Raw genomic sequence first — 113817 nt, forward strand, 5'->3', positions numbered from 1 at the left:
GCGCCCGAATCTCGCATGGCATGGAACCTAGCGACTACCTCTGCTCGGTTCGGGATGACACGTCGAGACATCTGCTCCACATCTCCTCAGGTCAGGAGCTGTGTTGCAACCATCACTTGAAACTGCCGAGACGTGTGCAATGGTCCATTGACGCAGCAGGGGTCAGGAGGAAACAGCCGCACTCTCTCGGTCCGCGAACACCTTGGCGTATCGGGTACCCGCGATCAGGAGCAACAGGCCCACTGCGATGAAGGCGATGACGCGGAACAGTCCGTCCAGGGCCACGAGGTCGAACAGGAACAGTTTGGCGATGGCCGCGGCGGTCAAGGACAGGCCGGCCAGCAAGGCCAGATGCGCATGGGTGACGCTGCGCAGTCCGAAGGCCAGGAGCGCGAAGGCTGCGATCATCCACTCGATGGTCGCCGCGGTGTGACCCGCCGTGAATCCAGTTGTTTCGCCGCCGATTCCGGCGCCGAGGTTCACTGTTGCGGCCGTCAGGCCGTAGAGCGCGAGCACGCCGGAGACGATGGCGAGGGTCTGCAGTCCGTCGTCGACCAGTTTCAGTTCGGCCAGAACGTAGGCGAAGCCGAATGCCGTTGCTGCGAGCAGGATTCCACCGAGGGCAATGCCGACGCTGCCGACGGCGTAATCGGAGTCCAGCAGCGTCCTGGGCGGACTGACCGAGACGAACATCAGCGCGCCGATGACACCGAATCCGCTGCCGATCGCGTATGCAAGTGTCGAGCGAGTGCTGTGGGCGACCGCGATCAGAGCCAGGGCGACGGCGAACAACACGACCGGGCGAATCTCGAGAGTCGTCGACTCGACTGCGGCCTGCAGCGTCGCCAAGGCGCCGATCACCGCGACGGTGATGCGAGCGTGTCCCGGCAACCAGCTCACCAGGATCACGATCGCCAGGGCCGCGGCAGCAAGAACCAGCTGAACGGTGACGGTCGTCCAACGATCGAATACGTCTGCGGACACCAGGACCGGCAGCGACGCCAGGGCGAACATGACGGACGCAACCACGTCGGAGACGTTGCGGCGCAACAGTTCCAGCGACATACCGATACCGAGGGCGGCCACCAGAACTACGACGAGGAGCAGCCGGTAATCACCCGTTGTCCCGGACATATCCGCGCTCGCGATCGCGGCCAACACCGCACCGACGAGTGGAACGGTCCGAACGATCTGCAGCAGCTGCCAATTCCGACCGATCTGGGCCGGGAAGCTGGCTACATAGGTGGCGATGAAGAACGCGATCAACGACAGGTCGAGGCCGTCGGTCAGCACCGGGCCACACACGGCGACCCCGGCCAGAATCAACACGGCCATCGGCTGCGACTTCCATTGCACGGCGAGTGCCGTTCCCGCAGCGGCGATTCCGAATGCGGCGATCAGCCCGATCACGGGGTCGAGCCAGCCGTACAGAACGGACGTCGCGAGCACATCGAGGTACAGGCCTGCGATGCCGGTCGCGGCAAGTGCAATTCCGCCGACGCGTCCGCCGGAGCGACCGAACACGCGGACACCCGCACCGATCAGCGCGAGCGAGAACACCGCGCCCGCCGCGACGCGCAGCGGAGGACCGAACCACCCGGCCTGCGCGGCGAGCACCAGCAGCATCACGACGCCGACGAGGGTGACGCCCGCGCCGGCGACGGCCAGCAGGCGACTGATGACCCCGTCCCGCTGCCACCACGGCTCGCGCGGCGGAGCCGGAGGCCGAGGTGCGACGACCGGCCCCCTGGGTCGTGTGGGGTAGGGCTCGGCAGGCTGGGGCCGAACCGTCTGGTGACCCATCTGGTGGCCGAACGGCTGGCCGTAGGGCTGAGGTGGAAGCTGCGGCGCCGCGATGGGCGGGGCGGCAGGAGCCGTCACCTGCCGCGTCGGAGCCGGGGCAGCATTCGCGGCACCGAGTTGTGACTGCAGCGTCTGCAGATCGACGGCCACCTGACGCATGTGGTCGCCCAACGAATCGAAGCGGCTGGACAGTCGCGCAACGAGTTGCGGATCCAGCCCGGAGTTCTGGGAAGAAGTCATGGGTTAGATACTGCGAGCATCGCCGCCGAAATGCGTGAGTAGTGCTACTCGGATCTCTCGAGTAGAACAGCCGCCCTAACCGAACATTCGGCGGAACGAGCTACCGAACGGATGCTTGGCGGTCACCGAGCCCAGGCGGACCTTGCCCGAGACCACGAGATGCAGCGGGCCGTAGGGCGGACCGGTACGAACCTTGTTGGTGGCGCTGCCCGCCACCGTGTCGACGCCGTTGAGGTCGACGGTTGCTTCGGTGGGCACGATCAGAGTCACGGTGCTGCAGTAGTCGTCGACGTGTATTTCGACCACCTGGGTGGACATGACGGCCTGAGTGAAGTCGAGTGTCACCGTGGACATGCGGGTGGAGACGCGCAGGCTCGCGGGTACGTTCCACGGCCCCTTGCGGGTAATGGTGGACATGCTGCCGCGCAGTGTGTCCGACGAACCGCCGCCGTGCCCCCAATGTTCTTGCACCACGCGGCGCGGTACCGGGTGCGGAGTCGCTTTCGGTGACGGGCGATGCTCCTCGGCGATCTGCATCCCGGGCAGATCGGCGAGCACGGAGTTCAGCTCACCGCGGGTTTTCGACGCCAATGCGGTGTCCATGCGCTCGGTGAACTCGCCGAGCGACAGCATGCCCTGCCCTACTGCGCGTTGCAGCAGTTCTCCGACGTGTTCGCGCTCGGCATCGGACACTCGCAGATCCCTTGCCTCCATGGGTCCAGGGTAGCGAAGATCTCAGGCTGCGCGCCCGCCCAGAACGGAGAGCATTCCGGACACCGACGCGGGCCATCCGAATTCTTCGGCGCGCAACCTTGCGGCGATGCGGCGGCCGTCGACCGGAAGTTCGAGTACCCGCTGAATCTCCGCGGCGAATCCGTCGACGGTGTTCTTCGAGGATCCGCCACAGTGCGGGGTGACGATCTGCGCCAGTGCCGAGGTCTCGGAGACGACGACGGGGGTGCCTGCTGCGAGCGATTCCAGCGCGGCGAGCCCGAACGTTTCGTGTGGACCGGGTGCGAGGGCGATGTCTGCCGAGGCCAGTAGGGCGGCGACGGCCGCCCGCCCGTCGACGAAGCCGAGGAAATCGATGGGGAGGCCGCGGGCGCGTCGTTCGAGGCTGGCTCGGCGGGGGCCGTCGCCGGCGATGATCAGCCGCGCCTGCATACCCGAATCACACAGCGCAGCAAGCGAATCGATACTTCTCTCGACGTGTTTCTCCACCGAGAGCCGCCCGCAGTGCACGAGCAGGCGATCGGCACTGCCCATCCACGCGGATCGCTCGCCGACGATACGTCGACGCGGATGGAACAGGTCGAGATCCACACCGAGCGGCACTCGATGGACGTTGCGCACGCCGATCCTGTCGAATTCCTGTTGCGCGAACTCCGTGGTGCACACGACGGCGTCGTACGAATCGGCGGTGCGACGGTTGGCGAGGTCGGCCATCGCGCGGGCACACCGCATCGGCATCGTTTGAGCGAGCAGACGGTCCAGGCGTTCGTGGGAGATCATCACGCTGCGAACGTCCCGACGCGCGGCCCAGGTGCCCATCCCGCGCAGGGTGAGCCGATCCGACACTTCGATCACGTCCGGCCGTAGCCCGGCCGCAACCGAGGACACCCGACGCGGATCGGCCACCCGGTAACCGCCGGTGAACGGGATCTGTGGTGCAGGCACCTCGATGCGTACCACTCCCGACGGCAACATCGTCTCGCTCCATCGATCGCCCGGCACAATCAGAGTGACCTCGTGCCCGCCCGCCACGTACCCCGATCCGAGCTGGTCGACAGCCGTCCGCAAGCCGCCGGACCGCGGTCCGTAGAAGTTGGCGAGTTGGACGATGCGCACTCGATCAGTCTTCCCAGCCGAGAGTCCATCGGACGGCGTGGTGATGGATGGCGGCCGAACCTTCGCGGAATTCTGTGTGGAGATCGCTACCAGCGGGTAGACGGGGCAGATGCGAGTGACACTGCAATCCACCGGCAACGCCCCCGCTCCCGAGGTCTGGGAGCGTTACATGGAACCGACGGCCTGGCGAACCTGGGCACCGCAGATCATCGGCGTCGAGTATCGCGGCGAGCGCCTGGACGGCGACACCACCGGGCGAGTGCTGGGACCACTCGGCGTGCCGATCGACTTCCGGGTGCATTCGGTCGACGAGCGTTCGTGGACGTGGGCGTGGTCGGCGTGGTTCCAGAATCAGGCCATCGGCGTCGACTTGACGCACGGCGTCGTCTCACGGCCGAACGGTACGAGGGCGTGGTTGACGATCGACGGTCCGTTGCCGCTGGTGCTGCCTTACCTGCCGGTCGCCAAGTTCGCGCTCGGCAGGTTGTGCAGTCGGTAGCGCTACTCGGACCGGGTGACGGTCTTCTGCTCGGACTTGTCGGCGACGTCGGTCGGCTCGGGAGTCGTGAGCGAGGACTCCTCGCCCGATCCGTCGAGATGGCCGTCGAACTCGTCGATCGCCTCGGCGCGTTCGGCCCCGGTCTGGTCGAGGTCGGCGTCGACGCCCTTCGAGTGTTTCGCCGGGTCGACGGTGGTGTCCACTGCATTTTCGTTGTCGGTCATAGGATGCAGAGTGCCCCTCGGCACCCGACGCAAACCCTCACAGCCCCTTTTCGATGGCGTACCGGGTCAGTTCGACGCGGTTGGCCAGCTGCAATTTTCGCAGCGTTGCCTGCACGTGATTTTCGACGGTGCGGTGACTGAGCGTCAGTCGCGTCGCAATCTGCTTGGCGCTCAGGCCCTTTGCCACCAGTCGCAGCACTTCGGTTTCCCGGTCCGTCAGCGTGGGGCGCGCGTCGGATTCCGGTTCCGGTGAGGACGACATCCGCCGGAACTCGCCGAGCACCAGTCCTGCCAGGCCCGGAGTGAACACCGCCTGCCCGGCCGCCGTAGCGCGGACGGCGTCGAACAGTTCCTCGGCCGATGCACTCTTGACAAGGTAACCGGTCGCGCCCGCCTTGATGGCGTCGAGCACGTCACTGCGTTCGGCGGACGCCGAGAGCACCAGGATCTTGCTCTGCGGCGACGCCTCGAGGACGACGACGGTGGCGTCGGCTCCGTTCCCGTCGGGCAGGTGCATGTCCATCAGTACGACGTCGGGCGTGGTCGCACGGGCACGGCGGCCGGCAGCGGCGACGCCGTCTGCGGTGGCGACGACCTTGAAGCCTGCGGCGTCGAGATCCCGGGCCACGCCGTCTCGCCACATCGGATGATCGTCGACGACCATGACCGCGATCTCGGCATTCGAGTCTTCGATCATGCCGGTCCTTTCGTTCGCGGAATTCGAATCTCCCATTCGGTACCCTCCCCCTCGTCGGTGTCGAGTATCGCAGTACCACCGAGAGATTCGACGCGGCCGAGTATCGATTTCGAGACGCCCATCCGGCCTTCGGCTTCGGCGGCGGCAAGCCGTCCGGCCGGAATTCCCCGGCCGTCGTCGCGAATGCTGACGATCAATTCACCGTCGACGTCCTCGAGCAACACGTAGGCCTTCGCGCCGGCTCCCGCGTGGAGTTCGACATTGGACAGTGCGGTCGCCACGACAGCGGCGAGTTCCTCGGCCACATCGGATTCGACGAGTACCGGATCGGCGGGCGTCGAGACGGAGATCGCCGTGCCCGCCTGAGTGCGCAACAGTGCCCGGACGTCGACTATCGAGCCGGTGTGATCACCCCGCGGGGCTGCCTGTTCCGAGATCAGCACGCGCAGAGCTACTTCCTGTTCGCCGGCCAGTTCGGCGAGTTCTGCTGCCGGACCGCCTATTTCGAGACCACGCCGCCGAACCAGGGCCAGTACCTGCAGCACCCCGTCGTGTACCTGCCGCGCGAGGCGTTCGCGTTCTTCGGTGATCGCGGCCGATCGTGCTGCCCGACGCAACTCTTCGTGGGCCCGCCGGGCGGTGTTCGACGCCAATCCCAGTGCCAGCCCGGCCGAGAGCAGTACCGGGGCGGTGGCGTCGGACCACAGGTCGGTGTCGAAGCGGTCGCGGACGAGTGCGCTGACCACCGACATCGCCACTCCGGACGCGATTCCTCCCCTGGGGCCCAACAGGATTGCGGCGGAGATGACGGCATTGGTGGCCCACAGCGTGGTCGGTAGAGTTTGGCGGGTGCTGTACCAGTCGTAGTCGGCCACCAGTCGCGTCGACGCCATCAGCGCGATGACGATGATCTGATCGGCAAGGACAACCTGCCAGCGCGGAAGCGACGCGCGCGCGAGCATCAGCGCCGATGCCCCGGACCACACGGCCATCAGGGCGACGAGGAACCAACTCAGCCGCGGGTTGGTGTAATTGTCGACGGTCGCTGCCTGGTAGCTGATGGCGTAGACGAGCGTGACCAGGCGAAAGGCCTGCGAGGCTCGCCAGAGCGGGGTGTCGGGATCGGACGAGGAGAGGGTGGTCCGTACCCGGTCAGCCGTCGGCATCGGTCTTCGGACCTACCGTCTCGGGATCGGGAGTCTTCAGCTCTCCCTTGGCAAGTCGATCCGGCTCCTCGCTCCCGGGAGGAGTGTGTGGGTCGCTCGGTTCGGCGGAGTACAGAGGGTCGGCCACCTCGAGTTCCTCGTAGACCTCGTCCGGGTCGTCGGCCAGCAGCGATCGAACAGCGGTGTTGAGAACGGCGACGATCGGTACCGCGAGCAGGCCTCCGACGATGCCGGCCAGCAGGATGCCGACGGTGATGGACAGCACCACCGCCAACGGATGCAGGCGCACGGCGCGACCAAGCAGGAGTGGTTGCAGCACATGGCCTTCGAGTTGCATGACGGCCACCACGATGCCGAGGGTGATGAGCGCGGTGATGAGGCCCTTGGTGACCAGCGCGATGAACACTGCGACGAATCCGGTCAGCACCGCACCGATGATCGGGATGAACGCACCGATGAACACCAGCGAGGCCAGCGGGAGCGCAAGTGGTACACCGAGAATGGCGAGCCCGGCACCGATGCCGATGGCATCGGCGGCCGCGACGGCAACCGTCGCGCGGACGTATCCCACCAGAGACCCGAAACCCTGGATACCTGCGGTGCGAATCTTCTTGCGCGCTGCAGTCGGGGCCAGTCGGGTGACGAACTGCCAGATCTGATCGCCCCCGTAGAGGAAGAAGATCAGGGTGAACAGCGTCAGCAACGCGCCGGTCAGTATCTCGCCGATCACCGTCGCCGTGGTCAGCGCCCCACTGGTGACGGCTTCCTGGTTGTCCTGGATGACCTTGACCAGATTGTCGGTCGCCTGCCGAATCTGGTCCTCACTGATGTGTAGCGGCCCATCGCTGAGCCATTCCTCGATGCCGTTGATCGACTGGGTGAACTGATCGCCCACCTGGGGCAGGCCTTCGATGAACTGCTCGACGATGAACGTCATGATTCCGGCGACGACGCCGATGCTGGCGATGATCACGATGATCACCGCGGCGACGCGAGGCACTCCTCGGCGCTGCATCCAGTCGACGATCGGCACGAGCAGAGCCGACGCCAACAGCGCCAGACCCAGCGGAATGACGACGGTGCTGAGCTTGGCGACCACGTAGGCAAACGTGATGAATCCGGCGAACAGGACCAGTAGTCGCCACGTCCATTCCGCCCCGACCCGCACGAGCGGATGCACCGAATCCGCAGCCGAAGTGGGGCCCGGGGACGCCCCCGTACCTTGCGCCCGCAACTCGTCGGTGCTCACCCGCTAAATTTAACCTGTGCTGGCATCTTTCCGAGCGGTCTCGCTCACCCTGAAGAGTCGCTGGCCGCTGTACATGCTCTCGATGCTCATCGCCAATGTCTTCGGCGCAGTGCTCGTGTTCGCCTTCGTGCGCTACGGCCTGCCCATCCCCGAATCCGAATCGATCGTCGCCGACCGGGTCCGCAACGTCTACATCTTCGGGGCCTATCTGGGTGTGGCCCTCGTGGTCAGCCTGATCTACGCGTACATCCTCCTTCGCTCGGTGATCAGGTGGCAGCTCCGCGGTGGCCCACCCACCCGCAAGGAGCAGATGACGACGCTGCACGCACCGTTGCGTCAAGCGATCGTGCATCTGATCCTGTGGATCATCGGCGGCATCATCTTCGTGCTGCTGACCATCGCGGAGATGCCGTCGCTCTCGATTGCCGTCATCGTCACCGTGGGCATGGCAGCCACCGTCACGTTCGGATTCACCTACATGCTCGGCGAGCGCATTCTGCGACCGGTGGCGGCGTTGGCCCTGAGCGAGGGCCGATTCGACCGCACCATGACGCCAGGCGTCGGCACCCGCATGGCCATGACCTGGGGCCTGGGCACGTTGATGCCCGTCATCGGCATCATCCTGCTGTGCGCCACTCAGCTGACCACCGATCTGGTGTTCTCCCCCAACGCGCTCGCCGTGGCGATCATCCTGCTCAGCGTGCTGGCCATCGTTCAGGCATTCGTACTGTCGATGCTCACCGCGAGCCAGATCTCCGACCCCATCAGCCAGCTGCACAGCGCCATCGAACGCGTCCAGCGCGGCGAGACGGACGTCGAGGTGGATGTGTTCGACGGCTCCGAGATCGGTCGCCTCCAGGTGGGATTCAACCGAATGATGGAGGAATCGGCCGAACGACGCGTCCTGCGAGAGTTGTTCGGGCAGCACGTCGGTGAGGACGTGGCGCGTCGAGCATTGCAGTTCGGAACCGAACTCGGCGGGGAAACACGATTCGTCGCAGTGCTGTTCGTCGACATGGTCGGCTCCACCGCCACCGCCTCCGAGCGCCCGCCGAGCGAGGTCGTGGTGTTGCTCAACGAGTTCTTCCGGGTGGTCGTCGACGTCGTCGGGCGTCATCACGGGTTCGTCAACAAGTTCATGGGCGACGCGGCCCTCGCAATCTTCGGTGCCCCACTCGACCGTCCCGATGCACCGACCGCCGCGCTCGCTGCCGCGCGTGAGCTGCGGTTCGCCCTCGACGAGATCACCGGCCTCGACATCGGTATCGGCGTTTCTGCAGGCCTGGCCGTGGCCGGCAACATCGGCGCGTCGGAACGCTTCGAGTACACGGTCATCGGAGACCCGGTCAACGAGGCATCGCGACTGACCGAGCTGGCGAAACTGCGTCCCGGACGCGTCCTGGCGTCGACCTCCGCCCTGTACTTCGCCGAGGACGAGGAACAGGAACAGTGGGAGCTGGGGGATCAGGTTCAACTGCGTGGTCGACGACGGGCCACCCACCTGGCATGGCCAGTGGAGTATCCCGACTCCTCCTCGAGCGACGGTTAGTCTGACAGGGTGCCCGACCCCAGCTCCGCCAGCGGACCCGCGCTGCGGCGTCCGCGAAACCGGCTCCGCTGGGTCAAATGGATCGCCGGAATCGCTCTGGTCGCGCTGCTGGTGGGCGAGGCGATCTACCTGTGGCCGCGGTTGCACGAATCCTGGACCGCCGTCCGCGAAATCCACTGGGGTTGGCTGGCGGCGTGCGTGTTCGCGCAAGCGGTGTCGTTGAGCGCGTTCGGCAGAGTGCAGAAGCAACTGCTCGACGCAGGCGGAGTCAAGGTTCGCCAGCGCAAGTCCGTGGCCGTCATCTACGGCAGTACCGCTATGTCGCTCACCCTCCCCGCAGGCCAGGTGTTCTCGACGGCGTTCACGTACCGAGAGACGCGTCGCTGGGGAGCTAGCCCCGTCGTCGCCTCGTGGCAGCTGGCGATCTCCGGAGTGATCGCCGCGGCAGGACTCGCCGTCCTCGGGGTGGCAGGCGGACTGATCGTCGGTGGCTCGTTCAATACGTTCACCGTCTTACTGCCCATTGCCGGCGTCATCGCCATCGTGGTCGCCGTCCGCTACATCTCCGATCATCCCGAGTCGATCAAGAACATCGCGCGCTGGGGATTGCGGAAGTACAACTCGTTACGCAATCACGAGCTCGACGCCGGTGCCGAGGGCATCGACAAGATCATCGGCCAGATTCAATCCGTCCAGCTCGGCAAGCGTGACGGCGCGCTCACCCTGTCATGGTCCGCCGTGCACCGACTGGCGGATGTCGCCTGCCTGGCGTTCGCGTGCTTCGCCGTCGGCGCAGATCCACGACTGTCGGGGTTGCTGATCGCGTTCGCGGCAGGCAAAGCCGTCGGATCCGTTCCCCTCGCGCCCGGCGGATTGGTCGTCGTCGACGCCACCCTCATCGCCTTCCTCACCAGTGCGGCCTCGATCACCGCATCGCAGGCCGTCGCATCGGCGCTGGTGTACCGCGGCGTCAGCTTCATCCTCGTCGCCGTGGTCGGATGGATCGTGTTTCTCGTGCTGTTCCGCAAACATCAGCACGCCGATCTCGAATTCGATATTGCGTTGGAGCGGCAGGAGACCGCCGATGTGCAGCGCACCGAGGACATTCGCGACGCGAAGGGCGACCCGGAACCCGCGTAGCGACTGGCTGCGGGCTATGGCGTCCGTCACTTTCTGTTCATCCGGAATATATACGGACCCTGGTCCGCTTGTGTACGATGAGCATTGAAACTTCAAGCAACTAGGAGACACCATGACCACCGCCATCGCACTTCCCGAGCTCACCGCAGGCACCTGGGCCATCGACGCAGCCCACTCCACCGTCGGATTCACCGTCCGCCACCTGGTTGTCAGCAAGGTCCGCGGTCGTTTCCAGAACTTCAGCGGCTCCATCACCGTTGCAGCCGACGGCACCCCCGCCGTCGACGCCGAGATCGACGTCACCTCGATCACCACCGACAACGCGCAGCGCGACGGACACCTCAAGACCGCCGACTTCTTCGAGGTCGAGAAGTTCCCCACCGCAACGTTCAAGTCCACCTCGGTCAAGGCCGACGGCGGAGACTTCGTCGTCACCGGTGACTTCACCCTCCACGGCGTCACCAACTCCATCGATCTGAAGCTCGAGTTCAACGGCGTCAACGCCGGCATGGGCAACGGACCCGTCGCGGGCTTCGAGGCCAGCACCGTCATCAACCGCAAGGACTTCGGCATCAGCATCGACATGCCCCTCGAAGGCGGCGGCGCTGTCGTCGGCGACAAGATCACCCTGAACCTGGAAATCGAAGCAGGACTCCAGGCGTAAGCAGTCCGCAAGACTTGAAATCGGGTGCAATCGACCGCGCTATGCGCGGTTGGTTGCACCCGATTTTCGTCGCGATGTCTACAGTGGGGCGCGTGAAGTTTCGCTCTCCCGCAGTTGCTGCCGTCATCGACCTGATCATGGTCGTTCTGTTCGCCGCGATCGGTCGTCGCAGTCACGCCGAGGCCACCGCACTGTCGGGTCTGTTCCACACCGCCTGGCCGTTCGTCGTCGGCGGCGCCATCGGTTGGGTGGTTGCGTTCGCTTTGTACCGCAACAAATTCGACGCGTTCCTCATCGTCCCGACGGGCATGGTGGTGTGGGTGAGCACGGTTGCCGTCGGCATGGTGCTTCGTGCGCTGACGGGACAAGGAACTGCCGGGTCCTTCATCGTCGTCGCAACCGTGGCCACCGCAGTTCTACTGCTGGGTTGGCGCGCGCTCGCGAAATTCGTTCCCAGCGTTCGGTGACGGCGAGTTCGTCGAAAATAGCCTCGGCGCGATAGGCTGATCTGCGGTGCGCCGGGAAGTCTGGTCGGCAACAGTTCTGTGCTGCGCACTTGCCGGTCGATCGGGCCGGTTCGCGTAGCACTTACGAAGCTACCGAAAGGCGTTGCCCTGATGACGAATTCACCGACTCCCCCCACTCGGCTACCGCTGTTCTCCCGCGGATCGTGGTCCGAGGCAGACCGCGTCGCGCAGATCCTTCGGAAAGAAACTGTCGGTGGCGCACTGCTTCTCGTCGCTACCCTCGTTGCGTTGATCTGGGCCAACTCCCCATGGTCCGCTGCCTACGACTCGTTGATGAGCACCCGCGTCGGGCCATCTGCGTTGCACCTCGACCTGACGCTGTCGACATGGGCCGCCGACGGCTTGCTGGCCATCTTCTTCTTCGTCGTCGGACTCGAACTCAAACGAGAATTCGTCGCCGGAGACCTGCGCGAACCCGCTCGCGCGGCCTTACCCGTAGCCGCGGCAATCGGCGGAATGGCAGTTCCGGCAATCATTTTCGTGCTCATCAACCTCGGCACGGGTGACGGCGCACTGCTCGGCTGGGCAATCCCGACTGCCACCGATATCGCGTTCGCCGTCGCCGTTCTCGCCGTGATCAGCACTCACCTTCCCACTGCGCTGCGAACCTTCCTCCTTACATTGGCCGTGGTGGACGATCTCCTGGCCGTCACCGTCATCGCAATCTTCTACACCGACGACATCAACTTCCTCGCCCTCGGCCTGACGCTGATTCCGCTCGCGCTCTTCGCGGTCGCCGTCCAACTGCGCGTTCGGTTGTGGTGGATCCTCATCCCGCTGGCGGTGGTGACGTGGGTGCTGATGCACGAATCGGGCGTACACGCCACTGTCGCAGGCGTTCTGCTCGGCTTCGCCGTCCCGGTCCTGCGCAGCAAGGCAGCCGGCGGTCCGGACGCGGGCCCCGGTCTGGCCGAACACTTCGAGCACAAGATTCGGCCCATCTCCGCGGGTATTGCCGTGCCGCTGTTCGCCTTCTGCGCTGCCGGCGTGACCGTCGGGGGGTTTTCGGGTCTACGCAGCGCGTTGACCGACCCCATCGCACTCGGCATCATCGCCGGTCTGGTGTTCGGCAAGGCCATCGGCATCTTCGGCACCACCTACCTGGTCTCGCGCTTCACCCGAGCGACCCTCGACGCTGGACTGAAATGGCTCGACGTCTTCGGCGTGGCCATGCTCGCGGGTATCGGATTCACGGTGTCGCTGCTCATCGGCGATCTGGCCTTCGGTGCGGGAACCGAGCGCGACGACCACGTCAAGGTGGGCGTACTCGCCGGTTCGATCATCGCTGCCTCGTTGGCCGCCGTCATCCTGCGCAGCCGCAACAAGGCCTACCGGGACATCTACATCGAAGAAACCCGCGACGACGATCACGACGGAATCCCGGACGTGTATCAGAAGTAACAGGACCGAACGGGAACAGCTGTCGAGAACATGTCTCGGCTGGACGATGTACAGCACCGTCAGCAAGTCGAAGCTCATCACCTCCAGCGAACGCGACGTCATCCGCACCGTCAGCGAACACGCCATGCGCCGAGCACTGGCGCAGGACCCCGACGTTCTCTGACCGCCCCCCCCCCCCCCCACACACACACAGTTGCAGCAGCCGGCAGCGACCCCCAACCGACCTCCGCGCTGACTCGCATCCAGCGAGAGAGGGGCGGGGTCTTCTCTTCCCGCGCCCCGTCGTCAGAGCCGTAAAACCTTTACTGTTGTCGCCGTGATCGAGAACCGGTGTCGCGCATGACACAGCCGCTGGCCCGTCGACTCGGGCTGTTCGACGCCGTCGTCATCGGAGTCGGTTCGATGGTCGGGGCCGGGGTGTTCGCGTCGTTCGCTCCCGCGTCGGCGGTCGCAGGTACCGGCCTGCTCATCGGTCTGGCCGTCGCGGCAACGGTCGCGTTCTGCAACGCAACATCCTCGGCCCAGCTCGCCGCCCAGTATCCGACGTCGGGCGGCACTTACATCTACGGTCGCGAGCGGCTCGGCGCATGGCCCGGCTTTCTCGCGGGATGGACTTTCGTGATCGGCAAGACTGCCAGTTCGGCGGCCATGGCGCTGGTGTTCGCGGCCTACGTCGCACCTGCCCGATACACCGAACTCGTTGCCGTGCTTGCCATTGCGCTGCTGACCACGGTGAACTACTTCGGAATCACGCGCACTGCTTGGTTGACCAAAATCCTGGTCACCGCGGTTCTCGCCGTCCTCCTCGTCGGAGTGATCCTCGGCCTCACCGGCTCCACGGGTGCGGGCCTCGACAACCTCGCATCCGCCACCGATCACGGCTGGTACGGCATTCTGCAGTCAGCCGGTTTGTTGTTCTTCGCATTCGCGGGCTACGCACGCATCGCCACACTCGGCGAGGAGGTCATCCGGCCCGAGCGCACCATTCCGCGCGCCATCGTCTCCGCCCTCGGCATCGCGTTGCTGGTCTACGCGGTGGTTGCGTCGACCCTGCTGGCGGTCCTCGGTCCGGAACTGCTTGCGTCGTCGTCGGCCCCACTCGTCGATCTCGTACTGGCGTCGGGACATTCGTGGGCGTCGCCGATGATGCGCATCGGCGCGGGTCTGGCAGCGCTCGGGGCGTTGCTCGCGCTCATCGCCGGGATCGGACGCACCTCTCTGGCGATGGCCCGCCATCACGACCTGCCGTCGTACCTGACGGTGGTGCACCCGCGCTACTCGGTTCCGCACCGCGCCGAGATCACCCTGGCACTGGTCGTCTGCGTGCTGGTTCTGCTGGTCGATCTGCGTGATGCCATCGGGTTCTCCTCGTTCGGGGTATTGCTGTACTACCTGGTCGCCAACATCAGCGCGTACACCCAGGAGGCCGAGCATCGCCGCTACCCGCGGGCCCTGCAGATCGTCGGCGGCATCGGATGCGTGGTGCTGATCGCGACGTTGCCGGTGTCGTCCATCGCCGTCGGAACCGTCGTGGTCGTACTCGGTGTCGGCTACCGACTGATGCGCACCAACCGTTCACTTGACGCCTGATTCGGTAGACGTCAATATAGACGCATGTCGAATCAAACCCTCCCGCTCGTCGACGGCGAGTGCTGTTCGCCGCTGATCCGCGAACCCCTCACCGTGGACTGGGCCGGAGATCTCGCCCGCATGTTCAAAGCGCTGGGCGATCCCGTCCGATTGCGACTGCTCAGCCTCGTCGCCAGCCATGCCGGCGGCGAAGCGTGTGTCTGCGACATCTCCCCCGCATTCGACCTGTCGCAGCCGACCATCTCTCACCACCTCAAGGTGTTGCGCGAGGCGGGGCTGCTCGACTGCGAACGACGCGGCACCTGGGTCTACTACTCGGTGATTCCCGCTGCGCTGCAGCAACTGTCGGCAGTTCTGAATGCTGCAGAGTCCACGGAGGTCATGGCATGAGTACGACAACCGATACCGCCGTGGTCGGCAAGCTCTCCACCCTGGACAGGTTCCTGCCCGTGTGGATCGGTGTGGCCATGGTCGTGGGCCTGCTTCTGGGACGGATGATCCCGGGGCTGAACGACGCACTGTCGGCCATCTCGATCGATGGGGTGTCACTCCCGATCGCCATCGGGTTGCTGATCATGATGTATCCGGTGCTGGCCAAGGTCCGCTACGACCGCCTCGACACCGTCACTGGCGACAAGCGACTGCTGATCGGGTCGCTGCTTCTCAATTGGATCCTCGGCCCGGCCCTGATGTTCGCTCTCGCATGGCTTTTCCTTCCGGATCTTCCCGAGTATCGAACCGGTCTGATCATCGTCGGCCTGGCGCGATGCATCGCGATGGTCATCATCTGGAACGACCTCGCCTGCGGAGACCGAGAAGCCGCCGCGGTTCTCGTCGCGATCAACTCGGTGTTCCAGGTGTTCATGTTCGCGATCCTCGGATGGTTCTACCTCTCGGTTCTGCCCGGATGGTTGGGTCTCGAGCAGACCACCATCGAGGCGTCGCCATGGCAGATCGCCAAGTCGGTACTCATATTCCTCGGCATACCGCTGGTAGCGGGATTCGCGTCTCGCTTCTTCGGCGAACGCGCGAAGGGCCGCGAGTGGTACGAGGAGAAGTTCATCCCGACAATTGCCCCGTGGGCGCTCTACGGTCTGCTGTTCACCATCGTCATTCTCTTTGCGCTGCAGGGTGATCAGATCACCTCCCAGCCGTTCGACGTCGTACGGATCGCGTTGCCGCTGCTGGTGTACTTCGCGGTGATGTGGGGCGGCGGATACGCCCTCGGTGCTGCGATGGGTCTGGGCTACGAACGCACGACCACCCTTGCGTTCACCGCCGCAGGCAACAACTTCGAGTTGGCGATCGCCGTCGCCATCGCGACCTACGGTGCGACATCCGGGCAGGCACTCGCCGGAGTCGTCGGGCCGCTCATCGAGGTGCCGGTACTGGTCGGCCTCGTCTACGTCTCCCTCGCCCTGCGTAAGCGCTTCTCCCCCGTACCGTCCGTGACCACAGCGACAAAGGAGTCCTGATGTCCGACACACCCAGTGTTCTGTTCGTCTGTGTCCACAACGCCGGCCGATCTCAGATGGCCGCCGGATTTCTGACCCATCTCGCCGGCGATACCGTCGAAGTGCGTTCTGCCGGAAGCGCTCCCGCCGACTCCATCAATTCCTCAGCGGTCGAGGCCATGGCCGAGCTCGGCATCGATATCTCGTCGCAGTCGCCGAAGATCCTGACTCCCGAGGCCGTCGAGACCTCGGACGTCGTCATCACCATGGGCTGCGGTGACGCCTGCCCGGTGTTCCCGGGAGTGAGCTACCGCGATTGGGTACTGGCCGATCCCGCGGGCAAAGGCGTCGAGGCGGTCCGTCCGATTCGCGACGAGATCAGAACCCGCATCGAAGAATTGATCGCCGAACTGGTTCCGGCCGAGCAGGGTTCGGCATCATGACGACACCCAGCGTGCTGTTCGTCTGCGTCAAGAACGGCGGCAAATCTCAGATGGCCGCCGGTTTGATGCGCAAGGCTGCGGGCGATTGGGTGGAGGTGCACTCCGCCGGAACGAAACCCGGTGGCGCGGTCAACGCCCTCTCCGCCGAATCACTGCTCGAGGTCGGGGTCGACCTCTCCGGAGAGGAGCCGAAGCCGATCGACCCTGCTCTGCTGGCCCGCATGAACTACGTCGTCACCCTCGGCAGCGAGGCGCACGTGGATCCCGTCGACGGTCCGACCTTCGAGAACTGGAACACCGACGAGCCATCCGAACGCGGTATCGACGGAATCGAGCGGATGCGCCTGGTGCGCGACGACATTGCTGCTCGTGTCGAGGAGCTCACGTCCCGATTGCGCAGCGCGAAGCCCTGATTCACGTGAACGTCGAGGTGGTGGTGATCGGCGGCGGTCAGGCAGGACTGGCCGCCGGTTACTACCTGCGAAGAGCCGGGCTGGATTTCGTCGTCCTCGACAACCGGACGTATGCCGGAGGTTCCTGGCAGAACTACTGGCCGTCGCTGCATCTGTTCTCGCCCGCCGAGTACTCGCGACTGCCCGGATGGCCGATGCCGCAATGGCCGGACGGCTTTCCACCGGCATCGCACGTCGTGGACTACCTGCTGGCGTACGAGAAGAAGTACGAGCTGCCGGTGCGCAGGCCCGTCGATGTGACGTCGGTGCATCGCACGGCCGACGGCTATCGGGTCGATACCGACAGCGAATCGTACTGCGCTACAACGGTCATCAATGCGACGGGGACGTGGTCACGGCCGTTCTGGCCCAGCTATCCCGGTATCCGGGTGTTTACCGGCAGGCAACTGCATGCTGCCGACTACCGGGTGCCGGATTCGTTCGCCGGCCAGAGAGTAGGCATCGTCGGCGGCGGAAACTCGGCTGCGCAGATTCTGGCAGAGATCTCCACCGTCGCCGATACCGCGTGGTTCACCAACCGCGAACCTCGGTTCCTGCCCGACGATGTCGATGGTCGTGTGCTCTTCGATGTCGCCAGCGATCGGGCCCGCGCACTGGCAGCGGGTGACGCGGACTCCGGCGGGGTCGCAGGGTTGGGAGACATCGTGATGGTCCCACCCGTACGAGACGCCCGCGATCGCGGAGTCCTGCACGCTCGGCCCATGTTCACCGCACTCACATCGGACGGCGTCACCGACGGGCACACGACGGAGAAGTTGGATGCGATCGTGTGGTGCACCGGATTTCGCCCTGCTCTGCGTCACCTACGGCCGCTGCATCTGCAGGTGGATGGGTCGGGAATCGGACTGGACGGCAACCACGTTCGAGACGAGCCCAACCTGCTGTTTCTCGGCTACGGCGACTGGACCGGCCCCGCGTCGGCGACGCTCATCGGTGTCGGCCGCACAGCGCGTGCAGCCGTGGACACCGTCATTCGAAAGAGAAAGGTAGATCAGTCATGAACCCATACCCCGTAGTAGTGATAGGCGCAGGGCCCATCGGTCTCGCCGCCGCGGCACATCTGACCGAAACCGGTTCAGACGTGGTCGTTCTCGAGCGCGGGCCGTCGGTCGGCTCGGCGGTGTCCGAATGGAATCACGTTCGACTGTTCTCCCCGTGGTCCGAGGTGGTAGACCCCGCGGCCGCCCGGTTGCTCGAGCCCACCGGTTGGACCGCGCCGGACGGTGACACCTACGCCACCGGCCGTGAATGGGTGGAGCAGTATCTCGCGCCCCTGGCCGCCGTTCTCGGCGATGCCGTCCGAGTCGACTCCGAAGTCGTCGGCGTCGCCCGCCGCGGACGCGACCGAGTGGTCGACGCCGGCCGCGACACCGAACCCCTGTCCGTACACATCCGCCATTCCGACGGCAGCGAGGAACGCGTCCTCGCCCGCGCGGTCGTCGACGCGTCCGGCACCTGGGGATCACCGAATCCACTGGGGAGCGAGGGACTTCCGGCGATCGGCGAGAAGGCCGCCGCAGACCGAATCGACTACCGTGTTCCCGATCTGACCGACCCGGCTACTCGATCCGCATTCGCGGGCAAGCACATCGTCATCGCGGGCAGCGGCCACTCCGCTCTGACTGCGATCATTACCTTCGCCGAACTCGCCGCGCAAGAACCCGGTACGACGCTCACCTGGGCCGTGCGTCGAGGCGTCACCGCTGATGTCTTCGGCGGCGGCGAAGCCGACGAACTGGCCGCTCGGGGCGCACTCGGCCAACGTGCCAAGAAGGCAGTCGACGACGGCTTCGTCACCGTGGTCTCCGGCTTCCGCACCGAAACCGTTGCGGTGGAGGGTGATCGGCTCACGCTGATCGGAGACACCGGAGCTCGCATCGAGAGCGTCGACCGCGTTGTCGCGCTCACCGGGTTCCGCCCGGATCTGTCGTGGCTGTCCGAGGTGCGCCTCGACCTCGATCCCACCCTGCAGGCACCGAGGTTCGTCGCCGAATTGGTGGACCCCAACGTGCACTCGTGCGGATCGGTGTCCCCGCACGGCGTCGAGGAGCTCACCCAGCCCGAGCCGGGTCTGTACCTGGTGGGCATGAAGAGCTACGGCCGTGCGCCGACATTCTTGGCGATGACCGGATACGAGCAGGTTCGCAGCATCGCAGCCGAACTCGCGGGTGACCACGACGGCGCACGCCGAGTGGAGCTGACGCTTCCCGACACCGGCGTCTGCGGTGGCGCGGGCTTGTTCGACGAGCCCGATGCCCCGTCGACCGGCGGGTGTTGCGGCGTGCCCGCGGCACCGGAGCTGATCACCCTCGGCGCACCGCTCCGTGACTGATTCTGCGACAGTGCATTCGGCGGCGTCCCCGGACATGTCACACCCGGGGCGACGCCGAATTCTGTCGGTTCTGTGCGTTACCGAAATCACCAGCTGGGGAATTCTCTACTACGCCTTTCCCGTTCTGTCCCCTGCCATCACCGCCGACACCGGCTGGTCGACGACATCGATCGTGGCCGCGTTCTCGCTGAGCCAGTTCGTCGCAGCGATGATCGGCATTCCCGTCGGGCGGATCCTGGACCGTCACGGCCCACGGTGGGTGATGAGCGCCGGGTCTCTGGTGGCCGTACCGGCATTGGTTCTCGTCGCGACTTCCCGGACTCTGCCGGTGTTCTTTCTCGGTTGGTTCGTCGCCGGTATCGCCATGGGCGCGGTGCTCTACCCACCTGCGTTCGCAGCGCTCACCCGGTGGTGGGGCACCGACCGCGTCCGGGCCCTGATGATTCTCACCCTTGCTGCAGGTCTTGCCAGCACGGTGTTCGCCCCGCTGACCGCGGTCCTCTCGAGCCATACCGATTGGCGTCGAACATATCTGGTGCTCGCAGCGGTGCTGCTGGTGATCACGGTCCCCGGACACTCGATCGGGCTACGGGGTCGATGGCCGTCGATGGTGACACCGCATGCGCACCGAAAGCCCGTTGCCGCAGCCACCGTTCGTAGCTCCCCGTTCCTCATGCTCACCGCAGCGATGAGCGTGACAGGCTTCGTCGCCTTCGCCGGCATCTTCACTCTGGTACCGCTACTTCTCGAACACGGTGTCGACACTGCGCTTGCGGCAACAGCTCTCGGGCTCGGCGGAGCCGGTCAGGTTCTGGGCCGCATCGGCTATCTTCCGTTGCAGCGCTTCGCCGGTACCCGCGCCCGAACCGTAGGCATCATCGCGGCCACCGCCCTGACCACGGTGCTGCTCGGTGTCGCAACGTCGGTCACTGCGCTGATCGCACTCGCGATCGGTGCCGGACTCGCTCGCGGGTTGTTCACACTCGTCCAGGCCACCGCCATCACCGATCGCTGGGGTCCGAGCGAATACGGACGCCTGAGCGGCATCATGTCCGCGCCGATCGTGATCGCAATGGCATCGGCGCCCTGGGGCGGGACCGTGCTCGCCGAGTGGACCGGTAGCTATTCCGGGGCCTACGTGGCACTCGGTCTACTGGCACTCACCGCTGTAGGACTGGCAGCACTGAGCATGCCCGCCAACGCCGTGACAGGAGAGCACTGACAACGCCGATCAGCCGAAGGCCTGGTAACCCAGCCACCCGGCGAGACCGAGTCCCAGAATCCCGACGCCGATGCGCAATACGATCGGCGAGATCACCTTGACCGTCGGCGGCCCGCAGGCACCGCCGACGAAACAACCGATCGCGAGCGCGAGCGCAGCCAGCCAGTGCACGTGGCCGGAGAACGAAAAGATGATCGCCGCAATCAGGTTGGCGATTCCGAGGAAGAAGCTCTTCAGAACACTTGCGCGCCAGAACGTATCGGCCGTGCAGATCAGAGCCAGTGCGAGGAAGATGACACCGGCCCCGGCACCGAAGTACCCTCCGTAGATCGCGACGGCGAACAGACCCAGCGGATACAGCGTCGGAAACTGCTTGTCTCCGGACAGCTTTCGAATACTCGGCTGCAGCAGTAGCGCAATGGCCGCCATTGCCACCAAGAATGGCACGATCACCTCGAACGAGCCGTCCGGGGTGGTGAGCAACAGGATCGCGCCGGCGGTACCGCCGAGTGCAGAGTAGATCGCATAGCGAATCAGCTGCTTGCCGTCCTTGGCGAGCTCGGCCGACGAACTCGCGGTCGCTCCGACACCGGCTGCGACCAACGCCACCGTGTTCGTCACGTTCGCAGACACCGCAGGTAGACCCACGGCCAGCAGCGCAGGATAGGACACAAGCGAGGCGAGCCCGGTGACGAACCCGATGAGCCCGGCGAAGAACCCGGCCACCACCAGAAGTCCGAAATCGAGAAACGTCACCGAATAAAACTACCTCGCCTAACTATCTGGCCGAAATCACTCGACGGGGTTCGCCATTTCCTGCCGCAACCGGCTCGTCATGCGCACGGCCTGATCTCCGCCGTCGGCATCCTCGATGTACACCGCGAACGCGACGTCACCACTGGTGGCGAGCACGAAGCGATCGTCGCCACTTTCCCCGGCGAATCCCTGCACACCGTCGAAGGTATCGAGGCCGCTGCTGTTCGACGAGTCGGCCAGTATGGCGCGCAACCGGTTTGCCGCATCCGACCCGATCGGCTCGGACTCCCGATCGGCGACGGCGGTCTGACCGGCGACGATCGCCGGGGTCGGTGCACTGCCCCGAGAGATCGCGGCTGCCATCTGTGCGAGTCCGAACGGCGTCACTGTTGCCTCGTCGCCGGATGCCGTGGACACGGTCCGGATACCGTCGATTGCGCTGCGACTGTCGGCGGGGGTTCCGGTGTACGCATCGAGTCCGGGCATGGAGTAGTGGATTCCGAGACCCAGCCGAGCAGCTGCATCTTCGGCGCTGTCGTCGCCGCGATCGGCCTGCACGGCCTTGACCAACTCCGATGCGGTGCCGGCCGGGTAGGAGCCGCCGAACACGACGTCACCCTGCTCGTTCGCGTAACTGTTCTGTGCTGCACCGAGAATCGCACCGGTCGAGGTGGACAGCGCAACGATCGACGCCGAGGTGCCCGCCATGACCACTGCATTCTCGGCCGCGAGTTGGACGCGCGGATCGAGCGTCGCGTGCAGGTCCGGCCCGGCAGGACCCTGGAATCCGACGCGGCGTTCGCCGGCTCCGTCGACGGTGTAGGTGTCCACGGCCCACCCTGCGGTGGCGTCGCGGCCGGATTGCCATGCGGTGCGCAGTGATTCGAGTACCGGTGAGGTGATGCGACGGTCGTCGACGATGAGCTTCGGTTGCGGGGCGACCACCACGCCCGGTACGGCGCGGAGGTCGTCTTCCAGAACGGCGAAGTCGTCGTCGCGCAGAGTCACTGCGGTGATCGGAGCACCGTGGGCCGAATTCAGTTCTTCGAGCAGTGATTCGGAGGTGATGAGCGGTGCGACGACGTCGATGACGTCGGCGAGTTGCTGCGTGGACGCCGCCGGATCACTAATCTGCGCGGGGTCGAGAGAGATTGCGTTGATGGTTCGCTCGCTCATCAGCACGTTGTTCGCTCCGTCGAATACGAGCGGCGGCGCGGCATCGGTGCGGGTGAAGCGGACCGACCCGCCCGAGGCGAGATCGGGGACGAGGGTGGCCGGATCCCACGCGATGCGCCAGCCCACGCTGAGCTTCTTGGTCGAGCCCTGCGCGCTGTACTTCCAGTCCTTGCCCTCACCGAAGTTCCACGCGGACGCAAGGGTGAAGAAGCCACTCTCGTCGGAGAGGTCCATGTACTGCGTCAGGTCGAAGTCGCCGGTGGACGTGCCGTCCGCCGCCAAGCCGTCGAACATCTGATTCAGTGCCGCCGTTGCGGCATTCGGGTAGGTCGTCATCGCGGCTGCTGCGGCGACGTCGCGGTTGTCCAGGGCGTCGACGAACTTCGAGACCAGGACCTCGGCCTCACTCGGTGGGCGATCGACCATCCAGAACACAGCCGAGACCGACAGCGTCGCCGATGCTGCGACAGCGACGAGGTAGCGACCGCGGACCTTGCGCGGGCCACGACGGGCACGACTCATAGAACTCATGAGTCACAATATTCACTGTAGTCACACGAGTAACAAGCACGGGATTCATACGAGCCGGTCACGATTGAGACTCGGCCGGAGCCGAGTCACCGCAGAAAACGACCCGCAGCCTCGACCGCAGGAGTCGAACTGCCCGCGTTGTTCACGAACACGGCGAACGCGAGATCACCGGAAATGCCGACGAACCAACCGTGCGCTCCTTCGTTGTTCGGCCCGAATTCGGCGGTTCCGGTCTTGCCGAGCAACCCGGGAATATCGTTCAGCGACGTCGCTGTACCTCCGGTGATCGTCTCGCGCATCATGGTCTTGACCTGCTCCGTGACCTGCGGGTTCACCGCTGCCGGCTGCATGTTTCCCACGCCGGGCTTACCTGCGACGACCGTCGGTGGGACCAATCCGTTGTTCGCGATCGACGACGCGATCAGCGCCATCCCGAACGGCGACGCGGTCACCTGCCCCTGGCCGATGGCGGATTCGACGCGCTGGGCCGGGGTGTCGGCCGAGGGGACCGAACCGGTGACGGTCGTCAGGCCGGGGGTCACGTAGTCGACGCCGAGACCGTACTGCGCGGCCGCGTCGGTCAATCCGTTCGGCGGAAGTGCCACGCCGAGTCTGCCCATCGTGGTGTTGCACGATTTCGCGAAGGCAGTGTGCAGCGGAACGTCGCCCAGATCGAAGTTGTCGTCGTTCGGGATCTGCCTGCCCTCGATGTTCTCGGTCGCCGGGCACGGCAGCACGGTATCGGGGGTGACGGCACCGGATTGCAGGGCAGCCGAGGTGGTGACCGTCTTGAACGTCGACCCCGGCGGGTACAGACCGGTCAGGGCAATCGGGCCCTCGGCATCTGCGGCCGCGTTCTGAGCGACGGCGAGAACCGCTCCTGTCGACGGCCGAAGCGCCACGATAGCGGCCTGTTGAGGCAGTGACGCGAGGGCGTTCTCAGCTTTGAGCTGCAGTGCCGAGTCCACGGTGGTCGCAATGTCCTCGCCGGTGCCGGCGTCGCGTCCGGCGAGCGGGGTGACTGTGCCGTCGGCGGCGACGGCCTGCACCGCCCACCCACGATTGGCAGCCTGTTCCTGCTCCCACAACGTCGTCAGGTCGCTGAGCACCGGCGAGACGAGATTCCGATCGGTGGCGAGCAGCCGCGTCTGCGGGGAGAGAGTGACTCCGGGAAGGGTCGCCAGCTGAGCACCGATGGGATCGATGTCCGCCTGACGCAAAGTAACGATTGTCGCGGTATCACCCTGTGCGGCAGCGACAGTCGAGGTGATGGATTCGGCTGTGATACCCGGTACGACGGATCCGACGAGGTTCGCGACAGCCACCGGATCGGCCGTTGCGTCGACGTCGACGAGGGTGACCACCTGCTGAGACATCAGCTCGACGCCGTTGCCGTCGAAGATGCGCGGCGCGACGAGCGCATCGGTCGGAGTGAAACGCACAGAAGAGTCAGCCGTCAGCCCTGGCACCAGCACGGCCGGATCCCACGTGATCTTCCAACCCTGCTGGGTCTCCGCCGCCGTCGCCGAAGTGGTGTAGTTCCACTCCTTCGGCTCGCCGTCGGGTTCGGCGGTGCCGTCGGTGGTGGTCGAGAAGCGCCAGGCGGCATTCAGAGTGAACGTGCCCGCATCCTCGTTGGGGTCGACTGCCTCGAAATCCGGAGTGGCCGTGACCGTTCCGCCGCCGGACAAGCCGTCGTACAACGCGGTGAGGGCTGCCGTCGCGCCGGCCGGATCGGTCGTCAACGCGGCTGCCTGATCGATATTTGCGCTGTTGACCGCGGCCGCGAACTGCTCGGCGACCGTCTGCGGCTGATCGGGCCCACTCTGACCGCACGCGGCGAGCACCAACGCCAGTACGGACACGATCGCGGCCAGAGTCGTCGGTCTTCTCGAAGTACGCACGGAGTCGATCATGCCGCAGTGCATCTGCAAACCCATTGTGGCGCGATCTCCGATTCAGGTGTAATCATGTAATCAGTATTGCAACCCAAGGTCAGGAGACAGCATGAAACCCAATGGACGCTCGTTCGGTCGCCCCGGCGGCTGGCAGCACGCAGACATCCCCGACGCCACCGACGCAGCCGAGTGGTTCGGCGGCCGACTCCCCGACACCTGGTTCGACGGTGCCGCCTCGGTCGAGGTGGACCGCGAGGAAATAGTCGTCGTCGGTACATTGCCCACCGAGCAGGACAGTTCACCCGCCGCCATAGAGGGCCGGATCGCTCGCTTCCGGGAGACGACCCGAGGCGACCGCATGCGAATTGCCGACGAAGCCGAGAGCCGCTACGGCCGCAAGGTCGCCTGGGGAGTGCGCACCGGATCCGAGGTGGTCCTCTTCACTCACCTCGCCGTGCCGGTGATGACGCGCCTGCGCCAGCCCGAACGCCGCGTACTCGACACCCTCGTCGACGCCGGGGTTGCCCGGTCTCGCGCGGACGCTCTGTCCTGGGCCGTGAAGCTGGTCGGCGAGCACACTCAGGAATGGCTGGACGAACTGCGCGATGCGATGACGACGGTCGACGAGTTGCGCAAGAAGGGGCCGTCCGTCTAATTCGGTTGCGCGGTCGTCGGGTTCGGGTCTACGTTGGCAAGCGCCCTGTCGCCCACAGATTCGGAGAGGCCATTGCTCATCCAAAGGTTCTAGACGCCTGCAGATCTTCCGCACGCACACCTTTGGAGCATCCATGCCTCATTCATCATCCCTTTCTGTCTCGGGCCTGTCGTTCACCTGGCCTGACGGCGACCCCGTGTTCGACGCCCTGTCGGCCATATTTCCGAGTGGCACAACAGGTCTCATCGGTTCCAACGGTGCCGGGAAGTCGACCCTCCTGCGATTGCTCGCCGGTGAACTGACGCCGCAACGCGGTTCGATCTCGATACCGGGCGTTCTGGGGTATCTGCGCCAGGACGTCGCACTCGACCCCGACCTACCCGTGGATCGGGTGCTGGCAATCGACTCGGTTCGAAAAGCACTGCATCGCATCGAATCCGGATCGTCGACCGAGGACGACTTCACGATCGTCGGGTCGAGCTGGGACGTCGAGGAGCGCGCGCTCGCCCTGTTGGACAAGCTCGGCCTCGGTACCATCGTCGGCTCACTGGGCGACCTGGACCGACGCGTCGGCACCCTCTCGGGCGGCGAGGCGATGCTGCTCGCCCTCACCGCGCAGTTGCTCGCCCAACCCGACGTATTGCTGCTCGACGAGCCGACCAACAATCTCGATCACGTTGCGCGAGAGCGGTTGTACACGGCAATCGACTCCTACACGGGCGTGCTGATCGTGTGCAGCCATGACCTGGAACTGCTCGAGCGCGTCGACTGCATCGCCGAGGTGCGCGCCGAACGCAGCGGTATCTCGCGGCTGCGGATGTTCGGCGGCAACTACCAGAACTATCGCTTCATCGTCGACGCCGAACAGGACGCCGCTCGCGCAACGGTTCGAGACGCCAAGAACGACGTTCGCAAACAAGAACGCGAATTGATCGACACACGAACCAAACTCGAGCGACGCCTGCGCTACGGCAAGAAGATGGAGGAGCAGAGGCGCGTGCCCAAGATAGTGGCGGGCAACCTCAAACGAGCCGCCCAGGAATCAGCGGGGAAACTCCACGGAACCCACACCGACCGCGTCGACGATGCCCGGTCGTCATTGTCCGCCGCCGAAGACCTGCTTCGAGACGACCGCGAGATACGTGTCGAGCTGCCTGCGACGAAAGTCCATCCAGGACAGGTGGTTCTCTCGCATCCGGAGCTCAGCGTCGCCGGCCCGGAGCGCATCGCATTGATCGGACCGAACGGCAGCGGCAAGACCACCCTGCTGCGAGCTCTGGACGCCACCGGAGCCGACGTGCCGTGGAAGTATCTGCCGCAGCGACTCGACGTCTTCGACGAAACCCGCACCGTTGCCGAGAACGTCGCCGACGTAGCCCCACACGCCACCGCCGAACAGATCCGGGGACAGCTCGCCCGCTTCCTGTTCCGCGGATCCGATGCGGATGCCGTCGTCGCCACCCTCTCCGGTGGAGAAAGACTGCGCGCGGCACTGGCACGAATACTGCTCGCCGAGCCTGCACCGAAACTACTGATGCTCGACGAGCCGACCAACAACCTCGACATCACCAGCCGACAACACCTCATCGACGCGCTCGCAAAATTCGAGGGTGCGCTGATCGTCGCGAGCCATGATCGACCGTTCCTCGACGCAATCGCCCTCACCCGCACCATCGACCTCACCCCGACCGGCCGGGCTGCGTCCGCCGAAGTAGCGCCCGCCGGGGAGGAGTCAATGTGACATCTAGTGGCCTTTGTGGGGGTCGATGTCACGTTGAGTGGACTTCGGAAGGGAGGATTGGGGGGTGGAGTACGCCTCGAATGCACACGATGGAACGCAGATCGCGTACACGGTGGTGGGGTCCGGGCCGCCGTTGTTGATGGTGCACGGCAGTTTTCTGACGCACACGATCTGGCGGACGTTCGGGTACGTGAAGGCGCTGCGTGGCACTCGGCAGTTGATTCTGATCGACAGTCGGGGGCACGGCCGCAGCGAGAAGCCACATGTCCCCGACGCGTATGCGATGAACAACATCGTGGGCGATCTGACGGCGGTCCTCGATGCAGTGGGGGTCGAGACCGTCGACTATCTGGGGTACTCGTTCGGGGCCCGGGCCGGGTTGGCGTTGACAGCCGCGCGGCCGGAGCGCGTGCGATCACTGGCTGTCGGCGGCGGTAGTCACGGCGCACAGGCAGGCGCGTTCGACCGCCTGTTCTTTCCCGGGTGCGCGGATGTGTTGGAGCAGAGCGGCATGGATGGGTTTCTCGATGCGTGGAACAGCCATCGCATGTTTCCGGTGGACGCGGGGACGCGAGCGGTGTTCTTCGCCAACGACGCTCAAGCCATGGCCGCGTACATCCGCGCATCCGACGCCGATCCCGGCCTACCCGACGAGGCGCTGCTGAACTTCACCCAGCCGTCGCTCTTCTACGTCGGTAGTGAGGACGGCACTCGACTCGCGGACACCCGTGCCGCTTCCGCCCTGGTACCGAACTCCGAGCTGCATATCATCCGCGGATTCGACCATGCGACGACGATGGCAGCGTCCACCGAAGTGCTCGGAGTTCTGGAACGGTTCTGGAACAAGTGACCTGAGTGTCCACTATTTGCCTCGAAAATCGGGATCCCGCGTCCGGAGGCAAATAGTGGACGCTCACCGCACCTACGATTACCAACTCACCTCAGCGTCCACAATTCGCGTCGAGAATCGGGATCCCGCCTCGAGCAGCCAATAGTGGGCGCTCACGTCACCTCTTCAGTGCAGGGAACTGGTCGTCACGCCACTCGGTCTCCAGCGGACCCACAGCCGCGTCCTCCCGAGCACGCAACTCCACTCGACGGATCTTGCCCGAAATCGTTTTCGGTAGCTCGAAGAATTCGATGCGACGCACGCGTAGGAACGGAGCCAGGTGCTCGCGCGCGTACTTGAGTATCTCGAATGCCGTGTCCTCGTTCGGTTCCCAGCCCGCAGCCAGAGCAACGTACGCCTTGGGGACGGCCAGTCGCGTCTCGTCGGGGGCCGGCACCACAGCGGCTTCGGCGACGGCGGGGTGTTCGATCAGCACGCTTTCGAGCTCGAACGGGGAGATCTTGTAATCGGAGGCCTTGAACACGTCATCGGTACGGCCGACGTAGGTGATGTAGCCCTCGGGGTCCCGTGATGCGACGTCGCCGGTGTGGTAATAACCGTCGGCCATGACGGCGGCGTTGCGTTCGGGGTCGCCGAGGTAGCCGGTCATCAGGTTGAAAGGATTCTGGGCCAGATCGAGGCAGATCTCGCCCTCGTCGGCCAGTTCACCGGTGGTCGGGTCGACGATCACCACGGGTACACCGGGTAGCGGGCGGCCCATCGAACCGGACTTGAGTACCGCACCGGGCGTATTGGCCACCAGCGCAGTGGTTTCCGTCTGGCCGAATCCGTCGCGGATGCTCAGGCCCCACTCCTGCTGCACCCGCGAGATCACCTCGGGGTTGAGCGGCTCACCGGCACCGATGGCCTCGCGCAGCGATCCGCCGCCGCCGGCCAGGTCGGCCTGAATCAGCATGCGCCACACGGTCGGTGGCGCGCAGAACGTGGTCACCTCGGCGCGCCGGATCTGCGCGAGCAACGCTGTAGCATCGAATTTTCCGTAGTTGTAGATGAAGATGGTCGCCTCGGCGATCCACGGCGCGAAGAAGCAACTCCACGCGTGCTTGGCCCAGCCGGGCGAGCTGATGTTCAGGTGCACGTCGCCGGGGCGAAGTCCGAGGAAGTACATGGTGCTCAGATGCCCGACGGGATAGGAGATCTGGGTGTGCTCGACGAGCTTGGGCTTGCTGGTGGTTCCGGAGGTGAAGTACATCAACAGGCGGTCGGTGGGAGCCGTCACCGACTCGAACGGACGAGCTTCGACGCCGCGCGCCTCGGCATAGTCGACCCAGCCATCACGAGCGGAGGTGGCGATTCGCAGGTAGTCGCCGGGAACGTCGTCGAATTTGCCGGTGTCCGAGGGGTTCACGATCACCGCACGCGCATTGCCACGCACCACGCGGTCGGTCAGGTCAGCAGATCCGATGGCCGTGGTGGTCGGCATCAACACCGCGCCCAGCTTCATCACCGCGAGCATCGCTTCCCACAACTCCACCTGATTGCCGAGCATCAGGATCACCGAGTCGCCGCGGCCGATTCCTTGCTGCTCGAGCCACCTGGCAACCTGGTCGGAGCGACGAGCGATGTCGTCGAAGCTGTACTGCGCCTCGCTGCCGTCCTCCTCGACAATCCACAGCGCGGTGCCGTCGTTACCTCGGGCGATCGCGTCGAACCAGTCGATCGCCCAGTTGAAACTGCCATCGAACGACGGCCACTCGAAACTTGCTACTGCCCGGTCGTACTCGCCGTAGGCGTCGAGCAGTAGATCGCGAGCGTTCCTGAATGCCGTGTGTGCCGAATCGGCCATGATTCCTCCTACGCCTGTGATGCCCATCACCGCCACGCTAGGGGACGCAGAGAACCTCTCGCTACCCCTGAACGGGGGTGACACATCCGCTACCCTCGACCACCGTGACCAACAAGTACTTCGCAATCGCGTGTGCGCTGGGAACAATTCACGCAGCGTTCTCCGGATATTGGGCCGCGGGCGGACGGTGGATGCTCGACACCGTCGGCGCCTTCGCCACCGACTGGGTCGACACCGAACCGGCCACGGCGCGAACGGCGTTACTGGTCCTCACGCTCGTCAAACTGGCCGCAGCAATACTGCCGCTGCTCGCCGCGCGGGGAACCGTCCCGCTCCGCGCCCCGATCTTTGCGATCTCCTGGGCCGGCTCGGTGCTGCTGATCCTGTGGGGCGGACTGTCGTTCGGCGGCGCGGTCATCGGCCTGATCGCCTCGGACGAGAACCGGGACGTGAAGTACGGGCACCTGTTCTTCGACGGCATTTTCCTGCTGTGGGGTGCCGCACTGCTGACCGCCCTGATTCTCGCCCGACGCACCGGGAAGCAGCCGCGTTAGATCCGGTCCCCCGTTTCCGGGTGGAAGAGATGGATCGCGCCGTCGAGTCGCGTGAGTCCGATGCTCTCGCCGATTTTTGCCGGTGCACGGACTGCCGAGCGTGCCACCAGCGATACCGGCCCACCGTCGAGTCCCTTGACCTTCGGATCGTCGAGGTGCGCGTACACGTACGATTCGCTGCCGAGTTCCTCGATGAGATCGACCTTCCCGGCAAAACCATCCTCGAATCCCTCACCGCCGCCGCGGCTGATGCCCAGGTGCTCCGGCCGCAGTCCGATGGTGACCTCGTCGATACCCAGGCTCGCGAGCCTGGTCAGCTCGTCGCGCTCGAGCGGGAGCAGGAACTTCCCGATCTGCACTCCACCCGAGCCGATGGGGACCGTCATCAGGTTCATCGCAGGCGAGCCGATGAATCCCGCGACGAATGCGTTGACGGGATTGTCGTACAGGTCTGTGGGAGAGGCAAATTGCTGCAGCTTGCCGCCGCGCAGAACGGCGACGCGATCACCCATCGTCATGGCCTCGACCTGATCGTGGGTGACGTAGACCGTCGTGGTGCCGAGCCTGCGCTGCAACGCCGCGATCTGCGTGCGGGTCTGGACGCGAAGCTTGGCGTCGAGGTTGCTCAATGGCTCGTCCATGCAGAACACCTGGGGCTCACGAACGATGGCGCGGCCCATGGCAACTCGCTGCCGTTGCCCGCCCGAGAGCTTGCCGGGCTTGCGGTCGAGGTACTCGGTGAGGTCGAGAATCTTCGCGGCCTCGGCCACCTTCTTCGTCCGCTCCTCGAGGGAGACCCCACGCATCTTCAGCGCGAATCCCATGTTCTCCCCGACGGTCTTGTTGGGGTAGAGCGCATAGTTCTGGAACACCATCGCGATGTCGCGGTCCTTCGACGGAACGCCCACCATGTTCTTGCCACCGATCTCGATGGCACCGCCGTCGATGTCCTCGAGGCCGGCGAGCATCCGCAGCGCGGTGGACTTGCCCGAGCCGGAAGGTCCGACCAGAACGACGAATTCGCCGTCCTGGATATCGAGGTCGAGTGAATCGACGGCGAGCTTGTCAGCACCTTCGTAGACGCAGGATGCCTTCTTGTACGTGATTGCAGCCATGAGAGATGCTCCTATTTGATGGCGCCGAAGGACAGGCCGCGCACGAGCTTGTTCTGCGCGAACCATCCGGCAAGGACGACGGGGAGTGCTGCGAACGTCGCAGCGGCGGACAGCTGGGCCCAGTACAGACCCTGACCGGTGATGAATCCGACGAGGTACACCGGAATCGTCTGAGCCTGAACGGCGGTGAGGTTGACGGCGAAGAAGAACTCGTTCCAGGAGAAGATCACGCAGATCAACGACGTCGCCGCGATACCGGGCGAGACCAGCGGAAGGATCACCTCACGAACCGAGGTCCACAACGATGCGCCGTCCATACTCGCAGCTTCGAGCAGTTCGCTCGGGACCTCGAGGAAGAACGATCGCATCATCCACACTGCGATAGGAAGATTCATCGCGGTGTAGAGGATCACCAGGGCCCAGATGTTGTCCAGCAGGCCGATGTCGCCGACGATGACGTACAGCGGAACGATGGCCGCGACCACCGGCAGCATCTTGGTGGAGATGAAGAAGAACAGCACGTCCTTCGTCTTCTTCACCGGCCGCAGCGACAGTGCGAATGCGGCCGGAACACCCAGCAGCAGAACGAGAAGCGTCGAGACGATCGTCGCGAATGCCGAGTTCAGGAGGGTGGTGCCGATGCCGCTGTCGAGTACACCGCGATACTGATCGAGCGTCGGGGTGAAGAACAGCTTGGGGGTTGCGGTGTAGGCATCGGCTTCCTGTTTGAAGCCGGTGATCACCATCCACAGCACCGGGAAGAAGAATGCGATTCCTGCGACCCAGGCCACGAAAGACCAGATGGAACTGGGGCCCCACTTGCCTTTTCGCCTGAGCGGCTCGGTTGTTTCCTTCTCGTCGACAGCAGTACTCATCACGCAGCCTCCTCGTTGCCACTGAAGCTCTTGAAGATCAGTCTCAGCGCCAGGGTGCTGACGACGATGGTGGCCACGACGGTGACGACACCCATGGCCGCGGCTTGCCCGATGTCGAATCCGAGGAAGGCGCGCTGATAGATGTAGAACGGCAGGTTCGACGACGCGACGCCCGGGCCACCGGAGGTCATCATGTAGACGGCATCGAAGGTGTTGACGAGGTAGATCGCTCCGAGGACTGCTCCGAGTTCGATGAACCGCCGCAGATGCGGCAGCGTCAGTTCACGGAAGAGCTTGAACGGTCCGGCTCCGTCGACTCGGGCCGCCTCGGCGATGTCCTTGGGCATCGACTGCAGACCGGCGAGAATCAGCAACATCATGAACGGCGTCCACTGCCACACGAGGTTGGTCATGACCGCCGCGAGGGGATACCGCGAGACCCAGTCGATCTGGTCGACCCCGAACGGGCTCAGCGCGAAGTTGATCAGGCCGAAGACCGGATCGAACATGGTGGTCTTCCAGATCAACGCACCGGCGACCGGGGTGATCAGGAACGGGGTGATCAGCAGGGTGCGGATCAGGCTGCGGCCGATGAACTTTCGATCCAACAGGAGCGCCAGCAGCAGACCGAGGACCACCGAGATGATCACCGTGCCCACGATCATGATGACGGTGTTCAGAGCCACCTCGCGGAACTGGCTGTCCCGGAACACATCGACGTAGTTGTTGAGCCAGTTGAACTGGCGGGAGCCGGGCCGCACCAGGTTCCACGACTGCGTGGAGTAGTACAGGGTGAACAGGAACGGCACCTGGGTCACGATGATCGCGAACACCATCGCCGGCAGTAGCGGTCCGCGGCGACGCCACCCCTCTGCCTTGGAGATCGTCCGCGATCTCGGTACGAACTTGTCCGAATCGGCCTGCGCCGATCTCACTTCGGTCGTGGTCATCCCTGGCCCTCCTGGTACGTCTTGCCGACCACCTCGGCGTACTGCTGCGCTTGTTCGAGCGCGTCCTGGACGCTGATTCGTCCTGCCACTGCGGCACTGATCTGCTGACTGACGCGGGTGCCGAGGTCCTGGAACTCGGGAATCGTCAGGAACTGCACCCCGGTGTAGGGCACCGGATCCACGGTCGGCTTGTTCGGGTCGGCTCCGTTGATCGAGTCGAGGGTGACCTGACCGTAGGCCGCGGATGCCTCCTGGTATTCGGGGATCTCGTAGGTCGACAGTCGGCTACCGGGAGGCACTCGCTCCCAACCCAACTCGTTGCCGACCTTGTTCAGGTATTCCTTGCTGGTCATCCACGAGACGAACTTCCAGGCATCGTCCGGATTCTCGGACGTCTTCGGAATGCCGAGCGCCCAGGAATACAGCCAGCCGTTGTCACCCTTGGCCGCCGACGGGGCCTTGGCGTAACCGATCTTGCCGACGACGTTGCTCGAGGTGGGATCCTCCAACACCGACACTGCAGACGTTGCGTCGTACCACATCGCGGTGTTTCCCTGCGAGAGCTGTGTGCCGCATTCGCTGAAACCGCTTGTCGCCGCGCCGGCTTGACCGTGCTCACGGACGAGATCGACGTAGAACTGAACGGCTTCCTGCACCTGGGGGCTGTCGAGCTGAGCGTTCCAGTTCTCGTCGTACCAGCGACCACCGAATGCATTGATGACGGTGTCGAGCGGCGCGAGAACCTCACCCCAGCCGGGCTTTCCGCGCAGGCAGATGCCCGAGACGTCGGGGCTGTCGAGCTTCGCAGCGGCGTCGGCTACCTCTTGCCAGGTCGGCTCCTCCGGCATCGTGATGCCGGCCGCCTCCATCAGATCCTTGCGGTACATCAGGAACGACGACTCACCGTAGAACGGCACCGAGTACATGCTCCCCTCGTACGACAGCGACTCCTTCAGCGTGGGGATGAAGTCGTCCTCGTCGTAACCCGGAGTGGCGTCGGCATACTCGGACAGGTTGGTCAGCCACCCGTTCTCCGCCCACTGCGGGGTCTCGAAGTTGCTGATCATCACCACGTCGAATTCACCGCCGCCGGTGGCCACCGAGGCGGTGATCTTCGCTCGCGCCTCGTTCTCCGACAACGACACGAACTTCAGATCGATCCCCGGGTTCTCCGCCTCGAACTCGGGAGCGAGCGAGATGGCGTCGGACATCTGCGAATTCGAGACGATCGCGACGGTGATCGTCTTGCCTTCACCGTCACCACCGAACGAGCCGGCACCGGCACATCCGGACAGCACCAAGGTGGACGCGAGCGAGGCCGCGACCACCACTTTCGGCAATACCTTCACTGAGAAACCTTTCCATTCGAGGTCGTCTGCCCCACAAGCCAACGCGCACTTTCGATGTCGGTCACCAGGATCGATGCCAGTCCACCGCGCAGTGCACCGAGCAATGCTTCGTGTTTGCGTCGTCCGCCGGTGACGAGCACGGCCCGATCGCAGGCTCTGATGGCGTCGAGACCGACCGACACGGTTCGGCCGGGGAGCGATCCGCCGGTGTCCTTGCCGTCGGCGTCGTAGAACCGTCCGCCGATCTCGCCGACAGCACCGAGGCGGCGCAGTTCGTCGAGCACCTCGAGGTCGATGAAGCTGCCCTCGAACAACGTGGTGGACGTGGAAACGGGACCGATGCCGTACATCATCACGTCGGCATCGGTCCCGGCTTTGAGGGCGCGAGAGATCACGGAATCCTGCTCCAGCGCAACCACTGTCGCCTGATCGGCATACAGCGGCGCATTGAGCCTGATGGGTGTCGCCTGCAGATATGCGGCACACCGTCCGAGCGTGTACTCGACACCGGTCTGATAGTCGGCCGAAGTGATGGAGCCGTCGAGTTGAACCACTGCAGCACATTTCGTGGCTCGGGTCTTCAGCGAGCCGGCCACCGACACCGTCTCGGGCCCCCACGTGAAACCGAGAACGTCCTTGTCCTCGAGCCGACGAGAGAGCAACGTCGCCGCCGCCCGCCCGAGCGATCCGTAGCCGGCATCGGTGCCGTCGATGACGTCGGAGACGACCAGCACTTCGGTGAGCCCGTACTGCGTTTCGAGCTCGCGCTCGATATCGGCGTGGACGGTGCCCTGCAGATCGTCGGGCACGTTGACTTCGATCGTCACCAGGCCCAGGGTGCGAGCCCTGGCAACCAATCGGCCCGCAGTCGGGCGGGAAACGCCGAGCTTCACCGCAATCTCGGCCTGCGTCGCGCCCTCGAGGTGATACATGGTGGCGGCGCGCAGAGCCAGACGCAGATCCTCGCCGGACCGCGCAGACTTGGTCCCTCCGGACTCCGATCCGTCCATTGCGCCTCCCTGAATGTTGAGCAGATGCTCAGCTCGTGTTCATCTGCTCACTAAGCTAACATCATGGTGTGATCTACACAACACCCCCTCGCACGCAGCGACCCGTGCCACAGTCCATGCAGGCCAGCGTCCTGACCGGAGTGCTGGACATACGCCTCGAGGAACGGCCCGTCCCCGCACCCGCACACGACGAGGTCCTCGTGCAGGTCACAGCCGTCGGGGTGTGCGGATCCGACGCGCATTACTACCGCGAGGGACACATCGGCGACTACGTCGTCGACGGTCCCCTCGTACTCGGCCACGAGGCTGCGGGCGTGATCGTGGCCGTCGGCTCCGAGGTCTCCGATACTCGCGTCGGGCAGCGCGTGTCCATCGAGCCGCAACGGCCGGACCCCACCAGCGCACAATCGCGCGCCGGCCGCTACAACCTGTGCCCGGCCATGGAATTCTTCGCGACGCCGCCCATCGACGGCGCGCTCGCGGAGTACGTGGTGATCCAATCGACCTTCGCGCACGACGTTCCCGACGAGATCTCCGACGAGGCCGCAGCCCTGTTCGAGCCCCTGTCGGTCGGCATCGCGTCGGCCCAGAAAGCACGCGTCTCAGCGGGCTCGTGCGTGCTCATCGCGGGAGCGGGCCCCGTCGGTCTCGTCACCGCACAGGTCGCCCGCGCATTCGGGGCGACCGAGGTGATCGTCACCGACATCGATGCGTCCCGTCGCGCCAACGCAACGAGGTTCGGGGCGACGCGCGTGCTCGACCCCGCTACCGAGGATGTGCGCGCACTGACGGTCGACGCCTTCATCGACGCATCCGGTGCCGCGCGGGCCGTCGTCGACGGTATTCACGCGGTTCGACCAGCCGGCACGGTCGTCCTCGTCGGCATGGGCGGATCGGACTACCCGCTGCCGATCTCACGGATCCAGAACCGAGAGTTGCTGCTCACCGGCGTCTTTCGCTACGCCAACACCTGGCCGATCGCCCGCGAGCTGGTGGCGTCGGGCATGGTGGATCTGGATGCAATGGTGACGGCACGCTTCGGGCTCGAGGGCGTCGAGGACGCGTTGAACGCGGACAAGCAGGCCGGAAGCATCAAAGCCGTTGTGATACCCGGTTTTCGACCAGAAGGAATGAACGCATGAAGTTGAATTCCAAGAACCTCCCCGACTTCATCGAGGACGTCGCAGTTCCGACGTACGACCGATCCGAGGTGACGGTGGGCATCGTGCATTTCGGTGTCGGCGGCTTCCATCGCGCACACCAGGCGATGTATGTCGACCGTCTGTTGCAGCAGGGGCAAGCGCTGGACTGGGGGATCTGCGGCGTCGGCGTACTGCCGGGAGATCGTCGAATGAACGATGTGATGCACGCGCAGGACTGCCTGTACACGTTGGCGCTCAAGCATTCCGACGGTACGTGGGACACTCGCGTCATCGGTTCCATCGTCGAGTATCTCTTCGCGCCGGACGACGCCGAGGCCGTGATCGAGAAGATGGCCGCGGAAACCACGAAGATCGTTTCGCTCACCATCACCGAGGGTGGCTACAACTTCTCGGCCACCACCGGCGAGTTCGACGCGAACAATCCGGCGATCGTCGCCGATCTGGCCGACGGCGCAGTTTCCGCAACGACATTCGGACTCGTCATCGAGGCGTTGACGCGACGCAAGGACCGGGGCCTGAAGCCGTTCACGATCATGTCCTGCGACAACATCGAGGGCAACGGGCATATGGCGCAGTCGACCTTCACGACATTCGCGCGCCTGAAGGACCCGGAGTTGGCCGACTGGATCGAAGCGGAAGGTGCGTTCCCCAATTCGATGGTCGACCGAATCACCCCGGTGACGACACCGGAAGTGATCGAGGAACTTTCGCAGAGATATGCCATCGACGACCAGTGGCCCGTCGCGGGTGAACCGTTCACGCAGTGGGTGCTGGAAGACAACTTCACCCTCGGCCGTCCACCGCTGGAGGACGTGGGCGTGCAGGTGGTCGACGACGTCACCCCCTACGAGCTGATGAAACTGCGGTTGCTCAATGCCAGCCATCAGGCACTCGCATACTTCGGATATCTCAGCGGCTATCGCTTGGTGCACGAGGTCTGCCAGGATGCGCTCTTCGCGGATTTTCTGCTCGCCTACATGGACGAGGAGGCAACCCCGACGCTCCAGCCCGTTCCCGGCATCGATCTGGCCGAGTACAAGCAGACCTTGATCGAGCGGTTCTCCAATCCCGAGATCCGCGATACCGTCGCGCGCCTGTGTGCCGAGTCCTCGGACCGAATTCCCAAGTGGCTCTTGCCCGTCATCCGCAAGAACCTCGAGACCGGTGGAGAAATCGTCCGCTCCACCGCTGTGGTGGCGAGCTGGGCGCGCTACGCCGAGGCCGTCGACGAAGCCGGCGAACCCATCGAGATCGTCGACCAGCTGAAGGACTCGCTGGTGCCCATTGCGCTCGGTCAGCGCGAGAATCCGACGGCCTTCATCGCCAACCGCGCGGTGTTCGGAGACCTGATCGACAACGAACGCTTCGTCGCCGAGTACACCAAGCAGCTGACGTCGTTGCACGAGCACGGAGCTCGCGCGACACTGGAATCACTCAGGTCGATTCACTGAATTTTTCGGTATCGCGGACCTGACCGGAGACGATGACGGTATCGCCTGCAGCGATCACCGTATCGACCGTGGCGTAGGTGAATCCCTCACCGGGGCGTTTGACCGCGACGACGGTGACTCGGTGCTTGGTGCGGATCGCGCTCTCGCCCAGCGGTTTTCCGATGATCGAGGCAGGTGGTGACGTCTTGACCATGGCAAAACCGTCGTCGAACTCGATGTAGTCCATCATGCGCCCGCGCACCAGGTGGGCGACGCGCTTGCCCATGTCGTGCTCGGGTCGGACCACATGGTGCACACCGATCTGCGTGAGGATCTTGGCGTGCGCGTTGCTCAGAGCCTTGGCCCAGATGGTCGGCATCGACAGATTCACCAGAGCCGATGCGGTGAGCAAGCTCGCCTCCAGATTGGAGCCGATACCGACGACGGCGCGGTCGTACTCGTGCACCGACAGTTGCCGGAGCGACTCCTCGTCGGTGGTGTCGGCCACCACAGCGTGCGTCAATCGGTCCGATACTCGTTGCAGCACAGCCTCGTCGCTGTCTATGCCGAGCACCTCGGCACCCTGCGCCATCAGTTCCAGTGCCAGCGACTTGCCGAAGCGTCCGAGACCGAGGACGACAACGACTTCGGAGGACGGTTTCCTAGCCAATGAACGGCCTTTCCGTGGGGAGCGTGTAACGCCGACCGCGGTCGCGGGCAGCAAGGGCGCTGACCAGAGTGATGGAACCGATACGGCCCAGATACATCAGGACCATCAGAATCACCTGGCCCCACCCCGGCAATTGCGCGGTGATACCCGTGGACAGACCGACGGTAGCGAACGCGGAGACGACCTCGAACAGGAGCACGTCGAGATCGAAGTTCGTGCCCGCCAGCAACGCCACGACCGGGATCATGACCAGCGCGACCCCGATCAACGCCACCGTCAACGCCTGACGCTGCACGCGTGCATCGATACGACGATCGAACACCGTCACCTCACGATCACCGCGGATCTCGGCGAGGATGACGAACAGCAGAAGCGCGAACGTGGTGACCTTGATGCCGCCCGCCGTGCCGCCGCTGCCACCACCGATGAACATCAGCACGTCGGTGACCAACAGGGTCGCGTTGTCCGCATCTGCGTAGTCCACACTGTTGAAACCAGCGGTGCGAGGCATGACGCCCTGGAACGTCGCGACGAGCATCTTGTCCCAGAAGCCGAAGGCATCCAACGTCTTCGACCACTCGAAGAGCATCACCACGGTCGGTCCGAGGACGAGCAGAACACCGGTGCCGGTCAGGGTAAGTCGAGTGTGCAGTGACCAGCGCCGACGCGAGCGATGCCCCTTGGCGCGCGACCGAACGCGACGAGCGATCTCGAAGAGAACCGGAAATCCGATGCCGCCCAGAACGACCGCCGCCAACAGGGGGACGCAGATCCACGGATCGGTGGCGAACCCGATCATGTTGTCGCTGAACAGGGCGAACCCGGCGTTGTTGAACGCAGACGCGGCATGGAAGATCCCCAGCCACAGTGCGCGCCCCGGGGACTCGTCGTATCCGACGAAAAAGCGCGCCGCCAAGGCGATCGCGACAACACTCTCGATGATCAGGCTGGTACGGAACACTCCGACGACGACGCTTCTGACATCGCCCAGCCCCGATGTTCGGACCTCCGCGGCCGCATTGAGCCTGCCGCGCAGCCCTATTCGATCTGCAAGAACCAGGCCCACCAAAGAGGCGATCGTCATGATCCCGAATCCGCCGATCTGAATCAGCGCGAGGATCACGCCCTGCCCGAAGGCCGACCAGTACACCGGGGTGTCCACCACGATCAGGCCCGTCAAACTGACGGCCGAGGTCGAGGTGAACAGCGATTGCAGAAACCCGGTCTCGCTGCCGGGCACAGTCGCGATCGGCAACATCAGCACGCCTGCACCTATCGCGATGGCAAGCGCGAATCCCGTGGCCATGACCCGGACCGGCGTCGGTCTGAAGATGGCCGACCATCGCGATGCCCGGTGAGCGTCTGTCACTCGGGAGACAGTACCGGTGGAGTGCGGCTCCGCGGCAGTGGCGCGGCGGAGCCCACGGCGTCCTGTTCCCCGGGGCGACGCGGGATCAGCTGATGTGGACCGTTCCGATTGTCCAGGCCTTGGCCTGCTCACTCAGGGTGAACCCGAGTCCGGGGCGGTCGGAGAGATGCATTCTGCCGTCGCGCGTTTCGAGGTGTTCGTTGAACAGCGGATCGAGCCAATCGAAATGCTCCACCCAGGTCTGCAATGGGTAGACCGCCGCCAGGTGCAGGTGAATCTCCATCGCGAAGTGCGGTGCCAGCTGCAAGTTGTGGTGTTCGGCGAGGGCCGCGAGTTTCAGGAACTGAGTGATGCCACCGATTCGGGGCGCATCGGGCTGAAGAATGTCCACCGATCCGGCCTCGATCAGCCGAACGTGTTCGCCGACGCTGGCCAACATTTCTCCTGTGGCGATGGAGGTGTCGAAGTTCCTCGCGAGCATCGCGTGGCCCTCCGCGTCGTAGGCATCGAGCGGTTCTTCGATCCAGACGAGGTCGAATTGCTCGAGGATGCGGCACATCCTGTTCGCGGTCGGACGATCCCACTGCTGATTGGCGTCGACCATCAGCGGCACGTCGTCACCGAGGTGCTCGCGCACGGCGGTGACTCGCGCGATATCTCTCCGCCAATCGGGTTGTCCCACTTTGATCTTGATGCCGCCGATGCCGGCTGCAACCGACGCCGTCGCATTGTCGAGCACTTCCTCGATGGGAGTGTGGAGAAAACCACCGGAGGTGTTGTAGGTCTGGACCGAATCGCGGGTGGAGCCGATGAGCTTGGCGAGCGGCAATGCTGCTCGTTTGGCTTTGAGGTCCCACAACGCGATGTCGAACGCCGCGATTGCCTGCGTCGCAACTCCACTGCGACCTACCGATGCACCTGCCCACTGCAGTTTGGTCCACAGTTTGCCGATATCGCTCGGGTCCTCACCGATGAGAACCGGAGCGATCTCCTGGGCATGCGCGAACTGCGCAGGCCCACCGGCACGCTTGGAGTAGCTGAAACCGATTCCCTCGTGGCCCTGCGCGGTTCTGATCTCGGCGAACAGGAATGCGACCTCCGTCATCGGCTTCTGGCGGCCGGTGAGCACTTTCGCGTCGCTGATCGGATTCTTCAGAGGAAGAGTGATGGACGACAGCGCCACATGGGTGATGCGGTCGAGCGTCGCGTCTCCCGAGGCAAGGGCCTTCACAGCCGCGTCGGGTGCGGCGAGACCACTGATCGGCCGAGGCTGCGAGGTTGGTCGAGTGGACGTTTCGGTCGACATGTTGAGCTCCCTGGATCTGTGGCGGCGCTGGCAAGAAGAGAATCGACAGTGCGATGCCTCACAGCCTAGAAACTACGGCGATTCAAGTCCAACACTTCTACTGGATGATCCGATGCAATCACAGCATCGATCGACTGGCTGCTGCGCCATGCGGTCACCGGCGTCGACGCACTCAATCCACGAGACGTTCGCCGGTCACTGTGGAGAACAAGTGCGTGCGCTCGGCGGCGTAGGAGAGCGTGATCTTCGATCCGCGCTGCGGTGGGATACGGCCGTCGGCGCGGACGACGATGGGCTGACGGGTTCCGTTGACATCGGCCTGGCCGTACACGTAGGCGTCGGCTCCCAGTTCTTCGACGACGTCGATGGTCACTTCCAGGCCCGCCCCGGTGGTGATCTGCAGATCCTCCGGCCGAACGCCGAGTGTCACTGCGCTCTCACCGATTCCGGCGACTGCCGAGCGTGGAACCGGAACCACTTCGCCACCGAAGCGGACGCCGCCGTCGACGAGGGGCAGTTCGAGAAGGTTCATCGCAGGCGACCCGATGAAGCCGGCGACGAACACGTTGTTCGGGTGCTCGTACATGCGCCGAGGCGAGTCACACTGCTGCAGCACACCGTCTTTGAGAACAGCGACGCGATCACCCATCGTCATGGCCTCGACCTGATCGTGAGTGACGTAGACGGTCGTGGTGGCGAGCCTGCGCTGCAGGGCGGAGATCTGCGCGCGGGTCTGCACGCGCAGCTTCGCATCGAGGTTGCTCAGTGGCTCGTCCATGAGGAACACCTGGGGCTTGCGAACGATGGCTCGGCCCATGGCAACTCGCTGTCGCTGACCTCCGGAGAGCGCCTTGGGCTTGCGGTCGAGAAACTTGGTGAGGTCGAGGATCTTCGCGGCATCGTCGACGCGACGCTTGATCTCGGCCTTGTCCTCACCGGCGATACGCAGGCCGAACCCCATGTTCTCGCCGACCGTCATGTGCGGGTACAGGGCGTAGTTCTGGAAGACCATCGCGATGTCGCGATCCTTGGGCTGATGGTCGGTGACGTCTTTGCCACCGATGGTGATGGCTCCCTTGTCTACGTCCTCGAGACCGGCGAGCATCCGCAGCGAGGTGGACTTGCCGCAGCCGGACGGGCCGACGAGCACGAGGAACTCACCGTCCTCGATGTCGAGATCGAGTTGGTCGACGGCGGCTTTGTCGCTGCCGGGGAAGAGTTTGGTGACGCTCTGAAATGCGACGGTAGCCATGATGATGGTCCCTTCACCGGCAGGAACGTGCCGGACGATCCGAGTGGGGGTTCACATATATGAATGAATGCCAGAATGCTGACTTCGTTTAGAAGTATGTACTACTGTGATGCCCATTACAAGGTTTCCATCGAAGGAGTTCGAGAAGAATGACCGACACCGTTTCGCGACTGCTCGTCACCGGAGCCGCAGGCAACATGGGTGCGGTGCTCCGGCCGTTACTGGCAGCGCCAGGACGCACTCTGCGTCTGTTCGACATCGCCGAGATCACCGACATCGATTCCGGTAGTGAGGAATTCGTGCAGGGCTCGGTCACCGATCGCGCCGCCGTGGCCGCTGCGATGGAGGGTGTCGACGCCATCCTGCACCTCGGCGGATTGAGCACCGAGGACTCGTGGGCAAACATCCTGTCGGTCAACGTGGACGGCACGCAGGCCGTCTTCGAGGCCGCAATGGCACACGGAGTCACGCGAGTGGTGGTGGCGTCGAGCAATCACGCCGTCGGCTTCTGGACTCACGACGAGGCAGGCGACGCACCGCTTCCGGGGGACGCCGCTCCGCGACCGGACGGCTTCTACGGGTGGAGCAAGGCCGCGGTCGAAGCCCTGGGCCGGATGTACCACGACCGCTTCGGCATCGACGTCGTCAATCTGCGTATCGGCTCGAGCTTCGACGCCCCGCCGAACTACCGAGGCCTGGCCACCTGGATGTCGCCCGCCGACACCGCGCGACTGGTGGAGGCGTCACTATCGGACAACGCCAAGGGTTTTCACACCGTATGGGGCATCTCCAAGAACTCGCGAGCATGGTGGTCGGGCAGCGAAGGTGCCGAGATCGGATACCAGCCGCGCGACGACGCGGAGCAGTTCGCCGAGCAATTCCTGGCCGAGCACGAGTGGACGTTCTCCGACCCGATCCTGCAGCGCGTCGGCGGAGCGTTCTGCGATCACCCACTCGGCCAGCGGATGCGCTGACGCAGGTGTCGCTCCACTCGGTCGGCCTCGAACGCGACATCACGCGCGAGGCCGGTCGAGTGGAGCATCCGTTGCAGACCCCCTACGAATACGTAGTGATGATCGACCCCAGCGCATCGAGCTGGGGTCGATTGACGAGACCGAGGTGATAGAGGTGCAGCTCGTTCGCCCCGGCGTCGACGGTCGCGGCCACGTGCGCGCCCACCTCGTCGAGCTTCTTGGGCGGCAGTACCGATACGTAGGCACCCACATCCACGTTGTCGCCGACGGCAGCGCGGGTGGCCTCGACCACTGCAACCGTCTCGGCAGTACCGGGCCAGGCAGAGACGAGCACAGCGTCGACATCGGCGGGGGCGGCAGCGGTCAGCGCGGGCGAGGGGCCGGTCTTCCACGGATCGGGATGGCCGTGCAGCGTGACGCGCGCCGAGGGTGCCTGCTCCCGCACGGCCGCAAGCACTTCCGCGCGCAGGTGATCGGCGTCGGCGTGACGGACCGCCACCACCGCATCGATCTCGTCGGCGTCCAACAGCTCGGTGATCGCCGCCCCCGCAGGCAGGGTTCCCGCCGACAGGGCGTCGACGCCGTCGCGCAGCTTCTGTGTCACCTTCGCCGAGTCGATGCCTCGCTCGCCCCACGCGTCGAGCTCACGCTGCGTGCAGCTGATCGACATCAGTGTGTCGCCGATTCCCGGGAAGGCACCGTCCGTCTTCTCGTGTGGGCCGACGTGCGCGAAACCCAGTTGTCCGCAGGCCTCCACAGATACGCCGTGCACGTCGACTCCGCGAATCGCTTCGGCAGCGAGCGTGGCACAGTAGCGCACGATCTCGGGATGCCCGGGCGCGAGGGCATAGCGATAGGCATCTCCGAAGCAGTTGACGACGGTCGCGTCGGGATGAGCGTGGCCGAGAATTGTGCTGTGTGTCAGCACGATCCATGCGTTCACGAGGAATCCTTCGTCGATCAGGATCGCCGCCGCCTCCCCGAACGCATCCTGGGCACCGCCCCAGTCGGCCGTCCTCGCGGTGATCGTGTGTCCGGTCCATGCCTCGGGACGCATCGGCCGGTACAGCGCGGCATGGTGAGCGTCGACCACCTTGTGCTGTGGATGCAACGGCGTTGCCGCCCTCGTGGAGTGATAGGTCGCGGCGAGCGAGATTTCGTGCACTCCGAGCCTGCGGGCGCGCTCGACGAAGTGCGGGTCACCGAGTACGTCCCAGGGATAGGCGTGCGCGACGATGCGGTCGACGGTCATGGGGATCATCCTTCGATGGCTGATTTGTTCGATAGAGAGAACTGAGTTCACACATGGGAACACAATTCGGGCCCAGCTGTCCACGATTCGCCCTCCGAACGGCAATAAGGAAGACCCTCGGAGTGGCCGACACCCTGTTACCGCCGCAGGTGAACCGCGGTCGAACGTGGACACGGGACGGCATCAGCGGCGTCGAACTGACGTGGAACAACACCGTCGCGTGGCTGCTGACGCCCACAGACGCAGAAACTCCGCTGCCTGCAGTCCTACTGATGCACGGCCACGACGGCGTCAAGTACTACGGCAAGGAGAAGATCGCCGACGGTCCCGACGGCATCGCGCCCGGTATCGCCGCGCTGCGCGAGCACGGGTACGACGGAACCGAACCCGCAGCACGCCTGGTGGCAGCGGGTTTCGCGGTGCTTGTCCACGACGTCTTTCCGTGGGGCTCCCGCCGGGTGCCGTGGGAGCAACTTCCCGGGCGGGCCCGCCGAGCCGGTGCTCACCTCGAAGGACGGCAGCGATACGAGGCGGCCGCCCGTGAGCACGAGCACGGCCTGGCGAAAGTAGCCGCGCTGCAGGGGAACTCATTGGCCGGGCAGGCACTCGAGGAAGACCTGACGGCGCTGTGCGTATTGGGCGACTGCGCCGAGGTGGACGCCGATCGCATCGCGACAGCGGGGTTCTCCGGCGGCGGAGCCCGCGTCGCGCATCTACTGGCCTGCAGCGACCGGCTACGAGCAGGCGTCATCACCGCCTCGATGAGCACATACGCAGACATCGCCGACGGGCGTGCAGACGACACCAGCTGGCTCATGATCACCCCAGGCCTGCCTATGGTGTGCGACTGGCCGGAGGTCGCCGGCTCGGCCGCCCCGACTCCGCTGCTGGTCCAATTCGCCGAGCTGGACTCGCATTTCGGTGCGTCGGGTATGCGCGACGCCGAGACTGCACTTCGCCGCGACTACGAGGGCGCGAAAACACTGACCACACAGTGGTTTTCGGAGCCGCACCGGCTCACGGCGACGATGCAGGATGCGGCGGCGAACTGGCTGCGCCTGCACGTGTGACCGGCCATGCTTGACAGCGCTTGTGACTGCCGTCATAGTTGATCCAGAAATTCACATAGAAGACGCCAGTTCAGATATGTGAACGACCTCGAACCTCGAACGGCCCGGCTCGCCCCACGGCCGGGAGAACCCCGCCAGACCCACACGCCGGTTCCCCCATCCGGCCCCGAACGCTTCGGAGCGTCCCCATGGTCACCACCACACCACCCCGGTCGGGAGGCACGCGCGCGCCGAGCGCAGCCGTTCCCCCGGTCCGGCCGAAACGCAAGCGTCGCATCTCGGCCCCGTACATCCTGATCGCACCCGTCGTCATCCTGCTCGCCGTATTCATCTTCTACCCGGTCGGCAGCGTCTTCTATTACAGCCTGCAGTTCTACAACCCGACGACGCCGTGGGACAACGGCTTCGCCGGCCTGGAGAACTTCGAGCTGATGTTCGCCGACGACGCGTTCTGGAACAGCCTCGTCGTCACCGCCAAATGGGTCGGCGTGCAGGTCGTGTTCCAGCTGATCCTCGGCCTCGGACTGGCCCTGTTGGTCAACGAGGTCTTCCGTGGACGCGGCCTGGCCCGAGCCCTGGTCTTCTCCCCCTGGGCCGTCTCGGGCGTCCTCACCACGGGCATCTGGCTGCTGATCTACAACCCGTCGACCGGACTGTTCAAGCTGCTCGGCAACATGGGAATCGGCGACGGCACCGCCGCACCGATCGCCGATCCCGACACCGCGTTCTGGGCAACCAGCGTCGCCGAACTGTGGCGCGGAGTCCCGTTCTTCGCCATTCTCATCCTCGCCGAACTGCAAAGCGCCCCAAAGGATCTGTACGAGGCCGCCAACGTGGACGGCGCCAACCGCTGGCAGCGCTTCCGCTTCGTGACGCTGCCGCACCTCAAGGCGGTGATCATCCTGTCGACCCTGCTCCGCGGGGTCTGGGAGTTCAACAACGTCGATCTTCTCTACACACTCACCGCGGGCGGACCGGCCGACGTGACCACCACGTTGCCGCTCTACGTCTCTCAGCTCGCAACCACCGCTCAGGACTTCGGTTACGGGTCGGCGCTCACCACCGTCGCCTTCGTCATCCTGCTCTTCTGCTCCATCCTCTACTTGCGCCTCAGCAAATTCAACAGCGATAAGGCCTGACGCACATGACCACTACCGCAGACCGTCCCGTCGTGACCACTCCGCCGCAGGACCAGTCCGAGAAGGTGCGCGTGCATCGCACCAAGCCCCGCGTGTTCAGCGTCGGCCTTCCGCTGGCCGTCTACCTACTGTTCACGCTCGTCCCGTTCTACTGGATGATCGTCTTCGCATTCCGGCCCGCCGGTTCCAATTCGATGCTCCCCTGGCCCATCACGCTCGACCACTTCGATACCGTCTGGAACACCCTCGGCTTCAGCTTCTTCTTCAAGAACAGCCTCATCGTTGCCGGTCTGTCTCTCGTGCTCACCACCTTCGTCGCGCTGGCGACCGGTTATGCGTTGGCACGCTTCAAGTTCCGGGCCAAGATCCCTCTGGTGATGGCCCTGTTGTGCAGCCAGTTCGTGCCCGGCGCGATGCTGCTGATCCCGCTGTTCCAGGTGTTCCGCGAGATGGGACTGGTGAACAACCTGTTCGGCCTCATCGTCGCCGATACCGTCTTTCAGCTTCCTCTGGCGGCAATGTTGATGGCCGGCTTCATCTCTCAGATTCCCGTGGAGCTCGAGGAGGCCGCGATGGTCGACGGCTGCTCACGGCTGAAGGCCTTCCGCATCATCATGCTGCCGCTACTTCGCCCCGGCCTCATAGCCGTCGGCTCCTTCGCCTTCATCGGCAGCTGGAACAACTTCCTGTTCGGCCTGATGTTCATCAGCAGCCAGGACAAGTTCACTCTCCCAGTCGGATTGAGTTACACCATCGGCTCGTACAACGTCGACTTCGGCGTCCTCGCGGCAGGCGGCCTGATCGCCGCGGTGCCGGTGGTCGCGGTATTCGCCGTCATCCAGAAGTACCTCGTCCAGGGCCTCAGTGCCGGAGCGGTGAAGGGCTGATCATGAAACGCACACACTTTTCGCGACGCGCAGTACTCGTCGGTGCAGTCGCCACGCTCGTTCTCGCCGGCTGCAGCTCCGAAACCTCTCTGCCCGACGGTGCCCTCGGAGATCCGAACAGCGGCACCCTCACCTTCTGGGACAACAATGCCGGTCCGGATCGAACCCCGCTGTACGAGGAACTGATTCGACGTTTCGAGGCCGCCAATCCCGGCATCGACATCGAGTACGTCGGCCTACCGTCGGACAGCGCTCAGCAGAAGTATCAGACGGCTCTCGCCGGCGGGTCGGCTCCCGATCTGGGCATCGTATCCACCGCGTACCTGGCACCGCTGGTCGCGCAGAACGCGGTGATTCCCCTCGACGATTTCATGGCCTCCTCCCCGCAGAGGGGCGAGTACGACCCGAAGATCATCGAGTCGGCCATGGAATCCGGTGGTGGCGAGAATCTGTACGGTCTGCCGTTCACCAGCAACAACGCGACGCTCTGGTACCGAGCGGACTGGTTTGCCGAGGCAGGCATCGAGCCACCGGACACCTGGGACGAATTCTACGAGGCTGCAGACGAACTGACCGACAAGTCCGCCGGCCGCTACGGGTTCACCATCCGGGGCGGCGCAGGCTCGATCTACCCACTGCTGCAACACATGTTCGCCACCACCGGCATCGACAACTTCTTCGACGGCAGCGAGTCCACAGTCAACCGACCCGAGATGGTCGAGGCCATCGAGCGATTCGCCGCCCTCTACGACGTCGATACTCCCACCGCCGACGTCAACAACGGCTTTCCGCAAATGGTCGCCAGCTTCGGCGGCGGCTCGGTGGCCATGATGCAGCACAATCTCGGATCTCTCAGCAATCACAAGAAGTCGCTGGGCGAGAAGGTCGGAGCGGTCGCACTTCCGCTGGCCGACAACGGTGTTCGCACAGTGATGACGGACCCGTTCCCGTCGTACACGGTGTTCAAGAGCAGCAAGCATCAGGCAGCGGCCTGGAAGTTTCTCGAATTCATGACCTCGGCGGAGTCGCAGGCGTACTGGAACGAGAACGTCGGCCAGATTCCGGTCAACGCGGCAGCTCGCTCCGCTCCCGCCTTCCAGGCGATGCCGTCCGTACAGGCGGCTCAGGCTGCCCTCGACGATCCGAAAACCGTATTGGTCACCCCGCCGGACTATCTGCCGGATTTCGGCAAGATCGTGCAGGTGCAGATGCTGGGCCAGTGGCAGAAGGTGCTCATCGGGCAGCTCAGCGCTCAGGATTTCGCCGACGACTTTGCCGAGAAGCTCAATCGCTCCAAGGCCAAATACGATGCCCGACAGGGTAAATAGGGGATTCACCGCCATGTCCAGCGTCATCACCGAGGTCGCCGTCCAGGTCTTCAAGACCGAGGCCCGCACCGCCGTCGATTCCTACGGGCATCGACACCCAGGACCGTCCGTCCCGACCACCCAGGCTTTGCTGCGGATCACCGATTCCGACGGCGTCAGCGGTTATGTCCTGGGCAAGACCAACTATCTGCGCGAAGACCAAGTGGAGCAGCATTTTCGGCCGGTCCTGATCGGGACCGACCCGTTGCACCGCGAGGAGATGGACCGCAAGTTCGCGATCCGGCAACGTACGAGAGCCGTGGAACTTCCCGAGCACACCTGCAGCTACCTCGATCAGGCACTGTGGGACCTCGCCGGCAACCGATTCGACACCCCGGTGTGGAAGTTGCTCGGCGGAGCTCGCAGCGAAGTGAAGGCGTACGCGAGCACCATGTGCGGAGACGACATCGAAGGCGGGCTGTCCAGCCCGCAGGAGTACGCGGATTTCGCTGTGGCACTGAAGAATCGCGGCTACCAGGGGATCAAGCTACACACCTGGATGCCGCCGCTGGAAGGTGCCCCGAGCCTGAGCCGGGACATCGAGGCCTGCGCCGCGGTGCGAGATGCCGTCGGACCCGGATTTTCCTTGATGCTCGACGGCTACCACTGGTACTCGCGTACCGACGCTCTCAAGCTCGGCCGCGAGCTGGACGCACTGAAGTTCGACTGGTTCGAGGAGCCGATGGACGAATTCTCGATGCGTTCGTACAAGTGGCTGGCCGATCAGATCGACACTCCGGTGATCGGCCCGGAGACCACTCCCGGTCGGCATCGCTCGCGGGCGGACTGGATCGCAGGCGAGGCGTGCGACATTCTCCGGGTCGGGGCGATGAACGGCGGCGGCATCACTCCGGCACTCAAGACTGTGCACATGGCCGACGGGTTCGGTCTCGAGTGCGAGATCCACGGCAACGGCGCTCCCAACTTGGCGCTCGTCGGTGGTGCCCCCAACATCGCGTGGTACGAGCGCGGCCTGCTGCATCCGCTGGTGGATTACGACTGGGTGCCCCCGCACCTGAAGTCCATCGTCGACCCGATCGACGCGAACGGGATGGTGCAGATGCCAACGCGTCCGGGCCTTGGTGAGGACATCGACCTCGAGTACATCTCGAACAATCTGATCGCCGAGTACTAGTGGCTGCCCGCCACATCCGTGTCCGCGAATGAAACATCGTTCATCATGAGGGACACTGTCTCCATGGTGAACGATGTCACGGCCGCAGCTGCGCCGGAGAGCCAACCGGTGAAGTCCGCCGAACGCACGATCCACATTCTCGAGACCCTGGCCGCGTCCCCCACGCGCATGAGTCTCGGCGAGCTTCAGGAGGCCTGCGGGTATCCCAGGTCGAGTCTGCACGCCCTGTTGCGGACGCTCAAGGATCTGCGCTGGATCGAGGCCGACGACTCGGGCTCGCGTTACGGCATCGGCACTCACGCCCTGCTCACCGGCACGTCGTACCTGGACAAGGACTCCGTCGTCGGTCGAGCCGCGGCGGTACTGGAAACACTGCGCTCGGACGTACGGCACACCGTGCATTTCGCCCGACGCGACGAGGACTGCGTCATCTACCTCGCCAGCCGCGGCTCCAAGCTCGAGGTCCGCCGCATGCATCGCGTCGGACGCAAACTGCCGTGCCACGTCACCGCACTGGGTCAGGCTCTGCTGGCCGAGCTGACGACAGACGAGGTGACGCAGCTACTTCCGAAGAAGCTCGAGCGGTACACCGCGAATACCATCACGGACCGCGACGCTCTGATCGACGAACTGGCCCAGGTCCGCAGGCGTGGTTGGTCGCTGGAGCAGGAGCAGGGCACCGCAGGCGTCGTGTGCATCGCGACCGTGGTGCCCTACCGAATCCCGGCCACCGATGCGCTCAGCGTCTCGATGCCCGCAGAAGTTGCCTCGTATCCCGGCGAATTGGAACGCATCGCCGGAGTGCTCACCGAACACGCCGCCGCGTGGGCACGCGAACTGCGCGCCGAGGGAGTGCGCTGACGCGCAGTGGTGCGTTCAAGTGCCGCCTGGGGCACGTAACCACACCACTGCCGCAGGCACTAGCGCACCAGAGCCGGGCGCTTGCTGTCGAACGACCAACCCTCGATCAGGTACTGCATGCCGATGGCATCGTCGCGGCTACCGAGGCCTTCCTTCTGATACAGCTCGTGTGCAGCGTCGATCTGCTCGAAGTCGAGGTCGACGCCGAGGCCCGGCTTGTCGGGCACGGTGAGGTAACCGTCCTCGATCGTGAAGGGCTCCTTGGTCACGCGCTGCCCGTCCTGCCAGATCCAGTGTGTATCGATGGCCGTGATGATGCCGGGAGCTGCTGCCGCGACGTGGGTGAACATGGCGAGCGAGACGTCGAAGTGGTTGTTGGAGTGCGATCCCCACGTCAGGCCCCACGCGTCGCAGAGCTGCGCCACACGTACCGACCCGGCCATCGTCCAGAAGTGCGGATCGGCCAGCGGAATGTCGACGGCACCGGAGCGAATGGTGTGGCCCATCTCGCGCCAGTCGGTGGCGATCATGTTGGTTGCCGTCTGCAACCCGGTGGCGCGCTTGAACTCCGTCATCACCTCTCGACCGGAGAAGCCGCCCTCCGGTCCGACGGGGTCCTCGGCGTACGCCAGCACGTCGCGTAGGCCCCGGCAGGTCTCGATGGCGTCCTTCAGCAACCAACCACCGTTGGGATCCAACGTGATTCGGGCCTCGGGAAACCGTTCGGCCAGTGCCCGAACGGCGGCAGCCTCCTCGACGGCAGGCAGTGCACCACCCTTGAGCTTGAAGTCCTGAAATCCGTACCGAGCGTGCGCAGCCTCGGCGAGACGCACGATGGCCTCGGGATCCATGGCCTCCTCGTGCCTGATGCGCATCCAGTCGTCCGCCCCCTGTGCCTCATCGGCTGCGCTCCGGTAGGCAAGATCGGTCTTGGTTCTGTCGGCCACGAAGAACAGGTAGCCCAGGGCCTGGACCTTCTCGCGCTGCTGACCGTCCCCCAGCAGGGCTGCGACGCTGACGCCGAGATGCTGGCCGAGCAGATCGAGCAATGCAGATTCCACGGCTGTGACCGCATGAATCGCGATCCTGAGATCGAACGTCTGCGCGCCCCGGCCACCGGCGTCGCGGCCGGAGAAGGCGCGACGCATGTCGGCCAGAACGGCGTTGTACCGGCCGATGCTCTGCCTCTCCACGAGCGCGCGGGCGTCCTCGAGCGTCTGTCGAATCGCTTCTCCACCAGGCACTTCCCCGACGCCGGTGCGTCCGTCGGAATCTGTGAGAATCACCAGATTGCGAGTGAAGTACGGCGCGTGCGCGCCGCTGAGATTCAGCAACATGTCGTCGTGACCGGCAATCGGAACGACGCGCATCTCGGTGACGATCGGCGCACTGGTGGGGACGTTCATGTCCGACCTCTCTGACGTGCCTCTGGTGACTCGGCTCAGGAGCGACACTATGGCGGACGGTCGATTCCTGTCCAAGACCGTCTGGACATCGAACGATGCAGTACCGGCATGGATGAACCGACCCGGACGGCATCGGACCAGGTAGCCAGATCGATACCGAGAGTGGATCAAAGGCGACAGCTTTTGACTTGGACATGTATCGATCAGCCTCCTACCGTAGTGAGCAATGGGCCAGGTCACACACCTGGTGTCAGTGCACGGACCGCACCACAGCCTGAGGAGTCACCCCAATGACAGCGTCGACGACACAGTCCACCAATCTCACCGGCCGGATGATCATCGCCGGCGTCCCGGTCTTCGGTTCCGGCACGCAGATTCACGGAATCGATCCGAGCACCGGCGCGAACCTCGAACCCGCCTACGGTCACGGGGACAACAGCGACGTCGAGAAGGCCTGTGCCGCAGCGGCGGAAGCGTTTGCCGACTACCGCGCGACCTCGTCCGAGACCCGCGCACAATTCCTCGAAGCCATCGCAGACAACATCGCTGCCCTCGGCGACACCCTGATCGAGCGCACCGTCGCCGAGTCCGGCCTTCCGTTGGCACGCATCACCGGCGAGGTAGGCCGCACCACCGGCCAGCTACGCCTGTTCGCTTCCGTTCTGCGAGAGGGAAGTTGGAACGGTGCCCGCATCGATCCGGCACTCCCCGAGCGCACTCCGCTCCCCCGCGCCGACATCCGGCAGCGTCAGATTCCCCTCGGACCGGTTGCGGTGTTCGGTGCCAGTAACTTCCCGCTCGCCTTCTCCGTCGCCGGCGGCGACACCGCGTCCGCACTCGCGGCCGGCTGCCCCGTCGTCGTCAAGGCACACGACGCCCACCCGGGGACCTCCGAGTTGGTCGGTCGCGCCATCACCGACGCGGTTGCATCCACCGGAATGCCCTCGGGCACATTCTCGTTGCTGTTCGGCTCCGGTCGCGGACTCGGGACCGCACTCGTCACCGACCCCCGAATCAAGGCCGTCGGATTCACCGGGTCACGTTCGGGTGGAACGGCATTGGTCGCCGCGGCTGCCGGTCGCCGCGAACCCATCCCGGTGTACGCGGAGATGAGTTCCATCAACCCGGTGTTCGTCATGGACGGTGCTCTCGCCACCCGCGGCGCAGAACTCGGCCGCGCCTTCGTCGCGTCGTTGACGATGGGTTCTGGTCAGTTCTGCACCAACCCGGGCTTGGTCATCGCCGTGGACGGCCCCGGCTTGCAGTCGTTCACCGACGCCGCCACCGCCGCCGTGCAGGAGTCCGCACCCACCACGATGCTGACTCCACACATCGCGTCGAGCTACGCCGAGGGCGTGCAAACACTGTCCGACGCAGTGACGGTGGTAGCGCGAGGATCGGAATCCCAGGCCCCGAACGCCTGCCGCGCAGCACTGTTCGGCACCGATGCAGATACTTTCCTCACCTCCGAATCCGCGCAGGCCGAGGTGTTCGGGGCCTCGAGTCTCATCGTTCGCTGCAGCGACGCCCAGCAGGTGCGCGACGTTGCCGCCCTGCTCGAAGGCCAGCTCACCGCAACCGTTCATGCCGATGAGTCCGATCATGCCGAGGCGGGCAAGCTGCTCTCGGTTCTCGAGCTCAAGGCCGGCCGCATCCTGTTCGACGGTTGGCCCACCGGAGTCGAGGTCGGCCACGCCATGGTGCACGGCGGCCCGTTCCCCGCGACGTCCAACTCGCGCACCACATCCGTCGGATCGCTTGCTATCGAACGCTTCCTGCGTCCCGTCGCGTACCAGGACGTGCCGAAGTCGTTGCTGCCCAATGCCATCGCCGACGGAAACCCCGACGGCATCTTCCGTCGCATCGACGGCCAGCTCACCCAAGACTGATTCACCCACACCTAGTTCATCGAGGAGACCCCCATGCTCGACGGAGTCCTGTTCTTTCCCGTCACCCCGTTCACCACGTCCGGTGAGGTCGACTACGACCTGCTGGCCGCGCACATCGCGAAGGGTGTCGACGCCGGACCCGGCGGAGTGTTCATCGCCTGCGGCACCGGCGAATTCCACGCCCTCGAGATCGAGGAGTTCGGCAAGATCGTGCGGACCGCAGTCGACATCACCGCGGGCCGCGTGCCCGTGTACGCAGGCGCGGGCGGATCCGTGGCTCAGGCAAAGGCTTTCGCAGCCAGCGCGAAGTCCAACGGCGCGGACGGCATCCTGCTCCTGCCGCCGTATCTGGTCACCATGCCGCAGGCCGGACTGGTCAACTACACCAAGGCCGTTGCCGCAGCGTCGGATCTGCCGCTGATCGTCTACAACCGCGGCAACGCTCGCTTCGACGAGGCCTCGGCCGTCGAGGTCGCGCAGCTACCGACCGTCGTCGGATTCAAGGACGGCACAGGAGATCTCGACCAGGTCGGCCGCATCGTTCGGGCCGTACTGGACGCCTTGGAACCGTCGGGCAAGCCCTTCCAGTTCTTCAACGGCCTGCCTACCGCCGAGGTCTCACAGCAGGCGTACCGCGCGATCGGAGTGACGCTGTACTCCTCGGCCACGTTCGCGTTCGCGCCCGAGCTGGCCCTGGCGTTCTATCAGTCCATGGAGAACGGCAACGACAAGCTCACCGCCGCACTGCTTCGCGACTTCTTCCACCCGCTCGTGCGCTTGCGCGACAAGGTTCCCGGCTACGCCGTCTCGCTGATCAAGGCAGGCGTCACCATGGAGGGCATCGAGGCAGGGCCCGTACGACCGCCACTGGTGGACATCAGTGCGCCGCACCTCGAGGAACTGACCGCAATCGTTGCAGCCGGACGCGCAGTGCTGGCGGACGAGCTCGCGGTGCACTGATGCGGGCTCCGGTCCTGATCACCGGCGCTAGGATCACTCCGATCGCCTTCGTCGACCCCCCGTTGCTCAACACCGTCGGTGTGCATCAGCCTTACGCACTGCGCGCAATCATCCAGCTGGACACCGATTCCGGCGTCGTCGGACTCGGTGAGACGTACGCCGACACCGCACATCTGGCTCGGCTCGACGCAGCGGCGGTGGCCATCACCGGCCTGGACGTATTCGATCTCAACGCAATTCGAGAAGCCGTCGACACGGTGCTCGCAACGCTGTCGATCACCGGCGGTGACGGCGTTGCGGGCATGATCACCACGGCCAGCACCACCGACCGGGTGTTCTCCCCGTTCGAGGTCGCATGCCTGGACATACAGGGCAAGGTGCTGGGTAGACCGGTGTCGGATCTACTCGGCGGCGCAGTGCGGGCTTCGGTTCCGTTCAGCGCGTACCTGTTCTACAAATGGGCGTCGCATCCCGGCGGCCGGCCCGACCGGTGGGGCGAGGCCGTCGACCCCGCCGGGCTGGTACGCCAGGCCCGAAGGATGATCGGCGAGTACGGTTTCGCGGCAATCAAAGTCAAGGGTGGGGTGTTCCCACCCGACGAGGAGATAGCCGGAATGAAGGCACTCCGGGAAGCATTCCCGGAGTTGCCGCTCCGGCTCGATCCCAACGCCGCATGGACGGTCGACACGTCCATCCGCGTTGCCGCCGAGCTCGACGGCATCGTCGAGTATCTCGAGGATCCGACACCGGGACTCGACGCAATGGCCGAGGTTGCGCGCGAGGCCAAGATGCCGCTGGCCACCAACATGTGCGTCGTCGCGTTCGATCACCTCAAGCCTGCGGTGGTGAAGGACTCGGTGCAGGTGGTCTTGTCCGATCACCACTACTGGGGTGGATTGCAGCGATCGCGACTCCTCGCTGGGATCTGCGAGAACTTCGAGTTGGGACTGTCGATGCACTCGAACAGCCATCTCGGAATCAGTTTGGCCGCAATGGTTCACCTCGCCGCGGCGACACCGAACCTGACCTACGCCTGCGACACACACTGGCCGTGGAAGAACGAGGACGTCATCGTCCCGGGAGTTCTGAACTTCGTCGACGGGGCAGTGGCCGTCCCCACCGGGCCGGGTCTGGGCGTCGAGATCGACGAGGACGCGCTCGAGGCACTGCATCGGCAGTACCTCGACTGCGGAATCCGGGATCGCGACGACACCGGATACATGCAGAGCATCGATCCGAGCTTCGAGAACACCTGCCCGCGTTGGTAGCACGTCGAGCAACACAACCACCGGTGGCACCGACCTTGCGGAACAGCAGGTCGACGATCGCCCGTTTCGACGTCTCGTCCTGCGGGTGCATCATCGAAGAACAACTCGCGTTCCTGAAGAGGACCGTGCCCCTGCACTAGATCTCGCGGTCGGCCGCTGCCCCGTTCGCCAGCGGCTCGACAATATTCCCGAGCAGCGTCGCGATGGTGGCGACGACGACACGGCGTTCTGCTGTATAGCCGCTCAGGTACCAGGTCATGGCGGTGTGGCTGATTCCGCCGATGGCCGCCGTGGCGAGCAGATCCACGTCGAGATCCGGTCCGGACGGGACGTCGCCGGCGAACGTACGGAGGTAGCCGAGCAACAGGGCACCGAACTGCTGCATCACCGCCAGGTACGTCTGCTCGACGCGAGGGCTGACCCCCAGCACCTCCATCCACACCACTCGGGCCAAGTGTGGATCCTCGATGACCTGAAAGAAGGGATCGAGCACCTGCCTGGCGACGGCTCTGAGGTCACTGCGCGGATCTACCTCGGCCATGGTCTGCACGGCCGAATTCATCAGGCGGACAATGCATTCGCCGTAGACCGCGAGCAGCAGATCCTCGGTCTTGTCGAAGTGCTGGTAGAAGTGTCGGTCGGCCACCTTGGCCTCCCGGCACAGTCCGCGTACGGTGGCGGCTCGGTAACCGACGCTACCGAACACCCGCAGTCCGGCATCCAGCAGCTGCCTGCGCCTGCGATTGTCGCGATCGGTGGCACTTTCGCCTCCGTAGGCGCGGCCCGCATTCTCGACCTCTGTCACAGTCGGCGGGCGTCGAGTTGCGCTGTGAGCCTTTGCACTTCGGTGTCGCGCTCGAGAATCGCGTCGTACACCGGATTGATCACACCGCGCAGCAGCGACATCGGAATCCAGCGGCCGGGCACCTGAATACGCGGGGCGCGGCGCTCGATACCCCGCACCACCCCGCGAGCGAGCTTGTCCGGTGAGATCGGGCGGCGCAGAGGCGTCGGGAAACCCTTGGCCACAAGCGCTGTCGCGATGTCGTCGCCGCCGAATGCCACCTCCACGATCGGAGTCGCGATCCAACCCGGATACAGCACCCCGGCGGTGGCACCCGTGCCGGCCAGCTCCAGCCGCAACGCCCGGCCGAGTTGTTCCACGGCCGCCTTCGATGCCGCGTACGGCGCGTTGGCCAGCCCGTTGAGATATGCGTAGGTCGAGGACGTCAGCAACACGTAGCCACCGGAGTCGACGATGTGCGGCAACGCGGCCCGCACGGTGTTCCACACACCCATCAGGTTCACCCCGATGACCTTCTCGAAAATCCCGTCCTCCGCAGATCGAACGGTGGCTGCTGTTGCCCCACTGGAGATCCCGGCATTGGCATGAACCACATCGAGTCGACCGAACGTGGCGATCGTAGCGGCGACTGCGGAGTCCAACTGCTCGCGCACGGTGACGTCGGCGCGGGCCACGAGGACGCGCTCGCTGCCCAGCTTCCGCGCGACCGAGTCGAGATCCGAGGACTCGGTGTCGACCAGAACAACCGAGGCTCCGCGCCGATGCAACGCCGTCGCCACGGCGGCACCGATTCCCCCGGCCGCACCGGTGATCAGCACCACCTGGCCCGAATGATCTTTCATGCCGATACCTCGTCTTTCGCGATCGCCTCGGTGGGTGCGAAGTGGATGTGGTGCTCCTGGGGTCGGAATCGCTTGGCCCACCGCCGAAAGGTGAAGCTGAAGCCGGGGAACATGGCCACTACATGCCCGGACTTGGACTGATACCAGCTGTGGCAGCCACCGTCCTTCCAGACGGTGCCCTCCATCTCGCGGTGAATCTTGTCGGTGTAGGCCTGCTCGGCGTCCGCCGTGACTTCGATCGCCAGTGCCCCGGACTTCCGGACGGCGTCGACGGCCCGCACGATGTACTCCATCTGCGCTTCGATGAGAAAGATCGCCGAGGTGTGCCCGATACCGGTGTTGGGTCCGGTCACGACGAACAGATTCGGGAAGCCGGGGATCGTGGTGCCGAGGTACGCACGCGGGTATGGATCCCAGACGTCGGACAATGCCCGTCCGTCGCGGCCGATCACCGGGTACGAGATGACCCCGTCGGTGGCGTCGTATCCGGTGGACCACACCAGGAGATCGACATCGACGTGTTCCCCGGACGTGGTGACGATCCCGGTTTCGGTGATCCGCGCGATGCCGTCGTTCTTGTCGTGCAGGGTGACGTTCGCCTGCCCCAGTGCGGGATACAGGCTGTTGGACAGCAGTACCCGCTTGCACCCGATGGTGTAGTCAGGGGTGACCTTGGCTCGAAGCTCGGAATCCGGAACCTGAGTCTCGATGTGCTTCAGGGCAGTTCGCTGCGCTACTGCCTTCAGCATCGTCCGTGAATATTTGAAGCCGAGAATCCGGGTCTCGAGACTCCAGTAGATGCCCGCTCTCACCAGCCGACGGATGGGTTCCAAGCGCAGCAACCTTCGCTGCAACGGGGTGAATTCGCGATCGTGACGCGGCATCACCCAGTGCGGGGTGCGCTGAAAGACATGCAGATGTTCCACGTCGGGCTGGATTGCGGGGATAACCTGAGCTGCGCTGGCACCGCTGCCGACGATCGCGACGCGCATGCCGGCGTGGTCGTACTCCGTATCCCAGTCGTTGGTGTGAAACTGTGTGCCGCGAAATGTGTCTCGGCCCGGAAAGGGCGGAACTACCGGCGTGCTGAGAGGGCCGGACGCGTTCACGACGAACGTGGCCGCGAAGTCGCCGCGCGTGGTGGAGATCAGCCAGTGGTCACCCGCCCATTCGATTTTCTGGACGTCGGTATCGACATGCGTTCGATCCGGCAGACCGTTCGATTCGAGCACGTGGTCGGTGTACCGCTCGAGCTCCTCGCGTTCGGCGAACATGCGCGTCCACTCGAACGGCTCGGATGCGATCGAGTACAGCGGACTCTGCACGTCGACGGCTGCACCCGGGTAGCGATTCTGCTTCCACGTGCCACCGAGGAACGAACGCCTCTCCAGGATGACGAAGTCGTCGATCCCGCGATCGATCAGTGCCTTGGCTGCGCACTGACCACCGAATCCACTGCCGATGATCACCACGGTATGAATGTGCATCCTCGAGAACCCCTCCCACGAGCGCGGCATCCGATGATGCGCGTCATCACTTTAAAGTGATGACGCGCGATTCCGCAATGGGTATCCACGTTCTCGGACCGGGGTAGAGACCAGGTCGGAGGCCCCCCGTAGCGTAAGAGGCATGTCTAGATCACCACGCCAACGCAGATCGCCCGCCGCTCCGAGAAAGCGCTCGTCCTCCGCGCTCCAGGCGGGGCACCTTCGCGTGATCGCGACCGGCGGTCTCGGCGAGATCGGCCGCAACATGACGGTGTTCGAGTTCGACGGAAAACTGCTGATCGTCGACTGCGGCGTGCTCTTCCCCGAGGAACATCAGCCGGGCGTCGACGTCATCCTGCCGGACTGGAGTTGCATTCGGGATCGCCTCGACGACGTCGTCGCGATCGTTCTCACGCACGGTCACGAGGACCACATCGGCGGCGTCCCCTATCTGCTTCGCGAACGCGGCGACATCCCCGTCATCTCGTCGCGGCTGACACTTCACTTCCTCGCTGCCAAATTCGAGGAGTTCAAGGTCTCGACCACGCTGATCGAGGTCGAGGCGGGGCAAACCCGGCAGGAAGGCCCGTTCGAGCTCGAGTTCATTGCCGTCAACCACTCGATCCCCGACGGTCTCGCCATCGCCATCCGTACCGATGCCGGGCTGGTGCTGCACACCGGCGACTTCAAGATGGACCAGTTCCCGCTCGATGGTCGGATCACCGACCTCCGTAGCTTCGCACGCCTCGGCGAGGAAGGGCTCGATCTACTCCTCGTCGACTCGACCAACGCCGAGGTTCCCGGGTTCATGGTCTCCGAACGCGACCTGGTCCCGGCCATCGAAAAGGTGTTCCGCGAAACCTCGGGACGCGTGATCGTCTCGAGCTTCGCCAGTCACGTGCACCGCATCCAACAGGTACTCGACGCCGCACACGCGCAGGGCCGCAAAGTTGCTTTCGTCGGGCGATCGATGGTGCGCAACATGAAGATTGCCACCGATCTGAGCTACCTCGATGTACCCGACGGGCTCGTGGTCGATCTACCGAAACTCAACAGGCTTCCCGCGAACAAGATCACCTTGATCTGCACCGGATCGCAGGGCGAGCCCCTCGCGGCGCTGTCACGCATGGCGTCGGGCGAGCACCAGATCAAGGTCGGCGACGGCGACACCGTGCTGATGGCGAGCAGCCTCATCCCCGGAAACGAGAACGCGATCTACCGCGTCATCAACGGCCTCGTCGACAAGGGTGCACGCGTGGTGCACAAGGGAAATGCGAAGGTGCACGTCTCCGGTCACGCCAGCGCCGGCGAGTTGGTCTACTGCTACAACATCCTCGAACCCGCCAATGTGCTTCCCGTGCACGGCGAGTCGCGACACCTGCGCGCCAACGCCGATCTGGCGATCAAGACCGGTGTTCCTCGCGATCGCGTGTTGATCGCCGAGAACGGCAGCGTCATCGACCTGTTCGACGGCATTGCGACCATCACCGGCAGCGTTCCCATCGAACTGATCTACGTCGACGGCAGTGCCGTCGGTGGCGTCACCGAGGATTCGCTTGCAGATCGACGCCTGCTCGCCAACGAGGGCGTCCTCACCGTCATCGCGATCGTGGACCCCGACACCGGACTGCTGGTCGACGATGTCGACTTCATCGGACGCGGATTCGCCCACGAGGCCAACGCCTTCGACTCACTGGCCAAGGCGATCGGCAAGACCCTCACCCGCGAAAGCGATGTCAAGGTCGCCTCGCGCGAGAACATCGAGAAGCGCATCGTCCAGGAATCGGCCCGATGGGCCAAGCAGACCCTGGGGCGTCAGCCCCTCATCGTCCCCGTGGTCGTCGACGGCTAGGTCGTTCCGATCGGAACCGCGCCACCGCGAGCCGACAGCACCTCGGTCAGCTCCTCGGCGTAGGTGAGCTGCCGTCGCAACGTACGGCAGCTCTCCTCGGCCTTGGTGTGGCATTCACGAACGAAGGCTGCGGCCGACGACCTCGCGTCGTCGGCCGCGTTCTCGTCTCCGAGAACGTCGAGAGAGTCGAGCAGCTGTTTCATCTCGGCCAATGTGAAACCGAGTGGCTTCATCCGGCGGATGACGAGCAAGCGTTCGACATCGGTCTCGGTATACAGCCGAAAACCGCCGACGGTCCGCGCAGACGGCGTGACCAGGCCGACTTCGTCGTAATGGCGGACGGTGCGGATGGACAGCTCGGTTCGCTGTGCCACCTGACCGATCTGCATGTGGATGCCGTCGTCCGCCATCTGCCGCCCCTCCTCCGCCCGACCGCCCACCCTAGTGCTCGCCGCCCAGGTTGCCGCTGAGACGATCGTGCCGCTCGATCGAGGACGCATTCAGACCCACTATCTCGACTGTCTTGCCCTTCGCGGCGTACTTGGTGGTGATGGCGTCGAGAGTCGCGACGGTCGAGGCGTCCCAGATGTGCGACTCGGACATGTCGATGACGACGTTCTTCGGATCGCCCACGTAGTCGAACTGATAGATCAGGTCGTTGCTCGACGCGAAGAACAGCTCTCCCTTCACTGCATAGACCCGGGTGTCCTCGTCGGGATGTGCCACGTCGACCACCTCGGTCAGGTGCGCGACCCGCCGGGCGAACAGCACCATCGCAGTGATCACCCCGACGACGACGCCGTAGGCCAAGTTGTGGGTGAACACGGTGACGGCGACCGTGGCCACCATCACGAGGGTTTCGCTCTTGGGCATGCGTCGCAACGTCTTCGGGTCGATACTGTGCCAGTCGAAGGTACCGATCGACACCATGATCATGACGGCAACCAGCGCGGCCATAGGAATCAGCGCGACGATATCGCCGAGACCGACCACCAGGATCAACAGGAAGACACCGGCGAGGAAGGTCGAGATCCGAGTGCGCGCACCGGAGACCTTGACGTTGATCATGGTCTGGCCGATCATCGCGCAGCCGCCCATACCGCCGGTGAAACCGGTGACCAGATTCGCCACTCCCTGGCCCCAAGCTTCGCGGCTCTTGTTGGAACGGGAGTCGGTGATGTCGTCGACGAGCTTGGCCGTCATCAGCGATTCGAGCAGACCGACGAGAGCGATGGCCAGTGCGAACGGCGCGATGATCGACAACGTGTCGAACGTGAGCGGCACATCCGGGATGAGGAACGTCGGCAGCGAGGACGGCAACTCGCCCTCGTCACCGACGTCGGGGACACCCAATGCGAACACGATGGTGGCCGCGGTGAGCAACACGATCGCCACCAGCGGAGCCGGCACGATCGTGGTCAGCCTGGGCATGAGGAACATGATGGCCAGGCCGACGGCCACCATCGGATACACCAACCACGGAACCCCGATCAGGTACGGCACCTGGGAGCTGAAGATGAGGATTGCCAGCGCGTTGACGAAGCCGACCATGACGCTGCGCGGAATGAAGCGCATCAGTTTGGCGACGCCGAGAACGCTCAACAGGATTTGCAGTGCCCCGCCGAGAATCACTGCTGCAATGAGGTAGTCGAGTCCGTAGTCACGCGCCAGCGGAGCGACGACCAGCGCGATGGCACCGGTGGCCGCAGAGATCATGGCCGGTCGTCCGCCGACGATGGAGATGGTCACCGCCATGGTGAACGACGCGAACAAACCGACGCGCGGATCGACGCCGGCAATGATCGAGAACGAAATGGCCTCCGGAATCAGTGCCAGCGCCACCACCAGGCCGCCGAGAACCTCGATCTTCAGTCGCCTCGGCGAGCGCAATGCCCCCAAGACCGAGGTGTCCTCGACAGCGGTGGCCGGCACCTGGGTAACTCGAGACACGACGGCTCCAATCGATGGGGTACGGGACGGCGCAACTCTACCCTTACCGGAGAGAAGGTTTGCATCTGTCACCTCGCCGGTCGGTGCGCTACTTTGATACCGCAGTCACCGGCCGAATCCCCCGCGCGATACAAGGAGTGAATCGATGTTTTCGCTGAACCGGCTCTCCTGCTTCATCGCCGTCGCCGAGGAACTTCACTTCGGCCGCGCTGCCGAACGTCTTCACATGACCCAGCCGCCCCTGAGCAGGCAGATCCAGCAGCTCGAGAGCGAAGTCGGGGTACAACTGATCGACCGCACGAGTCGGTCGGTCACCCTCACGGCTGCGGGCCTGGCCTTTCTCCCCGAGGCTCGACGCATTCTCGACCTCGCCGAGGGTGCCCTCCTGACAGTGCGACGCGTCCCCACCGGAGACCTCGGGACGGTGGTCGTCGGCTTCACCGGCGCGTCCGCACACGCGGTGCTGCCGCAGTTGCTCGACGCAGCACGCAAGAAGTTGCCCGACGTGAAACTCGTTCTGCGCGAGATGGTCTCGTCGGTGCAGATGGAGTCGTTGGCGGTCGGCGATCTGGACCTGGGCTTGGCACGGCCGCCACTCAAACGACCGGGTATCGCGTCACGTCCGGTGTTGCACGAGTCGCTCATCGCTGCGATGCCCCACGACCACCCTCTTGCCGAGAAGGCGGAACTGTCGGTGGAGGACTTCGACGAGCAGCCGATCATCATGTACTCGCCCGTCGATGCGCGCTACTTTCACGATCTGCTGATCAGTACCTTCACCATCGTCGGCGTCTCCCCGCGCTATGTGCAATACGTGACGCAGGTACACACGATGCTGGTGCTCGTTCGCTCCGGCATCGGACTGGCATTGGTACCGGAGTCGGCATCCACCATGCGCCCGGAAGGTGTTGTATTCCGGCCGGTTCGGACGGTGCGAGAGCGGCCGGTGGAACTCGACGCCGCCTGGCGCGTGGACAACGACAACCCGGCGCTGCACCGCTTCATGAGCGATGTGCTGCCGACGCGCGAGTGGGCGTGAAGACTAGCGCGGCAATCCCACCGGCGGCTTGACGGCCGTCACCGGGCACTGGGCCTCGAGCAGAACGCGCTGAGAGATGCTGCCCATGAACAACTTTCCGACGGGCGATCGACGTCGGATGCCGATGACGACGAGCTGGGCCTGCTCGTCGAACGACAGGTCGATCAGATTGTCGGCGTGCGAGCGTCCGGGCTCGTTGTCGTGGACCTTGGTGATCACTCCGACTGCAGACGCCTCGTCTCGGGCCGATTCGACGATCGCACCGAAGTCCGAGTCCGATGCACTACTGTCCTCGGCGACGATGAGCAGATCGGTTCCACGCATGAGTGCCTCACGAAATGCGAAGGGCAGTGCGCCTTTTCCTTCGGTGGTCGGCGAGTAGCCGACGACGACGGTCATCGGGTCACCGGTGTGACGAGGGTGCCGTCGGCCAGGAATCGGTCGAGATTCTCGAGCGTGAGCGCTTGCATCGCCGCGCGCGTCTCCACCGTCCCGCTGCCCACGTGCGGCAGCAACACCACGTTGTCCATCGCTATCAGGGCCTCGGGCACGTTCGGTTCGTGGGCGAACACGTCGAGACCGGCTCCGGCGAGCTTCCCCGCTGCGAGCAGTTCGATGAGCACTTCCTCGTCGACGACGCTTCCGCGGGCCACGTTGATCAGATATCCCTGCGGTCCCAGCGCTTCGAGCACCGCTCGGTCCACCAGGTGCGCCGTGCCCGAACCACCGGACGCGGCGATGATCAACACGTCCACGCTGCCGGCCAGTGCCTCGGGACTGGCTGCGTAGGTATACGGCGAGCCGTCGATCTCGTTGCGGTTGTGGTACGAGATGGGGCAGCGAAAACCGTTGAGCCGATCGGCAATTGCCGATCCGATGCGGCCGAGACCGATGATGCCCACACGCCTGCCGGTCACCTGGTGCGTCAGTGGACTGTTGCCTTCGTCGGGCCAGCGGCCGGCGCGGACGAATCGCTCGGCCGACGAGAGCCCCCGAAGGGTGTCGATCACCAAGCCGACGGCGAGGTCTGCCACGCAGTCCGTCAGCACGTCCGGAGTGTTGCTGACGGCGATCCCGCGTTCGGCTGCAGCCTCGACGTCGGTGGTGTCGTAGCCGACGCCGAAGTTCACGACGGCTCCGAGCTGCGGCAACCGGTCCATCAGAGCCGCATCGACGCCGGTTCGCCCGGATGTGACGACCGCGGTGATCGAGCTACCGTGTGCGGTCAGAAATTCGTCACGATCGTCCCCGTCGGGGAGTACCAGCGCGTCGTAATCGGCGATCAGCGTCTCGCTCAGCGATGGCTTGAGCGGTCCCACTCGCAGCACTCGGCCACTCCGACGTGAATCCTGTTGCAACACAGACTTTTCCTGCGTACCGGCGGTCGCCATGGTTCTCCTCGCGAGATGGTGAAGTGTGCGGGTTTCCTGTACGGTATGCCGCTTCTGGAATACCTGTCCAACACGCAAATAACATGGAACGATACCCAAACGGCATAAACGCGGTCGTCTTCATGCAGGTATGCCTAACCCAGTCGGGCATCCGGCCTGGTCAACACCGTGCCGATACGATCCGGCACGGCGCGCTGGGGCGATTCCGACCTGCACAACGAGCCGAAACGTCGCTTTCGCCCGGTTGACGGTGGAGATCGCACACTCCTACCGTGTGTCTACCGTCACAGATCCGGCCGCGGCTCGCAGACGCGTATCCCTTTTCCCACTGGAGGCCACCATGAGCCCTGCACTCTCCGTGCAGCAGGGACGGACCCACCGCGTCGCCGCAATTGCTGTTGGCGCACTGTCACTTTCACTTGTCGCGAGCGGATGCACCGTCGCCAATTCCAACCACGGCGACGCCGCGAGCGCCGACACGCTTCGAATCGTTCTGCAGGAGGAACCACCGACCCTCGAAGCGTGCGACGTGTCGATGACGTCCATCGGCGTCGTGACACGGTCGAACATCACCGAGCCACTCGCCGAGCGCAACCCCACGTCGGGCGAGCTCGAACCCAAGCTGGCCGATTCCTGGGAGCAGAATTCGGACCGTCAGTGGACCTTCCGTCTACACCCCGGCGTCACGTTCAGCGACGGTAGCCCGTTCGAGGCCGCCGACGCCGTGCACTCGATCGAGCGAACAGTCAACTCCGACCTCGGGTGCAACGTCGAGGGCTATGTCTTCGGCGACGCCGACCTGACCGTCGAAGTGATCGATCCATTGACCTTCACCGTCGCCTCTCCCGAAGCGGACCCCATTCTCCCTTTGCGGGTGTCGTTCATCGAAATGGTGCCGCGAACGACCAGCATGACCGAGCGCGTCCGCGAGCCGATCGGTACCGGACCGTTCGCCGTCGACTACTGGAATCCCGGGCAGAAGCTGTCCCTGGTCCGTAACGAGACCTACTGGGGAGACGCACCGGAGTACTCGCGTGCCGACTACCAGTGGCGCAGCGAAGGGAGCGTCCGCGCCTCGATGGTGCTCAACGGTGAGGCCGAGCTCGCCACCTCCCTCGGGCCCGAGGACGGCGCAGGCGAGCTCGGTGTCGCCTACCCGAACAACGAAACGACCGCAGTACGCATCCAGCTCGAAGAAACTCCGCTCGACGACATTCGTGTGCGTCAGGCGATCAACTATTCGGTGAACCGCGAGGGGATCGTCAAAGCCCTCTTTCGCGGCCTGGGAAGACCGGCTGCGCAGCTCATTTCACCGGGTGTCATCGGCTACAACGACGAACTGACAGCGTGGCCGTACGATCCCGACAAGGCCAGGCAGCTCCTCGAGGAAGCTCGAGCAGACGGCGTTGCAGTGGACACACCGATAAGAATGATCGGACGAACCGGCCAGTTCCCCAAGGTCAACGAGACCTTGGAGGTCATTCAGAACGCATTGTCCGAGATCGGCATGGACGTCTCCATCGAGATGACGGACTCGGCAGGCACCGCCGAATACCAGGAACGCCCGTTTCCGAAGGTCGGACCGTACCTACTGGTCATCCAGCACGGCAATCAGGCTGGAGACGCGGCGTTCACCGCCCGGCAATACATGACCACCGATGGCTTCCAAAGCGCAGGCGGGACAACGGAATTCGATGCCCGAGTCGCCGCGGCCGGAGCAAAGACCGGCGAGGAACGGCAGGAGGCCTATGCCCAGCTGTTCGCGGACGAGCCGAAAGAGATCATGCAGATGGCGTTCATCGCACACATGAACGGGGTGCTCGCCAAGGCCGCTTCGGTGAATTACACCCCGGACTCGGCCACGGTCGACGAAATGCACCTGGCCGCGATGACTCGCGCCGATACCGAGAGGCCCTGACATGTTCAGATTTCTGCGCCGACGGATCTACACCAGCCTCATCCCCCTGTTCGTCGTACTCCTGGGCGTGTTCTTCCTCGCCAGGCTCACCGGCGACCCCACCAGCCTGTACCTGCCGGAGTCCGCAACTGCGGCGCAGCGCGAGGCGTTCCGGGCCACCAACGGCTTCGACCAACCGGTCCTGACGCAGCTGATGGACTACTTCAAGGGTGTGGTGCAACTGGACTTCGGGCAGTCGCTGCGCACCGGCGAGGATGCGGCAGCGATGGCGTTGCGCGCGTTCCCCGCAACGCTGCAACTCGCTTTCGCGACCATGTTCCTCGCCATCCTCGGTGCGGTGATCATCGGTTGCTGGGCTGCGTACCGGCCCAACTCGCTGGCCGATCGCATCTCGAGCCTGCTGTCGATGACAGCGGCCAGCATCCCCGACTTCTGGTTCGCCATCATGGGCGTCTACGTGTTCGCCATCCTGTTCGGCTGGCTGCCCACCTCGGGAGTGGACAGCGGAATGCTCTCCTGGGTGCTCCCCATCGCCACGCTGCTCATTCGTCCCCTCGGCGTCCTGACACAGGTGGTGCGAGGGGCAATGGTGTCGGCGCTGTCCGCACCGTACGTCCGACTTGCGCGTAGCAAGGGGGCGGGTGACCTCAGGGTCGTCACCCATCACGCGCTCCGTAACGCCGCAGCCCCCGCCTTGACCGTGGCCGGCGACCTGATGGTGGGGCTCGTCAACGGCGCCGTTGTCGTCGAGGCTATCTTCGGCTGGCCAGGCATCGGAAAGCTGATGATCGACGCGATCCTGCAGCGCGACTTCGCGGTTCTGCAGGCAGCCGTTCTGTTGACAGCGGTGTCCATCTTCATCCTCAACATCGTCATCGACGCCTGCTACGCGCTGCTCGACGCCCGGGTTCGCGACAAGGTGAAGGTCTAGGAGAAACTGATGTCACTCGACTTCGAATCACCCAAAACGTCCGAGCCCGAGGATGTTCCGCCTTCGGTTCCGGTGGAAGCCCGCAAGGCATCGGCGCCGCTGTGGAAGCTGCTCCTACGCGACCGGGTTGCCACCGTGGCCGCCGCCATTCTGGTACTGGTCCTGCTCACCGCCATCTTCGGACCGATGTTGGTCGGCGACTCCGCGACCGATCAGGATCTGGACCGCTCCAATCTCCCACCGTTCACCCTCGACACCGGGTGGATGAACATCCTCGGCACCGATCCGCTGGGGCGCAGCATGTTCGCCCGGCTGATCGTCGCCAGCAGAACCACACTCTCCGTCGCCGTTCCGGCCGTGATCCTCTCGGCCATCATCGGCTCGTTCATCGGCATGTGGGCCGGCTTCCACCGCGGCTGGCGCGAGACCGCAGCGATGCGTGTCGCCGATGTCATCCTCAGCTTCCCGTCGTTGCTGATGGCCGTGGTGGTGCTCTATGTCTTCTCCCCCAGTGCCGCGAACATCGTTCTCGTTCTGACCGTCACGCGTATCCCGATCTACCTGCGTACCGCCCGCGCCGAGTCGGCCGAGTTGCAGAGTCGGTTGTTCGTCGACGCCGCACGCACGTTCGGCGCGAAGAGCGGATCGGTGATCCGGCGGCATGTTGCCCCCATCCTGTTGCCGACGTTGCTCACCGTCGCGACTCTGGACTTCTGCTTCGTCATCCTCGCCGAATCGTCATTGAGCTTCCTGGGCATCGGAATTCAGCCACCGGACGTCTCGTGGGGTCTGATGGTCTCGCAGGGCCGCACCTACCTGCAGACCGCGTGGTGGCTCTCGTTCTTCCCCGGCCTGGCGATTGTACTGACCACTGTCTCGGCCACCGTCCTTGCCGCCTGGGCGCGCATCGCCACCGATCCCGCCCAGCGTTGGCGTCTCAATGTCCCCCGCTCCAAGCGATCACGCCTGGTCCCCGCACGAAAGGTCGTCTCATGAGCGCACCGGCAACCGCACCTCAGCGACCCGACACCGGCAGCGTCGCCCTGGACGTGCGCGGATTGACCGTCGATCTGCGGACGCCGTCGGGCGTCATTCGCGCCGTCGACAACGTCACCTTCACCGCCCGCCGCGGCGAAACCCTCGCTCTGCTGGGTGAATCCGGTTGCGGGAAGTCGATGACGGCACAGGCCATCGTCGGGTTGCTCGAGCCGATCGCGGACATCACCGGTGGCTCGGTCGAACTCGGCGAGGTCGACCTGGTGACAGCCAAGACCAAGGTGCGACGCACCATCGCGGCCACCGAACTGGCCATCGTCTTTCAGGACGCGTTGACGGCACTCAATCCCGTCTACTCCGTGGGAACCCAACTGGCCGAGCCGTTTCGGATCCACCGCGGCATGTCCGGCAAGCAGGCGCGAGCGGAGGCCATCGCCTTGATGGCCCGCGTGGGGATACCCGAGCCCGAATCGCGTGCGGACTCCTACCCGCATCAGTTCTCCGGCGGCATGCGACAGCGTCTGCTGATCGCGATGGCCGTGGCGCTGAGTCCGTCCGTGTTACTGGCCGACGAACCCACCACTGCTCTCGACGTCACCGTGCAAGCGCAGATCATGGCGCTGCTCAAGGAACTTCGCACCGAGCACGACATGGCCGTCGTACTCATCACCCACGACCTCGCCCTCGTCGCCGAAGAGGCCGATCGGGTGGCAATCATGTACGCGGGCAATGTCGTCGAGACCGGCCTGGTGTCCGAGGTGTTCGGCGAACCACGCCACCCCTACACCAAGGGGCTGCTCGACTCGGTGCCCGTGCACGCCGTCCGCGGTGAGGATCTCAAATCCATCGGCGGCACTCCACCAGATCTGCATTCCATTCCCGACGGCTGCGTCTATCAGGCACGTTGCCCCATCGCCCGCGAGATCTGCATCAGCACTCGTCCGCCGCTCGAATCCGTTGGCAACGGCCGCCTGTCGGCATGCCACTTCCCGAACGAGGTATCCAGCCATGTCTGAGCAACTGTTGACCGTTCGCGGCCTGAACAAGACATTCGACGTGGGCCGCGGCAAGTTGCGCGCTCTCGACGCCATCGATCTCGACCTGCGGCGCGGCGAAACCCTCGGCCTCGTTGGCGAATCCGGCTGCGGCAAGTCCACTCTGGCACGCACGCTGATGATGCTCGAGCGACCCGACTCGGGCACCGTCGCCTTCGACGGCACCGATCCGTTCGCTCTGCGCGGCAAGGAACTCCTCGCGTGGCGTCGACGCGTGCAGATGGTGTTCCAGGACCCGTACGGCTCGCTGAACTCGCGAATGACGGCCGGCGACATCATCGGAGAACCCTGGCGAACCCACAAGAGCCTGTACAAGACCAGGCGCGATCGCTCCGCCCGGGTCCGCGAGTTGCTGCATCTGGTCGGACTGCGTCCGAGCGACGAGAACCGCTTTCCGCAAGAATTCTCCGGCGGCCAGCGGCAGCGGCTCGGCATCGCCAGGGCGCTGGCACTGAACCCCGACGTGATCATCTGCGACGAGCCGGTCTCCGCGCTCGATCTCTCGGTACAGGCACAGGTACTCAATCTGCTCAACGATCTGCAGAAGCAACTCGGCATCTCGTACGTCTTCATCTCGCACGATCTGTCGGTCGTCCGCCACGTCGCCGACCGCGTTGCGGTGATGTACCTGGGCCGCATCGTCGAATCCGGTGCCACCGAGGCCGTTTTCGACCGTCCGGCGCACCCGTACACCGCGGCACTGATGTCGGCCGCGCCCACACTGGACGCGTCGAGCAGGGGAACGAAAATCCTGCTGAAGGGCGAGGTACCGTCGCCGCTGAACCCGCCGTCGGGATGCCGATTCCGCACTCGCTGCTGGAAGGCGACCGACCTCTGCGCGAAAGAGGCACCACCGGTGGCGCTCGACGCAGACGAGGCCGACCACATCGCCGAATGCCATTACCCCCTCGTGGCAGGCAATCTCGGGCTCGTGGCAGCCGGAGCGTGACACTCACCCACCTGAGCGTCACCGGATTCGTCGTCGTCGCGCTCGCCATCTTCTTCGCGTCCGCGATGCAGGCATCGATCGGATTCGGCATGGGCATGCTCGCTGCACCGATCGTGGCCATCGTCGATCCCGGACTGATCCCAGGAACGCTGATCATGCTCGCCGTGGTGGTCAGCGTCCTGGTGTTGGTTCGCGACCGTACCGCGCTGGACCTGAAGGGAGCGGGATGGGCACTGGCCGGACGGCTTCCCGGCTCGATGGTGGGCGCACTGCTGCTCGTTCTTCTACCGGCACGCGGACTGGCCATCCTGCTGGCGCTGGTGGTACTGGGTGGCGTCGCGCTGACGTCGTTCGGGTGGGTCCCGTTGCCGCACAGGCGAAATCTGATGGTCGCGGGTGCCGCGTCGGGAATTCTGGGGACCGCCACCTCCATCGGCGGGCCACCGATGGCATTGGTGTGGCAACGCAACACCGGTGCCGAATTGCGCAGCACCATGAGCTGCTTCTTCCTCGTCGGCTCGATCATCTCGTTGGCCGTTCTGGCGGTCGCCGGGGCGGTCGACAGCCACACCGCCACGCTGTTCCTGTTCCTGGCTCCGGCGACTGTTCTCGGCTTCCTGCTCTCTCGGGTGGTCAATCGAGTTCTCGATCGTCGACGCCTCCGCATCGTCGCGATCACCGTCTCCGCCGTCGGCGCGCTCGTGCTCGTCACCCAGCAGGTTCTGGCACTGTTGTGAAGCTCGACGCGTCACGTGTTGCATCGGCTCCAATGGGTAGTCGGAACGGATGACTACGAACACCACCCGCGCGTTGATCGTCGGGGCCACCGGTATTTCCGGTCAGGCCCTGTGCCGCGCCGCACTCGATGCAGGTTGGACCACCTACGGACTGAGCCGCAGCGGCAGTGTCCCCGTCGACGGCGTGATTCCCGTCGCCGCCGATCTGCTCGACCCCGCCTCTCTGACGGACGCACTGCAGGAGGTGCGGCCCGCGTTCGTGTTCTTCACCGCCTGGATGAAGAAGGACTCGGAACAGGAGAACATCGAGGTCAACTCGGCGACCCTGCGCAACGTGTTGGACGTGCTCGGCCCGCTCGAGTCGGTGCAGCACGTTGCGCTGATGACCGGGCTCAAGCACTACCTCGGCCCGTTCGATGCGTACGGCGAGGCGGTGATGGCCGAGACGCCGTTCCACGAGACCGAGGACCGCCTCGACACCCCCAACTTCTACTACGCGCAGGAAGACGAACTGTTCGCCGGTGCGGAGAAGTTCGGATTCGGGTGGAGCGTGCACCGCGCGCACACCATCTCGGGCTTCGCCGTCGGAAACGCGATGAACATGATGCTCACGCTGTCCGTCTACGCGTCGATCTGCAAAGAACTGGGCCAGAAGTTCGTCTTCCCGGGCTCCGAGACGCAGTGGAACGGACTCACCGATCTCACGGACGCGGACCTGCTCGCCGAGCAGATGGTGTGGGCTGCGACCGACGACAAAGCACACAACGAGGCCTTCAACATCGCCAACGGAGACGTCTTCCGCTGGCGTTGGCTGTGGCCGCAATTCGCCGCGCACTTCGGTGTCGAACCCGAGGGCTACGACAGCGAGCCACGTCCCCTCGAACCCCGCATGTCCGACGCGGCCGCGGCGTGGAAGCGGATCGCCGAGAAGCACGATCTGGTCGAAAGCGACGTCTCACGCCTGGCGTCGTGGTGGCACACCGATGGTGATCTGGGGCGCGACATGGAATGCCTGACCGACATGAACAAGTCGAAGAAGGCCGGCTTCCTCGGCTTCCGATCCACCCCGGACGCCATTGCCTCGGTGATCCAGCGATACCGGGATGCGCGTCTGATTCCCTGAGTGCCTGCGGCAGTGGTGCGGTTAAGTGCCCTCTGCGGCACTCAACCGCGCCACTGCGGCTCCGCCGCATACTCGGCGTAGCGCTCCCGCACGTCGGGGGTGAGGTCTGCCTCGTAGATCTGCGACGGTGCCTGCGGCCACGTCGGCGGCTCGATGGTGCCGGCCAGTGTCCAGGCGGCCTGACGCGCAGCGCCGTCGGCCACGTACTCACCCGGCTCCGGCACGGCCACCGGAACCCCGAGAATCGCCGGGGCCAAAGCACGCAGCGCAGCGGATTTCGCGCCGCCGCCGATGAGCAGCACTCGCTTCGTTTCCACTCCCTGCGCACGCAGGTGATCGATACCGTCGGCCAAGCCGCACAGCAGCCCCTCGACTGCAGCGCGAGCGAGGTGGCCGGGCGTCGAATTGTTCAGCCGCAGGCCATGAACGGCTCCGGACGCATCGGGGCGGTTGGGGGTGCGCTCGCCCTCGAAATACGGCACCATCACCAAGCCGTCGCTCGTCGTCGACAGCGCCAGCCGAGACAGCTCGTCATGGTCGACGCCCAGTAGCCGCGCCGTCGCATCGAGCACGCGGGCGGCGTTGAGGGTGCACACCAACGGCAACTGACGGCCGGTGGCGTCGGCGAATCCGGCCACCAAACCCGAACCGTCCGCCGCGGCAACGGATGTCACTGCCGATACGACGCCGGATGTGCCCACCGACACCACCACGTCGCCGGGCCGGGCATCGAGAGCCAGGGCTGCGGCGGCGTTGTCCCCGGTACCAGGTCCGATCAATGCTCCGGCAGCGGTGTGCCCGATGGTCTCGTTCGGTGCAGCCACTCGGGGCAGCAGCGGGTTGCGACCACGAAAACCCAACTGCAACAGATCGGTTCGATATTCGTTCGACGCAGCGGAGAAATACCCGGTGCCACTCGCGTCGCCGCGATCGGTCGCCAACGCGTCCAACCCGGCTGCGCCGCCGAGCTTCCAGCTGAGCCAATCGTGCGGAAGGCAGACGGCCGCAGTGCGATCGGCGTTCTCGGGTTCGTGATCGGCTAGCCACCGCAATTTGGCGACGGTGATCGAGGCCAATGGAACCACCCCGACGGCGTCGGCCCAGGCCTGACCGCCGTTCTCACCCAACTCGGAAACCAGGTCGGTTGCGGCCTGGGCCGATCGAGTGTCGTTCCACAGCAGCGCCTTCCGCACGACGGATCCTTCGTCGTCGAGGCAGACCATGCCGTGCTGCTGCGCACCGACCGACACCGCGTCCACATCGTCGAGGCCGCCGGCATCGGCGACAGCCTCGTCGAGGGCGTCCTTCCACCGCTGCGGGTCGATCTCGGTACCGTCGGGATGGGCTGCTCGGCCCTGACGTACCAACTCTCCCGACTCGGCGTCACGAACGAGGACTTTGCACGACTGAGTGGAGGAGTCGATTCCCGCAACGAGAGCCACGATGAGCTGGTCCTTTCCTACGCAAGTGTGACCTACGACCCTACCCGCGCGGACAGACCGGGCGTTCGGACTCGAGCTACCTTTGCCCGTATGCGCGGAGAACCCGACGAATCCACCGACTTCAGGCTCACTGTGGCCACCGCTGCCCTCGACCTGTTCTCGGTCAAGGGCTACGACTCGACGACGGTGGACGACATCGCGGGCGCTGCCGGGATCTCGCGTCGGACATTCTTTCGTCAGTTCCGTGCCAAGGAAGACGTCGTCTTCGCCGATCACGAAATTCTGCTCGAACAGGTCGACGCCTTGCTGGCATCCAACACCGGCGACCCCTGGCAGGCCGTCTGCGATGCGGCCCAACTGGTGTACGAGCGATTCTCGGACTGGATGGAGATGTCGCGCCTGCGGTATCAGGTGGTACATCGAATCCCTGCCCTACGCGATCGTGAAATCGTCACCGTGTTCCGCTACGACCGACTCTTCGTCGACTACCTGCAGAGTGCTCTACCCGACCACTCGCATTTGGAGATCCTCCAGTTCTCGGCCTCGGTGACCGCGACCCACAACTACATTCTTCGTCGAATGATTCGCGACGGCCTACCGACGTCCGTCGAGGACCTACGATCGGCGCTCGCACAGGTCCGGGCGCAGTTCTTCGGCGAGATCGTCGTCGCTTCGTTCCCGCGAGGCACGTCCGTCCACAAGGTCGTCGACGCGTTGGCAGATCACACAAGCGACTGACCGGACCGAACAGCATGGCACTGAGTGCCGCACGGCGCGCACCCGGTCTTGAATCGGGCCATACTCGGACGTACACTGGGACCAACCTTGGCACTGAGTGCCCCTTTCGGGCGGTGCCTCCCCCTGACAATCCGAGGAGCGTGGCCACATGGCCGGAAATCCCGACTTCGATCTGTATCAATCGCCCGAAGAGCACGACGAACTGCGTGCAGCCATCCGGGCGCTCTCGGAGAAGGAGATCGCTCCGTACGCCAAGGAGGTGGACGAGGACTCCCGCTTCCCCGAGGAGGCACTCAGAGCGTTGAACGCCTCGGGCTTCAACGCCATCCACGTGCCCGAGGAGTACGACGGCCAGGGTGCCGACTCGGTTGCGGCGTGCATCGTCATCGAAGAGGTCGCCCGCGTCTGCGGCTCGTCCTCACTGATTCCCGCCGTCAACAAACTCGGCACGATGGGCCTGATCCTCAAGGGCTCCGAAGAACTCAAGAAGCAGGTTCTTCCCTCGCTCGCCGGTGGCGCGATGGCGTCGTACGCACTGTCGGAGCGCGAGGCCGGCTCCGACGCCGCCAGCATGCGTACCCGCGCCAAGGCCGACGGTGACGACTGGATCCTCAACGGCTCCAAGTGTTGGATCACCAACGGCGGCAAGTCCGATTGGTACACCGTCATGGCGGTGACCGATCCCGACAAGGGTGCCAACGGCATCAGCTCGTTCATCGTGCACAAGGACGACGAGGGATTCGTCGTCGGCCCCAAGGAGAAGAAGCTCGGCATCAAGGGTTCGCCCACCGCCGAGCTGTACTTCGAGAACTGCAAGATTCCCGGCGATCGCATCATCGGCGATCCCGGCACCGGCTTCAAGACCGCGCTGGAGACGCTCGACCACACGCGCCCCACCATCGGTGCCCAGGCCGTCGGCCTTGCACAGGGCGCCCTCGACGCAGCCATCGCATACACCAAGGACCGCAAGCAGTTCGGTGCCTCGATCTCGAGCTTCCAGGCCGTGCAGTTCATGCTCGCCGACATGGCGATGAAGGTCGAAGCCGCGCGACTGATGGTCTACAGCTCCGCAGCCCGCGCCGAGCGAGGCGAGAAGAACCTCGGGTTCATCTCCGCCGCGGCCAAATGCTTCGCCTCCGACGTGGCGATGGAGGTCACCACCGACGCCGTGCAGCTCTTCGGCGGCGCCGGATACACCACCGACTTCCCGGTCGAGCGCATGATGCGCGACGCCAAGATCACCCAGATCTACGAGGGCACCAACCAGATTCAGCGTGTCGTCATGTCGCGGGCGCTGCTCAAATGAGCGACATCAACCTCGTAGGCGTCATCGGCGGCGGCACCATGGGTGCCGGAATTGCCGAGATGTGCGCTCGCTCCGGCAGTTCCGTGCTGATCCTCGAAACGAGCCAGGCGACGGCCGACGCCGCCGAAGCGCGGCTCGACAAGTCGTTCGCCCGCGCCGTCAAATCCGGCCGCATCGAAGCCGATGCGGCCGAGAAGGCCCGAGCTGCAATCACGTTGACCCTCGACATCAACGATTTCGCAGACCGCGATCTCGTGGTCGAGGCGGCACCGGAAATCGAGTCGCTGAAGCTGGATCTGTTCGGCAAGCTCGATTCCATCGTCAAGCCCGAGGGAATTCTGGCGACGAACACCTCGTCGATCCCGGTCATCAAGATGGCGAACGCGACGAAGCGTCCCGGCCAGGTCGTCGGAGTGCACTTCTTCAACCCCGTGCCGGTCCTTCCGTTGGTGGAGATCGTCGTCAGCCTGCTCACCAGCGAAGAAACGGTTGCCGCGGTGACGGACTACGCCGGAAACACGCTCGGCAAGAAGACCATTCGCGCCGGAGACCGTGCCGGGTTCATCGTCAACGCATTGCTGATCCCGTACATGGTCTCGGCCATCCGCATGCTCGAGTCGGGCTTCGCCAGCGCGGAGGACATCGACGAGGGCATGGTCAACGGTTGCGCACACCCCATGGGCCCGTTGCGTCTGACCGACACCGTCGGCCTGGACGTCACCCTTGCCGTGGCCGAGTCCCTCTACGCCGAATTCCGCGAGCCGCACTACGCCCCGCCGCCGCTGCTACAGCGCATGGTGGACGCAGGCATGCTGGGTCGCAAAACCGGTAAGGGTTTCTACACGTATTCGTAGTAGTCCCCCGAGTCTGCGTGAATGGTCCATTCACCCCCGTCAGGGCCGGTGAATGGACCATTCACATCTCCGAAAGGCGCACACTGGAGCCGTTCCACGACACTGGGAGGCTTCATGAACATCGATCTCGACGGCCGCACCGCATTGATTTCCGGCTCCAGCCAAGGCATCGGCCTGGCCATTGCCACCGAATTGGCCCGCGCAGGTGCACGCGTCGTGCTCAACGGCCGCAGCGGGTCGGCGCTCGATTCGGCCGAAGAACAGTTGCTCACCGAGGTACCCGGCGCACGAGTGGTTGTCGTAGCAGCCGATCTCGCGACGGCCGAAGGGGTCGAGACTCTGCTTGCCAAGGTCCCGGTGGTCGACATTCTGGTGAACAATCTCGGAATCTTCGGGGCCAAGCCCGCTCTGGATATCGACGACGACGAGTGGCGTCGCTACTTCGAGGTGAACGTGCTCTCGGCCATCAGGCTCATCCGGACGTATCTGCCGACGATGACCGAATCGGGTTGGGGCCGAATCCAGAACATCTGCAGCGATTCCGCGGTCGTCATTCCGGAGGAGATGATCCACTACGGAATGACGAAAACCGCATTGCTCGCCGTGACCCGTGGATTCGCGAAAGCTGCTGCAGGAACTGGCGTTACGGTCAACTCGGTCATTGTCGGCCCCACCCACACCGAGGGTGTCGAGAAGTTCGTCGCCGAACTCGTCGGCGACGAACTTCCCTGGGATGAGGCACAAGCGCAATTCATGAAGGAGCACAGGCCCCAATCGCTCATCGGACGGCTGATCGAGCCGAAGGAAGTCGGCAACATGATCGTCTACCTGAGCTCGGAACAGGCTTCCGCGACCACCGGTGGCGCCCTGCGCGTGGATGGCGGCTACGTCGACTCGATCCTGCCCTGACGGGTAGCCAGTCGAGCTGCGTGAATGGACCGTTCACACCCGTCCGGGCGCGTGAATGGTCCATTCACGCCTTCTGGGGACGTCAGTCCTTGGGCCCACCGGCGGCGTAGACGACCTGACCCGAGATGAATCCCGCGCCCTCGCTGACGAAGAACGACGCCAGGTGCGCGATGTCGTCGGGATGTCCGACGCGATTGACCGGAATCTGCGACGCCGCAGCAGCTTTGAAGTCGTCGAACGACATTCCGACACGCTCGGCGGTGGCTGCCGTCATCTCGGTTTCGATGAACCCGGGGGCGATGGCGTTGGCGGTGACACCGAACTTGCCGAGCTCGATGGCGAGGGTCTTGGTGAATCCCTGCATACCGGCCTTGGCGGCCGAGTAGTTGGCCTGGCCACGGTTTCCGAGTGCCGAGGTGCTCGACAGGTTGACGATGCGGCCCCACTTGGCGTCGATCATGTGCTTCTGGACTGCACGCGTCATCAGGAACGACCCACGCAGGTGCACGCCGAGCACGGAATCCCAGTCCTGCACCGTCATCTTGAACAGCAGGTTGTCGCGGGTGATGCCTGCATTGTTGATCAGTACGGTGGGTGCACCGAACTCGCTCGCGATGCGATCGACCGCGGTCTGCACCGACTCCTCGTCCGCGACGTTGGCTCCGATGGCCACTGCCTGTCCACCTGCGGCCTGGATCGCCCCGACGGTGTCGCTGCACGCGGCCTCGTCGAGGTCCACCACGGCGACTCCGAAACCGTCCTTGGCCAGCCGCTTCGCTACGGCAGCACCGATTCCCCGCGCGCTGCCGGTGACGATGGCCGTCTTGATCTGATCACTCACGAATATCTCCTAGAGAACGCCGAATCGAATTACCTGTCATCTGTTTCTATCAACACCGCGGACGTGATCAGTACGCAGCCACCGCCCCGTCGAGCGCCTTCTGCATTCCCTGCGCCACCACGCGCGTGATGTCGATCGGCTTGTCGGGCAGATCGGTGATGGGCGAGTCGATGTACACACTCGCCTGCTTCACCTTCGGTGTGCCGGGTCCGTAGCTCAAGCCGATGCAGATCAGCACCGGCTCGACCCCGAGCTTGCGCGCCCGCATCGCGATGTGGCCGATACCGCTGCCGACGTGCTGCACCGTCGTCGGATCCTCGAGATTGCAGGTGCCCTCGGGAAACACGGCGAGATCGTCGCCCCGTTTCATGCGCTCTGCGCTGACGTCCATCATGCGGTTACCCGCAGCGCTGACGGCTCGCATCCCGTGATTCTTGCCGCGAAAGACAGGGATTCCACCCATCATGTCGATTCGCTTGCGCTGCTTGGCTTCCTGGAACAGTTCGTCCTTGGCCAACACCCGTGTACGGCCGATGACCGGACGCAGCGGCGACGCCCATGCCGCCGCTGCGAGCGTATACGGATCGTTCTCGGTCAGATGATTGACCGCGATGAGCAGACGAGCGTTGTCGTAGACGAGACGCCGCAGCTCCTCACGGGCACCGTCGGGATACGACACCCGCGGGCGGAAGCGCCTGGCGAGGGTGGCGTACGCCAACCTCGCCACCTGACGATTCTGCTGGTGACGCAGATAGAAGTCGTACACGGTCACATCGTTTTCGAGAATTACCGCAGGCCGATCCATGACGCGAGCTTAGCCTCACACCCGCGAAGAGCCCATAGCCCGGATTCCGACGGCAAGTCCGACCACTGCGGTGGCCACAGCTGCGACGACGCCTGCCGTCACCGTCGTACTGGTGAAGTCACCAGCGAACAGGGCACGTTCGGCGTCGACGAGATACCCGAGCGGGTTGATGTTCACCAGAAACTGCATCCATCCCGGTGCCGCAGTCAGCGGCAGCATCGTGCCCGAGAGGATGAGCAGCGGAAACATCAACGTCTGTTGAATTGACCAGAACACCCAATCCTGTCCGCGCACAGCCAGAGCCAACGAATAGGACAGTGCGCCGAGTCCGACACCGAACACACCGAGCAGCACGATTCCCACTGCTGCGCCGAACGGATTCACGGACAACCCGAGTGGCAGTGCCACCAACACGATCAACACGGCCTGTGCAGCCAGCGGCACCATTTCCTTGAACGCGCGCCCGACGAGCAGAGCCGATCGCGGCAACGGTGTCACCAACATTCGTTCGTGAGAACCCTGCTGCAACTCGGCCAGCAAATTCGAGCCCGTCATGGACGTTCCGAAGATGGTGATCATTGCAAGCACACCGGGAACGAACCAGTCCCACACACTTCCGTTCCCGAGACCGGGGACCTCGGTGAGCAGAGGGCCGAACAGTGCGAGCAGGATCAGCGGTTGGATGAGACTGAAGATGACGGTGAACGGATCGCGCACCATCGGCCGCAACTCCCGACCCATCACCAATGTGCTTCCGGAGAGGACGTTCATCGCAGTTCACCTGCCGTGCCTGCAATTTCGAGATCAGGGTTGCTGTCGAGTGCCGCGCTCTCACGCAGACTGCGGCCGGTCAATCCGAGAAACACGTCGTCGAGGGTCGGTCGAGTCATGTCCGCCGTGTGCACACGTATGCCGTGAGATTCGCTGACTCGCAGCAATTCCGGTAACACCACCTCGGCGCGCTCGACCCGAATGTTCAGCCGCGAACCCGCAACCGTTACGTCCCTGATGCCGGCGAACCCGGCCAGAAGCGGAGCCAGCGCCGACGCGTCGGACACGGTGAGGACCACCAGATCGCCTGCCAGTTCCGATTTCAGCGCCGTCGCGGTGTCGTCGGCGATGACGGTGCCGCGATCGACGACGATCACCCGCTCGGCCATCGAATCGGCCTCGTCCAGGTAGTGCGTGGTGAGCACGATGGTGGTACCCATCTCGCGCCTGAGCCGGAGAATGTGGTCCCACAGGTTCGCGCGGCTCTGCGGGTCCATTCCGGTGGTCGGCTCGTCCAGAAACAGCAGGGGCGGACGATGTATCAAACCCAGTGCGATGTCGAGCCGTCGACGCTGCCCACCGGAGAGCGTCGAGACGGTGCGGTTCGCGAGCTCTCCGAGTTCGAGTGCCTCGATCAATTCGTCTGCGCGACTGCGTGATCGATCGCGCTTCATCCCGTAGCACAGACCTTGCACGACCAGTTCGTCGCGGACGCGCTGATTGTGGCCCGCTCCGTTGCCCTGCCCGACGTAGCCGAGGCTACGCCGGACTCGGTCGCGGTCCTTGCCCACGTCGAACCCGGCGATCCGGGCCGATCCCGACGTCGGTGCCAGCAGCGTGGTCAGCATCCGCAGAGTGGTCGACTTACCGGCACCATTGGGACCGAGCAGAGCCACCAACTCTCCCTCACCGATCGTCAGATCGATGCCGCGCACCGCCTCCACGGTCTTCTTGCCTTGTCGAAAAGTCTTTGTCAGTGACGATGTTTCGATCATCCTGCTTGCCCCTCGTCGCGATTGGTGAATCCGTACGACGCAGACGTTAGGAACGATCGCGGTCAGCTTCGGTCCGCGTTACCGAGGAGCGAGAAATCAGCCGAAAACCGGAAACTTCCGCTTGCGGGCGAGGGCGTCCATTCCGGACTGAATGCTCGCGCGCACCTCGTCGTACTTGGCTTCGACATACGCCTCGTCCTCGCACCGAGCGGGATCGTGGTCCAATTCGACCGGCGGCATGAATCGAGTACGGATTTTGGCGGGCAACGGAATCTGCGGCAGCGCGGCAGGCGCAATGATCCAGGGCAGCGAGATCGCGATGGGAAACACCTTCAGCCGCGCGATCTTGTCGAGCTTGAGCGCCTTGGCCAGCTTGTCGCCACGGATGAGCACCGGCATGGCGTCGGCCCCACCGACCGTCGCCACCGGAACGATCGGCACACCCATCCGAATTGCCAGCTTGATGAAGCCGGTTCGGCCACCGAGGGTCGCCTCGTCTCGCTTGCTCCAGGGCCGCAACGAGTCGACCTCACCGCCCGGCCACACGATGACGTCCCGTCCCTCGGCCAGGGCCGTCGACATCGAATCCGGGGCAGCAGGAAGCACGCCCATGGACCGAAAAACTTTGCCGATCAACGGAAACGCCATCAGAGCATCGTGCGCAGTGCCGTGCAGAATTCGCTTCTCACCGAAGTGCCGCCACCACTGCGCGCCGACGGTCCATGCGTCCCACACGAACGGGGCACCCGAGTGCACGCCCACGACCAGGACGGGCGACTCGGGAATGGTGTCCCAGCCGTCGATCTCCATCCGAAAGTAGCGGTCCATGACGCCGTTCCACAGTCGCTGCTGACGGTCCATCGCGACGGTGTTCTGATCGTCGAGATCCCAGCCACCGGCACGTTCGGCCACCACCGCGCCGAGACCACCGGATGCCTTGGCGCGGCGCTCCTTCATCTTCAATCGCGCCGCCGCGGCATAGCGCTGAGCTTGTTCGCGCAACTGCTCCTTCGACGGCTCTTCGGAACGATCCCCACCCGTAACGTGATCCCCATCACTCATACCCGCACGGTACTCCACCCCTCCCGAGTCGACTCGTGGCCCGGTGCCCGTAACCCCACGGGACGCGCTCCATGTCCGATATGGTCGAAATTCGAGCCGAACGAACGAGGTACACCATGGATCCGATCGAGCCGGCATACGGAACGACGGCCCTGCTTCTGATCGCAGCTGCGGCCGTCGCAGTCCTGCTCTTCCTCATCATGAAGGTGAAGCTGCACGCCTTCGTCTCACTCGTGTTGGTCAGCGCGGTCACCGCCGTCGCAGCGGGAATTCCACTGGCAGACGTGCCGTCGGCACTGCTCTCGGGCTTCAGTTCTACCTTGGGATCGGTCGCCCTACTCGTCGCGCTGGGTGTGATGGTCGGCAGACTGCTCGAAATCACCGGTGGCGCACAGGTATTGGCAGACACCCTGATCAACCGCTTCGGTGCCAAACGCGCGCCGCTCGCCCTCGGTGTCGCCGCACTCATCTTCGGCTTCCCCATATTCTTCGACGCCGGACTCGTCGTCTTCCTGCCGATCATCTTCACCGTGGCCAGGCGTTTCGGCGGATCGGTGCTGCTGTACGCACTGCCAACGGCCGGCGCGTTCGCTGCGATGCATGCCATCGTTCCTCCGCACCCCGGTCCCGTTGCCGCAACCGAACTTCTCGGCGGCGATATCGGGTCGGTTCTGCTCGTCGGCGTCCCCGTCGCAATCGTCTCCTGGTTCGTCGGCTCGTACCTCGTCGGCACCCAGCTCGGCAAACGGTTCCACACCATGCCTGCCGACATCTTCGCCGACGGATCGGCCGCCTCGGAGGAGCACGACAAAGAGATGGCGGCACTGCGCACCCCCGCTCCGAAGTTTGCCGCGGTGCTGTTCATCCTGCTGACACCACTGGTGCTGATCTCCCTCAACACTGTCGTCAACACCCTCACCACCTCGGGTGTGCTGACCGGAGACGAGACCTGGGCAGCAGCGCTGACTCTCATCGGTCAGACGCCCATCGCCCTGCTCATCACCCTGCTGCTGGCCCTGTTCATCCTCGCGCCGGGACGCTTCCCGGTGGCCGACGGTGCAAAGTACATGGATCAGGCCCTCGGCCCCGTGTGCTCGATCATTCTGATCACCGGAGCCGGCGGCATGTTCGGTGGCGTGCTGCGGGCCAGTGGCATCGGGCAGTCCCTCACCGCCTCGTTGTCCGATCTCGGACTTCCGATCATGTTGCAGGCCTTCCTGATCGCCACCGCGCTACGCGTCGCACAGGGTTCGGCCACCGTCGCGCTGACCACCACCGCCGGGCTCATTTCCGTTCAGGTGGCGGAGTTGGATCTGAGCAACTTCAAGATCGCGCTGCTGGTCTTCGCACTGGCCGCCGGAGCGACCGTCCTCTCCCACGTCAACGACTCCGGTTTCTGGCTCGTCAGCCGCTTCTTCGGCATGGACGAGAAGACGACCCTCAAGACCTGGACGGTCATGGAAACGACACTGGGACTGGCAATCTTCGCGCTCGCGTCGCTGCTGTGGGTGGTGTTCTAGCGGGGACCTCACTCTTCGGCTTCGAAGACGCATCCCCCGGATGGAAGCTCCAGAACGATGACGTCGTGGTCCTCTCCGGTCACGATTGCGGTGAAGACCACCTCCGACCCATCCATCGACACCCACCAGTTCATGTTGGCACCGCGCACACGCGGCACCTGCCGGTACACCGCGCGGGCTTCCTCGACGTTCACGTGCGGATGAAGCCTGCGAGCGGTATCGATGACGGTGCGGCGCACGTGGTCGAGATCGAGAAGGTCGTCGTCGTCCGACAGTTGAGATGGTCGGAAATCAATGAGTGCGAATGGTATTCGGACGATTGGAAGCGTCGCAGAGTACGCCATCGATCCCTCGGAAAGCTCTGGGTAACGCCAGTCGAGCACGCCGTCGTCGAACGTGGGTCGCAGGTCGTCGTAGATCGCCGATCCGGTCTCGGCGCTGCGATTCACCGCTGCGATGTACTCGGTCAAAGAGTCGAACCAAGGCGCACTCCCGTCGGCGGCCTCAGCCGAGAACATTCGAACGCAACCGCGCCGCCTACCCCGGCGGGTATCTATAAAAGTGGTTGCGCCCGTTTCGTCATCGGCAATCGGGACATAGGCGGGTAAAAACATCTCGGCAGTCTCACCTGCCTCTTGGCCACGGATCGTGGCCGGCCAGTCATCACCCAGATAGTCGATGGAGTGCGGATTTTCGAGACCGAACCTGTGTCGAGCGACAACCTCGTCCAACGACAGTAACTTCGTGTCCGGCAGCACCGAACCGACCGGGACGTAGTCCTCACTCAGGGGAACGTGCTGACCGTCGTGCAGTCCGTAGAACTCGCTCAGTTCCTCCGTCCACGGCGTTGTCGCATGTTCGGCGGCCTCGCGCTCACTCGCAGACCGTGGGGGTCCGATCGACGCGGCGGTGATCGGCGCGCGCTCGCGGAGCGTCGCCATGTACGCCGTCCATATTTCGGTGAGGTTCACGACTCGAACCTAGACGAGCGTCACTGCACGGGAACGAGAATTCGCCACGCGCCCAGTGCCAATGAGCCGACGGTGACGAGCAGGAACAGCCCGACCCAGACGATGCCGGGCAGGAAGGTCAGTCGGGCGAGTTGATCGGCATCGGAATCCCGTGCTCGTCCGGCGCTGCGTGATTTCTGCAGTTCGAGAACGGGCCGCGGGCCGGCGATCAACAGGAAGAACGTGATGAAATACGCCGCCGCGACCTGCTGTTCGCCGGTGCCCCACCAGGACACCACGAACAGTGCAGCACCGACGACGACGAGTGAAAGCAAGCCGTAGATGTTGCGAATCATCAACAGCATCAACGCAATCGAGATGACGCCGATCCACAGCACCGCCACCGCATGCTGAGTCCCGAGCACGAACGCGGCACCGAGGCCGAGTAGCGACGGCCCGACATAGCCAGCGAAGGTCATCGCGATGACGCCGAGACCGGTGGGCTTGCCCTTGGAAATCGCGACGCCCGAGGTGTCGGAATGCAGCCGTAGGCCCATCAACTGACGACCGGTGATGAGCGCGACGAACAAGTGCGCCCCCTCATGCGCGATGGTCACCACGTTGCGCGCGATCCGCCAGGTCTGCGGCAGAACCACGATGACGAGGGCAGCCACGGCCGCAACTTGGACGATCCACACCGGCGGATCAGGACTCACCGCGGAGATGCGGTCCCAGAATTCGTTCACACCCAAGTATGCGGTTTCGCCGCAGTGGTGCGGTCAAGTGCCGCCGGGGGCACATGGGAGTGGAGCCTGCGGAACGACCCGCAGGCCCAGCCGCACCACTGCCGCAGGCACTACGACGCGCGTGCTTCGGCCTTCGCGCGTTCGCGGGCGAGGGAGCGGTCTCGCATTTCCTCGAACTTGGTGGCCTGGCGTTCGAGGTCTTCGAGGAACGCGGCGAGTTCTTCACGCTTGTTCTCACCGCGTGCGGTGAAGTCGTTGCGCTCGAAGACGTTCCATTTGCGCAGTACCGGCCAGACGACGTCCTCGAGGTGCTGACGCAGGTCGTAGATGCCGTGCTTGGCCATCAACACGCCGTTGCGTCGGAAGTTCGGCATCCCGGCACCGGGCATGACGAAGTTCGTCACGATGTCCGAGACGGCCTGCAGCGTCTGATCGGGGGAGATGTCCATCGCCGCGCCGGTGATGTTGCGGTAGAAGATCATGTGCAGGTTCTCGTCGGCGGCGATGCGCTGCAGCATCCGGTCGGCAATCGGGTCGTCGCAGACCTTGCCGGTATTACGGTGCGAAACCCGCGTCGCCAGTTCCTGGAACGTCACGTACGCGACCGAATGCAGCAAACCGACCTGCGATCCGGCGGGTGAGGCGTAGCCGTTGGTCATGTGGATCATGCGGGCTTCTTCGAGGGCGACGGGATCGACGCCGCGGGTGACGACGAGGTAGTCGCGCATGACGATGCCGTGGCGGTTCTCTTCGGCGGTCCAGCGGCCGACCCAGGTTCCCCAGGCACCGTCGCGGGAAAAGTTCTCGGCGATCTCACGGTGGTAGGACGGCAGGTTGTCCTCGGTGAGCAGGTTGGTGATCATCGCTGCCTGGGCGACGTCGGAGAGCTTGGACTGCTCGGGGTCGTAGTCCTTGCCACCGAGTGCGGCGAAGTTGCGGCCTTCGTCCCACGGCACGTAGTCGTGTGGATGCCACTCCCGCGCCATCGATATGTGACGGTTCACATTGTCCTCGGCAGTGGGCACCAGCTCTTGCAGAAGCTCGAGCTGTGTCAGATCCCTGGCCATCGACATGCCTCCTCGCGTTGACGTCAGCTCGCAAGCCTAGGGCGACGTACGAGGCCGGTGTGGAGCCTTGGCCGGATTCTGTTAGAGGTAGCAACCCCGGTCCGGCCCGATTGGTGCGACGTCACAGCCAGGACGGGTCGGTTTCAGCGAGTGGCGAGAGTCGACGCGGCTCCGAGCGTCGCCGGGCGGAAGACCCATCCGCGCAGGGCAAGGAACCGGGCGGCACCGAAGATGCCACTGACCGCGATGACGACCAGTACCTGGACGTACGTCGGCGCGTCGGGAAACAGGACGTGCATTGCTGCCAGTGAGGCGGTACTGAGACCGAGCCCGATCAGGGCAAGACCCCCGGCTTCCCACTGAGTCTGGAACCAGCCGACGCGGCCGGCTGCGTGAAACGTGTGACGACGGTGCAGCTCGTTGGCCAGGACGGTGCTGGCCGCGACACCTACGAGATTGGCGGTGAACGATCCGAGGGAAGCGAGAGCGACGAACAACAGGGCGTACACACCGTTGCTTGACACCCCGACGATCACGAAGCGCGCGAACTGAGCAAATACCGATTCCCCGAGCATCCTCGACTTGATGCGGGGCGCACATGCCGACGGCCCGGACGTGGCCGGGCCTTTCAGGAAAGTGCTCACGAGGTCTCCAGTTGTAGAACCGGACGCGTCGTTCGACGCTCCGATTCGATACAACTCCGCATGCGACCGAATCGGTCTCGGAGGTGACGGAAGTCTCAGGCTTTCGAGGAACTTTCTTCCCGTGCGCGCTTCTTGCGATCGAGGTCGATGTTGAGGCTGTCGGGCTTGATCGATGCGACGAACAAGACCGCGACGAGCACGACCACCACGACGATGGTGATGACGACCACCGCGATGCCGAAAATTGCCAAGATACCGTTCATGTCCTGCCTCCCGTGTCAGGCAATACGGTACTTGTCGTAGACGGCTCGGTCGACCGGCACCCCTGGGTCGTTCCTATCGGCTCCACTCCCGCGCCCCGACTCACTGCTCAGCTCACCAGGCGCGCCACGGCACGCATCGGCAACGACAGCCAGGTGGGCCGATTGCGCGCCTCGTACAGCACCTCGTAGACGGCCTTGTCGAGTTCGTACGCGCGCAGCAGGTCGGCCTCGTCGCGTGGATCGTGCCCGGCCACCGAGGCGTACCCGTCGAAGAACGCCGCGATGCTCCGAGCTGCCCACTTCTCGGCCCGCTCTCTCTCCGACGAGTCCTCGGGCCGATCGACCAGCAGATGATTGGCGGCGTAGTCGAACGAGCGCAGCATTCCCGCGACGTCGCGCAGAGCACTGTCCATCTGCCTACGCTCGGCCAAAGTCTTCGCCGGCTCCCCCTCGAAATCGATGAGCAGCCACCGCTCGGGTGTGCCCAGCACCTGCCCCAGATGTAGGTCACCGTGGATTCGCTGCACAGTAGTGCTGTTCGACGCCTCCGCCCGCGAGATCAGAGCGGTTGCCGCCGGGATGTACTGGGCGATCTCCGGCACCACCCGCGCCACCCCCGAGATACGAGCGAGGATCTCCTCGACGGCGGTCGACTCCACCGAGCGTTCGACAGTGCCCAACGTCGACGCCAGGTCGTCGTGCACCTGCGCGACTGCCGACCCGATTCGATACGCGTCCGGAGCGAAATCTGCGGGCAGATCTTCGATCGGCGTCTGCGGGGAATCGAACACCTCCTGCACGCTGGCCAGGGCCGCAGTCCAGCCCTCGGTCGAGTTCGCGGCGAAGTCCTGAGCCATTCCCAGCGTGGTCGGCTCGCCGCCTACCTGAGCCTCGAGCCATCCCCGCAGTGGCGCAACATTGACGCTGCCTGCCTCTGCGAGCGCGCGATGCAGTTCGACGTCGGGGCTGATTCCCGGCGGCACCTGACGAAACAGCTTGAGCAACAGCAGGTCACCGAGAATCACCGAGGTGTTGGACTGCTCGGCCCCCAGAACCCGACCGCGCAGACCGCTCGGCACACTCGAACCGTCGACGATCCTGAATTCGATGCTGCCCGTGGCCTTTCCGGTGGCAAGTGCATCGCCGTACAGGCCGATGACCTCGGGGTCGCGCAAACCGTCGAACACCACCACCTCGCCGGTCACGGGCAGCACCCACGGTCGGAGGTCGTCGGTCAGCTCGGTCCGAAAGCCCAGGGGCACCTGATAGGTCTGCGTCACGGCCGCACCGTCCTGCGTCAACTGCACCTCAACCAGCAGGTGCTCGGCTGCGAAATGCGGCTCGTCGTGGAGCACGTCACGCGCGACGATTCGGACCGATGTCACCGTCGAACCCTTTGCGCCGAACCATCGTTGACCTGGCAACCACGTTGCCAGAGCATCCTCGAGCTGGGGTTCGACCGTGCGTGCCACACTCGAGCTGGAACCGACCATGAGAATCTCTCGCCGCCTTCGGGGGAGTTTGCAAAGTTTGTGACCGTACGGAGCGAAACCTACCCACTCCCGGCGACGCTCACACCCCGGCAGCAAAGACACCCGAACGTTATGCAGGTCGTACGCCGGTGCACCGACTTGCTCGTAGAGTGGTCACATGTCCGCTCCATTGACCGCCCACATCGACGTACACCGAGCCGGTGATCGATCGAAAACCCGTGTGTCCTGGCTGGACTCGAAACATTCGTTCTCCTTCGGCCAGCACTACGACCCCGACAACACCCATCACGGACTGTTGCTGGTCAACAACGACGACATCGTCACTGCCGGGCAAGGTTTCGAGACGCATCCGCATCGCGACATGGAGATCGTCACCTGGGTGATGCAGGGTTCACTGGTGCATCAGGATTCGATCGGACATTCCGGGATCATCTACCCGGGGCTCGCGCAACGCATGAGTGCAGGCAAGGGCATCATGCACTCGGAGAAGAACGATTCCTGGAGCATCGACGGCAACCGACACACCGAACCCGTTCGCTTCGTACAGATGTGGGTGCTTCCGGACAGTCCCGGCACCACTCCCGCCTACGAACAACTGGAGATCGGCGACGAATTACTGCGGGGCGGGCTCGTCACCGTCGCGTCGGGCATGGACAAACATCGTGGTCAGGCAGCAATCACCATCGGCCAGAAGTCAGCAGCGCTGCATGCTGCACGGTTGTCACCGGGGTCGACCGTCACGGTGCCGGACGCGCCCTTCGTCCACATCTTCGTCGCCCGCGGCACGGTCTCGATGGAGAGTGTCGGCGAACTGTACGAGGGCGATGCCGTTCGGATGAGTTCGACTGGCGGACAACGCATTACGGCCAGCGAACCGGCCGAGGTACTGATCTGGGAGATGCATTCGCGACTCGGCGGCTGACGTGGACGTTCGATGACAACTTGATCACGGGAACACGGTGAACCGGTGCGCAGGGCGGCTACCCGCATACACTCCCAGCGTTCGCGATCGCCGATTTCGGAGGTATCAGACGTGTCGAATCAGAATCCCCCACCCGGTGACTATCCCCCGCCCGGAAACTACCCTTCACCCGGTGAGTACCCCCAGCAGGGCGGGTACCAACAACAGCCGCCGGCACCGAAGAACACCGTCGGCACGGTGGCTCTGGTCCTGGCGATTCTGGGTGTGTTGTTCTCCTGGACCATCGTCGGCGGAATTCTTCTCGGCCTGATCGCCATCGTTCTCGGCTTCGTCGGACGGTCCAGGTACAAAAAGCGCACCGCCACCAACGGCACCGTGTCACTCATCGCGATCATTCTGGGTTTCGTGGCCGCAGCGCTGTCGATCGTTCTCGTCGTCGTCGGCGTCGGCCTGTTCAACGCAGTCGGTGGACAAGACTTCACCGACTGCATCACCAACGCAGGCAGCGATTCAGCAGCGCAACAGCAATGTTCCGACGAATTCAAGCAGAACGTCGAGAATCAGTACGACGACTCGACACCCAACTGAGCCGCGGCCGAGGCACTCACAACTCGGTGCCCGACGGAGCGCGATCATCTCGGGGCGTCAGGCCCGCCACGACCACCTGATTGCCGCCTTGCTGCTTGGCCTCGTACATCGCCGCGTCTGCCGATCGCAACAGTCGCGTGATGAGGTCGACGACGTCGGTGCCTGAGCTGACGCACTGGCAATGCGCAATTCCGATGCTCACCGTCAGAGGTGCTGCGTCCGATGCGGAGTGCGCAGCGCTCAGGTACTGCTCCGCCAATGCTCTGGCGTCGGGTTCGGAAAGCCTGGTCACCACGGCGAACTCTTCACCACCCACCCGCGCGACCACCACGCCGTCCGTCGTCAACCGTTTTGCGACGAGCTGCAAGGCCGCGTCCCCCTGGTGATGGCCGAATCGGTCGTTGATCGACTTGAATCGGTCCACGTCGACAACCATCACCGAGACATCGGTCGCACCGAGGTAATACACCGGTAGTGCCTCGTCGAGCCCTCGTCGGTTGCGCACCTGCGTGAGCGGGTCGAAGTTGGCGGCCTGCGCTTGGACATGAAGTTTGAGGAGCAGGTGCTGGAAGAAGGTCGGGCCCATGAACGTGATGGGGACGAGCACCACGAGTTGCGCGATGGCCAGACCGTGATCGGTGTCGGGCGAAAGCAAGATCAGCACGGAGAACAGGGTCACGGCCGTTCCGGCCCACAGTAGATGCAGAGCCATGACTTTCGGACTGTGGAAGAGCTGGACGTAGACACTGTTGGCCGCGAGCATCGCAAGGGCCAGAAAAAGGGTCTGAGGCGATCCGTAGGACAACAGAACCAGGGTTACGCCGATGTCCGAGTACGCGGCGAACATCAGGGATACGCGCTTCGACGGCCACGGAGTCCTGAGCCAGGCGACACCGACCACGAGCGTCGAGACGATCGCAAGGACGAAAATCGACCTACCGACCGCAGAGGTCGGCGGAGAATCGGTGAGCAACAGCAGTGCGGCAGCGCCGAGTCCGTACGAGAACGTACTGAGAGCTGCAGCCAAGCGATACGGTGCGAGCGCACCGTGCAGCTCGAGGTAGCTCACCACCGACTCGTAGCTGTGGGGCTGGTGCCACCACGTGCGCAGAAAGACCGATTGCACGTAACCTCCAGGCCCGTACCGGCCGACAATGACCGGACCGGACGCGTCATACGCCGGACCGGGCCGGACATATCGGCCATTTGTGATGCTATTCGACCGGCATCACCCTCGGAGGTCCCTTCGTCGGAACACTGCGAAAGCCCCGATGCCGATCGCGATCGCGATCACGACGAGCCAACCGATCGGCTCGGGGGTGAAGGACGTTCCCGGCAATCGCGGAACGTGTGTGAAGGGCGAGACATCGAGCAGCCACTGCGGCAGGCCCACCACCGAGCTGATCTGACCGAGGGCGACGAAGCTTGCCAGGACTGCCCAGAGGACGGTTGCGAATCGAGGGACAACGCCGAACAGCGCAACGCCGATGGCCGTCACCACCCACACCGCCGGCAGCTGACTCAGTGCGCCGAGCAGGACGGACGGCAGCTCTGCTGCGATATCGCCGGTGGCCGACCCGTACGTCAGGCCGATGGTGAGGTCGACGACCAGCAGTAGCCACGCTGGGCCGAGGACAGCGAACAGTAGGTGCCCGACCAGCCACCGCAGGCGCGAGACGCCGGTAGCCAACACGATCTCGGCCAGGCCTGCCTCTTCCTCGCCGCGGAGACGCAGCACGGCCGACACCGAAAACGCCGCGACAACGACGCCCGCAATACTCAGTACGGCAGCGATGAACGACTGTTCGATGGTGCTGCCTCCGAACTTCTCCAGTGCGTCGCTGATGGCGGCACTGCTGCCGAGCTGACCACCGATGCCGTGGGCGGACGACCCGATGGCAATTCCGAACAAGGCCATCGCGACAGTCCAACCGACGGTCACCCCGCGAGTCAGTCGCCAGGCCAGCGCAACGGGACCCGCAAGTGACGGCGGTGCCGTTGCTCGGCCACGGCGTTCGGCCGACAGTCCACTTCCGAGATCGCGACGCTCGGCAGCAGCCAAGGCCGCAACGAAGAACACGGCGGTGACCGTCAGCGACAGCAGCAGCGGCCACCACCGCTCGTCGGCGAACGGCCGAACCTGCGCCGACCACCCGATCGGCGAGAACCACGACAAGGTGCCCGAGCCTGCGTCGCCGATCGCCCGCGCGACGAACGCCACGGCCAGTACACCGAGTGCGTAACCCCGAGCCGCCCGCGCCCCCGACGCCACCTGCGCCGCCACGGCCGCACAGCCGACGAAGACAAGTCCGACCACGGCGACCGACGCCCCGTACGCGATGCTCCCGGCCACCGGGAGGCCGAACGTCCAGAGCGAAATCGTCGACAACGCGCCTGCCGCGATCACCCCGCCGCCCGCCAGCGCGATCGCCGCGGCCAACCCGGCATACCGACCCACCGCCGTCGATCCGATCAGCTCGGTCCGACCCGCATCCTCCTCACCTCGGGTGTGCCGAACCACGGTGAGGATCGCCGCCAGCGGAACCAGCGCCAGCACCAGCCCCGAGCGCCACGACACCAGAGCGCCCAGGTCGCTTCCGAAGATCGGCCCGACCAGTGCTGCCTGCGCCGGCGTCGACAGAGTGCCGAGGTAGAAGGCCTGACGGTCCGCCGCCGTCGGGTACAGGCCCTCGAAGCTGACCGCGTACAGCAGCGGCAGCGCTCCGAGCAGGACGATCCACACCGGTGCCACCAAACGATCGCGGCGCAGATACAACCGCAGCAATGCGCCCGTCCCGGTCAGGGTGTTCATGCGTAGTACCTCAGGAACAGTTCTTCGAGCGTCGGAGCCGAACTGACCAGGCTGCGGACTCCGGCGTCGGCGAGTACGCGCATGGTCACCCCAAGTGCTTCGTTCTCCACCGTGCAGGTGACGGAGGATCCCGCGACTCGGACGTCGGACACCCCCGCGAGCGTGGCGAGACCGTCGGGCACGTGCTCGAGATCGGCGGTGATCGTCGTGCGGGTCAGGTGTCGCATCGAGGCCAGGGTCCCGGTGTCCACCGTCCGCCCCTCTCTGACGATCGTCACCGAACTACACAGCGCATCCACCTCGGACAGGATGTGCGACGACAACAGCACCGTGACTCCGCGTCGGGCAGCATCTTTCACGCAGTCCGCGAAGTGCTGTTCCATCAGCGGATCGAGTCCGGATGTCGGTTCGTCGAGGATCAGCAGCTCGACGTTCGAGGCCAGGGCCGAGATCAGCGCCACCTTCTGCCGATTGCCCTTGGAGTACGTGCGCGTGCGCTTGCTCGGGTCGAGCGAGAACCGTTCGAGCAATTCGGCGCGCCTGACGGTGTCGATGCCGCCGCGCATCCGGGCGAGCAGGTCGATCACCTCGCCGCCGGTGAGTGACGGCCACAGCGTCACATCTCCCGGGACGTAGGCCAGGCGCCGATGTAGCGCCACGGGGTCGGCCCACGGGTCGCCGCACAGCAACCGCGCGGTTCCCGACGTCGCACGGACGAGACCGAGCAGTACACGGATGGTCGTGGATTTACCGGCCCCGTTGGGGCCGAGGAAGCCGTGCACCTCACCGGTCGGTACGCGCAGGTTCAGGCCGTCGAGCGCCCGCACCGGACCAAAGGTCTTCACCAGCCCCTCGACGGAGATTGCGTCGGTCATTGCTCGGCCTCCAGATAGGTGTCCAAAGCTTGGGAGTCGGTGAACAATCCGTCGGTGTAGAGCTCGAGTGCCGGGAGCATGATCTCCTTGCCGAGGGCGCTCAGGGCCTCGCTGAAGTCGACGTCGGGGCCGGCCATCTGCACGTACAACAGGAGTCCACCGACGTTCTGCCGCGTCAGGAATCGGGCGCGAGCCGCAGGGTCTCGACTGGGGGTGAAACGGCCGTCGCGCACACCGTCGTCGATGTAGCGAACGGCGTCGTCGACCATGTGCTCGAACAACTCTCGCGCCAACGTGCCGCCCACGGAGAAGCTCCGCACGATGTACGCGACGAGCGGTGCGTACTCCTCGATGCGAGCGAGGTGTTCCATCATTGCGGCGGGGGCGGCCGACGCAGCTTTCGACTCACGGATCACGCGCAGAACGTGCTCGTCACATGCCGTGCGCAGACCGTCCTTGGACCCGAAGTGATGGTTGAGCAGCCCGGGAGAGACTCCGGCCGCCGTGGCGATCGATCGCACGCCTGCGGTGAAGCCCTGCGCCCCGAAGACGTCGATCGCGGTATCGCGGATTCGTGCCCTGGTGGTGAGATCCTCCTGTGCTGTACGCATGTACAGCACATTAAACACTGGTTCAATCGAGCGCAAGAGTGTAAAGATGGATGCATGACTTCAGTAGTGAACTCGGGCATCGATCTCAGCTACCAGGACGAGAACACACGCGCGCAGGACGACCTCTTCGTGCACGTCAACGGCAAATGGCTCGACGATTACGCCATCCCGGCCGACCGCGCAGTCGACGGCGCGTTCCGGACTCTGTACGACCGAGCCGAGGTCGACGTGCAGACCATCATCGAGGAGTCGGCCGCAGCGAACCCACCCGCGGGTAGCGACGCACAGAAGATCGGCGATCTGTTCTCGAGCTTCATGGACGCCGACCGCGCCGAGCAGCTGGGCGTCACCCCGATCGCAGACGAGCTCACCGCCATCTCCGACGCTACCGACCTCGTCACTCTCGCAAGCGTTCTCGGCTCCCTGCAACGCACGGGCGTCGGCGGAGCCATCGGCCACTACGTCGACACCGACGCCAAGCAGTCCGATCGCTACCTGGTGCACTTCAGCCAATCCGGCATCGGCCTGCCCGACGAGTCGTACTACCGGCAGGACGAGTACGCCGACATCCGCTCGAGCTACATCGAGCACATCTCCAAGATGTTCGCGCTCAGCGGTATCGAGTACGACGCGCAGACGGTGTTCGACCTCGAGCAGAAGATCGCGGCCGGGCACTGGGACGTCGTCGCCAGGCGTGACGCCGAGAAGAGCTACAACCTCGTGGATTTCGACACGCTGGTACAGAACGGTGCCGGATTCAACTGGGCTGCATGGATTTCCGGACTCGGGGCCACCACCGAGCAATTCGCGGAGGTCGTCGTGCGGCAGCCTCCGTTCCTGACCACCTTCGTCTCGCTGTGGACCTCCGAGGACATCGAGGCATGGAAGGCGTGGCTGGCCTGGCGCGTCATACATTCACGCGCACCGTTTCTGACGAGTGCGATCGTCGACGAGAACTTCGCGTTCTACGGAACGACGCTGACCGGCACGGAGGAGAACCGGGAACGCTGGAAGCGCGGAGTCTCGCTGGTGCAGGACGTACTCGGCGAGGCCGTCGGCAAGCTCTACGTCGAGCGGCACTTCCCGGCCGACTCCAAGGCTCGGATGAAGGTGCTCGTCGAGAATCTCACCGAGGCCTACCGCCGCAACATCTCCGAACTCGAATGGATGAGCCCGGAGACCCGCCGGCGGGCACTCGAGAAGCTCGACAAGTTCACCCCCAAGATCGGCTACCCCGATCGCTGGCGTGACTACTCCGGCGTCGAGATCAGCGCCGACGACCTGCTCGGCAACTACCGCCGCGGCTACACCGCCGACTACCAACGCGACCTCGACAAGCTCGGCGGCCCCGTCGACCGCGACGAATGGTTCATGACGCCGCAGACCGTGAATGCGTACTACAACCCCGGCATGAACAAAATCGTCTTTCCCGCAGCCATTCTCCAGCCACCGTTCTTCGACCCCGAAGCCGACGACGCGGCCAACTACGGCGGTATCGGAGCCGTCATCGGCCACGAGATCGGACACGGATTCGACGATCAAGGGGCCAAGTACGACGGTGACGGCAACATGGTCGACTGGTGGACCGACAGCGACCGCACCGAATTCGGCAAGCGCACTACCGCGCTCATCGAGCAGTACAACGAGTTCGAGCCCAAGGCACTTCCAGGCCACAAGGTCAACGGCGAGTTCACCATCGGCGAGAACATCGGCGACCTCGGTGGTCTGTCCATCGCAGTCGCGGCCTACGAGATCTCGCTCGACGGCAAGGACGCACCGGTGCTCGACGGCCTGACCGGGATGCAGCGAGTGTTCTTCGGGTGGTCACAGGTGTGGCGGACCAAGGCTCGTGACGCCGAGGCGATCCGGCGACTGGCCGTCGATCCGCACTCGCCGCCAGAGTTCCGCTGCAACGGCGTCGTACGAAATCTGGACAGTTTTCACGAAGCGTTCGACGTACGGCCCGGAGATGCGCTGTACTTGGAGCCGGGGAAGCGCGTCAAGATCTGGTAGCGCCAGGTGAGCGGAACTTCGTAGCAGGGTACGAAGTTCCGCTCACCTCATGAAGCGATATGGGGAGGGAACTTCGATGAGGGAATACGCACGCTGGCTCGCTGCTCACGGGGTGATTCGGTTCGCGGCCAAACGAGCAGCGGCCGCCGGTGATCGGCAGGCGATGTTGGTGGCCGACCCGGCGACGCGGGCGAATCCGACGCCGGTGTACGAGGAGCTGCGTGCCACCGCGCCGCTGGTGAAGACCAGGATTTCCAACATCACCGTGCACCATCGGGTGGCGTTCGATTTGCTCCGCTCCGACGACTTCCGAGTCACTCAGCTGGGCGCAACTCTGCCTGGGCCGTTGCGGTGGATCGAGCAGCACACCCGATCCGGAGCCCTCCATCCGATCCTGCCGCCCTCGTTGCTCTCGGTGGAACCGCCCGATCACACGAGGTACCGCAAACTGGTGTCCTCGGTGTTCACTGCCCGCGCGGTGAAGAAGATGCGCGATCAGGTGCAGGAGACGGCCGACGCTCTGCTCGACGAGCTGTCCGACGGCTCTCCGGTCGTCGACATCGTCGACCGGTATTGCGCACGCCTTCCGGTCGCCGTCATCGGTCGCATCCTCGGCGTTCCCGAGGAGGAGAATCAGCGGGTTCTCGAGTTCGGTGAGATGGCCGCACCGAGTCTCGACATCGGATTGTCGTGGGCGCAGTTCAAGCAGGTCGAACGCGGACTGATCGGGTTCGACGCCTGGCTCTCACAGCACATCGCAGAGCTCCGACGCAATCCCGGTGACGACTTGATGAGCCAGCTGATCGCCGCGAAGGACGAGGGCATCGGCCTCAACGACGAAGAGCTCAGAGCCACCGCAGGTTTGGTGCTGGCGGCGGGGTTCGAGACGACGGTCAACCTGCTCGGCAGCGGCATCCAGCTTCTGCTCGATCACCCCGATCAGTTGGCGGTGCTGCAACAGGATCCGTCACACTGGCCCACCGCGATCGACGAGATGCTGCGGATGGAGTCGCCGGTGCAGCTCACCGCACGCATGGCCAAGCGGGATGTGGAGGTCGAGGGCGTCACGGTGCACGAGGGCAAGCTCGTCGTGCTGGTGCTCGCCGGTGCCAATCGCGATCCGCTGGTGTTCGACGACCCCAATCGCTTCGACGTCACCCGCGCCAATGCCGGTAAGCACCTGTCGTTCTCGGGCGGGCGTCACTACTGCCTCGGGGCCGCGCTCGCCAAGGCCGAATCGGAAGTGGGCCTCAAGACCCTGTTCGATCGGTTCCCTCACCTGCGGTCGGCAGGCGAGGGAACTCGACGCAACACCCGCGTCTTGCATGGATGGGCCACTCTCCCAGTCGATCTGGGCGAGCCTGTCAGGACAACCGCAGGCCTGTAGCGGAATCGAAGAAGAACAACTCGTCGAGCCTGGGCACCAGCCGGATCGTTTCGGCCAGTGCAATCGACAGCTTGCGGTCGACGCGGACGGACATCCGCCCGGAGGTGGTCGTCCAACCGCCGTCGGAACTGGGTGCGGAAGCGTAGACGAACGACTCCGCACCCAGTTCCTCGATCAACTCGACGGTCAGTTGCAGGCCGGTGCCCTCGCCCACCAGGTCCCACGATTCCGGACGGACACCGACGACAACGCGCTCGCCCGCCGAGGACGGAACGGGAATGCGCAGCTCGCCGAGTACGGCAGCCCCGTCGCGCACGGGGGCGTCGACGAGATTCATTCCGGGTGACCCGATGAAACCGGCGACGAACGTGTTGACGGGATTGTCGTACAACTCTCGCGGGGCGGCGATCTGCTGCAACTTCCCGTCGAGCAGTACGGCAACGCGGTCACCCATGGTCATCGCCTCGACCTGATCGTGGGTGACGTACACCGTCGTGGTGCCCAATCGTCTTTGCAGTCCGGCGATCTGGGCCCTGGTGGAGACCCGCAACTTGGCGTCGAGGTTGGACAACGGCTCGTCCATGCAGAACACCTTGGGCTGCCGCACGATGGCGCGCCCCATGGCCACGCGCTGACGCTGCCCGCCCGACAGCTTGCCGGGCTTGCGGCCGAGCAACGGCTCGAGCTCGAGCATCTTCGCCGCATCGAGTACCCGAGCTGCTGTGTCGGCCTTGCTCATTCCAGCATTGCGCAGCGCGAAGCCCATGTTGTCGCCGACGGTCATGTTGGGGTACAGCGCGTAGTTCTGGAACACCATCGCGACGTCCCTGGCCCGCGGAGCCAACGAGGTGACGTCCACTCCGCCGATGTCGATGCGGCCACTTTCGACGGACTCGAGACCGGCGAGCATGCGCAGGCTCGTCGATTTGCCGCAGCCCGAGGGCCCGACGAGCACGATGAATTCACCGTCCGCGATGTCGAGTTCGAGGTTGTCGACGGCGAGCGAGTCGGCTCCCGGGTACCGGTGCGAGACACCGGCGTAGTGAACGGCCGCCATTACTTCGGCAGCTTCGGGGTGATCTGGCGGTCGATGATCTGCTGCAACTGCTCCGCGACGGATGCGAATGTGGTTGCGACATCGGCGTTCTGCAGAGCGATCTGCTCGAGTCCACTGCCGATGATCTTATCTCCGCCGGGCACGAACACGCGGGCGTAATCCTGCGAGCGAGTCCGCGCGAGCTGATCGACGGCCGTCTTGGCATTGGGGTTGGCCTCGAGGAACGCGATCTCGGACGGGTCCTGCTGGGCCGACTTGCGGACCGGCATGTAGCCGGTGTTCTGCGAGAAGTAAGCGGTGTTTGCGCCGTTGGTGACGAAGTCGATGAACTTGAGCGCGTTCACCTTTCGCTCGTCCGAGATCTTCGCCGGGATGGCCAGGCCCGCACCGCCGGTGGGGCAACCGGGGGTGCCCTCGGTGGCCGGCAGGAACGCGGTACCGAACTCGAACGCAGCGCCCTTGGTGATGGTCGACAGGTCGCCGGTGGAGGCGATGGTGGATGCCAGGATACCCGCGGCGAAGTCGTTGGCGATGTCGTTGGACACCGCGGCGTACTTCTTGGTGTGGATCATGTCCTGCAGGAACTTGCCTGCTGCAATGGTTTTGGGGTCATCGAACTTCAGCTCGAACTGATCCGAGTACGATCCGTCGAACGTCCAGATCGGGCCCTCGAAGGTCCACCCGAGGTAGTCCACGGCGTTGCCCCAACCGTGGGCGAGCTTGCCGTTACCGACCACCGCCTGAATGCGCGGGCCCCACTCGTCGAATTCCTGCCAGGTGGCCGGTCCGCGATCGGGAAGTCCGGCCTGCTGCCAGACGGCCTTGTTGTAGTAGAACAGCGGCGTCGAGCGTGCGTACGGCAAGGCCCAGTGGTTGCCGTTCCAGTTGTAGTCGGCCAGCAGCGAATCCACGTAATCGGACTGGTCTACGCCTGCTGCCGAGAAGTGCTTGTCGAGGGGCTCGATCGCACCGGTGAGTGCGTAGTTGAACCACCAGACGTCCGAGAGCACGACGACGTCGGGCACATCGTTGCCGGAGAGCGCCGCGTTGAACTTCTGCGACACCTCCTCGTAGTTCTTGCCACCGTCGATGAGGTTGACGGTCAGGCCCGGGTTCTGGGCCTGGAAACGCGAGATCAGTTCCTTCTCGAACTCCTGAGACTTGCCCGGGTGGTTCGACCAGAAGTTGATGGTGTTCGCATCGCCTTCGACGCCGGCACCGCCGCCCGAGTCTCCCGATCCGGGGCCGCTGCACGCGGCGAGGGCTGCGGCGGCCGCAGCTGCGCCGGTGAGCGTGAGAAAGCCACGCCGATTGATGATGTGTGCCATGGTGTTCGACTCCTGATAGTGAGGTGAATCAGCCCTTGACCGCACCGGAGGTGAGGCCCTTGATCATGTGGCGTTGCAGGACGAGAAAGACGAGAAGGATCGGCAGGATGGTCAGCACCGTCGCGGCCATGACTGCGCCCCAGTTGGTGTAACCCTCGGTGTTCTGGAGCAGCGTCAGGCCGACAGGGAGCGGTGCGACCGACGAGTCGTCGGACATCAGGAACGGCCAGAGGTATTCGTTCCATTCGGTGACGATGGTGATGATGGCGAAGGCCACCATGGTCGGACCCGAGAGCGGAAGGATCACCCGGAACATCAGCCGTACCGGTCCGGCACCGTCCATACGGGCGGCCTCGATGATTTCCGGCGGCAACGACAGGAAGTGGTTGCGCATCAGGAAGGTACCGAAGGCCACGCCGGCAAGCGGAATGATGATGCCCTGGAACGAGTTCCGCCATCCCAACTCGGAAATGAGCGAGTAGTTGGAGATGACGGTGATCTGATTGGGCACCATCAGCGCGGCGATGATGACGAGAAAGACGATGTTCTTGCCCGGAAAGCGGAGGAACACCAGACCGTAGGCGCTGAGGACGCCGAGGACGAACTTGATCGACGACACGGCCGTGGTGATGATGATGGAGTTGCGCAGGTACGTGAAGAACGGCACCTCCGTCGTCGCCTCGTTGTAGTTCTGCGGGTGAAACACGCTGGGCCACCACGTGACCGGCTGGACGTAGATGTCCGGGCGGTCCTTGAACGAGGTGACCAGAATCCAGAACAGCGGCAGACCGATCATCAGCAGAACGGCAACCATGGCCGCATATCCGAGGATGTTGGCACTGCGTCGTGCACGCTGCTGATCGCCCCCGCCCGGCACCTTCTCAGGAGTCGCCGTGTGCGGCTTGTTGGTCACAGTCATCGCTGATCGTCCCGATCCATGATTCGTACCTGCACGAGAGTGACGATCAACAGCACGAGGAACAGGATCGTCGCGACCGTGGCGCCGTAACCGGCCCGGAAGTTGCGGAACGTCTCCTCGTAGACCTGGTAGACCATCGTGGTGGTGCCGGTGCCCAGCGGGCCACCGCGCGTCATGACGTTGATGATGTCGAAGACCTGGAGCGAGTTGAGCAGCACCGTGATCGACAGGAAGAACGTCGTCGGACGTAGCTGCGGCAGAAGCACTTTGCGGAACGTGGTCCAGCGGCTCGCCTGATCGATCTCGGCCGCCTCCATCAACTCCTTACGTACGCCCTGCAGGGCCGCGAGGTAGATGACGAAGGTGTAGCCCAGGTTCTTCCACAGGTACGTGACGGTGATCATCACCATCGCCCACTTGGGGTCCTGATAGAAATCGGGAACCGAGCCGAGGCCGACGCGTCGCATCAGGTCCTGCACGAGTCCGAAGTTGGGATCGAAGACGAACTGGAACGCGATACCGATCGCTGCACCCGAGATGACATACGGGGCGAAGACGGCGGAGCGAACGAAGTTGCGGCCTTTGAGCTTTCGATCGAGCAGCAAGGCGAGCACCAGGCCCAGGACCAGCGAACCCACCACCGCGGCGACCGTGAACACGACGGTGTTGCCGACGATCTGCCAGGTGTCCTCGCGGGACGCCCACTCGCGGTAGTTGTCGAACCCGACGAACGTGGAGGTGGGCGAGGACAGATTCCAGTCGAAGAACGAGAACTGGAAGTTCTCCACCAGCGGTCGATAGGTGAACACCGCCAGCAGAGCCAGGTTGGGGCCCACGAGGATCAGGAACAGTGCGTAATCGGTCCACGGTCGCGAGAAAAAGCTCTTCTTGCGTGCCGTGGGCAGCACTCGTTCGGTTGTTGCACTCACCGCGAGGACTGTGCTCAGTCACGGCCAACGAATGGTGAACTCAGCCCCAACGCGTCCTGAATGCTTCGCAGTGGTGTGATTAAGTGCCCGCTAGGGCACATAACCGCACCACTGCCGCAGGCATTAGCGGTTCCAGTCTCCGAGGCCGTCGGATCCGCTCAGGGTGCCGCCGTCGGTGTTGACGACGATGACGGGATCGCCCTTCTGTGCGTTCTCGAAGAACCACTTGCCGTCTTCGGTGCTGACGTTGAGGCAACCGTGCGAGGCGTTCGAGTAGCCCTGCTGCGATTCCGACCACGGAGCAGCGTGCACGAAGATGCCGCTGTAGGAGATGCGCGTCGCGTACTCGACGTACGTGCGGTAGCCCTCCTCGGAGTCCACGGGGACGCCGTAGGTGGAGGAGTCCATGTACATGTCGCGGAAGCGCTCGCCGACGATGTAGGTGCCGTTGGGGGTTTCGTGTCCGACCTTGCCCATCGAGGTGGGCATGGTGCGCACCACTTCACCGTTGCGGGTGACTGTGATCTGCTTGGTGTTGTCGTCGGCTGTGGTGATGATGGAGTCGCCGGTGGAGAAGTCGGCTTTCGCTCCGCCTGCCTCGACGGTCACCTGGGTGTGAGCCGGGTAGAACTCGTTGGGCAGCCACCGGACCTGGGTGTCGTTGATCCAGTAGAAGTGTCCTGGTACGGACGGGTTCGTGGTGACGCGGATGGCGCGGAGCGCGGCGTCGCGATCGCCGATGGCCTCGTCGAAGCGGATGGCGATGGGCTGCGCGACTCCGACGACCTCGCCGCCGGAGGGGCTGATGCTCGGATCGGAGAAGTTCGCGGGCGCGAGCTGCGGAACGAGCTGCTGCGGTGCGGGTGCGGGCGACGACGGATCCGAGGACCCCGGCATTCCCGGGATGGAGACGTCCGGGCCACCGGGCCACAGTGGAGCGGCCTGCGCAGAACCGAATGCGGCGGACGCAGCAAGGGCTGTACCTGCAACGATCGCGCCGAAACGGGCGAGCCTGCGTGTGCGAACCGGTGATGCCATGTGATCCGACCATCCTTCGTGCTGTGTCGTGATGCCCACGAACAGTGCTGTGCAGGGGCAACGCCCATTAACACATACCGCCCCGACATTTGCTAATCGGATATCGACGAAACGAGCGAAAGAAACCGCGAGTACGAGTATGTTGCCGCAACCGGTCCCGTGCCCTGTCTGCGCAGGCCGAGGTGCATGTGTCGGCATCCGGGGAACGGGTATGTGCTGGGGAAGCACGTCCCGTCCAGACACCGGCGGTTCCCGCAATGGACTCGTCCCGTCCAGTGGTCGAGAAGGGTGAACCGTGATCTCCGATGCCTACCCCCGTACCCCCATCAGCCACCTCGTCGTCGTCGTGCCCGCGCACAACGAGCACGATCTGCTCGACGCCTGCCTGACTGCCCTGTCGCGAGCGCAACGTCGCGTCGTCGAGGCGGCCTCGGTGACCGTCTCGACGGTCGTGGTGCTCGATGCGTGCACCGACGACTCCGTCGACATCGCCGCTCGTCACCCGTCCGTGTCGGTGCTCGAGGTGTCTCATCGCAACGTCGGAGCGGCCAGGGCCACCGGGTTCGCGGGCCGGTGCCGGGACGAATGCCTCGAAGCGACCTGGTTCGCGTCCACCGACGCCGACTCCCGGGTGGGTGAGGACTGGCTGCTCGGCCATGTTCGGCACGCTGCCGAGGGTGCGCGGGCGGTGGTCGGCACAGTCACAGTCGAATTCGACGACCACGTCGAGGAGGACCGTCGGCTGCGGTCGTCGTACGACGCCCAGTACCGACACGAGTTCGGCCACCCCCACGTGCACGGCGCCAACCTCGGTGTCCGAGCGACGGACTACTTCTCCGTCGGCGGTTTCGCGCCCCTGGCCACCGGCGAGGACCACGATCTGGTCCGACGCCTCGAACTCGGCGGCGTCGAGTGCCGTCGGGTCTGCGATATCGCGGTCACGACGTCGGGACGACTGCGCGGTAGAGCACCCGACGGTATGGCCGGATTCCTACGTTCTCTGGAGCCCACCGCATGACCGAGACAGGTTTCGTCGAATCCGCCGACCGAGCAGACACACGCACCGGCTTGCGCGCCGCACTTCTGGCGTTCGAGGCCGATGGTCGACTCGACCTCGCGCTGCCCGGCTCGGGATACACCGATCTGCGGTGGCAATCTCTCGCCGCGCTCAGTCGACACAACACCGTGCTGGGCCGGTGGTCCGAGGCGCACACCGATGCGATCGCGATCCTGCACGAGCTCGACGGCCCGAGCCCGCAGCGCGGGCAGATCTGGGGAGTGTGGGCGGCGGAACCGCCTGCCCCGATTCTCGAAGCGGCACTAAAGGATTCGGGCTGGGTGCTCACCGGTACCAAACCGTGGTGCTCGGGTGCGTCACTGTGTACCAATGCGCTGGTGACTGCGCGCGTGGAGGGAAGTCCTCGGCTCTTCGCCGTCGATCTGACGCATCCGGGCGCAACTCCGGTGCCCGACACGTGGCATGCGGTGGGGATGAGCGAAAGCGATTCCGGTTCGGTCGAATTCGCTGGAGTCCCGGCCGTTGCGGTCGGTGGACCGACCGAATACCTCACTCGGCCGGGATTCTGGCACGGGGCCATCGGGGTGTCGGCCGCCTGGTTCGGTAGCGCGTGCGCGGTGGCGGACACGCTGCATGCCGCCGTACGCGAGCGGCCGGACCCGCACCGCGCTGCTCACCTCGGTGCCATCGCGGCCGCACTCGGAGCAGCGTCGAGCGCTCTGACCACCGCCGCAGCCGAGGTTGATGCGGATCCGTTCGACCGCTCCGGTCGAGCCCGAACCCGAGCCCGCATCGTTCGGGCGGTGGTCGAGGACGCCGCGACGCAGTGCATCGACCGCGTCGGGCGCGCTCTCGGTGCCGGCCCGCTGTGCAGCGACGCCGAACACGCGCAGCGCGTCGCAGATCTCACCGTCTATCTGCGGCAGAGCCATGCCGAACGCGACCTGGAAGCTCTCGGGCTCGACATCGCCGAGGAGGACAACCCATGGTAGAGAACGCATTCGACGCCGATCTCGACGTCGGCACCGCGGAATCGGACTGGATGACCGCCGACTGGTCCATCCCCGGCCTGCAGTGGAAGGACGTCGTCACCATGGTCGTCGTCGCCCCGCACCCGGACGACGAGGTGCTCGGCATCGGCGGCTTGCTCTCACTTGCGGCCGCAGCGGGTGTCGATGTTCGGGTGGTCGCAGTCACCGACGGCGACGGCTCCCATCCCGGCTCCCCGACCGTGACGTCGGAGGATCTGCGAGTACGACGCCCCGTCGAGTCCGAGCGGGCGTTGGCGGAGTTGGGAATCGACCACCCTCCCACGCGTCTGCAGATCACCGACGGCGCGGTCGAGGACCACGAGAGTGCGGTTGCCGATACGCTGGTACCGCTGCTCGACGCCACCCCGGGCACCTGGTGCTTGACGCCGTGGCGCGGGGACGGCCATCCCGACCACGAGGCCACCGCGCGTGCCTGTCTCACTGCGGCGAACGCCGTCGGGATTCCGGTGGTGGAGTATCCGATCTGGATGTGGCATTGGGCAACTCCCGATCATCCCGCCGTGCCGTGGACGCGCAGCCGCCGCATCGACCTCCCGCTGCACACGCTCGAGGCCAAGCGAGCATCGATCGAACAGTTCGAGTCACAGATCCGGCCCCTGTCCGATCATCCCGCAGACCGTGCGGTGTTGCCTCCCCACGTCCTCGCGCGATACCAGCGACCGTTCGAGGTGGTGTTCGCATGAGTCAGGGTTCTCGAACGAGCCGGGTTGTCGAATGAGCCGGGTTGTCGAATGAGCTTGGATGCGGAGTACTTCCGCTCCATCTATGCGGGAAACGAAGACCCGTTCATGCTCGACAGCAAGTGGTACGAGCGTCGCAAATATGCCCTGACCATGGCTTCGCTGCCGAAGCCACGTTATCGACGAGCCCTCGAACCCGGCTGCTCCATCGGGGTGCTCACCGCACAGTTGGCCACCCGATGCGATCACCTGGTGTCGACCGATGTGGTGGACGGTGCTCTCGATACCGCTCGCAGTCGCGTAGGCGACACCGCCGCAGTCGAATTCGCGTTGTGGTCCCTCTCGGACGACTGGTCGACTCTGCCGGAGCCAGGGGACATGTTCGATCTGATCGTCGTCAGCGAGGTCGGCTACTACCTCGACGCCGACGATCTGACGTCGGCGATGCTCCACGCCGTCGAGCACCTGGAGACCGGGGGCACCCTGGTGGCCGCGCACTGGCGTCACGACGTGGACGACTACCCGATCTCGGGCGATCGCGTCCACGAAATCGTAGCTGCCACAACAGGATTGGCGTTGCTCAGTCGCTACGTGGACGAGGACGTTCGCATCGAGGTCTTCGTCGCGTCGGACGGTCCGGCCGTCTCGGTCGCGAGCACCGACGGACTCGACGTGCGGTGACGGAAGATCAGTCCGTCGATTTGGCTGCGTCTGCGACGAGTTGCGCAGCCAGGTCTGCCAGTTTGACGTTGGTGTCCTGAGACAGCTTGGCCAACAACGCGAATGCCGCCTGCGAGTTCAGGTTGTAGCGCTCCATCAACATGCCCTTGGCCTGGCCGATCAGATCTCGGCTCGTCAATGCGGCCCGGATCTGCTGTTCCTCGCGCGCAGTGGAGAACGCGATGGCCGCGTGCGCAGCGAACAGCGAGCCGATCGATTCGGCCTCTGCCGAGAACGCATTCGTTCGCGTGGAGTGCAGGTTCAACGCGCCGAAGTTGAACCCTTCGACGTAGAGCTGGAAGCAGATCATGCTCTTGACCCCGAGCGCGGACGCGGCGTCGGTGAACAACGGCCAACGAGGGTCGCTGTCCATGTCGTCGATCCTGATGGTGGTCTGTTCGATTGCCGATTCGAGGCAGGGGCCCTCGCCCAGCTGCTCCTGAATCTTGTCGCAGTGGCCCGCCGTCTCGCCCACCAGCGCCGCGCTGTGGACGAACTTTCCCTGCAGCACCGTCGTGATGGACGCGAACTCGGCGGACGGGATGTTGGCCACCGCGGCCTCGGTGATCGTGATCAGAACCCGATCGGGGTCGGAATGCTGCCGTCGCAGTTTCTCGGCAACCTCGGCCAGCCGTCGACTCAGCTCGAAGTCCGTGACGCGAGGACGGGTGGTCGAGTCCAGTGTCTGCTCGCTGATGGCGGTCACCTCGTCCTGCTGCACCGGGGCGTATCCCTGGCATCGGCGAAGTGCCGACACCACAGGATACGCCTCCGTGCCCTCAGGCGAAGAACCGTTAGCTCGGCGTCAGAGTGTGCTGGGTGCGATCAACGAGTGCACGAAGCCGATCTTCTTCACGACCGTCGCCGGCAATACGAACGGGTAGAGATCCTGATGACCCATCGACCGGTTGATCTGATTCAGTGCCCACGACAACGGCAGCCACCATTCGATGATCTGATCGAAACCGACGTCGCCCGGCAGCGGGCTCTCCAGCGTCGAACCGGCCGGTGCCATGCCGAACGCCGCGGCCGTGTCGAGGGTGTCTCGGATGTGGAGGTAGTGCGCGAACGTCTCGGCCCAGTCCTCGGCGGGGTGCATGGTGGCGTAGGACGAGACGTAGTCGTCCTCCCAACCCTTCGGCGCGCCCTCGCTGTAGTGGCGATCGAGCGCGGCCTGGTAGTCGGAATCCGGATCTCCGAAGAGTTCCTCGAACGCTGCTCGATGCTCGCCGTTACCCACCAGCACCATCTGGTAGTAGTGGCCGATCTCGTGACGGAAATGTCCGACGAGTGTGCGGTACGGCTCGGACATCGCCACGCGCAGCTGCTCGCGGTGCACGTCGTCGCCCTCGGCCAGGTCGAGGGTGATCAGTCCGTTGTCGTGGCCGGTCATGACCTGCTCCTCGGCACTCGAGAGCAGATCGAATGTCAGACCGGTCGTGTCGTCCTCGTCGCGGCCCACGATGGGCAGTCCCAGCTCGGTGAGTTCGAGCACGACGCGACGCTTGTTGGTCTCGGCGTCGGCGTAGGCGGCCATCGCATCGATGTCGTCGTCGGCGGGCCGGGTACGCGTGAGCCGGCAGGACACGCAGAGTTCGTCGGAATCGGCGGTATCGACGAGCCAGTTGCAGCGCGCGGTGTTGAGATTGGCGCACATCTTCCACGTGGCCCCGTCCACCTCGGCCTCGGCGACACCGTCGTCGGCCTTGTCCGGGAGCACCAGCAGGGCTCTGCTCGGCAGATGGAAGCCGAGTGCGCTCGAGCAGCTCAGACACAGTGAGTTCTCGAACGACAGCTTCTGTCCGCACTTGCGGCAGATGAAATCACGCATGGATGTTCCTTCGTGGCAGGGGTGAGTCGGTCCTGTATTCCCGTTTACGCGCGGACTAATGCCGTTTGCCGAATATGTCGTGCACATCTCTCCGGTGACGTCACCTGGCAACCGTACTCACCGGCGCGGAAGGAAAGCGCCGGCCGTCGTGTTGGTACAGACTGCTTCACGACACTCCTCAGGGAAGGACCCCGGCTGCAGATGGCAGATCAGATCACGCCGACGAATCGACCGATGGCGCGTTTCGTCGAACGGATCTCGCGGGCTCGCGGCGAGAGGAACAGCGAGACCTTGGCGGCGGGCTTCCTGCTCGGAGCAACCCTGATCGCCCTGATCTGGGCCAACTCACCCTTCGGCGAGACCTACCAATCGTTCTGGCACACCGAGCTGTCGGTCACCGTCGGCAGCCACGGCATCTCGCTCGACCTCGCCCACTGGGTCAACGACGGGCTCATGGCACTGTTCTTCTTCGTCGTCGGTCTCGAAGTCAAACGTGAGTTCGCGATGGGTGAGCTCACCGACCGGTCACGCGCTGCCATACCGATCGTCGCGGCCGTTGCCGGTCTGGCCGCGCCCGCTCTGCTGTTCCTCGCGTTCAACCCCTCCGGGCCCGCGGCACAGGCATGGGGCGTCGTCATCTCCACCGATACCGCTTTCCTGCTCGGAGCGCTCGCCGTCCTGGGCCCGAAAAAGGCTGCGCGACTGCGCATCTTCCTGCTCACTCTCGCTGTGGCAGACGATGTGGGCGCGCTGGCGATCATCGCGTTCTTCTACACCGACAACCTCGACGTGGTGTCACTGATTCTGGCGTTCGTCGGTCTCGCACTGATCTTCCTGTTGCGCCGACTCGAGGTGTGGCGCGGAGTCGGGTACTTCGTCGTCGCACTGTTCACGTGGGTTGCGATGTACGAGTCGGGGGTTCACCCCACGCTCGCGGGAGTGATGATCGCGCTGATTCTTCCGGTCTACCCGCCGCGCCGCACCGAGGTGGAACGCGCATCGGACCTCACCCGCGCCTTCCGGCAGTCACCCAACCCCGAGTACGCCCGCGCGGCTCGACTCGGACTCGATCGTGCGGTGTCTGTCAACGAACGCCTCATGCGGCTCTATCAGCCGTACACGGCATTCATCATCGTGCCGATCTTCGCGCTCGCCAACGCCGGAGTCGTCCTGAGCTCGGACACCCTGAAAGCTGCATCGACCTCGACGCTCACCTGGGGCATCATCGCCGGACTCGTCCTCGGAAAACTCGTCGGAATCACCGCTGCCTCGGCCATTTTCGCGAAACTGAGGCCGTCGGCCCTGGCTCCCGGACTGACGTTGTCGCACATCGCCGGTGGTGCTGCGATGTCCGGAATCGGATTCACGATCTCGCTGTTCATCATCGATCTCGCACTCGACGACGAGCTACTGGCAGACGAGGCACGCGTCGGAGTGTTGGCGGCGTCCGTGATCGCCGCAGTGCTCGGCTGGATCCTCTTCCGCATCGACGAGAAGATTCACCCGCCGAAAGCCGAAGCGTCACTGCGTATTCTGCGTCCGGTCAGTGCCAAGCGCGATCACATTCGCGGTCCGGTCGACGCGCCTCTGACAATCGTCGAATACGCAGACTTCGAATGCCCGTTCTGCAGCAAGGCAACCGGCAGCGTCGCCGAGGTACGCAAGCATTTCGGCGACGACCTCCGTTACGTGTACCGACACCTGCCGCTCGACGACTACCACCCGCACGCTCGCTACGCCGCATACGCCAGCGAGGCCGCCGCAGCTCAAGGCAAGTTCTGGGAGATGGCCGACATCTTGTTCCGCAACAGCGACGCTCTCGAACCCGACGACATCGACGGCTACGCACGCGAACTCGGCCTCGACATGGACAAATTCGAGGACGACATCCGTACCGGCGATTACGTCGTGCGCGTCGAAGACGACGAACTCGACGCCTCGTCATCGGACGTCGACGGCACCCCGACCTTCTACCTGGGGCGCGGGGACAAGAACCTCATCAGACACGTCGGACCCTACGATGCGGCGACGTTGATCCGGGCGCTGGAATCCACGTAAGAGTGGGCAAGGTTGCACCGAACACGGCTCAATCGACCGGATCCCGTCGATTGGGCTTCGTAGTGTGCAACCTCGCCCGGCTAGCTTTCGGTTCGATTACCCTCGGCATCCCAGTGCCCGGCAACCTTTTTCGAGGGCTGCACTCGCGGCGGCTCCCCGGGCATCTTGGGGTAATCGGGCGGGAAGTTCAGTTCCCCGCCCGGCAGTGTCTCCCACAGCTGCAGCAGCGGTTCGAGGGAGTACGCCTGGGAGTCCATGTCGGCCCACGGGTCACCGTCGGACAGGTAGTCCGGCACCGTGACGAGGTTGTATTCACGTGGATCGGTGACGTCGGCCAAGTGCGACCACGTCATCGGAGTGCTCACCGTCGCACCCGGCCGAGCTCGCAGACTCCACGCGCTCGCGATGGTTCGGTCTCGGTTGTTCTGGTTGTAGTCGATGAAGATGCGTTCTCCGCGTTCCTCTTTCCACCAGTTGGTGGTCACTCCGTCGTCGCGACGTTCGAGTTCGCGTCCTAGACCGATGGCCGCGTGGCGGACCTGCTCGAAGGTGTACTGCGGCTCGATGCGAACGTAGATGTGAACACCCCGATTGCCACTGGTCTTCGGATAGCCACGTAAGCCCATCTCTTCCAACAGCTCTCGGGTCACGTCGGCAACACGCAGCGCGTCCGCGAACGTGGTGCCCGGCTGCGGATCGAGATCGAGGCGCAGCTCGTCGGGATGGTCGACGTCCGGTCGACGCACCGGCCACGGATGAAACGTCAGCGTGCCCATCTGCGCCGCCCACACCAACGCACCGGATTCGGAGGGGCACAGTTCCTCGGCGGTGCGCTTGCTGGGGAACGCGATCTTCACCGTCTCGATCCACTCGGGTGCACCCTTGGGCAACCGCTTCTGATAGAAACCGTCGCCCTCCTTGTCCTGCGGGCCGAGCGCCAATCGCATGCCCTCGCGATAGCCGTCGGGCCACCGTTCCATCGCGGTGGGGCGGTCACCGATCGCTCGCATCAGCGGCTCACCTACGGCCGCGAAGTACTCGCACACCTGCAGTTTGGTGATCTCGGGCGTGCGGTCGGTGGCCTCGAAGATCACGCGATCGGGGCTCGATACGCGGACTTCGCGTTCGCCGGCCTGAACGAACGCCGGAGGTGTTTTCGCGGCCATGGCTATCGTCCCCCGGCAATCACGTCGGCGACGTCGTAGCGCACCGGAACCTCGAGCTGGTCGTAGGCACACGAGCGCGGATCGCGATCGGGTCGCCACCGCAGGAA

Annotated in this window: 107 protein-coding genes (1 of these 107 only partly in view); 53 read left to right on the top strand and 54 right to left on the bottom strand. The window is 64.6% G+C overall.

Annotation, left to right across the window (positions count from 1 at the left end):
* Positions 1-162 precede the first annotated feature (162 nt).
* The 3 genes from ACNEOT_RS00005 to ACNEOT_RS00015 form a co-directional block, all read right to left on the bottom strand.
* On the bottom strand, positions 163-2043 hold the full coding sequence (locus ACNEOT_RS00005; protein ID WP_415971112.1) for a DUF2339 domain-containing protein: 1881 nt from the start codon (positions 2041-2043) through the stop codon (positions 163-165).
* Between the two features lie 75 nt (positions 2044-2118).
* On the bottom strand, positions 2119-2757 hold the full coding sequence (locus ACNEOT_RS00010; RefSeq protein WP_415971114.1) for a DUF1707 domain-containing protein: 639 nt from the start codon (positions 2755-2757) through the stop codon (positions 2119-2121).
* A 21-nt stretch (positions 2758-2778) separates the two neighbouring features.
* A complete protein-coding gene (locus tag ACNEOT_RS00015) occupies positions 2779-3891 on the bottom strand; it encodes a glycosyltransferase (protein ID WP_415971116.1) in 1113 nt (370 codons plus the stop codon).
* A gap of 109 nt (positions 3892-4000) precedes the next feature.
* On the opposite strand from ACNEOT_RS00015, the gene ACNEOT_RS00020 reads away from it, so the two are divergent.
* Positions 4001-4390 (top strand): MarR family transcriptional regulator, encoded by a 390-nt coding sequence (locus tag ACNEOT_RS00020; RefSeq protein ID WP_415971118.1) that lies wholly within the window; start codon positions 4001-4003, stop codon positions 4388-4390.
* Positions 4391-4392: 2 nt separating this feature from the next.
* On the opposite strand, the gene ACNEOT_RS00025 is transcribed toward ACNEOT_RS00020, so the two are convergent.
* The 4 genes from ACNEOT_RS00025 to ACNEOT_RS00040 are packed head-to-tail and all read right to left on the bottom strand — an operon-like array spanning position 4393 to position 7657.
* Positions 4393-4614 (bottom strand): autophagy-related protein 2, encoded by a 222-nt coding sequence (locus tag ACNEOT_RS00025; protein ID WP_415971120.1) that lies wholly within the window; start codon positions 4612-4614, stop codon positions 4393-4395.
* 37 nt (positions 4615-4651) lie between these two features.
* Complete coding sequence (locus tag ACNEOT_RS00030) at positions 4652-5278, bottom strand: response regulator (protein WP_415973598.1); 627 nt, start codon at positions 5276-5278, stop codon at positions 4652-4654.
* 29 nt (positions 5279-5307) lie between these two features.
* Positions 5308-6477, bottom strand: a complete 1170-nt coding sequence (gene macS / locus ACNEOT_RS00035; RefSeq protein ID WP_415971122.1) for a MacS family sensor histidine kinase — start codon at positions 6475-6477, stop codon at positions 5308-5310.
* Positions 6464-7657: an AI-2E family transporter gene (locus ACNEOT_RS00040; RefSeq protein ID WP_415973599.1), complete on the bottom strand. Its 1194-nt coding sequence runs from the start codon at positions 7655-7657 to the stop codon at positions 6464-6466. Before ACNEOT_RS00040 ends, macS begins: the two co-directional genes overlap by 14 nt.
* Before the next feature lie 142 nt (positions 7658-7799).
* Between ACNEOT_RS00040 and ACNEOT_RS00045 the strand changes: the two genes are divergently transcribed.
* The 13 genes from ACNEOT_RS00045 to ACNEOT_RS00105 all read left to right on the top strand — a co-directional run bounded on the left by ACNEOT_RS00045 (position 7800) and on the right by ACNEOT_RS00105 (position 20521).
* The gene (locus ACNEOT_RS00045; protein ID WP_415973600.1) at positions 7800-9275 is read left to right on the top strand and encodes an adenylate/guanylate cyclase domain-containing protein; all 1476 of its coding nucleotides are present in this window, start codon (positions 7800-7802) and stop codon (positions 9273-9275) included.
* A 9-nt stretch (positions 9276-9284) separates the two neighbouring features.
* Positions 9285-10415, top strand: coding sequence for a flippase-like domain-containing protein (locus tag ACNEOT_RS00050; protein ID WP_415971123.1), 1131 nt, complete (start codon positions 9285-9287; stop codon positions 10413-10415).
* Positions 10416-10527: 112 nt separating this feature from the next.
* Complete coding sequence (locus ACNEOT_RS00055; RefSeq protein WP_415971124.1) at positions 10528-11079, top strand: YceI family protein; 552 nt, start codon at positions 10528-10530, stop codon at positions 11077-11079.
* Between the two features lie 74 nt (positions 11080-11153).
* A complete protein-coding gene (locus ACNEOT_RS00060) occupies positions 11154-11546 on the top strand; it encodes a DUF3054 domain-containing protein (protein WP_415971126.1) in 393 nt (130 codons plus the stop codon).
* 150 nt (positions 11547-11696) lie between these two features.
* Positions 11697-13007, top strand: a complete 1311-nt coding sequence (nhaA, locus tag ACNEOT_RS00065; protein WP_415971128.1) for a Na+/H+ antiporter NhaA — start codon at positions 11697-11699, stop codon at positions 13005-13007.
* 339 nt (positions 13008-13346) lie between these two features.
* A complete protein-coding gene (locus ACNEOT_RS00070; RefSeq protein ID WP_415971130.1) occupies positions 13347-14597 on the top strand; it encodes an APC family permease in 1251 nt (416 codons plus the stop codon).
* Positions 14598-14621: 24 nt separating this feature from the next.
* Positions 14622-14987 carry an ArsR/SmtB family transcription factor gene (locus ACNEOT_RS00075; RefSeq protein WP_415971132.1) on the top strand — a complete coding sequence of 122 codons (366 nt, stop codon included), beginning with the start codon at positions 14622-14624 and terminating at the stop codon, positions 14985-14987.
* Positions 14984-16072, top strand: a complete 1089-nt coding sequence (gene arsB / locus ACNEOT_RS00080) for an ACR3 family arsenite efflux transporter (RefSeq protein ID WP_415971134.1) — start codon at positions 14984-14986, stop codon at positions 16070-16072. The genes ACNEOT_RS00075 and arsB overlap by 4 nt, the downstream gene beginning before the upstream one ends.
* Positions 16072-16494 (top strand): arsenate reductase ArsC, encoded by a 423-nt coding sequence (locus tag ACNEOT_RS00085; RefSeq protein ID WP_415971136.1) that lies wholly within the window; start codon positions 16072-16074, stop codon positions 16492-16494. The genes arsB and ACNEOT_RS00085 overlap by 1 nt, the downstream gene beginning before the upstream one ends.
* Complete coding sequence (locus ACNEOT_RS00090) at positions 16491-16907, top strand: low molecular weight phosphatase family protein (protein WP_415971138.1); 417 nt, start codon at positions 16491-16493, stop codon at positions 16905-16907. The genes ACNEOT_RS00085 and ACNEOT_RS00090 overlap by 4 nt, the downstream gene beginning before the upstream one ends.
* Positions 16904-17968 carry an ArsO family NAD(P)H-dependent flavin-containing monooxygenase gene (locus ACNEOT_RS00095; protein WP_415973601.1) on the top strand — a complete coding sequence of 355 codons (1065 nt, stop codon included), beginning with the start codon at positions 16904-16906 and terminating at the stop codon, positions 17966-17968. Before ACNEOT_RS00090 ends, ACNEOT_RS00095 begins: the two co-directional genes overlap by 4 nt.
* Positions 17965-19299, top strand: coding sequence for an FAD-dependent oxidoreductase (locus ACNEOT_RS00100; protein WP_415971140.1), 1335 nt, complete (start codon positions 17965-17967; stop codon positions 19297-19299). The genes ACNEOT_RS00095 and ACNEOT_RS00100 overlap by 4 nt, the downstream gene beginning before the upstream one ends.
* 34 nt (positions 19300-19333) lie before the next feature.
* Positions 19334-20521, top strand: coding sequence for an MFS transporter (locus ACNEOT_RS00105; protein ID WP_415971142.1), 1188 nt, complete (start codon positions 19334-19336; stop codon positions 20519-20521).
* Positions 20522-20530: 9 nt separating this feature from the next.
* Here ACNEOT_RS00105 and ACNEOT_RS00110 read toward each other — a convergent pair whose 3' ends face one another.
* The 3 genes from ACNEOT_RS00110 to ACNEOT_RS00120 form a co-directional block, all read right to left on the bottom strand.
* Positions 20531-21277, bottom strand: a complete 747-nt coding sequence (locus ACNEOT_RS00110; protein WP_415971144.1) for a sulfite exporter TauE/SafE family protein — start codon at positions 21275-21277, stop codon at positions 20531-20533.
* Between the two features lie 36 nt (positions 21278-21313).
* Positions 21314-22984, bottom strand: coding sequence for an NTF2-like N-terminal transpeptidase domain-containing protein (locus tag ACNEOT_RS00115; RefSeq protein WP_415971145.1), 1671 nt, complete (start codon positions 22982-22984; stop codon positions 21314-21316).
* 86 nt (positions 22985-23070) lie between these two features.
* Positions 23071-24900, bottom strand: coding sequence for a penicillin-binding transpeptidase domain-containing protein (locus ACNEOT_RS00120; protein WP_415971147.1), 1830 nt, complete (start codon positions 24898-24900; stop codon positions 23071-23073).
* A gap of 91 nt (positions 24901-24991) precedes the next feature.
* Here ACNEOT_RS00120 and ACNEOT_RS00125 point away from each other — a divergent pair, with 91 nt between their 5' ends.
* From ACNEOT_RS00125 to ACNEOT_RS00135, 3 genes are all read left to right on the top strand, one after another.
* Positions 24992-25537 carry a hypothetical protein gene (locus ACNEOT_RS00125; protein ID WP_415971148.1) on the top strand — a complete coding sequence of 182 codons (546 nt, stop codon included), beginning with the start codon at positions 24992-24994 and terminating at the stop codon, positions 25535-25537.
* Between the two features lie 133 nt (positions 25538-25670).
* Positions 25671-27278, top strand: coding sequence for an ABC-F family ATP-binding cassette domain-containing protein (locus tag ACNEOT_RS00130; RefSeq protein WP_415971149.1), 1608 nt, complete (start codon positions 25671-25673; stop codon positions 27276-27278).
* Positions 27279-27342: 64 nt separating this feature from the next.
* Positions 27343-28128, top strand: a complete 786-nt coding sequence (locus ACNEOT_RS00135) for an alpha/beta fold hydrolase (protein ID WP_415971150.1) — start codon at positions 27343-27345, stop codon at positions 28126-28128.
* A 157-nt stretch (positions 28129-28285) separates the two neighbouring features.
* Here the strand turns inward: ACNEOT_RS00135 and ACNEOT_RS00140 are convergent, their stop codons facing one another.
* Positions 28286-29974, bottom strand: a complete 1689-nt coding sequence (locus ACNEOT_RS00140; protein WP_415971151.1) for an AMP-binding protein — start codon at positions 29972-29974, stop codon at positions 28286-28288.
* Positions 29975-30078: 104 nt separating this feature from the next.
* Between ACNEOT_RS00140 and ACNEOT_RS00145 the strand changes: the two genes are divergently transcribed.
* The gene (locus ACNEOT_RS00145; RefSeq protein WP_415971153.1) at positions 30079-30528 is read left to right on the top strand and encodes a DUF3995 domain-containing protein; all 450 of its coding nucleotides are present in this window, start codon (positions 30079-30081) and stop codon (positions 30526-30528) included.
* Here the strand turns inward: ACNEOT_RS00145 and ACNEOT_RS00150 are convergent.
* The 5 genes from ACNEOT_RS00150 to ACNEOT_RS00170 are packed head-to-tail and all read right to left on the bottom strand — an operon-like array spanning position 30525 to position 35827.
* Positions 30525-31643 (bottom strand): ABC transporter ATP-binding protein, encoded by a 1119-nt coding sequence (locus tag ACNEOT_RS00150; RefSeq protein ID WP_415971155.1) that lies wholly within the window; start codon positions 31641-31643, stop codon positions 30525-30527. The two genes, ACNEOT_RS00145 and ACNEOT_RS00150, sit on opposite strands and share 4 nt — an antisense overlap.
* An 11-nt stretch (positions 31644-31654) precedes the next feature.
* Positions 31655-32518, bottom strand: a complete 864-nt coding sequence (locus ACNEOT_RS00155) for a carbohydrate ABC transporter permease (RefSeq protein WP_415971156.1) — start codon at positions 32516-32518, stop codon at positions 31655-31657.
* Complete coding sequence (locus ACNEOT_RS00160; protein WP_415971157.1) at positions 32518-33468, bottom strand: carbohydrate ABC transporter permease; 951 nt, start codon at positions 33466-33468, stop codon at positions 32518-32520. Before ACNEOT_RS00160 ends, ACNEOT_RS00155 begins: the two co-directional genes overlap by 1 nt.
* The gene (locus ACNEOT_RS00165) at positions 33465-34799 is read right to left on the bottom strand and encodes an ABC transporter substrate-binding protein (RefSeq protein ID WP_415973602.1); all 1335 of its coding nucleotides are present in this window, start codon (positions 34797-34799) and stop codon (positions 33465-33467) included. The genes ACNEOT_RS00160 and ACNEOT_RS00165 overlap by 4 nt, the downstream gene beginning before the upstream one ends.
* A 14-nt stretch (positions 34800-34813) precedes the next feature.
* Positions 34814-35827, bottom strand: coding sequence for a sugar-binding transcriptional regulator (locus ACNEOT_RS00170; protein WP_415971158.1), 1014 nt, complete (start codon positions 35825-35827; stop codon positions 34814-34816).
* 116 nt (positions 35828-35943) lie between these two features.
* Here ACNEOT_RS00170 and ACNEOT_RS00175 point away from each other — a divergent pair, with 116 nt between their 5' ends.
* Together ACNEOT_RS00175 and ACNEOT_RS00180 are read left to right on the top strand one after the other, a co-directional pair.
* On the top strand, positions 35944-36969 hold the full coding sequence (locus ACNEOT_RS00175) for an NAD(P)-dependent alcohol dehydrogenase (RefSeq protein ID WP_415973603.1): 1026 nt from the start codon (positions 35944-35946) through the stop codon (positions 36967-36969).
* A complete protein-coding gene (locus tag ACNEOT_RS00180; protein WP_415971159.1) occupies positions 36966-38441 on the top strand; it encodes a mannitol dehydrogenase family protein in 1476 nt (491 codons plus the stop codon). Before ACNEOT_RS00175 ends, ACNEOT_RS00180 begins: the two co-directional genes overlap by 4 nt.
* On the opposite strand, the gene ACNEOT_RS00185 is transcribed toward ACNEOT_RS00180, so the two are convergent.
* From ACNEOT_RS00185 to ACNEOT_RS00200, 4 genes are all read right to left on the bottom strand, one after another.
* Positions 38425-39090 carry a potassium channel family protein gene (locus tag ACNEOT_RS00185; RefSeq protein ID WP_415971161.1) on the bottom strand — a complete coding sequence of 222 codons (666 nt, stop codon included), beginning with the start codon at positions 39088-39090 and terminating at the stop codon, positions 38425-38427. The two genes, ACNEOT_RS00180 and ACNEOT_RS00185, sit on opposite strands and share 17 nt — an antisense overlap.
* Entirely contained in the window at positions 39083-40396 is a 1314-nt protein-coding gene (locus tag ACNEOT_RS00190) for a TrkH family potassium uptake protein (RefSeq protein WP_415973604.1), read from the bottom strand. Before ACNEOT_RS00190 ends, ACNEOT_RS00185 begins: the two co-directional genes overlap by 8 nt.
* 148 nt (positions 40397-40544) lie before the next feature.
* Positions 40545-41765 carry an L-talarate/galactarate dehydratase gene (locus tag ACNEOT_RS00195; protein WP_415971163.1) on the bottom strand — a complete coding sequence of 407 codons (1221 nt, stop codon included), beginning with the start codon at positions 41763-41765 and terminating at the stop codon, positions 40545-40547.
* A 172-nt stretch (positions 41766-41937) separates the two neighbouring features.
* Positions 41938-43017, bottom strand: coding sequence for an ABC transporter ATP-binding protein (locus tag ACNEOT_RS00200; RefSeq protein WP_415971165.1), 1080 nt, complete (start codon positions 43015-43017; stop codon positions 41938-41940).
* A 149-nt stretch (positions 43018-43166) separates the two neighbouring features.
* Between ACNEOT_RS00200 and ACNEOT_RS00205 the strand changes: the two genes are divergently transcribed.
* Complete coding sequence (locus tag ACNEOT_RS00205; protein ID WP_415971167.1) at positions 43167-43991, top strand: NAD-dependent epimerase/dehydratase family protein; 825 nt, start codon at positions 43167-43169, stop codon at positions 43989-43991.
* A gap of 82 nt (positions 43992-44073) precedes the next feature.
* Here ACNEOT_RS00205 and ACNEOT_RS00210 read toward each other — a convergent pair whose 3' ends face one another.
* Positions 44074-45243 carry a hypothetical protein gene (locus ACNEOT_RS00210; protein WP_415971168.1) on the bottom strand — a complete coding sequence of 390 codons (1170 nt, stop codon included), beginning with the start codon at positions 45241-45243 and terminating at the stop codon, positions 44074-44076.
* Between the two features lie 122 nt (positions 45244-45365).
* On the opposite strand from ACNEOT_RS00210, the gene ACNEOT_RS00215 reads away from it, so the two are divergent.
* The 6 genes from ACNEOT_RS00215 (at position 45366) to ACNEOT_RS00240 (ending at position 51702) form a co-directional block, all read left to right on the top strand.
* Positions 45366-46313 carry a hypothetical protein gene (locus ACNEOT_RS00215; RefSeq protein ID WP_415971170.1) on the top strand — a complete coding sequence of 316 codons (948 nt, stop codon included), beginning with the start codon at positions 45366-45368 and terminating at the stop codon, positions 46311-46313.
* A gap of 188 nt (positions 46314-46501) precedes the next feature.
* A complete protein-coding gene (locus ACNEOT_RS00220) occupies positions 46502-47452 on the top strand; it encodes a carbohydrate ABC transporter permease (protein ID WP_415971171.1) in 951 nt (316 codons plus the stop codon).
* Positions 47453-47457: 5 nt separating this feature from the next.
* Positions 47458-48339, top strand: a complete 882-nt coding sequence (locus ACNEOT_RS00225) for a carbohydrate ABC transporter permease (RefSeq protein ID WP_415971173.1) — start codon at positions 47458-47460, stop codon at positions 48337-48339.
* Positions 48340-48341: 2 nt separating this feature from the next.
* Positions 48342-49667 (top strand): ABC transporter substrate-binding protein, encoded by a 1326-nt coding sequence (locus ACNEOT_RS00230; RefSeq protein ID WP_415971175.1) that lies wholly within the window; start codon positions 48342-48344, stop codon positions 49665-49667.
* Entirely contained in the window at positions 49648-50841 is a 1194-nt protein-coding gene (locus tag ACNEOT_RS00235; protein WP_415971176.1) for an enolase C-terminal domain-like protein, read from the top strand. The genes ACNEOT_RS00230 and ACNEOT_RS00235 overlap by 20 nt, the downstream gene beginning before the upstream one ends.
* Positions 50842-50904: 63 nt before the next feature.
* On the top strand, positions 50905-51702 hold the full coding sequence (locus ACNEOT_RS00240; protein ID WP_415971177.1) for an IclR family transcriptional regulator: 798 nt from the start codon (positions 50905-50907) through the stop codon (positions 51700-51702).
* A 59-nt stretch (positions 51703-51761) separates the two neighbouring features.
* On the opposite strand, the gene ACNEOT_RS00245 is transcribed toward ACNEOT_RS00240, so the two are convergent.
* On the bottom strand, positions 51762-53108 hold the full coding sequence (locus ACNEOT_RS00245) for an enolase C-terminal domain-like protein (protein WP_415971178.1): 1347 nt from the start codon (positions 53106-53108) through the stop codon (positions 51762-51764).
* Between the two features lie 290 nt (positions 53109-53398).
* On the opposite strand from ACNEOT_RS00245, the gene ACNEOT_RS00250 reads away from it, so the two are divergent.
* The 3 genes from ACNEOT_RS00250 to ACNEOT_RS00260 are packed head-to-tail and all read left to right on the top strand — an operon-like array spanning position 53399 to position 57225.
* Complete coding sequence (locus ACNEOT_RS00250) at positions 53399-54997, top strand: aldehyde dehydrogenase (NADP(+)) (RefSeq protein WP_415971180.1); 1599 nt, start codon at positions 53399-53401, stop codon at positions 54995-54997.
* Positions 54998-55030: 33 nt separating this feature from the next.
* Positions 55031-55957 (top strand): 5-dehydro-4-deoxyglucarate dehydratase, encoded by a 927-nt coding sequence (locus tag ACNEOT_RS00255; protein ID WP_415971181.1) that lies wholly within the window; start codon positions 55031-55033, stop codon positions 55955-55957.
* Positions 55957-57225, top strand: a complete 1269-nt coding sequence (locus ACNEOT_RS00260; protein ID WP_415971183.1) for a glucarate dehydratase family protein — start codon at positions 55957-55959, stop codon at positions 57223-57225. The genes ACNEOT_RS00255 and ACNEOT_RS00260 overlap by 1 nt, the downstream gene beginning before the upstream one ends.
* A 136-nt stretch (positions 57226-57361) precedes the next feature.
* Here the strand turns inward: ACNEOT_RS00260 and ACNEOT_RS00265 are convergent, their stop codons facing one another.
* From ACNEOT_RS00265 to ACNEOT_RS00275, 3 genes are read right to left on the bottom strand one after another with little or no spacing between them, the layout of a single operon-like run.
* Positions 57362-58030 (bottom strand): TetR/AcrR family transcriptional regulator, encoded by a 669-nt coding sequence (locus ACNEOT_RS00265; protein WP_415971185.1) that lies wholly within the window; start codon positions 58028-58030, stop codon positions 57362-57364.
* Positions 58027-58872, bottom strand: a complete 846-nt coding sequence (locus ACNEOT_RS00270; RefSeq protein ID WP_415971187.1) for an SDR family NAD(P)-dependent oxidoreductase — start codon at positions 58870-58872, stop codon at positions 58027-58029. Before ACNEOT_RS00270 ends, ACNEOT_RS00265 begins: the two co-directional genes overlap by 4 nt.
* On the bottom strand, positions 58869-60359 hold the full coding sequence (locus ACNEOT_RS00275) for a flavin-containing monooxygenase (RefSeq protein ID WP_415971188.1): 1491 nt from the start codon (positions 60357-60359) through the stop codon (positions 58869-58871). The genes ACNEOT_RS00270 and ACNEOT_RS00275 overlap by 4 nt, the downstream gene beginning before the upstream one ends.
* Before the next feature lie 142 nt (positions 60360-60501).
* Here ACNEOT_RS00275 and ACNEOT_RS00280 point away from each other — a divergent pair, with 142 nt between their 5' ends.
* Positions 60502-62211 (top strand): ribonuclease J, encoded by a 1710-nt coding sequence (locus ACNEOT_RS00280; protein WP_415971190.1) that lies wholly within the window; start codon positions 60502-60504, stop codon positions 62209-62211.
* On the opposite strand, the gene ACNEOT_RS00285 is transcribed toward ACNEOT_RS00280, so the two are convergent.
* Together ACNEOT_RS00285 and ACNEOT_RS00290 are read right to left on the bottom strand one after the other, a co-directional pair.
* Entirely contained in the window at positions 62208-62621 is a 414-nt protein-coding gene (locus ACNEOT_RS00285; RefSeq protein ID WP_415971192.1) for a MerR family transcriptional regulator, read from the bottom strand. The two genes, ACNEOT_RS00280 and ACNEOT_RS00285, sit on opposite strands and share 4 nt — an antisense overlap.
* A 31-nt stretch (positions 62622-62652) precedes the next feature.
* Positions 62653-64161: a SulP family inorganic anion transporter gene (locus tag ACNEOT_RS00290; protein ID WP_415971194.1), complete on the bottom strand. Its 1509-nt coding sequence runs from the start codon at positions 64159-64161 to the stop codon at positions 62653-62655.
* A gap of 145 nt (positions 64162-64306) precedes the next feature.
* Here ACNEOT_RS00290 and ACNEOT_RS00295 point away from each other — a divergent pair, with 145 nt between their 5' ends.
* On the top strand, positions 64307-65200 hold the full coding sequence (locus ACNEOT_RS00295) for a LysR substrate-binding domain-containing protein (protein WP_415971195.1): 894 nt from the start codon (positions 64307-64309) through the stop codon (positions 65198-65200).
* A 3-nt stretch (positions 65201-65203) separates the two neighbouring features.
* Here the strand turns inward: ACNEOT_RS00295 and ACNEOT_RS00300 are convergent, their stop codons facing one another.
* A complete protein-coding gene (locus tag ACNEOT_RS00300) occupies positions 65204-65599 on the bottom strand; it encodes a universal stress protein (RefSeq protein ID WP_415971197.1) in 396 nt (131 codons plus the stop codon).
* Entirely contained in the window at positions 65596-66591 is a 996-nt protein-coding gene (locus ACNEOT_RS00305) for a 2-hydroxyacid dehydrogenase (RefSeq protein ID WP_415971199.1), read from the bottom strand. Before ACNEOT_RS00305 ends, ACNEOT_RS00300 begins: the two co-directional genes overlap by 4 nt.
* Before the next feature lie 340 nt (positions 66592-66931).
* Here ACNEOT_RS00305 and ACNEOT_RS00310 point away from each other — a divergent pair, with 340 nt between their 5' ends.
* The 7 genes from ACNEOT_RS00310 to ACNEOT_RS00340 are packed head-to-tail and all read left to right on the top strand — an operon-like array spanning position 66932 to position 74300.
* Entirely contained in the window at positions 66932-68509 is a 1578-nt protein-coding gene (locus ACNEOT_RS00310; protein ID WP_415971201.1) for an ABC transporter substrate-binding protein, read from the top strand.
* Between the two features lies 1 nt (position 68510).
* Positions 68511-69440, top strand: coding sequence for an ABC transporter permease (locus tag ACNEOT_RS00315; RefSeq protein WP_415971203.1), 930 nt, complete (start codon positions 68511-68513; stop codon positions 69438-69440).
* Positions 69441-69449: 9 nt separating this feature from the next.
* Positions 69450-70436, top strand: a complete 987-nt coding sequence (locus tag ACNEOT_RS00320; RefSeq protein WP_415971205.1) for an ABC transporter permease — start codon at positions 69450-69452, stop codon at positions 70434-70436.
* Entirely contained in the window at positions 70433-71452 is a 1020-nt protein-coding gene (locus ACNEOT_RS00325) for an ABC transporter ATP-binding protein (protein ID WP_415971207.1), read from the top strand. Before ACNEOT_RS00320 ends, ACNEOT_RS00325 begins: the two co-directional genes overlap by 4 nt.
* Positions 71445-72440, top strand: a complete 996-nt coding sequence (locus ACNEOT_RS00330; protein ID WP_415971209.1) for an ABC transporter ATP-binding protein — start codon at positions 71445-71447, stop codon at positions 72438-72440. Before ACNEOT_RS00325 ends, ACNEOT_RS00330 begins: the two co-directional genes overlap by 8 nt.
* A gap of 11 nt (positions 72441-72451) precedes the next feature.
* On the top strand, positions 72452-73177 hold the full coding sequence (locus tag ACNEOT_RS00335; protein ID WP_415973605.1) for a sulfite exporter TauE/SafE family protein: 726 nt from the start codon (positions 72452-72454) through the stop codon (positions 73175-73177).
* A 49-nt stretch (positions 73178-73226) separates the two neighbouring features.
* Complete coding sequence (locus ACNEOT_RS00340) at positions 73227-74300, top strand: SDR family oxidoreductase (RefSeq protein ID WP_415971211.1); 1074 nt, start codon at positions 73227-73229, stop codon at positions 74298-74300.
* Positions 74301-74341: 41 nt separating this feature from the next.
* On the opposite strand, the gene ACNEOT_RS00345 is transcribed toward ACNEOT_RS00340, so the two are convergent.
* Entirely contained in the window at positions 74342-75742 is a 1401-nt protein-coding gene (locus ACNEOT_RS00345; protein ID WP_415971212.1) for a xylulokinase, read from the bottom strand.
* A gap of 90 nt (positions 75743-75832) precedes the next feature.
* On the opposite strand from ACNEOT_RS00345, the gene ACNEOT_RS00350 reads away from it, so the two are divergent.
* The 4 genes from ACNEOT_RS00350 to ACNEOT_RS00365 all read left to right on the top strand — a co-directional run bounded on the left by ACNEOT_RS00350 (position 75833) and on the right by ACNEOT_RS00365 (position 79549).
* Positions 75833-76480: a TetR family transcriptional regulator gene (locus ACNEOT_RS00350; protein ID WP_415971214.1), complete on the top strand. Its 648-nt coding sequence runs from the start codon at positions 75833-75835 to the stop codon at positions 76478-76480.
* Positions 76481-76628: 148 nt separating this feature from the next.
* Entirely contained in the window at positions 76629-77786 is a 1158-nt protein-coding gene (locus tag ACNEOT_RS00355) for an acyl-CoA dehydrogenase (protein WP_415971215.1), read from the top strand.
* A 5-nt stretch (positions 77787-77791) separates the two neighbouring features.
* The gene (locus ACNEOT_RS00360; RefSeq protein WP_415973606.1) at positions 77792-78640 is read left to right on the top strand and encodes a 3-hydroxybutyryl-CoA dehydrogenase; all 849 of its coding nucleotides are present in this window, start codon (positions 77792-77794) and stop codon (positions 78638-78640) included.
* Between the two features lie 114 nt (positions 78641-78754).
* Complete coding sequence (locus ACNEOT_RS00365) at positions 78755-79549, top strand: SDR family NAD(P)-dependent oxidoreductase (protein ID WP_415971217.1); 795 nt, start codon at positions 78755-78757, stop codon at positions 79547-79549.
* Between the two features lie 82 nt (positions 79550-79631).
* Here the strand turns inward: ACNEOT_RS00365 and ACNEOT_RS00370 are convergent, their stop codons facing one another.
* The 5 genes from ACNEOT_RS00370 to ACNEOT_RS00390 form a co-directional block, all read right to left on the bottom strand.
* Positions 79632-80390: an SDR family oxidoreductase gene (locus ACNEOT_RS00370; RefSeq protein WP_415971219.1), complete on the bottom strand. Its 759-nt coding sequence runs from the start codon at positions 80388-80390 to the stop codon at positions 79632-79634.
* A 67-nt stretch (positions 80391-80457) separates the two neighbouring features.
* On the bottom strand, positions 80458-81195 hold the full coding sequence (locus tag ACNEOT_RS00375; protein ID WP_415971220.1) for a lysophospholipid acyltransferase family protein: 738 nt from the start codon (positions 81193-81195) through the stop codon (positions 80458-80460).
* Positions 81196-81210: 15 nt separating this feature from the next.
* On the bottom strand, positions 81211-81966 hold the full coding sequence (locus ACNEOT_RS00380; RefSeq protein WP_415971221.1) for an ABC transporter permease: 756 nt from the start codon (positions 81964-81966) through the stop codon (positions 81211-81213).
* Entirely contained in the window at positions 81963-82961 is a 999-nt protein-coding gene (locus ACNEOT_RS00385; protein WP_415971223.1) for an ATP-binding cassette domain-containing protein, read from the bottom strand. Before ACNEOT_RS00385 ends, ACNEOT_RS00380 begins: the two co-directional genes overlap by 4 nt.
* Before the next feature lie 96 nt (positions 82962-83057).
* Positions 83058-84023, bottom strand: coding sequence for a lysophospholipid acyltransferase family protein (locus tag ACNEOT_RS00390; protein ID WP_415971225.1), 966 nt, complete (start codon positions 84021-84023; stop codon positions 83058-83060).
* 116 nt (positions 84024-84139) lie between these two features.
* Here ACNEOT_RS00390 and ACNEOT_RS00395 point away from each other — a divergent pair, with 116 nt between their 5' ends.
* Positions 84140-85543 carry a GntP family permease gene (locus ACNEOT_RS00395; RefSeq protein ID WP_415971226.1) on the top strand — a complete coding sequence of 468 codons (1404 nt, stop codon included), beginning with the start codon at positions 84140-84142 and terminating at the stop codon, positions 85541-85543.
* A gap of 8 nt (positions 85544-85551) precedes the next feature.
* Here ACNEOT_RS00395 and ACNEOT_RS00400 read toward each other — a convergent pair whose 3' ends face one another.
* The 6 genes from ACNEOT_RS00400 to ACNEOT_RS00425 all read right to left on the bottom strand — a co-directional run bounded on the left by ACNEOT_RS00400 (position 85552) and on the right by ACNEOT_RS00425 (position 90706).
* Positions 85552-86514: an SMI1/KNR4 family protein gene (locus ACNEOT_RS00400; RefSeq protein WP_415971228.1), complete on the bottom strand. Its 963-nt coding sequence runs from the start codon at positions 86512-86514 to the stop codon at positions 85552-85554.
* Positions 86515-86534: 20 nt separating this feature from the next.
* Positions 86535-87239 carry a M50 family metallopeptidase gene (locus tag ACNEOT_RS00405; protein ID WP_415971230.1) on the bottom strand — a complete coding sequence of 235 codons (705 nt, stop codon included), beginning with the start codon at positions 87237-87239 and terminating at the stop codon, positions 86535-86537.
* 110 nt (positions 87240-87349) lie between these two features.
* On the bottom strand, positions 87350-88306 hold the full coding sequence (locus tag ACNEOT_RS00410; RefSeq protein ID WP_415971232.1) for an acyl-ACP desaturase: 957 nt from the start codon (positions 88304-88306) through the stop codon (positions 87350-87352).
* Between the two features lie 143 nt (positions 88307-88449).
* Positions 88450-88881 (bottom strand): GtrA family protein, encoded by a 432-nt coding sequence (locus ACNEOT_RS00415; protein WP_415973607.1) that lies wholly within the window; start codon positions 88879-88881, stop codon positions 88450-88452.
* A gap of 164 nt (positions 88882-89045) precedes the next feature.
* A complete protein-coding gene (locus ACNEOT_RS00420; RefSeq protein ID WP_415971233.1) occupies positions 89046-89213 on the bottom strand; it encodes a hypothetical protein in 168 nt (55 codons plus the stop codon).
* A gap of 107 nt (positions 89214-89320) precedes the next feature.
* Positions 89321-90706, bottom strand: a complete 1386-nt coding sequence (locus ACNEOT_RS00425) for a maltokinase N-terminal cap-like domain-containing protein (protein WP_415971235.1) — start codon at positions 90704-90706, stop codon at positions 89321-89323.
* Positions 90707-90863: 157 nt separating this feature from the next.
* Between ACNEOT_RS00425 and ACNEOT_RS00430 the strand changes: the two genes are divergently transcribed.
* Both ACNEOT_RS00430 and ACNEOT_RS00435 read left to right on the top strand, forming a co-directional pair.
* The gene (locus ACNEOT_RS00430; RefSeq protein WP_415971237.1) at positions 90864-91628 is read left to right on the top strand and encodes a pirin family protein; all 765 of its coding nucleotides are present in this window, start codon (positions 90864-90866) and stop codon (positions 91626-91628) included.
* Between the two features lie 111 nt (positions 91629-91739).
* A complete protein-coding gene (locus ACNEOT_RS00435) occupies positions 91740-92216 on the top strand; it encodes a DUF4190 domain-containing protein (protein WP_415971239.1) in 477 nt (158 codons plus the stop codon).
* Between the two features lie 16 nt (positions 92217-92232).
* On the opposite strand, the gene ACNEOT_RS00440 is transcribed toward ACNEOT_RS00435, so the two are convergent.
* The 4 genes from ACNEOT_RS00440 to ACNEOT_RS00455 form a co-directional block, all read right to left on the bottom strand.
* Complete coding sequence (locus tag ACNEOT_RS00440) at positions 92233-93342, bottom strand: GGDEF domain-containing protein (RefSeq protein WP_415971240.1); 1110 nt, start codon at positions 93340-93342, stop codon at positions 92233-92235.
* A gap of 102 nt (positions 93343-93444) precedes the next feature.
* Positions 93445-95028, bottom strand: coding sequence for an ABC transporter permease (locus tag ACNEOT_RS00445; protein ID WP_415971242.1), 1584 nt, complete (start codon positions 95026-95028; stop codon positions 93445-93447).
* Positions 95025-95903 carry an ATP-binding cassette domain-containing protein gene (locus ACNEOT_RS00450; protein ID WP_415971244.1) on the bottom strand — a complete coding sequence of 293 codons (879 nt, stop codon included), beginning with the start codon at positions 95901-95903 and terminating at the stop codon, positions 95025-95027. Before ACNEOT_RS00450 ends, ACNEOT_RS00445 begins: the two co-directional genes overlap by 4 nt.
* Positions 95900-96514 (bottom strand): TetR family transcriptional regulator, encoded by a 615-nt coding sequence (locus ACNEOT_RS00455; RefSeq protein ID WP_415971246.1) that lies wholly within the window; start codon positions 96512-96514, stop codon positions 95900-95902. Before ACNEOT_RS00455 ends, ACNEOT_RS00450 begins: the two co-directional genes overlap by 4 nt.
* A 54-nt stretch (positions 96515-96568) precedes the next feature.
* On the opposite strand from ACNEOT_RS00455, the gene ACNEOT_RS00460 reads away from it, so the two are divergent.
* Positions 96569-98527, top strand: coding sequence for a M13 family metallopeptidase (locus ACNEOT_RS00460; RefSeq protein ID WP_415971248.1), 1959 nt, complete (start codon positions 96569-96571; stop codon positions 98525-98527).
* A gap of 76 nt (positions 98528-98603) precedes the next feature.
* A complete protein-coding gene (locus tag ACNEOT_RS00465) occupies positions 98604-99914 on the top strand; it encodes a cytochrome P450 (RefSeq protein ID WP_415971249.1) in 1311 nt (436 codons plus the stop codon).
* Here the strand turns inward: ACNEOT_RS00465 and ACNEOT_RS00470 are convergent.
* From ACNEOT_RS00470 to ACNEOT_RS00490, 5 genes are all read right to left on the bottom strand, one after another.
* Positions 99892-100971 carry an ABC transporter ATP-binding protein gene (locus ACNEOT_RS00470; RefSeq protein WP_415971251.1) on the bottom strand — a complete coding sequence of 360 codons (1080 nt, stop codon included), beginning with the start codon at positions 100969-100971 and terminating at the stop codon, positions 99892-99894. The genes ACNEOT_RS00465 and ACNEOT_RS00470 overlap by 23 nt on opposite strands.
* Positions 100971-102299 (bottom strand): ABC transporter substrate-binding protein, encoded by a 1329-nt coding sequence (locus ACNEOT_RS00475; protein ID WP_415971253.1) that lies wholly within the window; start codon positions 102297-102299, stop codon positions 100971-100973. The genes ACNEOT_RS00470 and ACNEOT_RS00475 overlap by 1 nt, the downstream gene beginning before the upstream one ends.
* A 28-nt stretch (positions 102300-102327) precedes the next feature.
* The gene (locus tag ACNEOT_RS00480; RefSeq protein WP_415971255.1) at positions 102328-103218 is read right to left on the bottom strand and encodes a carbohydrate ABC transporter permease; all 891 of its coding nucleotides are present in this window, start codon (positions 103216-103218) and stop codon (positions 102328-102330) included.
* Entirely contained in the window at positions 103215-104147 is a 933-nt protein-coding gene (locus tag ACNEOT_RS00485) for a carbohydrate ABC transporter permease (RefSeq protein ID WP_415971256.1), read from the bottom strand. The genes ACNEOT_RS00480 and ACNEOT_RS00485 overlap by 4 nt, the downstream gene beginning before the upstream one ends.
* A 123-nt stretch (positions 104148-104270) precedes the next feature.
* The gene (locus ACNEOT_RS00490; protein WP_415971258.1) at positions 104271-105185 is read right to left on the bottom strand and encodes a L,D-transpeptidase; all 915 of its coding nucleotides are present in this window, start codon (positions 105183-105185) and stop codon (positions 104271-104273) included.
* Positions 105186-105480: 295 nt separating this feature from the next.
* On the opposite strand from ACNEOT_RS00490, the gene ACNEOT_RS00495 reads away from it, so the two are divergent.
* Genes ACNEOT_RS00495 through ACNEOT_RS00510 form a run of 4 tightly spaced genes read left to right on the top strand, consistent with a single transcriptional unit; the run spans position 105481 to position 108616 of the window.
* Complete coding sequence (locus tag ACNEOT_RS00495; protein ID WP_415971259.1) at positions 105481-106203, top strand: glycosyltransferase; 723 nt, start codon at positions 105481-105483, stop codon at positions 106201-106203.
* Complete coding sequence (locus tag ACNEOT_RS00500; RefSeq protein ID WP_415971261.1) at positions 106200-107195, top strand: acyl-CoA dehydrogenase family protein; 996 nt, start codon at positions 106200-106202, stop codon at positions 107193-107195. Before ACNEOT_RS00495 ends, ACNEOT_RS00500 begins: the two co-directional genes overlap by 4 nt.
* Entirely contained in the window at positions 107189-107938 is a 750-nt protein-coding gene (locus tag ACNEOT_RS00505; RefSeq protein WP_415971263.1) for a PIG-L deacetylase family protein, read from the top strand. The genes ACNEOT_RS00500 and ACNEOT_RS00505 overlap by 7 nt, the downstream gene beginning before the upstream one ends.
* 48 nt (positions 107939-107986) lie before the next feature.
* The gene (locus ACNEOT_RS00510; RefSeq protein ID WP_415971265.1) at positions 107987-108616 is read left to right on the top strand and encodes a class I SAM-dependent DNA methyltransferase; all 630 of its coding nucleotides are present in this window, start codon (positions 107987-107989) and stop codon (positions 108614-108616) included.
* 7 nt (positions 108617-108623) lie between these two features.
* Here ACNEOT_RS00510 and ACNEOT_RS00515 read toward each other — a convergent pair whose 3' ends face one another.
* Complete coding sequence (locus ACNEOT_RS00515; protein ID WP_415973608.1) at positions 108624-109361, bottom strand: GAF and ANTAR domain-containing protein; 738 nt, start codon at positions 109359-109361, stop codon at positions 108624-108626.
* Between the two features lie 99 nt (positions 109362-109460).
* Positions 109461-110486, bottom strand: a complete 1026-nt coding sequence (locus ACNEOT_RS00520) for a putative zinc-binding metallopeptidase (protein ID WP_415971266.1) — start codon at positions 110484-110486, stop codon at positions 109461-109463.
* 201 nt (positions 110487-110687) lie between these two features.
* On the opposite strand from ACNEOT_RS00520, the gene nhaA (ACNEOT_RS00525) reads away from it, so the two are divergent.
* Positions 110688-112544 carry a Na+/H+ antiporter NhaA gene (gene nhaA, locus ACNEOT_RS00525; RefSeq protein WP_415971267.1) on the top strand — a complete coding sequence of 619 codons (1857 nt, stop codon included), beginning with the start codon at positions 110688-110690 and terminating at the stop codon, positions 112542-112544.
* An 80-nt stretch (positions 112545-112624) separates the two neighbouring features.
* On the opposite strand, the gene ACNEOT_RS00530 is transcribed toward nhaA (ACNEOT_RS00525), so the two are convergent.
* Both ACNEOT_RS00530 and ACNEOT_RS00535 read right to left on the bottom strand, forming a co-directional pair.
* A complete protein-coding gene (locus ACNEOT_RS00530; RefSeq protein ID WP_415971268.1) occupies positions 112625-113710 on the bottom strand; it encodes a DNA polymerase domain-containing protein in 1086 nt (361 codons plus the stop codon).
* Positions 113711-113712: 2 nt separating this feature from the next.
* Positions 113713-113817: the 3' portion of an ATP-dependent DNA ligase gene (locus tag ACNEOT_RS00535; protein ID WP_415971270.1), read on the bottom strand. Its footprint extends 945 nt past the window's final position; the window shows 105 of its 1050 coding nt (coding positions 946-1050); its start codon lies beyond the right edge, outside the window; its stop codon occupies positions 113713-113715.

Source organism: Rhodococcus sp. 077-4, assembly GCF_047782425.1.
In the GTDB taxonomy this organism is placed as follows: Bacteria; Actinomycetota; Actinomycetes; order Mycobacteriales; family Mycobacteriaceae; genus Rhodococcoides.

Coding starts and splice junctions, on each gene's coding strand:
- ACNEOT_RS00375 (WP_415971220.1), bottom strand. CDS start 81,195: ATGGATCGGCCTGCGGTAATTCTCGAAAACGATGTGACCGTGTACGAC.
- ACNEOT_RS00245 (WP_415971178.1), bottom strand. CDS start 53,108: ATGAACGTCCCCACCAGTGCGCCGATCGTCACCGAGATGCGCGTCGTT.
- ACNEOT_RS00055 (WP_415971124.1), top strand. CDS start 10,528: ATGACCACCGCCATCGCACTTCCCGAGCTCACCGCAGGCACCTGGGCC.
- ACNEOT_RS00005 (WP_415971112.1), bottom strand. CDS start 2,043: ATGACTTCTTCCCAGAACTCCGGGCTGGATCCGCAACTCGTTGCGCGA.
- ACNEOT_RS00225 (WP_415971173.1), top strand. CDS start 47,458: ATGACCACTACCGCAGACCGTCCCGTCGTGACCACTCCGCCGCAGGAC.
- ACNEOT_RS00410 (WP_415971232.1), bottom strand. CDS start 88,306: ATGGCCAGGGATCTGACACAGCTCGAGCTTCTGCAAGAGCTGGTGCCC.
- ACNEOT_RS00365 (WP_415971217.1), top strand. CDS start 78,755: ATGAACATCGATCTCGACGGCCGCACCGCATTGATTTCCGGCTCCAGC.
- ACNEOT_RS00240 (WP_415971177.1), top strand. CDS start 50,905: ATGGTGAACGATGTCACGGCCGCAGCTGCGCCGGAGAGCCAACCGGTG.
- ACNEOT_RS00520 (WP_415971266.1), bottom strand. CDS start 110,486: ATGCGTGATTTCATCTGCCGCAAGTGCGGACAGAAGCTGTCGTTCGAG.
- ACNEOT_RS00085 (WP_415971136.1), top strand. CDS start 16,072: ATGTCCGACACACCCAGTGTTCTGTTCGTCTGTGTCCACAACGCCGGC.
- ACNEOT_RS00175 (WP_415973603.1), top strand. CDS start 35,944: ATGCAGGCCAGCGTCCTGACCGGAGTGCTGGACATACGCCTCGAGGAA.
- ACNEOT_RS00380 (WP_415971221.1), bottom strand. CDS start 81,966: ATGAACGTCCTCTCCGGAAGCACATTGGTGATGGGTCGGGAGTTGCGG.
- ACNEOT_RS00030 (WP_415973598.1), bottom strand. CDS start 5,278: ATGGTCGTCGACGATCATCCGATGTGGCGAGACGGCGTGGCCCGGGAT.
- ACNEOT_RS00195 (WP_415971163.1), bottom strand. CDS start 41,765: ATGTCGACCGAAACGTCCACTCGACCAACCTCGCAGCCTCGGCCGATC.
- ACNEOT_RS00205 (WP_415971167.1), top strand. CDS start 43,167: ATGACCGACACCGTTTCGCGACTGCTCGTCACCGGAGCCGCAGGCAAC.
- ACNEOT_RS00315 (WP_415971203.1), top strand. CDS start 68,511: ATGTTCAGATTTCTGCGCCGACGGATCTACACCAGCCTCATCCCCCTG.
- ACNEOT_RS00260 (WP_415971183.1), top strand. CDS start 55,957: ATGCGGGCTCCGGTCCTGATCACCGGCGCTAGGATCACTCCGATCGCC.
- ACNEOT_RS00285 (WP_415971192.1), bottom strand. CDS start 62,621: ATGGCGGACGACGGCATCCACATGCAGATCGGTCAGGTGGCACAGCGA.
- ACNEOT_RS00100 (WP_415971140.1), top strand. CDS start 17,965: ATGAACCCATACCCCGTAGTAGTGATAGGCGCAGGGCCCATCGGTCTC.
- ACNEOT_RS00460 (WP_415971248.1), top strand. CDS start 96,569: ATGACTTCAGTAGTGAACTCGGGCATCGATCTCAGCTACCAGGACGAG.
- ACNEOT_RS00025 (WP_415971120.1), bottom strand. CDS start 4,614: ATGACCGACAACGAAAATGCAGTGGACACCACCGTCGACCCGGCGAAA.
- ACNEOT_RS00105 (WP_415971142.1), top strand. CDS start 19,334: ATGTCACACCCGGGGCGACGCCGAATTCTGTCGGTTCTGTGCGTTACC.
- ACNEOT_RS00250 (WP_415971180.1), top strand. CDS start 53,399: ATGACAGCGTCGACGACACAGTCCACCAATCTCACCGGCCGGATGATC.
- ACNEOT_RS00445 (WP_415971242.1), bottom strand. CDS start 95,028: ATGAACACCCTGACCGGGACGGGCGCATTGCTGCGGTTGTATCTGCGC.
- ACNEOT_RS00420 (WP_415971233.1), bottom strand. CDS start 89,213: ATGAACGGTATCTTGGCAATTTTCGGCATCGCGGTGGTCGTCATCACC.
- ACNEOT_RS00255 (WP_415971181.1), top strand. CDS start 55,031: ATGCTCGACGGAGTCCTGTTCTTTCCCGTCACCCCGTTCACCACGTCC.
- ACNEOT_RS00045 (WP_415973600.1), top strand. CDS start 7,800: ATGCTCTCGATGCTCATCGCCAATGTCTTCGGCGCAGTGCTCGTGTTC.
- ACNEOT_RS00115 (WP_415971145.1), bottom strand. CDS start 22,984: ATGAGTTCTATGAGTCGTGCCCGTCGTGGCCCGCGCAAGGTCCGCGGT.
- macS (WP_415971122.1), bottom strand. CDS start 6,477: ATGCCGACGGCTGACCGGGTACGGACCACCCTCTCCTCGTCCGATCCC.
- ACNEOT_RS00425 (WP_415971235.1), bottom strand. CDS start 90,706: ATGGTCGGTTCCAGCTCGAGTGTGGCACGCACGGTCGAACCCCAGCTC.
- ACNEOT_RS00280 (WP_415971190.1), top strand. CDS start 60,502: ATGTCTAGATCACCACGCCAACGCAGATCGCCCGCCGCTCCGAGAAAG.
- ACNEOT_RS00275 (WP_415971188.1), bottom strand. CDS start 60,359: ATGCACATTCATACCGTGGTGATCATCGGCAGTGGATTCGGTGGTCAG.
- ACNEOT_RS00200 (WP_415971165.1), bottom strand. CDS start 43,017: ATGGCTACCGTCGCATTTCAGAGCGTCACCAAACTCTTCCCCGGCAGC.
- ACNEOT_RS00505 (WP_415971263.1), top strand. CDS start 107,189: ATGGTAGAGAACGCATTCGACGCCGATCTCGACGTCGGCACCGCGGAA.
- ACNEOT_RS00530 (WP_415971268.1), bottom strand. CDS start 113,710: ATGGCCGCGAAAACACCTCCGGCGTTCGTTCAGGCCGGCGAACGCGAA.
- ACNEOT_RS00455 (WP_415971246.1), bottom strand. CDS start 96,514: ATGCGTACAGCACAGGAGGATCTCACCACCAGGGCACGAATCCGCGAT.
- ACNEOT_RS00475 (WP_415971253.1), bottom strand. CDS start 102,299: ATGGCACACATCATCAATCGGCGTGGCTTTCTCACGCTCACCGGCGCA.
- ACNEOT_RS00090 (WP_415971138.1), top strand. CDS start 16,491: ATGACGACACCCAGCGTGCTGTTCGTCTGCGTCAAGAACGGCGGCAAA.
- ACNEOT_RS00120 (WP_415971147.1), bottom strand. CDS start 24,900: ATGATCGACTCCGTGCGTACTTCGAGAAGACCGACGACTCTGGCCGCG.
- ACNEOT_RS00500 (WP_415971261.1), top strand. CDS start 106,200: ATGACCGAGACAGGTTTCGTCGAATCCGCCGACCGAGCAGACACACGC.
- ACNEOT_RS00060 (WP_415971126.1), top strand. CDS start 11,154: ATGTCTACAGTGGGGCGCGTGAAGTTTCGCTCTCCCGCAGTTGCTGCC.
- ACNEOT_RS00320 (WP_415971205.1), top strand. CDS start 69,450: ATGTCACTCGACTTCGAATCACCCAAAACGTCCGAGCCCGAGGATGTT.
- ACNEOT_RS00450 (WP_415971244.1), bottom strand. CDS start 95,903: ATGACCGACGCAATCTCCGTCGAGGGGCTGGTGAAGACCTTTGGTCCG.
- ACNEOT_RS00340 (WP_415971211.1), top strand. CDS start 73,227: ATGACTACGAACACCACCCGCGCGTTGATCGTCGGGGCCACCGGTATT.
- ACNEOT_RS00300 (WP_415971197.1), bottom strand. CDS start 65,599: ATGACCGTCGTCGTCGGCTACTCGCCGACCACCGAAGGAAAAGGCGCA.
- ACNEOT_RS00235 (WP_415971176.1), top strand. CDS start 49,648: ATGCCCGACAGGGTAAATAGGGGATTCACCGCCATGTCCAGCGTCATC.
- arsB (WP_415971134.1), top strand. CDS start 14,984: ATGAGTACGACAACCGATACCGCCGTGGTCGGCAAGCTCTCCACCCTG.
- ACNEOT_RS00180 (WP_415971159.1), top strand. CDS start 36,966: ATGAAGTTGAATTCCAAGAACCTCCCCGACTTCATCGAGGACGTCGCA.
- ACNEOT_RS00075 (WP_415971132.1), top strand. CDS start 14,622: ATGTCGAATCAAACCCTCCCGCTCGTCGACGGCGAGTGCTGTTCGCCG.
- ACNEOT_RS00325 (WP_415971207.1), top strand. CDS start 70,433: ATGAGCGCACCGGCAACCGCACCTCAGCGACCCGACACCGGCAGCGTC.
- ACNEOT_RS00010 (WP_415971114.1), bottom strand. CDS start 2,757: ATGGAGGCAAGGGATCTGCGAGTGTCCGATGCCGAGCGCGAACACGTC.
- nhaA (WP_415971267.1), top strand. CDS start 110,688: ATGGCAGATCAGATCACGCCGACGAATCGACCGATGGCGCGTTTCGTC.
- ACNEOT_RS00510 (WP_415971265.1), top strand. CDS start 107,987: ATGAGCTTGGATGCGGAGTACTTCCGCTCCATCTATGCGGGAAACGAA.
- ACNEOT_RS00190 (WP_415973604.1), bottom strand. CDS start 40,396: ATGGCCACGGGATTCGCGCTTGCCATCGCGATAGGTGCAGGCGTGCTG.
- ACNEOT_RS00305 (WP_415971199.1), bottom strand. CDS start 66,591: ATGGCGACCGCCGGTACGCAGGAAAAGTCTGTGTTGCAACAGGATTCA.
- ACNEOT_RS00465 (WP_415971249.1), top strand. CDS start 98,604: ATGAGGGAATACGCACGCTGGCTCGCTGCTCACGGGGTGATTCGGTTC.
- ACNEOT_RS00070 (WP_415971130.1), top strand. CDS start 13,347: ATGACACAGCCGCTGGCCCGTCGACTCGGGCTGTTCGACGCCGTCGTC.
- ACNEOT_RS00125 (WP_415971148.1), top strand. CDS start 24,992: ATGAAACCCAATGGACGCTCGTTCGGTCGCCCCGGCGGCTGGCAGCAC.
- ACNEOT_RS00160 (WP_415971157.1), bottom strand. CDS start 33,468: ATGACCACGACCGAAGTGAGATCGGCGCAGGCCGATTCGGACAAGTTC.
- ACNEOT_RS00210 (WP_415971168.1), bottom strand. CDS start 45,243: ATGACCGTCGACCGCATCGTCGCGCACGCCTATCCCTGGGACGTACTC.
- ACNEOT_RS00480 (WP_415971255.1), bottom strand. CDS start 103,218: ATGACTGTGACCAACAAGCCGCACACGGCGACTCCTGAGAAGGTGCCG.
- ACNEOT_RS00490 (WP_415971258.1), bottom strand. CDS start 105,185: ATGGCATCACCGGTTCGCACACGCAGGCTCGCCCGTTTCGGCGCGATC.
- ACNEOT_RS00140 (WP_415971151.1), bottom strand. CDS start 29,974: ATGGCCGATTCGGCACACACGGCATTCAGGAACGCTCGCGATCTACTG.
- ACNEOT_RS00155 (WP_415971156.1), bottom strand. CDS start 32,518: ATGAGTACTGCTGTCGACGAGAAGGAAACAACCGAGCCGCTCAGGCGA.
- ACNEOT_RS00170 (WP_415971158.1), bottom strand. CDS start 35,827: ATGGACGGATCGGAGTCCGGAGGGACCAAGTCTGCGCGGTCCGGCGAG.
- ACNEOT_RS00385 (WP_415971223.1), bottom strand. CDS start 82,961: ATGATCGAAACATCGTCACTGACAAAGACTTTTCGACAAGGCAAGAAG.
- ACNEOT_RS00270 (WP_415971187.1), bottom strand. CDS start 58,872: ATGAAAGATCATTCGGGCCAGGTGGTGCTGATCACCGGTGCGGCCGGG.
- ACNEOT_RS00350 (WP_415971214.1), top strand. CDS start 75,833: ATGCGCGGAGAACCCGACGAATCCACCGACTTCAGGCTCACTGTGGCC.
- ACNEOT_RS00415 (WP_415973607.1), bottom strand. CDS start 88,881: ATGCTCGGGGAATCGGTATTTGCTCAGTTCGCGCGCTTCGTGATCGTC.
- ACNEOT_RS00220 (WP_415971171.1), top strand. CDS start 46,502: ATGGTCACCACCACACCACCCCGGTCGGGAGGCACGCGCGCGCCGAGC.
- ACNEOT_RS00150 (WP_415971155.1), bottom strand. CDS start 31,643: ATGGCTGCAATCACGTACAAGAAGGCATCCTGCGTCTACGAAGGTGCT.
- ACNEOT_RS00020 (WP_415971118.1), top strand. CDS start 4,001: ATGCGAGTGACACTGCAATCCACCGGCAACGCCCCCGCTCCCGAGGTC.
- nhaA (WP_415971128.1), top strand. CDS start 11,697: ATGACGAATTCACCGACTCCCCCCACTCGGCTACCGCTGTTCTCCCGC.
- ACNEOT_RS00470 (WP_415971251.1), bottom strand. CDS start 100,971: ATGGCGGCCGTTCACTACGCCGGTGTCTCGCACCGGTACCCGGGAGCC.
- ACNEOT_RS00310 (WP_415971201.1), top strand. CDS start 66,932: ATGAGCCCTGCACTCTCCGTGCAGCAGGGACGGACCCACCGCGTCGCC.
- ACNEOT_RS00355 (WP_415971215.1), top strand. CDS start 76,629: ATGGCCGGAAATCCCGACTTCGATCTGTATCAATCGCCCGAAGAGCAC.
- ACNEOT_RS00295 (WP_415971195.1), top strand. CDS start 64,307: ATGTTTTCGCTGAACCGGCTCTCCTGCTTCATCGCCGTCGCCGAGGAA.
- ACNEOT_RS00430 (WP_415971237.1), top strand. CDS start 90,864: ATGTCCGCTCCATTGACCGCCCACATCGACGTACACCGAGCCGGTGAT.
- ACNEOT_RS00395 (WP_415971226.1), top strand. CDS start 84,140: ATGGATCCGATCGAGCCGGCATACGGAACGACGGCCCTGCTTCTGATC.
- ACNEOT_RS00390 (WP_415971225.1), bottom strand. CDS start 84,023: ATGAGTGATGGGGATCACGTTACGGGTGGGGATCGTTCCGAAGAGCCG.
- ACNEOT_RS00230 (WP_415971175.1), top strand. CDS start 48,342: ATGAAACGCACACACTTTTCGCGACGCGCAGTACTCGTCGGTGCAGTC.
- ACNEOT_RS00130 (WP_415971149.1), top strand. CDS start 25,671: ATGCCTCATTCATCATCCCTTTCTGTCTCGGGCCTGTCGTTCACCTGG.
- ACNEOT_RS00330 (WP_415971209.1), top strand. CDS start 71,445: ATGTCTGAGCAACTGTTGACCGTTCGCGGCCTGAACAAGACATTCGAC.